We start from the raw sequence: 112,459 nt of genomic DNA, 5'->3' as shown, positions 1-112,459 counted from the left end.
ATGCGCCCTCGGCGGGCGAGGGTTACTGGAACCAACGCCACAAGAGCCGCCGCACCTTTGAGGGCCCGTGGACCCGCACCGGCGACAAATATGTCCGCGACGCCGATGGCCGCTACACCTTCTGCGGCCGCGCCGACGATATGTTCAAGGTCTCCGGCATCTGGGTCTCGCCCTTCGAGGTCGAGAGCGCGCTGATCACGCATCCCGCCGTGCTGGAAGCCGCCGTCGTGCCCGAAGCCGATCCGGAAGGCCTGTTGAAGCCGAAGGCCTTCGTCGTGCTGCGCCCGGGCGCGACGACGGCGGACTTGCAGGAGATGCTGAAAGAGCACGTCAAGCAGAAGATCGGCCCGTGGAAATATCCGCGCTGGATCGACGTGGTGGACTCCTTGCCGAAGACGGCGACGGGGAAGATCCAGCGGTTCAAATTGCGGGAAGGGGCGAGTTAATCGCTCGTCATTCCGGGGCGATGCGAAGCATCGAACCCGGAATCTCGAGCCTCCAAGACAATCTCGAGATTCCGGATCAGCTCGCGTTGCGAGCTGTCCGGAATGACGGAATGAGCGGGAACGACAGCATGACCAATCTCACCCCCACCGGCTTCCTCAGCATCGGCACGGCCAGCCTCGAATACAAATGGCTCGCGCCCTCATCCGCCGACGCTCCAATCATCGTGATGCTGCATGAAGGTCTCGGCTCCGTCGGCCTCTGGGGGGATTTCCCCGAGAAGCTACAGCAAGTCACCAGCGCCGGCATCTTCGTCTATTCACGCGCGGGCTACGGCCAGTCGAGCCCGGTGACCCTGCCACGGCCGCTCGACTACATGCAGCGCGAGGCGCTGGACGTGCTGCCGAAGCTGCTCGATGCGATCGGCTTCAAGCGCGGACTGTTGCTCGGCCATTCCGACGGCGCTTCGATCGCGACGATCTATGCCGGCGCGCATCAGGATCATCGCCTGAACGGCCTCGTGCTGATCGCGCCGCATTTCGTCGTCGAGGACATCTCGGTCAAGTCGATCGCCGCGATCAAGACCACCTTCGAGACCACCGACCTGAAGACAAAGCTCGCGCGCTGGCACAACGACGTCGACAATGCCTTCTATGGCTGGAACGGCGCCTGGCTCGATCCGACATTCCGCGATTGGGACATCTCGGACCATCTGGCCTACATCCGCGTTCCCATCCTGGTTGTGCAAGGCGCTGACGACCAATATGGGACGCTGCGTCAGGTCCAGATCGCGCAGCAGGAGTGTTACTGCCCGGTCGATGTGACGATCATTCCAGGCGCCGGGCATTCTCCTCACCGCGAAGCGCTGGTGCCAACGCTTGACGCCATCGAGCAGTTTGCAAAGGCCGCGTTGCGGGATGATCGAGGGCTCCAGGCTGCGTGACCGGGAGGGTGGTCCCATCTGCGGTCCTCCTGTCCCTCAGATGAAGCAAAGTGCATGTGAAGCCCAGATTTGGGCTGGACGCCTCTCATAAGATGCATTATTGTGCATCTAACGGTAACCAAGACGAGCTCAAGGGTGACCCATGGCCGGGGAAGATCGGCGCCTCGCAGGCGGCGCGACATTCATCGATTTCCAGACCGATCCGTCCCGCTACAAGCACTGGAAACTCGCGGTCGATGGCGACGTCGCGACGCTGACCATGGACGTCGACGAGAATGGCGGCCTGTTCGAGGGCTATCAGCTCAAGCTCAATTCCTATGATCTCGGCGTCGATATCGAGCTTGCCGATGCGATTCAGCGCCTGCGCTTCGAATATCCCGAGGTGAAGGTGGTGGTGATGCGCTCGGCCAAGAACCGCGTGTTCTGCGCCGGCGCCAACATCCGCATGCTCGCGGGCTCGACCCATGCCCACAAGGTGAACTTCTGCAAATTCACCAACGAGACCCGCAACGGCATGGAAGATTCTTCCGAGAATTCCGGCCAGCACTTCATCACCGTGGTGAACGGCTCCGCCGCCGGCGGCGGCTATGAGCTCGCGCTTGCGACCGACCACATCATCCTCGCCGATGACGGCGCCTCTGCCGTGGCGCTGCCGGAAGTGCCACTGCTCGCGGTGCTGCCTGGCACCGGCGGCCTCACCCGCGTCGTCGACAAGCGCAAGGTGCGCCGCGACCACGCCGACTTCTTCTGCACCATCGAGGAGGGCGTGAAGGGCAAGCGCGCCGTGCAGTGGCGCCTGGTCGACGAGATCGCGCCGAACTCGAAGCTGGAAGCCAAGATCGCCGAGCGCGCCAAGGAATTCGCCGGCAAGTCGAAGCGCGCCGGCAGCGGCAAGGGCATCGCGCTGAAGCAGCTCAAGCGCGTCATCGACGAGACCAGCATCCGCTACGGCTTCGTCAGCGTGGACATCGACCGCGCCGCGCGCATCGCCACCATCTCGATCAAGGCGCCGGAAGTTGCGCCGCCCGCGGACATCGACGGCATGATGGCGCAGGGCGCGGCGTTCTGGCCGCTGCAAGTGGCGCGCGAGCTCGACGATGCCATCCTGCATTTGCGCATCAACGAGCTCGAGATCGCCATGCTCGTGTTCAAGAGCCATGGCGATCGCGCCCGTGTGCTCGCGAGCGATGCCTTCCTTGAAGCCAACAAGGCGCACTGGCTGGTCAACGAGATCAGGCATTACTGGAAGCGGGTGCTGAAGCGCATCGACGTCACTTCGCGCACGCTGGTGACGCTGGTCGAGCCCGGCTCCTGCTTTGCCGGCACGCTCGCCGAGCTCGTCTTCGCCGCCGACCGCTCCTACATGCTGATCGGCACGCGCCAGGGCGACAACCGTCCGCCGCCATCGATCGAGCTGTCTGCGATGAATTTCGGCCCCTATCCGATGAGCCATGGTCTCACGCGGCTGGAGTCACGCTTTCAGGCCGATCCGTCCGATGTCGAACGCGCGGAAGCCACGCTCGGCACCGAGCTCGACGCCGAGCAGGCGGAAGAGCTCGGCCTCGTCACCTTCGCGCTCGACGACATCGACTGGGACGACGAGGTCCGCCTCTTCCTGGAGGAGCGCGCCAGCTTCTCGCCCGACAGCCTCACCGGTATGGAGGCGAACCTGCGCTTCGTCGGCCCCGAGACGATGGAATCAAAGATCTTCGCGCGCCTCACCGCCTGGCAGAACTGGATCTTCCAGCGTCCCAACGCGGTCGGCGAGGAAGGCGCGCTGCGCCGCTACGGCAGCGGGCAGAAGCCGAAGTTCGATATGACCCGGGTTTGATGACTTTCGTGTCCCGAGCGCGGCGCAGCGCGAAGCGGTGCGACGCAGAACCGGGATCCAGACGAACCAGACATAGTCCCGCCTCAGCAGTGCAGCACTTCGCGCCGCACTGCGTCCGGGACACGAGACCGATCAAGGAGCACGGCCATGAACATGAACATCATGAACGTCGACTACTCGACCAAGATCCCCAACAACGTCAATCTCGCTGAAGACCGCCAGGTGCTCAAAGCGCTGGAGGGCTGGCACCCCGGCTACATGGACTGGTGGAGCGACATGGGGCCGGAAGGCTTCCAGGAGTCGCTGGTGTACCTGCGCACGGCGTATTCGGTCGATCCCCGCGGCTGGGCCAAGTTCGACTATGTCCGCATGCCCGAATATCGCTGGGGCATCCTCCTTGCTCCCCAGGAGGAAAATCGGGTCGTGCCGTTCGGCGAGCACTATGGCGAGCCGGCCTGGCAGGAAGTCCCGGGCGAGCATCGCGCCATGCTGCGCCGCCTGATCGTGATCCAGGGCGACACCGAGCCCGCCTCCGTCGAGCAGCAGCGCCATCTCGGCAAGACCGCGCCCTCGCTCTACGACATGCGCAATTTGTTCCAGGTCAATGTCGAGGAAGGCCGCCATCTCTGGGCGATGGTCTATCTGCTGCAAAAGTATTTCGGCCGCGACGGCCGCGAGGAAGCCGACGATCTCTTGCGCCGTCGCTCCGGCGATGCCGATGCGCCGCGCATGCTCGGCGCCTTCAACGAGGCGACGCCGGACTGGCTGTCCTTCTTCATGTTCACCTATTTCACCGACCGCGACGGCAAGATGCAGTTGCACAGCCTCGCGCAATCCGGCTTCGATCCGCTGTCGCGCACCTGCCGCTTCATGCTCACGGAAGAAGCGCACCACATGTTCGTCGGCGAGACCGGCATCACCCGTGTCGTGCAGCGCACCTGCGATGCCATGCGCGAAGCGGGCATCACCGATCCCACCGACATTGCCAAGGTCCGCGCGCTCGGCGTGATCGACCTGCCGACCATCCAGAAGAAGCTGAACCTGCACTACACGCTGTCTCTTGATCTCTTCGGCTCGGAAGTCTCGACCAACGCGGCCAACGCCTTCAATGCCGGCATCAAGGGCCGCTATCACGAGACCCAGATCGACGATGACCACCAGCTCAAGAACGCCACCTATCCGGTGCTCAAGTTCATCAATGGCGAGATCAAGCTGGTCGACGAGCCGGCGCTGACCGCGCTCAACATGCGCCTGCGCGACGACTACAGCCAGGACTGCGTCAAGGGCATGCTGCGCTGGAACAAGGTGATCTCGACCGCGGGCTACGATTACAAGCTGACGCTGCCCAACGTCGCCTTCCATCGCCATATCGGCGAGTTCAAGGACATCCATGCCACGCCCGACGGCATTTTGATCGACGAGGCGACCTGGGCCAGGCGCAGGGACGAGTGGTTGCCGTCGACGGCCGATGGCGACTTCATCACCTCCTTGATGCAGCCCGTCACCGAGACCGGCAAGTTCGCCTCCTGGATCTCACCGCCGAAGGTCGGCATCGACAACAAGCCGGGCGATTTCGAATACGTGAAGATCGAGTCGTAAGGCCAGGCGCGGCCCGACCGTTGTCCTGAACAAGAAAAGACGCCTGGCAACGCAGTTGCCAGGCGTTTTTGCGTGGATAGGGGACCAGGCCAGAGTTGGCATGAAGGGGCGAGTTACCGCCCCTTGAAGTTCGCCACGCGCCGCTCTTCCGTGGCCTTGACACCCTCCTTGAAATCTTCCGTCGCGCGCAGCCGCGTCTGCTCGGCGAGTTCGTGGTTGGTCGCGGCCATCACGCGGTCGGCAAGTCCATTGCGCATCGTCGCGCGGGTGGAGAGCAGGCCGAGCGGGGAGCATTCGGCGATCTCGCCCGCGAGCTTCATCGCGGCCGCCTTGACCTGGTCCCGCGGCACCAGCTCGTTGGCGAGGCCCCATTTATAGGCTTCCTCACCGGTGACCCGGCGGCTGGTGTAGAACATCAGCTCGGCGTTGTTCTTGCCGATCAGCTCCGGCAGCGTCACCGTTAGGCCGAAGCCGGGATGGAAGCCGAGCTTGGTGAAGTTCGCGGAGAAGCGGGCTTCGGGGCAGGTGACGCGAAAGTCCGCCGACACCGCGAGGCCGAGGCCGCCGCCGATGGCCGCACCCTGCACGGCGGCGACGATCGGCTTCTTGGCGCGGAAGATGCGCACTGCCTGGATGTAGAGATGGCTGATCGGCCCGAGATTGTCGGCCGGATCGCCCTTGGCTTTCGGCTCGGCCTCGCGCGCTTCCTGCGCCTGTCGCGCAGGATCGCCAAAATTGGCGCCGGCGCAGAACGCCTTGCCTTGCGCGGAGAGCACGGAGGCGCGGATCTCGATGTCGCGGTCGAACTCGTCGAGCGCATCGGCGATCTGGTTGATCAGCGAGATGTCGAAGAAGTTGAGCGGAGGACGGCGGATCTCGATGGTGCCGACGTGCCCGACCTTCTCGACGCCGATATCAGTATACCTGCTCATTTTCATCTCCAGTATCTCAGTAGCGAAGAATCACCTCTCCCCATGGGAGCGCTGAACGAAATGCGGCGCCGGAGTTTCGATCCCATCTAGCGGAGTCCAAGGCCGCGGGCGATGATGCCGCGGAGCACCTCCGTGGTGCCGCCCTGGATGGTGAGTTTCGGCGCGGTCTTGATCGCGAAGTCGAGCTGCCGCTCCAGCGTCTCGCGATTGGTCGCGGTCTCCTCGACGAAGGCGGCGAGGTCGCGCACCCGGTGCGGAAGCTGCTGCTCCCACACCGTGCCGATGTCCTTGACGATGGAGGCCTCGACCACCGGCTCCTTGCCGGCCTCCAGCATGCCGGCCACCGAGACCGACATGCGCCGCATGGTGTGGAGCTGCGCAACGAGACGGCCGATGCCCTCGGCGCTGCGCGTGTCCGGATTGGGGCCGACCGCGCGGACCAGCTCGGTCAGCACGTAATAGGTTTCGAGAAAACGCTCCGGCCCCGAGCGCTCATAGGCGAGCTCGCTCGTGGCCTGCTTCCAGGCGCCGTCGACCTCGCCGAGGACATGGTCGTCGGGGATGAAGTGATCGGTGAAGACGACCTCGTTGAATTCGTATTGGCCGGTGATCTGGCCGATCGGGTTCACCTTGATGCCCGGCTGCTTCATCTTGACCAGGAACTGCGTCAGGCCGTGGCGGCGGTTTTCCTTGGTCGGCGGCGAGGTCCGGAAGATCGCGATCATGTAGTCGGCGATATGGGCCGACGAGGTCCAGATTTTTGTGCCGTTGATGAGATAGCCGCCGTCGGTCTTGGTCGCGCGCGTCTTCGCCGCGAACAGGTCCGAGCCGGAGTTCGGCTCGCTCATGCCAATGGCGAAGCAGATCTCGCCGCGACAGATGCGCGGCAGGATCTCCATCTTGATGTGCTCGGGCGCGTATTTCAGCAGCACCGGCCCGCTCTGGCGGTCGGCGACGAAGAAGCGCCGCGTCGGCGCGTTGGCGACGCGCATCTCCTCGGTTACCACGTAACGCTCGAGGAAAGAGCGCTCCTGGCCGCCATATTTCTTCGGCCAAGTCATCCCCAGCCAGCCTTTGGCGCCGACCCGGCGGGAGAATTCCGGCGCGTCGGTGTCTTCGCGATTGGGCTTGTGCGGATCGAAGGTGCCGGCGGCGATCTCTTCGGCAAGGAAGGCGCGCACTTCCTTGCGCAGTCGCTCGCACTTCTCGGGCAGGCGGATCGGATCGAAACGAAGGGCAGCGGTCATGTGTTCTCTCTCCGATCAGCGCGACGCCACGAGCGGCCACAATTCGTCGGCGCCCCTGACGGCAACCAGCTTGCCGAGCTCGACGGCCCAGTAGCTCTCCGAGCCGAAATCGTCGCGCCAGGCCAGCGCGCGCAGCGAATAGCGGTGCAGGATGTGCTCCATGGTGAAACCGATCGCGCCATGGACCTGATGCGCGATGCCGCCGCCTTTCTCTGCGGCTTCGGCGCAGCGTATCTTTGCCGAGGCGGCTTCGAGATAGACCTCGTCGTTAAAGGCCTTTGCATTCGCGATCGCGTCGGCCGCGGAGGTTGCCGCCGCGAGCGCCGCGGCGGATTCGCCGGCGAGGCGGGCGAGATTGTGCTGCACCGCCTGGAATTTCGAAATCTTCTTCTCAAAGGCGACGCGTTCGTTGGAATAGCGCACGGAGATGTCGAGCATCGATTCCAGCGCGCCTGCAATCTGCAGGCTGCGCGCGACGCCGCCCATCAGCATCAGATTGGTCTGGTCAACGCCATCAGGCGCGGGCTTTATGGTGACCGGCTGAACCTTATCGAGCGTCACGGTATCGCTGTGGTCGTAGCCGACATTGAGACCGGATTCGATCCGCGCCTTGCTCGCATCGATCAGCGCGATGGAAACGCCGTCCTTGCCATGCGCCAGCACCGCAAAATGCTTCGCCGCCTTGGCGAACGGCACGCCACGGCAGCGGCCGGAGAGTGCGCCGTCGGCATCGATCGCGATGCGATCCTTTGGGCTTGCCGGCAGCACCGTCATCTCGCCGCCGGGCGAAGTGATCTTGGCCTGCGCTAGCAGCCAGCCTGCCAGCATGGTTTCGGCCAGCGGAACCGCGACTGCGAAACGGCCGGCGGCGTTCAGCAAGGCAAAACCGTCGGCAAGGCTCGCGCCGGAGCCGCCGAGATCGTCGGGGACCCAGGACAGTGGCAGGCCGGCTTCGCTCAGCGCCTGCCACAGCGGCGCCTGCCACGAGTTCGTCTTGTCGTTGTTAATGGTTTGCGGATCGGCGAGATCGGCGAAGATCTTCTCCGCGGTCTCGACGACGATATTGTCACTCTCCGCCACAGCGTTCCCCGTGTTTTGCCATTGGCGCCTCCGGCTTGATGGGCCGGCGCACAGTGTCTTCTTGCGCCCGATGATCGGAAAAAGCCATGGCCCTGACAAGCGTTGATCGCAGGTCAACCTGCGGCGCGGGCATGGGCGACAAGTTAATTCCGCTTAGCGGAGTTTGCTCGATTTGCAGGCCGCGGCAAACTCGCTAAACAGGGCCAAGGCTTGCATCAGATACAGGGGAAGGAAATCCGGATGGCCAAGGACAGTTTGTGCGCAATCGTGACGGGGTCCGCATCCGGACTTGGCGCCGCGACCGCGGAAATTCTCGCACGCAGCGGTGCGCGGCTCGTCATCAACTATTCGTCGAGCCAGAAGGAAGCCGAGGCCACCGCGGATGTGTGCCGCAAGGCCGGTGCGGCGGAGGTGCTGGTCGCGCAGGGCGACGTCTCGAAGGACGAGGATTGCCGCAAGATCGCCGCGGCGGCCAGCGGCTGGGGTCGGCTCGACATCCTCGTCAACAATGCCGGCACCACCAAGCATGTCGCTCACGCCGATCTCGACGGCTTGTCGGCCGAAGATTTCCAGCGCCTCTACGGTGTCAATACCATCGGTCCGTTCCAGATGGTGCGCGCAGCGCGCAGCCTGCTCGAGGCCGGGTCGAAGGCGTCGGGACGGCCGTCGGCGGTGGTGAACGTGTCCTCTGTCGCCGGCATCAGCGGCGTCGGTTCGTCGATCGCCTATGCCGCGAGCAAGGGCGCGCTCAACACCATGACGCTGTCGTTGTCGCGCGCGCTGGCGCCGCTGATCCGCGTCAACACGGTCTGCCCCGGCTATATCGACACGCCCTGGTTTACCAAGGGCCGCGGCGAGGCTGGCGCCAAGCAGGTGCGCGACAGCGTGATCGCGAAGGTTCCGCTGAAGGTTGCCTCAAGCGCTGAAGACATCGCGCAGCTCGTCTGCTTCTTGGCGATGCCGGCCTCCAGCAACATGACCGGCGAGGTCGTACGCATGGATGCGGGGATGCATTTGATTACGTGATGGCTATCCCGCTCTCTCCACGTCAGGGCCGGGGTTGACCCGGCCATCCACGTGTCGCCGCGCCGACCGAAAGACGTGGATGCCCGGGTCGAGCCCCGGGCATGACGGCGAGGAGGCAGTTTGCCTCTCTCTCTCTCTACTATTGGCGCCTTAGCGTGCTACCCCTTGATCACGCCGCTCGCGACCAGCCGGTGCCAGATGAACAGCACCACCACCGCGCCGACGGTGGCCATGATGAAGCCGGCGCCCTGGTCGGGACTGTAGTGGCCGATGGCCTGGCCGACGAAGGTGGCGAGAAACGCACCGGCGATGCCGAGGATGGTGGTGAGGATGAAGCCGCTCGGGTTGTTCGGGCCTGGCGCCAGCCAGCGCGCGATGAGGCCGGCGACGAAGCCGACGATGATGATCCACAACAGGCCGCCGAAACTCATGACAGTGCTCCCCTTCCTGAATTCGCAGACCAGATTTGATTAGATTCTGCCCGATAGCTCGCTCTCCGTCGGCAGCCGCCCGTCCGGCGTCAGATGGTCGACCACCTGCGGCAGGTACTGGCTGAGCCCGGAGAGCAGCTCTTCCCGCGACAGGCCGCTCTGGGCAGACAGGCTCTCGATCTGGTCGGCGCCGAGCGCGCTCGCGAGATCGCCGGGCGCGATTGGCTTGTTCTCGCCCTTGCCGACCCAGGAATTCGCGGCCTCGCCGTGGCCGCTTTGCTGGAGCTGATTGAGGAGATCGCCGAGGCCGCCGCTGAGCACGGTGCCGGCGGCGCCGCCTGCGAGCAGGCCGCCGAGGCCGCCCTTGAGCAGGTCGCTGAGACCGCCGCTGCCGCCGGGAAGCGCGCTGCTGCCGGTATTCACCGGGGTTGGCGGCGGCAGCGGTGAGCGCTGCTGCGGGGCGGACGCGGCGCCGGGCTGGCCTGCGGTCATGTGCTTGAAAGCCTTCCAGGCGAGCAGGCCGAGCAGCGCCATGGTCATCGGCGACATGCCGCCGGAGGATGGTTGCTCGCCCGTGCGCGATCCGTGCGGGCCGTTCTGCATGCCGTTGAGGACGTCGAGTAGACCCATGGTGCTCTCCTTTGGCGTCTCGGTCGGCGAGCGCTCGCCGCTGACAGCCCCCGGGGCGAGAACATATGGGGCTCTCATGACGGTTACAAGGCGAATGCATCGCAACCAATGGGCAGCCGGCGTTGGCTCTGTTATCGAAGGCGGGTCGTCAAGGGAGCAAGCTCGAGTGGTTACGGATCGACCCATCGTGGTGGCTGGCGCGGGCGCCATAGGCTGTTTCGTCGGCGGCATGCTGGCCGCATCCGACCGCCGCGTCGCGCTGCTGGTGCGGCCGCGCGTGAAGTTCGAGATCGAGCGGTTCGGCATGCGGCTGACCGATTTCGACGGCTCCGAGAAAAAGCTTGGTGCGGGCCAGCTTGCGCTGTCGGAAGACCCGGCCATCTTCCATAGTGCCGGCATCGTATTGGTGACGGTGAAGAGCGCCGACACCGCCGATGTCGCCGGCCAGATCGCCCGGCATGCGCCGCAGGACGCGGTGGTCGTCTCGCTTCAGAACGGCATCGGCAATGTCGCGCTGCTGCGCGAGCGTCTCGGCGGCCGGCGCGTGCTCGCCGGCATGGTGCCGTTCAACGTGATCGCGATGGGCGAGGGGCGTTTCCACCGTTCGACCTCCGGCGACATTCATATCGGAAAGGACGAGGCGAACACCGCCGCGGCGCTGTCGGTGCCCGGTCTTGCGATGCGCGCCAGCAGTGACATCAGCGGCGTGCAATGGGGCAAGCTGATCATCAATCTGAACAACGCCCTCAGCGCATTGTCCGGCATGCCGCTCGCCGCGCAACTGGCCGACCGCAGCTGGCGGAGGCTGTTCGCCGACCAGATGGCCGAAGGCCTGGCCGCCCTGAAGGCCGCTGGCATCACGCCGGTGTCGGCAACGCCGATCCCGATGAGCTGGACGCCGACCTTGCTGAGACTGCCCGACCCGATCTTCAACGCGATTCTCGGACGTACGATGAAGATCGATCCCGAGGCGCGCTCCTCGATGTGGCAGGATCTGAAGCAGGGCCGCAAGACCGAGATCGACTATCTCCAGGGCGCGGTGATCGCGCTCGCGGAGCAGAACCATGTCGACGTGCCGCTGATGCGCCGCATTGTTGCGCTGATCAAGCAGGCGGAAGTCGCAGGTGACGGCCCGCCGCGGCTGACGCCGCAGCAGATCCGCGGGACGGCCTGAGGGAGGAGGTGCGCAATGAAGCGTTTTTCGATGGCCGGGCTTGCGCTCGCCGCGCTCTGCGGCGCGTCGACGCTTGCTGACGCGAGGCCACCGACGGTCGTGACCTCACCCGGCTATGACAGGCGGTTGCAGGAGAGCAGGTCGCAACTGGGTAGTTCACCGACCATAACGGTGCCTGCGACTGCGCCGATGGTCAAACACAAGCCGACCAAGAAGAAGCACACAAATTGACGCCACACGCTGCGCCGGGGTCCCGGATCGGCGCCCCGCTCCCGACCACGCTACGCGCTGTTGGGAGTTGCGCTTGTCCAGGACGACAGCGGAGTTTGTGGCTCCAGCTTACCCCTTCTTCGCCGGCTTGCTCGGCGTCGGATTGAACAGCTTCTTCAGCTCGTTCAAGCCTTCCGACAGGCGCGGCCATTCGCAGGAGAATGAGCCCTTGGTGCAGGGTGCGCCCTTTCGCTGGCCGACGGCCTGCTGCACCTTCGGCCGCTCGACCGGGACCGGCACGCGCTCGACGTCGGTGCGCAGCGCGACCTGCTGGAGTTGTTGAACCTGCTGGTCCTGCTGCTCGCGCTGCTGACGCGCGGTGGCCTGGGCCGCCTCATTGCTGCGGCGCTGCTTGGCAAGATAGGCGGTATAGGCTTCGTCGATCTTCTTCTGCTCTTCCGGCGTCGGATTGGGGCCGGCGATATCGAAGGTGCGGTCTTGGAGGAAGTCGTAATAGGAATAGCCGCCGCCCGGCTTGCGTCGGCCGGCGAATTTGGCGTTGCAGTCGGCGAGCTGGGCCGTCTTCTCGGTCTTGGTTGCGGCCTTCTCGGCGGCGTCGGCGCATTCTTCGAAATCAACCGGCGCGCGCTTCCACCATTGCGCTTGGGCATGCGACGACATCAGCAGAAAAAATCCTGCTGCGGCAACGAGAAGCGGCGCCGCACGACGCGATGCAACCACAATCGACATTCTACGAGAGCATTCCCTACACGACTCAACCCGAACTGAGCCGAGCCGGATTTTTGCCCCTTTATCGCCGGGTTGTCACCCATGGAACTCGGGAATTTCATGGCTGGAATGCTGACATTTTTTGCTTGACGTGGCCTCGAAGCTACAGCGCCCTGACGGCTCGCTGTTACAGTCCATGCCGCAAGGCGCCTTATGATGAGGCGACGCCAACAACAAGACGCCAAAAAGAAGTGGAAACGCCCGATGCTGCTGCCCCTGTCCGATGTGCCGCGCTGGTACGCCGAGCGCAAGCCGCAAGGGACGATCGCCGTCCGTCACGGGGAGGATACCCTAACATGGGACGAACTCGAGCGCGGCGCCAACCGGCGCGCGCGGGCGTTCGCCGCGAAAGGCGTCAAGCCCGGCGACTTCGTCGCGATCGGATTGCCCAACGGCAACGCGTTCTTCGAGACGTCCTTCGCGGTGTGGAAGTGCGGGGCGACGCCGACCTCGTTGTCATGGCGGCTGCCGCGCGGCGAAGCCGCCGCCGTGCTCGACATTCTGAAGCCGGCGCTGGTGGTTGGCGGTGAAGCCGACTGGAATGCACCGAACCGTTTGCCTGCGGATTTCGTGCCGGCAGGCTTTTCGGACGAGCCGCTCACCCCGCCGGTGGCGCGCTGCTGGAAAGCGATGACCTCAGGCGGCTCGACAGGCCGGCCGAAGGTGATCCTCGATCATCAACCGGCAGTCACCGACACGGCTGCAGCGCCGCCGCTCAACATTCCTATCGGCGTCTCGCTGCTCAATCCCGGTCCGCTCTACCACAATGCGCCGTTCATCGTGTCGCACTATGCGCTGTTCGTGGGCGGCAAGCTCACGGGCCTTACCAAGTTCGACGCCGAGGAGACGCTGCGTCAAATCGAACGCGAGCGCGTGCAATGGGTCAATTTCGTCCCGACCATGATGCACCGGATCTGGGCGCTGCCGGAGCATGTGCGCAATGCCTACGACCTGTCGAGCTTGCAGACCGTGTTTCACATGGCCGCACCCATGCCGCCCTGGCTGAAGGAGAACTGGATTTCCTGGCTCGGGCCCGAGCGGATATGGGAGCTTTATGGCGGCACCGAGCGGCAGGGCTCCTGCATCATATCAGGCACGGAATGGCTGACGCACAAGGGCTCGGTCGGCAAGATCGGCGAGATGGCAAAACTGCGTATCATCGGCGAGGACGGCAACGATGTCGCGCCGGGCGAGACCGGCGAGATCTACTTCCTCAACAATGACGGCAAGGACGCCACCTATCACTATCTCGGCGCCGAGCCGAAGCGCCGCGCTGACGGCTGGGAATCGCTCGGCGACATCGGCCGGCTGGATGCGGAAGGCTATCTTTATCTCGGCGACCGCCTCGCCGACATGGTGCTGCGTGGCGGCGCCAACATCTATCCGGCGGAGGTGGAGGCCGCGGTGTCTGAAGCGCCCGGCGTGCGCTCCTGCGTGGTGGTCGGCTTGCCAGATTCGGAATTGGGCCAGCGCGTGCACGCCATCATCGAGCCGGAGCCCAATGCCGACGGTCAGGCGATCGCCGACGGCATGGCGGACTTCTTGAAGGACCGGCTCAGCCGCTACAAGCACCCCGAGAGCTTCGAGATCGTCAGCGCGCCGCCGCGCGATGATTCAGGAAAGGTTCGCAGAACACTGTTGCGCGACGAGCGCGCGGCGTGGATGAAGGAAGGACGCGCCTTCCGGATCATGCCGGCGAAGGCGCGGGCGCACGCCGAGTAAAGGAAGGATGTCTGCACATGACCATCACCATTGCAGCGAACAGCGTTCCGAAGCCGTCCGCCGAGATCATCGCGGGCTTTCGCGGTGCGCCGACCTCGGTCATCTCGGACAATCTCGCCCGGCTGCCGGGCGCGGTGGGGCTGAAGCCTTATCATCGCGGTGGCAAGCTGGTGGGCACGGCCTTCACAGTGCGCACCCGCCCCGGCGACAATCTCGCCATCCACCGTGCGCTGGAGCTGGTCGGTCCCGGCGACGTCATCGTGGTCGACGGCGGTGGCGACGAGACGCGGGCGTTGATCGGCGAGATCATGAAGAACATCGCGCAGTGGCGCAAAGCCGAAGGCTACGTCATTGACGGCGCCATCCGCGATGTCGCGGCCTTCGCAGCCGACGACTTCCCCTGCTATGCCCGCGCGGTGATCCATCGCGGCCCCTACAAGAACGGCCCCGGTGAGATCAACGTGCCTGTCACGGTTGGCGGCAGCGTGATCTCGCCCGGCGACGTCGTTGTCGGCGACGAGGATGGCGTGGTGTCGTTTCCCGCCGCCGGCGCCGCCGCGCTGCTGGAAGCCGTGCGCGCCCAGGTCGCGCGCGAGGAGGAGACCATGAAGGCGATTCGCGAGGGCCGTTACCAGGGCGCTTACGGCAAGTCCTGATCTGGGGCGTAGGTCAAGGCAGTGGCTGAGCCGATCGCAAGTCGAATCGGTCATTGCGATTTTCGAATATGATTCTGCGACTTTTGTTTCGACCGAAGTTCTCTCATTCCTTTGATGCTGAGGTTATTTAAATGTTGAGGAATTGCGCGATCATCCTGCCGAGTTTCCTGCTTCTGTGGGTCTCTGGAAACAACGACGTCAGATCGTGGGGGATGCGCGAGGTCATCAACGACCCTTATCCGCGCTCGATCATCCCCTTCTGGATGTCGACGGCACCGTAGGTCGCGTCAATTGCGGTCTCGAATTCGGCCAGGATTCCGTCGCCGGTCGATTTGAAGAATCGAACTCCGTACTCCTCGAGCTTCGGATCGAGCAGCTCACGTCGATGAGATTTGTATAGAAAATAGGCCAATTCCGCGTCCAGGATCGTCAGCCGCGAATAGCCGACGACATCGACGGCGAGCACCGCGCCCCATCTGCGCTCGAGTGCCGGCAGATCCCCTCGCGTGCGGCGGCCTGGTGCCTCCGACATCGCAACGTGCGATTCTGTCAACGTTCTCAATTTCATGGTGCGCCTCCTGACGCGTGTTGCGACCAATCGTCCACATCGGATGCAGGCACCTTAAGCAGGCAGGCGTCATTGCAGCGTGACCTGTCACGAGAGACGGGGTGATCCGGGAAGCAGTCAGAATCGCCGTTCAGCGCGATTTTTCACGCTCGTCTGACCGACTCGCTTGTTTCGAGGGACCGAATTCGGGTTGTGGGCTGTGATGAGGACACGCGCACTTGCGCGGGTTGTTTGGCTTGCGTGCGTCTTAAGCTAGTATGCTGGTGCGAATGACCGAGAACTGGCCGGGATCGATCGATGAATCTCGCTGCCCTGGATTTGCGCTCACAATCTGACGCCAAGCTGCTGGACAGCATCGCTGGTCTCGCATCGGCCGAGCTCGTCGCGCTCACGGGGCGTCTGAGCCGCGCGTTCTCGATCGCATCGCCCTTTGCCCCGGGCTTTCACTGCATTGGCGGCGAGATCGTCATCGCGCCTGATCAGGCGGCGGCGGCTCGCGCTGGGGCGCGGCTAAGCGTCACAGGAAATGGCGAGACGCAAGCGACAGCGCTGGTGTCATGTCTCGGTGAGGCAGCCGAGTATCTTTCCCAGTTCGAGCGGCCGGGGGACATCGCGGCAGCGGTCGCCGCGAGCGATCGAACGCGACTCGTCTCCGATGGCTGGGTTGGCCAGGCCGTGTCAGGCGCGAACCGGCCCATCGACTGCGTCAATGCGGTTGACGCTGCAACCGGAGAAGCCGGCCTATTGCCGGCCGATCTCTGCCTGAGGCGGCCACAAGAGCGAAGGGCGATCGACCCGGTCGTCGCATTGTCGTCAGGTGCAGCCGCGGGACCGAGCTTCGACGCCGCCGCGCTGCGCGCGGTTCTGGAACTCTGTGAGCGTGACGCCGCCGCGATGTGGTGGCTGGGTGGCCACCGCCCGAAGGGCTTTGCGTTGGAGCATCCGGCTACCAAAGCCGCGGCTGAATTGATCGGGCGATTGCGCAACGGCGAGTCGGCGCGGCGGACCATGTTGCTCGATATCACGACCGATATCGGCGTTCCCGTCGTTGCGGCCGTATCTTTGGGGCGCGACGGCCGGGACATGGCATGTGGACTGTCGTCACGGCTGGCCGCGAGCGAGGCGGCAAGGGCTGCGGTGCTCGAGATGTGCCAGATGGAGCTGTCTGCACCGGTCGCAGCAGTCAAGCGGGCCGAGAGTGGCGATGCCGCACTCAATGAAGCGGATCGTCGCCATCTGCGTCGCGCAGCGTTCGCGGCAGAGGATTGCGCATTGCTTCAACCGCGGGCGATATCGCCGGACGTTGCGTGCCTGCCGACGGCGGCCGGCGGACTAAAGGGGCTGGTGAGCCATCTGCGGGATCGAGGTATTCGGCTCTTTCTTGTCGATCATACCCGGCACGATCTTGGCGTTGCCGTCGCAAGGGCCGTTTCGCCCGATCTGCAACCTTTTTCGGCAGCGGTTGCGACGAAGCGCTTTTCCCTTGCGCGCGAGTGTTCGGCTCTTGCCGGGCAGGAGATTCCACTATTTTAGAAGCCAAGATATCGCTGGACGCCGGTTGGTTGCGTTTCATAGGATTGGGTAAGCGTGGTTGACCATGACTCCGGCAATTGGTGGAGCATCAGAGGTGGCAACGGGGATTCAGGAAGCGCTGGCGAGCGGTCAATTGGCCCTGCGCCTTCTTGGCGATTTCGCCGCCAAAGTCGACGAGCGTGAGATTTCACTCGCGACGCGCAAGGCCAAGGCGTTGACAGCCTATCTCGCTCTTTCAGACAACACGCAGGATACACGCGAACGCTTGGTCGGCTTGTTGTGGAGTGAGAGCGACGAGGAACATGCGCGGGCTTCGTTGCGGCAGGTCGTCCATGACCTCAGGCTTGCCTTCGATAATGCTGGCTTTGAGGGATTCCGGGCTGACAAGCAAAACCTGTCGCTCTCCCGCGACCGGCGCCGTTGCGACGTCGACGAGGTGCTTGCGGCTGCAGCCCAAGGCACCGTGCATCCGCGACTGCTCGATACCCCGCGCATCACGGAAACTCTGCTGTCCGGTCTCGACAACCTCGATCCGGCCTTCCAGGTCTGGCTGCTGACCAAGCGCCAGCTGTTCCACGACAGATTGACGCTCGCGCTCGAGCGCTTGTTGCCCCGTGAGGGGGACTCTCGTGAAGCAACTGACGCGGCCTTGGCTCTGCTCAACCTCGATCCAACGCACGAAATCGCCTGCCAGCACCTCATTCGGACGCGCGCGGCGCGGGGCGACGTCGGCGGAGCCTTGAAGATCTATAAATCTCTCTGGGACCTTCTGGAGGCCGACTACGACATCGAGCCATCCAAGGAGACTCAAGAGCTGATCGTTCGCATCAAGCAGATGCCGGGACCGGGCGAGCAACAGCAGGCCCCGGTGATTGCCCGGAGCCTGCATGGCGTGTCGCAAACGCTCGCCCCCGCCCCGAAGCGGCTGCTCATATCCGTGTGCGCGTTTCAGGCGAGCGGCGTGCCTGAGGGCATGCGTCACCTCGTCGACGGATTTCGTCACGAGTTCGTCGCCTGCCTCGCGCGCTTTCGCGAATGGTCGGTGCGGACATTGCCGCCACTCTGGGAATCAGAGCCGAGAACCTGGTCGTCTCCGCCGGAATACATCGTCGAAGGCAGTACCTATGAGCTGAACGGCACGGTTCGGCTCGTCGTCACCCTGCGCGATGCGGCCAATTCAGTCTGCATCTGGAGCGAGCGCCATTCGATCACGCTGACGGAGTGGTTCGAAACGCAGGAGCGGATCGTCCGCCAGATCGCGATGGCGCTGAACATCCACGTCTCGGCCGAGCGGCTGCGTCGTCTTGCAGCCGGAGGCGAGATCACCCTGGAGATCCACGATCGATGGTTGCGCGGCCAAGCCCTGCTGCTGCAAATGGCCTCGAAGGACTGGCCGGCGGCCGCGGCCTTGATCGAGAGCCTGCTTGCCGATGCGCCGGATTTCTCTCCCGCCTTGAGCGGCCTCGTTCAGTACCGCAACATCGCGCATATCGCGCTTCCAGGACAATTTCGCGATCGTAGCAAGCATCCCGAGACGCTGCGAATAGCACAGCGTGCGATCCAGCTTGATCCGCTGGATTCGCGTGCGCAGCTGGCGCTCGCGTGGACCTACCAGCTGCTCGGCCGCATCGACGAATCGACGCTGCACGCAGCGCTTGCCGTCGATTTGAACGAAAACGATCCCTGGACCTTGATGGCGTCGGGCCAGATCTGTGCGTATTGCGGCGAATACGACCGCGCAGCGAAGCTCTCGGCCGCATCGCTCCGGATCACGCCGGTGCCCACGGCGCCGCAGATCGCCTATTCCGGCGCGATCAAGTTTCTGTGCTCCGACTATGCGGGATGTTGCGATGCCTCTCGCGAGGATCTCGGGATGTCGCCGGCCTTCATCATATGGGAATGCGCGGCCAAGGCGCATCTCGGCCGCCTCGACGAGGCCAGAGCGGATCTGGAGAAGGCGATGGAGCGGGTTGCGGCAGATTGGCACGGCCAGCAGAAACCAACGCGCGAGAACATCACGCGCTGGCTGTTGCACGTTTTTCCGATCGCGATCCGTGCAGACTGGGAACGCCTGGCCTCCGGTCTTGCCGCGGCCGGCGCTCCCGTCGAGGGTATCGAGTTCGGACCGTGGTGAGCGCAGTCCTCAGCCGCAGGTATTGATCGTGTATTCGCCGACCCGCTCGGCGTGAAGCTTTGCCTTCTGGCTCGGGCTGCTGGTTTGTTCAGGCAGCGGCGGCCTGCCCTCGATGCGGTCGTAGAATCCCGGCAATGGATAGGGCACGCCTGAACGCAGCAGCCGGATTTCGGACTCCGCGATCCTGTCGCGGTGTGGCAGCTTCACGTAGTGCGTATCTGGCTCAACGTCGATCATCTCGAACTTCAGGGCTTCGTTGCCCGTGACCTCGGCATTTTGCTCGCCGTCGTCGAAGAACAGCTGAACGCCGGCGGCCTGGGCCTGCGCAACGAATTCGCGGAAGCTCGTCGGCCTGGGAAACTCGCCCTTGGGATCGACGTCGGCCGGAAACGGATCCTTGTCAGTGATCACATGCCGGACGTAGTTCTTGCCCGTGGACCAGGTTTTGACCAGCTTGCCCCAATTCTCGTGATTGCCTGGAATGTTTCTGACGTTGATTCTCGGATAGGCCATCGCTTCTCTCCTTTCACGCTACGTGGTTGTCATGCTGGGGTGACGCGTTGTCTGTCGTTGAGAAACCGCCGAATGGTGGTCAGGCTGATACTTCGTTCGGGGCCCTCGATACCGCCAGGAATACGAAGATGTTGGCGCCGCCGCTCCCGCTCTTGCCGATCGCTGCCGCCGACAAGGACGCGGATTCGCTCTCTAGCCCGCCTGCGGGATTGTCTGGCAGCAGCCGATCTGACTGCGGATTTGGCTTCGCTTTGTTCTCGTCCGGATTGAACCTGATTAGATGCGCGAGCCTTTTCATCAGGCTCTCGGCTCGTGCCCATTGATCGTGATCCGACGGGTCAAATCGGACGCCGTCAAGCGTGAAGCGCTGTTCGTCGGCAGGCGTCGAGATGAAGTGGCAGAAGCCGCAGGGGTCTTCTCCCAAGTCCCTCGAGCGTGGCTGAAAATGAGCGGTCCTGCGAAATTGCGTAGAAGAAATGGTCCCATGTGATGCCATGGCGTCCTCGCATCTACCTCGCCGATCTTTAAGGATATCTCCCGTTATTTCACCGTGAAATGATCTTTCGTCATCGCGATGAGGCCCTTCACGATGCTCTCACACGCAAGGCCTACTCCGGCCAACGGGATGCAACCAGCACCAAGAGGCAACGGTGGGCTACCTAGAGCTAGATATTTCGGCACCGGGACATCGCCCCGACAGTTTACCCGCCAGCCCCTGCAATCTCTCTCAATGCCAGTCAATCAGCAGCCGGGGCAACGGAATGGCCGACTTCACAATCCGAATGAAGAACGAACTTCGTTTCTCAACCTGCGACGCTCCGCACGTTCCGACCAGTAAAACTCACGAGGAGATCATCCTTGTCGAGCTGCGCGGGGACCTTCTGATGATCACCGCGCTTGGCGCGGACGGTAGTCTCGGAAGCCGCGTCTATGCGCAGCGCACGATCGATCTGCCGGAGACCTCCCTCTTCATGATCCTCCCTAAATTGCCGTCCCACATTCGGGACCGCGCTTTTTTTCCAGCGCTCGGCACCATCGCAATATTGCAGCCGCCTCCAGGAAAACAGCGCCGGCTGCGCGCGGTCGGCACGGACAACAACAGCGGCCAATGTCACGGCTGGATTTTTGACGCAATCGAGGATGCGTCAAGCTCAAATTGACCGCACGGGGCACAGTCCGGCCGGCAGCTGGGCGGGTGCGGTGATCGGTTGCTGCCAGGAAGCGGCAGCTTCAGCGAGATGCCCCGGAGGGCCGGCGTCCGGTTCCCGGCCTCGCCGCCGCAAGCGTTCGCTTGATGTCCGGCTGCTCTTTCATTAGAGAATGGCGATGTGAAGCGGCGAATTCGGAGCAGGATCCGACGTTCGAAGAATTCGCCAACAACTTCAACGCGGTCCCGTAGCTCAGCCGGATAGAGCGGCGGTTTCCTAAACCGTAGGTCGGAAGTTCGAGTCTTCCCGGGATCGCCATTCTCGCTTGATCGCTGACGCGGTCGTCTGCCGGCGGGCGCGATCGGGTTGCTCTCACGTCCACGAACCGTGCAAAGCGCTTGCGGCTCCGGTGTCACGCCGACATGGCGGCGAAAGCGCGGCGCAAGGTAGCCGGCACCAATGTTTGCACATGCCAGCGGGAGATGGCGTTTCTAGACCAATCTCTCGTATCGCCATTTGGTATGGGACATCGTCCCCGTTTGCCAAAGGACTCCGGCGTAGAAATTGCTAGAAGTGGCAGGCTTCCCCTCTTTCGGCTGACGGATGGTCAGCCGCTTCACAGCTACATCCGGAGACCAGAATGCCTTTCGACCTGATCCTGCGCGGTGGGCGGGTGATTGACCCGTCCCAGAAGCTCGACGCCGTGACGGATGTCGCATTTTCGGGCGGCAAGGTCGCCGCGATCGGCACTGGGCTCAAGGCGGACCCGGGCACCCAGGTGCGCGACGTCTCGCAGTTCATCGTCACGCCGGGGCTGATCGATCTGCATACGCACGTCTATTGGGGCGGCACCTCGCTCGGCATCGATGCCGAGGATTTCTGCCGCCTCTCGGGCGTCACCACGGCGGTGGACACCGGCAGCGCCGGTCCCGGCAATTTCGCCGGCTTCCGCAAGCATGTCATCGAGCCGAGCCAGGTCCGCATCCTCGCCTATCTGCACGTCTCGCATGCCGGCATCTTCGGTTTCTCGCACCGGATCATGGTCGGCGAGAGCGAGGAGCTGCGGCTGATGAATCCGGTCGAGGCGGCCAAGGTGGCCGATGCCAACCGCGATCTCATCGTCGGCATCAAGGTCCGCGTCGGCCTGCATTCCTCTGGCACGTCAGGCGCGGTGCCGCTCGACATCGCGCTCGAGGTCGCCAACGAGGTCGGCATGCCGCTGATGGCGCATATCGACCATCCGCCGCCGAGCTATGAGGACGTGCTGGCTCGCCTGCGTCCCGGCGACGTTCTCACCCATGCGTTCCGCCCATTCCCCAACACGCCGGCGACGGCGCAGGGTACGGTAAAAAGAGCGGTGCTGGACGCGCGGGAGCGCGGCGTGCTGTTTGACATCGGCCACGGCAAGGGCTCGTTCGCGTTCAAGACCGCGCGCGCCATGCTCGCCAACAGCTTTTATCCGGACACGATCTCCTCAGACATCCATCAGCTCTGCATCGACGGCCCGGCCTTCGACCAGGTCACGACCATGTCGAAATTCCTGTGCATGGGCATGGAGCTGTCCGAAGTGGTCGCGGCCTCGACGGTGAATGCGGCGATGGCGCTGCGCCGGCCCGAGCTCGGCAGCCTCAAGCCCGGCAGCGTCGGCGACGCCACGCTTGTTACGGTCAAGCACGGCCAGTTCGACTACGAGGACGTCGTCGGCGAGCACCTGATCGGCGACCGCAAGATCGTCTCCGAAGGCGTCGTCATCGGCGGCCGCTGGTGGCATCCGAACTGAGCGGATCAGGTTTGCTCGTGGTAGGACCTCGTCGTCTATTGCGCTGCGGAGACTCTTCTGCGCTGCTCCGCCGTCTGGGCGTCAAGTTCCTTTCGGAAGAGCCTGAGCAATTGTCGTTGCAGACTACAACGACCTCGCGATCAGCAGCTTCATGATCTCGTTGGTGCCGCCATAGATCTTCTGGATGCGGGAATCGATGAAAATGCGCGAGATCGGGTATTCCTGCATGTAGCCGTAGCCGCCGAACAGCTGGAGGCATTCGTCCGCGGTCTGCACCTGCTTGTCCGAGCACCAGTATTTCGCCATCGACGCCGTGACGGTGTCGAGGTCCTTTGCGATCAGCCGCTCGATGCACCAATCGACAAAGACGCGCGCGATCATCGCCTCGGTCTTGCGCTCGGCGAGCCTGAAGGCGGTGTTCTGGAAGTCCATCAACGGCTTGCCGAACGCCTTCCGCTCCTTGGTGTATTCGGTGGTGAGTTTGACCGCCCGCTCCATCGAGGCGACGGCGCCGACCGCAAGCGCAAGGCGCTCCTGCGGCAATTGCTGCATCAGCTGGACAAAGCCCTGGCCTTCCTCCTTGCCGAGCAGGTTCTCCGGCGGCACGGTGACGTTATCGAAGAATAGCTCCGAGGTGTCGGAGGCGTGCAGGCCGATCTTGTCGAGGTTGCGCCCGCGCTTGTAGCGCGTCAGCGCCCGCGGTCTCGACCACGATCAGCGAGATGCCCTTGGCGCCGGGCTCGCCGGTGCGCGCGACCACGATGACGAGATCGGCGGCCTGGCCGTTCGTGATGAAGGTCTTCTGGCCGTTGATGACGTAGGAATTGCCCTGCTTCCTCGCGGTGGTCTTGACGCTTTGCAGGTCCGACCCGGTGCCGGGCTCGGTCATGGCGATGGCCCCGACCATCTCGCCCGAGGCCATTTTCGGCAGCCAGCGCTTCTTCTGCTCCTCCGAGCCGTAGTTGAGGATGTAATGCGCCACGATAGCGCTGTGCACGGAGACGCCGGTCGTCAGCTCCGGCACCGTGCTTTCGAGATCGTCGAGCACGGCGGCGTCATAGGCGAAGGTCGCGCCCAGCCCGCCATATTCCTCCGGCACGCTCGCCAGCAGCGCGCCCATCTCGCCGAGACCGCGCCAGGCGAAGCGATCGACCATCTTCTGCTCGCGCCATTTCTCGGCATGCGGGGCCAGGTCCTTGGCGAGATATTTCCGGAACTGGTCGCGGAAGACGTCGAGCTCTTCGGTCATCCAGGAGGAGCGGTAGGACATGATGGCCTCGATCGTTGACGGCGATGTGCACTCAGCCGTGCCACAAGGCCAGGCGCGGGCGCAAGCCCGCCGCCTTGCTACGCCTGCCGGAGCCGCCAATGATTGTGTCTTGAGGCTGCGCCCGCCGATGCGCTATCCCGCCTGCGCGGTTTTGCCGCCGTCGACGACGAACTGGCCGCCCGTCGTGTAGGGATGATCGTCCGAGGCGAGCACGAGGGCGAAGGCCGCGATCTCTTCCGCGGTCGCTACGCGCTGCATCCCCGGCACGTGGTTCTTGGCCCATTGCGCGAGGGCGACGTGCCAGGCTGCATCGGGCAGATTTTCCATGCCGGCGAGCCTGCGGATGAACGGCGTATCCGTGGTGCCGGGGATCAGCGTATTGATGCGGATGCCGTACTGGGCATATTCGAGGGCTGCGGCCTGGACCATCCCGACGAGCCCGCGTTTGGCCGCGGAATAGGCCGAGCGCTTTGCCGTCGTGGCGATGGCGTTAGATGACGACGTGACGACGATCGATCCACCCTTCTGTAGCATGTGCGGAATCTGGTACTTCATCGACAGGAACACGCCGCGCAGGTCGGTATTGATCACGTCGTCGAATTCGGCCGCACTGTACTGATGCAGCGGCTTTTCGATGGAAATTCCGGCATTGTTGAAAGCGACATCGAGGCGGCCATGAAGATCGATCGTCTTGTCGACCAATGCCTTGACCTCGGCCTCGTTGCGGACGTCGGCCCGAACGAACGCGGCGTCGCCGCCGCCAGCCTTGATCGCGTCCTCCACCTTCGTCCCGCGCTCGACATTGCGTCCGCAGAACACGACCTTGCCGCCTTCGGCGGCGAACATCAGCGCGGCGGCGCGGCCGATGCCGGAGGTGCCGCCGGTCACGATGATGACCTTGTCGGTGAAACGCTGGCGGCCGCTCGGCTTCTGCTGCGGCAGCGCCGCGCCTTGGCCGAGCGCGATGCCGCCGGCAAGGCCGCCGACCGCGCTCGCGAGCATTCCGAGAACGGCGCCGCCGACCAGATGGCGCCGTTTTACCGGCGAGCTCGCGGTGCTAGGCTGCATTTCGGTCATTTCGAACTCCCGACGGATCAATCTAAACAGTGTTAAGATGCATAGCTCTCAATCTGAACAGTGTCAAGTTCGCGCATGACGAAACCGATCGCGTCCGCGCCCGCCAAGCCGAACAGCAAGGCCCCGAAGCGGCCGGAAGCCGGCTACCATCATGGTGAGCTGCAGGAAGCGCTGATCGCCGCCAGCGAAGCCATTCTCGCCGAGCGCGGTGCCGAAGGATTCACCCTGCGCGAGGCCGCCCGCCGCGCCGGCGTGTCCCCGGCCGCGCCGTCGCATCATTTTGGCAATGCGCAGGGTCTTTTGACCGAGGTAGCGATCCGCGGTTATGACGCGCTTGCCAACGCGCTGCGGGATGCTGCATCCCGCAAGCAGGATGCGCGCGGCAAGCTCCACGCCCAAGGGCTCGCCTATGTCGAATTCGCGCTGAAACATCCCGGCCGCTTCCAGATGATGTTTGCCAACAAGCGCCTCGTCGCCGACGATCCGCGCCTCAGGCAGGCGAGCCGGGCGGCCGGCCGCGAGTTCGAGATCATCATCGCCGAGCTCGTCGGTGCGACGCCCAGGCAGGCGAAGACCGCGGCCGCGGCAGCCTGGTCGACCGTTCACGGTTTTGCCAAGCTTGCCCTCGAAGATAAATTCGGTTCAGTGAAGAGCGAGGCTGGGTACCGCGAGATCATGACGACGCTCAATCACGTGCTGAACTATCTCTGGCCACCGGGCAGCGCGGGCCCGAAGATCGAGGGGTAACGCGTCGTGCCGGCCAGAATGGCGGAGCTCAAGCTCGACATCGAGCGAATCGGCATGGTCTCGGCGATCCTGACGCAGCCGGACAAGGCGCGCGCCTGCTACGTTCTGGCGCATGGCGCGGGCGCGGACATGCGGCATGCCTTCATGGAGAAGGTCGCGGCAGGCTTGGCGGAGCGCGGCATCGCGACGTTCCGATTCAATTTCCCGTACATGGAGGAGAAGAAGGGCCGTCCCGACCAGCCGGCTGTCGCGCACGCGGCCATCCGCGCGGCGGTGGAGGAAGCGGCGCGGCTCTGTCCCGGCGTGACGCTCGTCGCAGGTGGAAAATCCTTCGGCGGGCGCATGACCTCGCAGGCGCAATCCAAGTCTCCGCTGCCTGGCGTCAAGGGGCTCGCCTTTCTCGGCTTTCCCCTGCATGCCGACAAGAAGCCGTCATCCGAGCGCGCCGAGCACCTTGCTCAAGTCGCGATCCCCATGCTGTTCCTGCAAGGCACGCGCGACGGGCTGGCCGATCTCCGACATCTCAAGCCGGTCATCGCAGCGCTCGGGGCGACGGCGACGCTGCATGAAATCGAAGGCGGCGATCATTCCTTCGCGGTGCTGAAGAAATCCGGCCGCACCAATGACGAGGCGCTCACAGAGGTGCTCGACGCGCTTGCGGCCTGGATCGAGGGGCTCGGCTGAGGCTCGAGCATGATCCGGAAAAGTGTGCAGCGGTTTCCGACCAGATCATGCTCCCAAAATGACGTGAAGCGCGCCGCGCTTCACGCGGAATAGAGCCCCTTGTCACGCGCCTTCTGGATCGCGAGCGCGGCGATCAGGTCGAGCGTCGGTGTCGACAGGCCGGCGGTGCGCGCGAAGGCGGCGGGGGCCTTCACCAGCACGTCGATCTCCATGGCGCGGCCGAGCTCGTAATCTTGGAGCAGCGACGGCTTGTGGTTGGGAGCGGGGCCGCTGCGCGTCACCCGCTTGACCTCGGGGATGAAGTGCTGGGCGATGTCGTTGGCCTCGTTCAGCATGCGCGGAATCACCTCGGCGAAGGCGGGATCGTCGCGCACGCCGCGCGCAGTCTGGCCGGTGAGCAGGCACAGCACCGAGAGCGACATGTTGGTCAGCAGCTTTGACCAGATCGCCTCGCGGATATCGGCCACCGGCGGCGATTCCAGCCGCGCGTCGTTGAAGACGCCACGGAGCTTCGTGATGCGCTCGCAGTTGCGGTCGTCGCATTCGCCGATCAGCAGGCGATTGCGGTCCGGCGTCAGGTTCTGCACCACGCCGGGCGCGGTCACCTCGTTGGAGGAGAAGATGACGCCGCCGATGATCCGCTCCTTCGGGATGCAGGCGCGCAGCCGCCCGCCCGGATCGAGGAAGGAAATGTCGGGCGGGGCGGGATGCCGCGGCGGCAGGCCGATGCCGTACCACCAGGGAATGCCGTTCTGGGCGAATACGATGGCGGTATCGTCCTGGAGTAGTGGCTTGATGCTGGAGACCAGCCCGGTCAGTGCGGTCGCCTTCAGCGTCGAGATCACGACGTCCTGCGGACCGAGTTGGGCCGGGTCGCCCGATGCGTTCACCTTGGCACTGACCTCGGAATCGCCGACACGCAGCTTCAGGCCGTTCGCCCGCACGGCTTCCAGATGCGCGCCCCGCATGACGCAGGAGACCTCATGACCGGCGCGCGCCAACCGTACCGCAATGTGGCTGCCGACGGCGCCCGCGCCGAAAATGCAGATGCGCATGTGATGTCTCGTCTCTGATCCCTAGATGCCGCCCGGCGGCAGCATGACACAAGCCGCCATGCGATGGGCGCGGCCTTCCCACGCTGGAAAGATATGGATCAGGATGCGTTGCCTCGGCCATAGTGCGCGCCCAACGAATGATCGGAGGATCGCCGATGACTGCCAACCCCGTCCTGTGGACCCTCGATGCGCGTGGGGTTGCGACCGTCACGCTGAACCGGCCGGAGGTCAACAACGCCTATGACGGTGCTCTGATCGCAGGCGTGCTCGCGGCCATGGACGATCTGGCCAAGAAACCGGCCTTGCGCATCGTCGTGCTCAAGGGCAACGGGAAACATTTCCAGGCTGGCGCCGACCTCAAATGGATCAACGGCGTGCGGCCACGATCGCCCGAGGCCAACGAGGCGGCCTCGCAGGCGACCTTCGAGGCCGTGCAGCGCCTCAACACCTTGGCCGTCCCGACGGTCGCGCTGGTGCAGGGCGGCTGCTTCGGCGGCGGCACCGGCGTGATCGCGGCCTGCGACGTCGTGATCGCCGCCGACAACGCCCTGTTCTCGATCACCGAAGTGCGCTGGGGCCTGACCGCCGCGATCATCATCCCGCAGCTCTGCGATGCCATCGGCGTCCGGCAGGTCCGCCGTTACGCGCTCACTGGCGAGCGCTTTGGCGCCGAGGATGCCCGCCGCGTCGGCCTCGTGCATGAGGTGGTGCCGCTCGCTGAACTCGAAGCGGCGGGCGCCAAGGTAGTCGAGCAATTGCTGGCGAACGGTCCGGAAGCGATGGCCGAGACAAAGCGGCTTGCGCTGGAAAGCTCGTTCGGCGGTATGGCGGTGGACGATGCCGCCTACAAACGGCTCGTGCAGCTGCATTCGCTCAAGCGCCAGAGCAACGAAGCGGCGGAAGGGCTGGCCTCGTTCGCCGAGAAGCGCGCTGCGAATTGGGGCGGCGGCAAAGACTGAACGTCAGCAGCCGCGGCAGATGTTGTTGATGCTGCGATAGACCGCGTCGTCATCCTGTCGCATCTGGCGCAGCGATTCAAACGTCTTGCTCTCGTCCATCGGCGCCACGGGTTTACGCTTGGCGGCCAGTTCTTCCTCCTGCCGCTTGTAGCAGGCCTCGCGATCCGGCTTGGCCTGGATGAAGCGGCAGTTTTGCTCCAACGCCGCGGCGGGAGCGCTGGAGATCGCGAGAACGACCAGGGCGGGCAGGGCTAGTTTCAAGAGCATCGAATCCATCGCCGACCTTCTCTCAGCTCCCTCGATCGAGAGCAACAGGCATCTTGTGACACTCGCCGCGGCTCACAGCGACGGCGCGAGCGATGTTTTCAGCAGCGTCAGCAGCGCCTGCACCGCGGCGGCGTTGCGGCGCCGCTCGGGGATGGCGGCCTTCACCCACAATTCCGGAATCGGAAAGTCGCGCAGCACCGGCTTCAGTGAGCCGTCGCGCAAGGCATCGGCGACGAGATAATGCGACATCAGCGCGATGCCGTTACCGGCGATGGCACTGCGCGCCAGCACATGTCCCTCGTTGGAGGAGAGCAGCGGGCTGACCTGGATGCTGATGCGGCCGCGCGGCCCGTCGAACACCCACTCCGGACCTGTCGGCATGAAGCTGAGGCAGCGATGCTCGACGAGATCGCGCGGATGCTTTGGCGTGCCGTGCTTTTTCAAATAGGCCGGCGAAGCGCAGAGCAGCCGCTTCAACGGCACCAGCGGCTCGTCGACCACGCCGCCGAAGGAATGCGGGAAGGCGCCGATGGCGATGTCGAATCCTTCAGTCACGGGATCGACCGGGCGGTCGATCAGCACGATCTCCAGCTTGAGCCGCGGGTTTTGGGTCTGGAAGGCGCTGAAGGCATCCGCAAGCCGCGCCACCGTCAGCGAGGTCGGCGCCTTGATGCGGAGGTGATCGACCAAGTCATGGCCCTTCTCACCCATGCGCGACAAGAGATCGGTGGCGTCAGTGACGACGCCGCGCGCGCGATGCACGTAGCGTTGTCCGGCCTCAGTCAGCCGCAACTGCCGAGTCGAGCGGTGGAACAGCGGGGTGCCGATCCGTGCCTCCAGCTGCGTGACGCGCTTGGCGACAACGGAGGTCGAGACGTTGAGCTTTCGCGCGGCGGCGGAGAAGCCGGCGGCATCGGCGGTGGCGAGGAAGGCCTGAAGGTTCACCAGGATGTCCATATTCGACCTTTCTCGATTTGCGAAAGCTGATCGCGTATTCTGGTGGATTGTAGCCTTCTGCGCGTTAATTCATAGTCGCCTGCAAGCAAGGAATTTTGGGAAGGAACGCACCATGCGGGCCATGATCGAAGAACCGGCACGGAAGGTGCCGCTCTACGGCGAATATGAAGTCGTCGTCCTCGGCGGCGGGCCGGCCGGCATTGTGGCGGCGGCCTCCGCGGCGCGGGCGGGGCGGAAGACACTGCTGATCGAGCGCTACGGTTTTCTGGGCGGCATGGGTACCGCCGCCGGCGTCACCAATTTTTGCGGCCTGCACGGCAATGTCTACGGCAAGGCGCATCGTCTGGTGCAGGGCATGGCGTCGGATCTGCTGGCGCGGATCGACCGCTTGGGCGGCCTCAATGCGCCGCACCTGATCCTCGGCAAAGTGTTTGCGCAGGCCTATGACACCGCGGCCTACAAGATCGCGGCCGATCAGCTGCTCGCCAGCCACAAGGTGCACATCCTCTTCCACGCCCTCGGCGCCGGCGTCGTGATGGGCCATAACAGCCGCATCGATGCGCTGCTGGTCGAGACCAAGGCCGGCCGGCAGGCGGTGCGCGCGGAGATCTTCATCGATTGCTCCGGAGACGGCGATCTCGCAATCTGGGCCGGCGCGCCCTACGAGATCGGCGACGAGCACGGCCATCCCCTCTATCCCTCGATGATGCTGCGGCTCAACGGCATCGACCCGGAGAAGGCGGGCGATGCCTGGCGGACCATCCCGCAATTGATGGAAAAGGCGGTTGCCGCCGGCACGCATACATTTCCGCGCAAGAGCGCGATCGTGCGGCCGCAAAAATCCGGCATCGAATGGCGGGTCAACTTTACGCAAGTCGCGCGTGAGGACGGCCATGCGATCAACGGTGTCGAGCCTGACGATCTCACCCGCGGCGAGATCGAGGGCCGCAAGCAGGCGCTCGCCGCCTTCGAATTCCTGCGCACCGTGCCGGGCTTTGAAAAATCCTACATCGTCGATTTGCCGCCGCAGCTCGGCATCCGCGAAACGCGCCGCATCAAGGGCGGCTATCAGCTCAGCGGCGAGGACGTGCTCGGCTGCGCCTCGTTCGAGGATTCCATCGGCGTCAATGGCTGGCCGATCGAGGCCCATGTTCCTGGCGATGTCGTCTTCACCTTCCCGCCGATCCCGGAATCGCGCGGCTACAACGAGCTGCCCTACCGGATGCTGGTGCCGGAAGGCGTCGACAATCTCCTGGTCGCCGGCCGCTGTGCCTCGATGACCCATGAGGGCCAGTCGGCTGCGCGGGTCTCCGGGGCATGTTTCGTGATGGGCGAGGCAGCCGGTTCCGCCGCCGCGCTGGCGCTCTCGGGAAACCGGATTCCGCGCGAAATCCCCATTGAAAAATTGCAGGAAACGTTGAAACAACAGGGCGCCTTCATCGGGCGGGACCAAATGGTGCCCGAGGGCCTGTGACGGTCTGCAAGACAAACGCGAGAGGAAACGGGATGATCGGAATTGCACGGCTCGCAGCTGCTGGCCTGTTGGCGATCATGGCCATGGGCGCGGCGCAGGCCGACGACGCGCTGAAGGCCAAGGTCGGCGTGCTCCGTCTGTCGTCCTCTGCGCCCGTCTTCATCGCGCAGGACAAGGGCTATTTCCGCGACGCCGGCCTCGATGTCGAGCTGAAGTTCTTCGATGCAGCGCAGCCGATCGCCGTCGCCACCACGTCGGGCGACGTCGATTTCGGCGTCACCGCCTTCACAGCCGGCCTCTACAATCTCGCCGGCAAGGGCGTGCTGAAGGTGATCGGCGGCATGAGCCGCGAGAAGGCCGGCTATCCCCTGATCGGCTACTTCGCCAGCAACAATGCCTATGCCGCCGGCCTGAAGACGCCGAAGGACCTCGCCGGCAAGCGCATTGCGGTCACGCAGGTCGGCTCGTCGTTTCACTATTCGCTCGGCCTGCTCGCCGACAAATACGGCTTCAAGCTCGCCGACGTGAAAATCGTGCCGCTGCAGTCATTGTCGAACGCGGCTGCCGCGCTCAAGGGCGAGACGGTCGACGCGGCGCTGCTGCCGGTCTCCACCGCGCGAAAACTGATGGACGAAGGCGGTGCAAAATTCCTGGGTTGGGTCGGCGACGAGACGCCCTGGCAGCTGGGTGCGGTGTTCGCTTCGCCGAAGACGCTGACCAACAAGGCGCTGGCGACGAAATTCCTCGGCGTGCTCGCAAAAGCCGACCGCGAATATCACGACGTCATTCTCGCTTCCATGAAGGACGGCGTCGCCCCGATCAATGACAAGACCAAGCCGCTGTTGGAGATCATCGCCAAGTACACCAACCTGCCGGTCGAGCAGGTGGTCGGCAACTGCGCCTATATCGATCCGGACGGCAAGCTGGACGTGAAGAACGTCGACAACCAGATCAAATGGCTGCAGGAGCAGGGATTCGCCGACAAGGGTTTTGATGCGAATGCGATCATCGCCAAGGATTATGTGAAGGCGGATTGATTCATGCCGCATGCACCCCACCATCGCCGTCATCCTTCGAGGCTCCCATCGCGATGCATTCGCATCGCGATGCTCGCACCTCAGGATGACGGGGAGAGAACAGGGCGTAATTCATGGACCTGATTGCCAACCACGTCACCCATCGCTTCGGCGATCTCGCCGTGCTCGACGATATCTCGTTTACCGTCGGCGCCGGCGAGGTGGTGGCGATCGTCGGTCCCTCCGGCTGCGGCAAGAGCACGCTGCTGTCGATCCTCGGCGGCCTGCTGCAGCCGACGTCGGGCGCGCCCGAGCTGCGCGGCGCGCCGCCGGCGGACAGTCTCAATCCGCTGACCTTCGTCTTCCAGGATTTTGCGCTGCTGCCTTGGGCCACGGTGGAGGAGAACGTCGAATTTCCGCTGCTGCACTCCCGGCTCTCGGTCACGCAACGGCGCGCGCTGGTGGACGACGCCTTGCGCCGCACGGGCCTGACCGATTTCCGCCAGACCTATCCAAAGCAGCTCTCCGGCGGCATGCGCCAGCGCGTCGGTATTTCGCGCGCGCTGGCGGTGAAGCCCGCCATCCTGCTGATGGACGAGCCGTTGTCGGCGCTGGATTCGCAGACGCGTGAGCTCTTGATGGAGGATTTCGTCCGCCTGCTCGCCGACGGCGGCATGGGCGCGGTCTATGTCACGCACAATCTGGAAGAGGCCGCGCGGCTTGCCGACCGCATTGTGGTGCTGTCGCGACGGCCGGGTCGCATTCGCGAGGTCGTCACGGTGCCGATGACGCGCGCGGCGCGCGGCGAAGCGGCAGCGCGGGAAAAGCTGCTGGCGCTTCAAAACCAGATCTGGTCGCTGATCCGCAGCGAAGCCATCGATGCCGAGCGCGAGGTGCAGCATGCTTGATCGGGCGCCGGCGGAAACTCTCGCAAAGGACGAAACGACCCGGCGCGTCCGCTTCCGCGGCGCAGGCTTCGTGCCCGCGTCGAGCCGCTTCGGCGGCTGGATCGCGCTGGCGCTCGTCATCGCGATCTGGCAGGCGGCCGGCAGCACCGGCCTGGTCAACCCACTGTTCCTGCCGGCGCCATCGGCGATCGTGCGGGCGATCTACGAGCTCGCGATCTCAGGCGCGCTCTGGCAGCATCTTTCGGCCTCGCTCCTGCGCATCGGCGTCGGCTGGCTGCTCGGGACCGCAGCCGGTGTCGCGGTCGGATTCGCTATCGGCCTGTCGAGGCTCGCGCGCAGCGTTGGCATCACCTTCATCTCGGCGCTGTTCCCGATTCCCAAGATCGCGCTGCTGCCGCTCTTGATCCTCTGGCTCGGCATCGGCGAAGAGCCGAAAATCGCGACCATTGCGTTAGGGGTGTTCTTCTCGACCGCGATCTCGGTCTATAGCGGCGTCGATGCGGTGCCGCGCAATCTCATCCGCATGGCGCAAAGCTTCAACGTGCCCTTCGCCACCATCGTCCGCAAGGTGATCTGGCCCGGCGCGCTGCCCGCGATTCTTGCCGGCTTCCGCATCACAGCCTCCGTTGCGCTCTTGCTCGTCGTCAGCGCCGAGATGATCGGCGCGCAATTCGGCATCGGCGCCTTCGTGCTCCAAGCCGGCAATCTGATGCAGACCGATCAACTGCTCGCGGGCGTGGTGATCCTGTCGGTGTTCGGCCTCGCGGTGGGGAAGGTGATCGGCTGGCTGGAGATGCGGCTGTTGCACTGGCGGTAGCCACGCTGTCGTCCCTGCGAAAGCACGTGTTCGCAGGGACGACACCGGATGTGAGGCGCGCGAACCCCACATCACGCGTTGCCGCGATCCTCCCGAAACAAATCCAGCTTCTGCTGCACCGGCCGGTCCGAGAAGCTGAACAGCACGGCATCCTCGTCCGCCTCGTGCGTCACCCAATGCCAGCTCGGCACCACGAACAAATCGCGCGGGCCCCAGTCGAACACGGCATCGCCGATCCGGCTGCGGCCGCGTCCCTCGATCGGACAGAACACCGTCGCGTCCGTCGATCGATAGCGCGCGGTGCTAAAACCCTTCGGCAGCAGCTGGACGAAGGTGCCGATGGTCGGCATCGCGAAATCGCCGGTCTCGGGGTTGCTGAACTTCAGCTTCAGCCCGTGGCAGGCGTCCCACTCCTGGCTCGCGCGAGCCTTCTCCAGCGCCTCGCGGGTGTAGGCGTAGGGATAGCTGAAGATCGGCGACGTCTTTGAGCTCCGCTTCACATCGACCGGCAGGAGGTTGTGGCCGTAGCGCGCAAAGCTGTCGCCGGCCGGTTTTGTGATCTTCTGCTGGTCCTCTTTCGAACCCTCCGCAAACGAGCAGTCGAAGAACTGCACCAGCGGAATGTCGAGGCCGTCCAGCCAGAACATCGGCTCATCAGTTTCATTGGAATGATCATGCCAGGTCATCGACGGCGTGATGATGAAGTCGCCGGGCTCCATCGCGGTGCGCTCGCCGTCTACGGCGGTGTGCGCGCCCTTGCCTTCGAGCACGAAGCGCAGCGCCGACTGGCTATGGCGGTGCGCGGGCGCGACGTCGCCGGGCACGACCATCTGCACGCCGGCATAAAGCGAGGTCGTGATCTTCGATTGTCCGCGCAGGCCCGGGTTCTCCAGCACCAGCACGCGCCGCTCGGCCTCCTTGGCCGTGATCAGCTTGCCGGCCTCGGTCATGTAGTCGCGGATGACGTCGAATTTCCAGAGGTGGGGCCGGCACGCGCTCCTCGGCTCGGGCGTGATCAGATCGCTCATCACGGTCCACAGCGCGGTGAGATTCTCGCCGTCGATCTTCTTGTAAAACGCCTCGCGTTCGGGCGTCTTGGTCACGGCTTCCATGGTGCGCTCCCGTTCGTTTTGTTGATTGACAGTATACTGACGATCTAGGTAGCGTCAACGCGGCGGACGGTCACCAGAGGCTGTCGTTCCGGGGCTCGCAAAGCGAGAACCCGGAACCTCGAGATTCCGGCTCGGCGCTGGCGCGTCGCCCCGGAATGACGGCGCAAATCAAAAGGGAGGGTCTCGATGAAGCTGCACGGCTATTTCCGCTCCAGCGCCGCCTATCGCGTGCGGATCGCGCTGAACCTCAAGGGCCTCGGCGCCGAGCACCTGCCGCATCACCTGCGCAAGGGGGAGCAATGCGCGCCCGCCTATCTCGCCATCAACCCGCAAGGCCTGGTGCCGGCACTGGAGAACGATGCGGGCGCAGTTCTGACCCAATCGGTCGCCATCATCGAATGGCTCGACGAGACCCATCCTAACCCGCCGCTGCTGCCGAAGGATCCGCTGCGCCGCGCCAAGGTGCGGGCGTTCGCGCTGGCAATCGCCTGCGACACCCATCCGGTGCAGAATTTGAAGGTGCTGGCGCGGCTGCGCGAGCTCGGCCTGGCCGAGGAGAAGGTCCAGGACTGGGCCGCCTGGGTCAACCGCGAGGGCCTGTCGGCCTGCGAGACGCTGATCAAGAACGAGCCCGGTCCGTTCTGCTTCGGCGATGCGCCGACGCTCGCCGACCTCTGCCTGGTGCCGCAGCTCGCCAATGCGCGCCGCTTCGGCGTCGATGTCTCAGCCTATCCGCGCCTGCTCAAGGCCGAGGCTGCGGCCAAGGCGCTGCCGGCCTTCGCCAATGCCGCACCGGAGAAGCAGGCCGATGCCGAGTAAGCCTGCGGCTCCCATCACGATCGACGCGGTCTATGCCGCGCCGGGCTACCTGTTCCGGCGCATGCAGCAGATCGCGGTTTCGATCTTCATGGAGGAGTGCAAGGCGTTCGATCTCACGCCGGTGCAATACGCGGCGCTGATCGCGATCCATACCCATCCCGGCATCGACGCGACGCGGCTGTCGGCAGTGATCGCGTTCGACCGCTCGACGCTCGGCAGCGTGATCGAGCGGCTCCAGGCCAAGGAGCTTGTCGAGCGCAAGCCGGCGCCCGAGGACAAGCGGATCAAGCTGCTCTATCTGACCAAGGCTGGCGCAGCGATCCTGCGCGAGATCATCCCCGCCGTCGAACGCGCCCAGGCCCGCATGCTGGAGCCGCTGAAGCCCGCCGACCGCAAGGCGCTGATGGGGCTGCTGACACAGCTCGTCGACCTCAACAACGAGGCCTCGCGCGTGCCGCTCCGGGCCGAGGATGCGCTGGAGCATCTGGGCAAGGCAGGGTGAGTAAAATGCTGCCTTCGCAACAATAACGGTGTCATTCCCCGCCACCGGGTCTCGCCTTCGGCGAGCCCGATGACAGGCTTCGGCGGGGAATCCAGTACGCCGCGCCTTCTCCGTACCCTCGCTCTCTGGGAATACTGGATCGCCCGCCCCAGTGCGCAAGTGCGCACAGGGCGGGCGATGACAGCGGATGTGTGGCGGCGCAAGCGCGCCCCTCACTTCCGTCGGTCTCACATCCTGAGCAACGCCTGGCGGTCGATCTTCCCCGTGCCCGTCTTCGGCAGCTCGTCGGTGAAGATCACCTCGCGCGGATATTTGTACGGCAGCAGCTTGCCTTTCACGTAATCCTGCAGCCGGCGCGTCGTCTCGCCCTGGTCCACCGCGCGGTTGTTCATCACCACCACCGCCTTCAGCGTCATGCGCCGGTCCGGCAGCTCGGCGGCGAACACGGCGCATTCGCGGATATCAGGGTGGTCGGCGAGGCAGAGCTCGACCTCGAGCGGATAGACCCACTGGCCGGAGATCTTGATCAGATCATCCGCTCTGCCGCGGAAGAAATGGAAGCCGTCGGCATCGCGCACGAAGCGGTCGCCGGTGTAGATCCACCCTGCATCGCGGATCGTCTCGGCGGATTTGTCCGGCCGGTTCCAGTACAGCGGCGTGTTGGAATCACCCCGTACCCACAGAATCCCTTCCTCGTTGTCGCCGACGTCACGGCCATCCTTGTCGCGCAGCGCGACCTCGTAGCCGGGCACGCGCAGGCCCGCGGCGCCGAGCTTCTTCCGCTCGGGACGGTTGGAGAGATAGATGTGCAGCACCTCGGTCGAGCCGAGGCCTTCGACGATCTCCAGCCCCGTGAGCGTCTTCCAGCCGTTGAAGACCTCGGCCGAGAGCACCTCGGCCGCAGAGAGCGACATGCGCAGCGACGAAAAATTCGTTTTGTCCGCGCCCTCCGCCTTGGTCAGCGACGTGTACAGCGTCGGCAGGCCGAAGAAGACCGTCGGTTTGTACTGCTCGATCGCTGCGAAGATCGCGGCGGGCTTCGGCTGGCCCGGCAGCAGCAGCGTCGCGGCACCGGCCGAGAACGGGAAGGTGACGGAGTTGCCGAAACCATAGGCGAAGAAGATCTTCGGCACCGAGAAGCAGATGTCGTCCGGCGTCAGCTTCAGCACGTTCCGCGCAAAGGCGACATCGCTATACGCCATGTCGTGCTGGAGATGCACGATGCCCTTGGGCCGGCCGGTCGAGCCGGAGGAGTACATCCAGAACGCCATCTCGTTGCGATGCGTCGGAGCTTCTGCCAGTTCAGCCGGGAATTGCGCGAGCCAGCTTGCCGCCGCGAGCGCCGCAGGCGCGGCATCCCCGCGCGCATCGCCATTGACAACGATCAGCGTGTGCAGCTTCGTATCCTTGCACGCCTCGGCATTGAAGCGCGCGCAGAACTCGGCGTCCGCCACGGCAACCGCCGCGGCGGAATCGGCGAGATAGAATTGCAAGAGGTCCGGCGGCGTCAGTGTGTTGATCAAGAGCGGCACGAAGCCGGCGCGCACCGCGCCGAAGAAGGCGGCCGGATAGGCCGGCGTGTCGTCGAGGAACAGCAGCACACGGTCGCCGCGCTTCAAGCCAAGCGAGACAAAGCCGTTGCCCCAGCGGCATGCCTCCGCGCACAGCTCGGCATAGGTCCGCGTGCCCGCCGGCCCGATCAGCGCGACCTTGTCGCCACGGCCTTTGCCGAGATTGTCGAACAGCACGCGGCCGGCGTTGTAAATGTCCGGAACGGCAAAGCCGATCTCGCGCGCCCCCGGGCTGTCGGCCGGCACCTGGTCAGGAATCACGTTGCTCATGCCGTAGCCTCGCCGCCGGCGTCTGCGCCGTTTCTGGTGGCCTCGTAACGCGCCATGAAGGCGGGCGACATATGGCGCAGGCGTGCATCGTCGATGCGGCCGGAGCGGGTGATGTAGCTGTAGGCAAAGTCCATCAGCTCGAGCTGCATGTGCTCGGCGAAATGCTCGTACCAGAAGGCGGAGGTGCGGGCGGCGTTGACGAGCTTCTGCACGATCGGTTTGCGCGCGGCCTGGTAGCGATGCAGCGCCGTCGACAGATGCGCATCCGATTCCAGCGCCTTGATCAGCGCGATGGCGTCCTCAATCGCGAGCCGCGTGCCCGAGCCGATCGAGAAATGCGCCGAATGCAGCGCGTCACCGATCAGCACCATGTTCTTGAACGACCAGTGCTCGTTCCAGACCCAGGGGAAGTTGCGCCACACCGACTTGTTTGAGACGAGGCAGTGGCCGCCGAGCGTGTCGGCAAACACCTCCTCGCAGACGCCCTTGGATTGCTCGACGTCCTTGTAGGCGAAGCCATAGGCCTGCCAGGTCGCGTGGTCGCACTCGACCAGGAAGGTGCTCATGTTCGGCGAGTAGCGGTAGTGATGCGCGTTGAAGACGCCGCGATCAGTCTTCACGAACGTCTGCGACAGCGTGTCGAAGCGCTTTGAGGTGCCGTACCAGACGAACTTGTTGGAGGAGTAGGACAGCGAGGTGCCGAAATCGCCTTCATAGGCGCGGCGCACCAGCGAGTTCAGCCCGTCGGCGGCGACGATCAGATCGTGGCCGTTGAGCTGGTCGATGGAATGGATCTGCGTGTCGAACCGCGACGTGACGCCGACATTGAGCGCGCGCTGCTGCAAGAATCTCAACAGCTCGAGCCGTCCGATCGAGGAGAAGCCGACGCCGTCGATGGCGACGCTGTCGCCATGCAGGCTCAGCGTGATGTTCTCCCAGCTTTCCATGTGCGGGGCGATCGCGTCGACCGTCTCGGGGTCGTCGGCGCGCAGGAACTCCAGGGCCTGGTCGGAGAACACGACGCCAAAGCCCCAGGTCGCGTCGGCCGGGTTCTGCTCGAACAGGTCGACCTGATCCTCGGGGTGACGCTTCTTCCAGAGATAGGCGAAGTAGAGCCCGCCGGGCCCCCCGCCAATCACGGCGATCCGCAACGTCTTCCTCCCTAATTGACAGTATACTTACTATCTTGGGGGTAGACTAATGTGCTCCGGCCTCCCACGCCAGCGGAATTATCGGTAAGGCGTGGCGCGTCGAAGCCCGCTCTCGGACACGCGTTTGCGCCTGTCCGAGACCGCTAGATGCGAACCATAGCCAAACCGGGCCGGATTGGCCACCCGGGCGGTCAGAGGCAGCGCTTCACGTCGACCCCGTCCACCAGCACCCGGGTGCAGCGAGCCACCGGAACCGGCTTGCGGACGCGACGGCAGCGTTGGGGCCGGCGCAGCCCGCGCGATAGACGCCGCGCAGTGGCGCGTGAAGTGTGCGTTGGCTAACGCGCCGCGAACGGTGCGAGCACGTCCTTGCACGCGGGCGACAGCGACGCGGCTTGGTTGGAGATACACTGGATGATGCGGCCGCCGCCGGGCGCGACGCCGGTACAGAGCGAGCGGATGTCGGCGCCGCAGGCGGAGCGGACGATGAACAGCTCTTCGCGCGGCCGCAGCGGGCGTAACGCGATCACGGCCGGCGCCGCAGCCGGTGCAGCACCGGCCGCTGGCGCTGCGGCTGCCACGCCGCCGCCACCAGCTGCGGCGGTTACGGCCTTCTCGCAGGCCGGCGAAACCTTGGCCTTGTTCTTCTCCAGGCATTCGAGCGCGGGGGCGCCGCCGGGCGGCACGCTGGCGCAGAACTTGGGATAATCCGCCCGGCACGCGCTCTTGACCGCAGCGACCTGTGTGCTGCTCGGTTGCTTTGCGGCCGCGGCCTTCGGAGCGGCTGCCGCTGCCGGCTTGGCCGCAGGCTCGGCGGCCGGCGCAGCTTCCGTTTTGGCTGGTTCGGATTTGGCTGGTTCGGATTTGGCCGGCTCAGACTTTGCGGGAGCAGCTTCGGTCTTGGGAGCCGCAGCGGGCTCGACCGCGCGGACCGCGGTTTGGCAACCCGCCGACAGATTGGACATGTTCTTTGCCAGACATTGATAGGCTTCCACGCCGCCCGGCGTCACGCTCGCGCAGTGCGCCATGAAGTCCGAGCGGCATGCGGAGCGGATGGCGCTCTTCTGCGCCTCGGTCGGGGCTTGCGCGAATGCGCCTGTTGCAGTTGCGAAGAGCGTCGCCGCGAGCAACGCGGTGCGCGTTGAAGCATGTTTCAACGTGTTGAACATTGGGGTGAATTCCTGCCCTGTCGGTAATGCCGACGCTTTATTAAAAGTGATGCAAACAATCGTCGCGCGTAATGTGTCGCAAGCGGCATCATTGGCCGCTTCGACCTCTACCGCAAGTCAATACTAGCTGTGCAATTGCGACCTTACTGCGTCGTCAGAGCTTGACCATGCGCTTGCCGCGGTTCTCGCCGGCCAGCAATCCGATCAGCGCCTTCGGCGTGTTCTCGAGGCCCTCGATGATGTCTTCCTGCACCTTCAGTCTGCCGGATTTCACCCAGGCCTGGAGGTCGGCGAGCGCGCGCTGGCTGTCCTTCATGTAGTCCATCACGATGAAGCCCTGCATCACCAGCCGTTTCACCACGATCAGGCCGGGCACGCCGCGCGGGCCGTGCGCTGAGGGCGCGCCGTCATATTGCGAGATCGCACCGCAGCAGGCGATGCGGCCGTAATTGTTCATCTGCGGCAGGCATGCTTCCAGAATGTCGCCGCCGACATTGTCGAAATAGACGTCGATCCCTTTCGGCGCCGCCGCGCGCAAGGCCTTGAACACCGCGCCATCCTTGTAGTCGACCGCCGCATCCAAGCCGAGCTCGGAGGTCAGCCAGTTGCACTTGTCGGCACCGCCGGCGATGCCGACCACACGGCACCCTTTGATCTTGGCGATCTGCCCGACGATCGAGCCGACCGAGCCTGCGGCCGCGGAGACCACGACGGTCTCGCCCTCGTTGGGCTTGCCAACCTCCAGCAAGCCGAAATAGGCGGTGAGGCCGGCGATGCCGAACACGCTGAGCAGATGCGTCATCGGCTCCAGCTTCGGCATCTTTGTCAGATGCTTTGCCGCCACCGCGGCATATTCCTGCCAGCCGGTGTCGCCGAACACGATGTCGCCTGCCGCGAGTCCCTCGGCCTTCGAGCTGACGACCTCGGCGATACCGCCGCCGGCCATCACGCTGTTGGCCTCCACGGCCGAACGATAGGTCGCGCCGTGCATCCAGGCGCGGTTGGCGGCGTCGAGCGAGATGTATCGCACGCGCAGCAAAGCCTCGCCGTCCTTCGGCTCCGGCATCGCACCATCGATCATGCGAAAATGTTCGGGGCCGAGCTTGCCGCTGGGCTTTTCCACCAGAAGGATCTGGCGATTGATGCTGCCGCTCATGGCGTTTCCCTCTTCATTTGTTTGACGATTATTGATGCAGCCGCCGCAAAGAAAACGTGCAAGCCACATTCGTTGTGCGCTGCATGAAGGCTAGATCGCGCGCCCTTTTCGCGCAATGGGAACATCTCGCCCCGAGCAGGTGCACGCAAAGCGTGTTGCGTCGCCGTGATATCTGCGACATCATGAAGCGGCCGATGTAGTGGGGGTCTTTCAATGTCGAACAGGTTTACGCAATACATTCTGGCCGCGATGGTGCTGGGCATCGTCATGGGGGCGGCGATCTTCAACTTCCTGCCCGATACGCGCGCCGAGTGGGCGTCCTCCATCAACCTGATCGCCATGATGTTCCTGCGCCTGATCAAGATGATCATCGCGCCGCTGGTGTTCGCGACCCTGGTCGGTGGCATCGCGCATATGGGCAGCGGCTCGCGGCTCGGACGCATCTTCGCCAAGACCATGGGCTGGTTCGTCACCGCCTCCTTCGTCTCGCTGCTGCTCGGCCTCGTCATGGTCAATCTGCTCCAGCCCGGCGCGAACTTCCCAGGCACGCTTCCCGCGGCGGGGCAATCGACCGGACTGCCGGTCTCGGCCTTCTCGATCGAGAAATTCCTGACTCATCTGATCCCGACCTCGATCGCGGACGCGATGGCGCAGAACGAGATCCTTCAAATCGTGATCTTCGCCGTGTTCTTCTCGGTGGCGATGGGCTCGATGCCGGAGCGCTCCAAGCCGATCCTGGCGATGATCGACGACGTCGCCCACATCATGCTCAAGGTGACGAGCTATGTGATGCTGTTCGCGCCGCTCGCGGTGTGGGCCGCCATCACCGCCACCGTCGCCAAGAACGGTCTCGGCGTGCTGTGGAAGCTCGTCGTATTCATGGGCGGCTTCTATCTCGCGCTCGCGATCCTGTGGGCCATCCTGGTGGTCGTCGGCTTCGTCGTGATCGGGCCGCGCTACAGCCATCTCCTGAGGCTGATCCGCGAGCCGCTGATGATCGCCTTCTCCACCGCGAGCTCGGAGGCGGCCTATCCGAAGACGCTGGAGGGCCTCACCAAGTTCGGCGCCTCGTCGCGGATCTCGAGCTTCGTGCTGCCGCTCGGCTACTCCTTCAACCTCGACGGCACGATGATGTACTGCACCTTCGCCAGCATCTTCATCGCGCAGACCTATCACATCGAGATGTCGCTCGCGACGCAGCTCGCGATGCTCGCGACCCTGATGATCACCTCCAAGGGCGTCGCCGGCGTGCCGCGCGCCTCGCTCGTGGTGATCGCCTCGACGCTGGCGCAGTTCGGCATCCCCGAGGCCGGCCTCTTGATGATCATGGGCATCGACACCTTCCTCGACATGGGCCGCAGCGCGACCAACGTGATCGGCAACTCGCTCGCCACCGCCGTGGTCGCGAAGTGGGAAGGCGAGCTCGGGCCCGAGCACGAGCTCGGACCGGGCGAGGTGGCGACGCCGGATATGGTGCCCGGCGAATTGCCCGCGATGGCCGGCCATTGACGGAGGTGCATCATGCGCCGCTCATTGGCGATATCGGGCGGCCTGTTGCTGGCAGCGTGTCTGCTGACAACCGGCGCCGCCGCGCAGACCGGCAGCGAAGGGCTTAGCCCGACGCTGTCGGCGATCAAGAACAGTCACACCGTGCGGCTCGGCTATCGCGAGAGCTCGCCGCCGTTCTCCTTCCTCGACCAGTCGGGCCGGCCGATCGGCTACAGTCTCGAATTGTGCGAGGCCATCGTCGAGGAGATCGGCATCGAGGTCGACGATCCCAATCTGAAGATCGACTACGTCAAGGTCACCTCGGACGACCGCATCGACGCGGTGCTCCAGAACAAGGTCGATCTGGAATGCGGCTCGACCACGGCCAACGCCGAGCGCGCCAGGCGCGTCGCGTTCTCGCCGTTGATCTTCGTCGCCGGCACCAAGCTGATGGTGCCGAAGGCGTCCGGTGTGCGGCAGCTGGCCGACCTCAAGGGCAAGACCATCGTGGTGACGAAGGGCACCACCAACGAGCAGGCGATCCAGGCGGCCGACAAGAAGTTTTCGCTCGGGCTGAACATCGTCACCGGCGCCGATCACGAGCAGTCCTATCAGATGCTCGTCGACGGCAAGGCCGATGCGTTCGCCACCGATGATATCCTGCTCTCCGGCCTGATCGCGCGCCACAAGGCGCAGGATAAGTTCCGCGTCACCGGCGATTACCTGTCCTACGATCCCTACGGCATCATGTTCCGTAAGGGCGAGCCGCAGCTCTCCGCCGTGGTCGAACGCGCCTTCCGCAAGCTCGGCTCCAACCGCGACCTCGTCCCGCTCTATAATAAATGGTTCACGGCAAGGCTACCCACCGGCGAGCGGCTGAACGTACCGATCTCGCTGCAGCTGGAAGAAGCCTTCAAGGCCATGGACGATTCCGCCAGCGCGAATAATTAGCTCGCTATCCCGTCATCCTGAGGTGCGAGCCTGGCGGTGCAGAGCACGCTGGGCGAGCCTCGAAGGATGAGCGGCCGGGATGCAGCGACAGCCCGGGCCGTGGCCCTTCGAGGGCCGCTGAAGAAGCAGCCGCCTCAGGATGACGGTGATGGTTTGGTGCTCGCGGAAGCATCCTTAAACACCCGGTCCAGCGCCGCGTCATAGGTCGCCTGCACCAGTTCCGGATGAAGCTTGCCCAGCGCCTCCATCATCACGCCGGAGTTGATCTCGAGCACCCGCCAGGCCCCATCGACGCGCACCACGTCGATCGAGGCGAAGGTGATGCCGATGGCGCTCGCGGCATCGATCGCGAGCTTCGCGCAGGCCGTTCGAATCTCGCCGTCCTCCAGCAGCACCGGCTTTGCGCCGGCATCGAGATTGTGTCGCCAATCCGCGCCGCGCTGCTTGCTGTAGACGATGCGGGGCGCATCACCAAGTAGCACGACACGGACCTCATCCTCGATCGCGACATAGGGCGAGATCACGAGCCCTGTGCTCATCGCAAAGACCTCGCTGGCGGCGTGGTCGAGTTCCGCCTCGGTCGTCACCTTGAACACCGATCGTCCCGACGTCCCCTCGTTCGGCTTCACCACCACGCCTTGCGGATGGTCGCCAAGCAGCTCAAGCATCTGCTCTCGCCAGGTGGCGCCGACGACATTCTTGCCCAGCTTCGGATTGAGGAAGAGGTGATGCGGAATGCAGGGAACGCCCGCAAGCGCAAGCGCATCGGCGGTAGCGGATTTGTCGTTGGCGAGACGATGGGCGACGGCGCTGTTGAGGCCGATATCGTAGCCGAAGGCGAAGCGGCGCTGATCGTCGAGGTGCATCGCGATCAGCCAGCCGCCGGCGCGGACATCGACCGCGATGCCGTGGTCCGCGCAATAGCGCCTGATCGCCTGGACGAAGATCCGCTCGCCGCTCGCCATCTGTCTCGACCGTATCGTGTCGCCAAAAGCCGCAAAAATCCGGGAATCGGCGCCATTCCGGGGTGAAAATCAGAGCTATTCTTAATGAAATTCTCGCGAGCGCGATGGAAATTAAGTGCTGCCATCGATCGCCCTCGGGAAAAGAAATTGCCCTTAAACGAGGCCCGGCAGCAAAACCGTTAATGATGCAGCCAATTCTGCGCCAAATGCCGGTTTGATCGGCATCAATTGCATTCGGAACGAGGTTGATTATTGGCCTCAATGGCGTAGATCACACACGCGAAATCCTCCGCCATGGCAATGGTGTCCGCCCCGTTTTCAGGGCCGGCAATGCTTTTGCCCTAAAACCGCAATTATTCGGAATATCGAAAATCATGAGCGCGTTTTACCGAGAGAAGGTTCTTTCCGTCCAGCACTGGACCGACACGCTGTTCAGCTTCCGCGCCACGCGCGACACCGGCTTCCGCTTCCAGAACGGCCAATTCGCCATGATCGGCCTCGAGGTCGACGGCCGCCCGCTGCTGCGGGCCTACAGCATGGCGAGCGCGAACCACGAGGAAGAGCTCGAGTTCTTCTCGATCAAGGTGCAGGACGGTCCGCTGACCTCGCGCCTCCAGAAGATCAAGGAAGGCGACACCATCCTGGTCGGCCGCAAGGCGACGGGCACGCTGATCACCGACAATCTCATTCCCGGCAAGCGGCTGCTGCTGCTCTCGACCGGCACCGGCCTTGCGCCGTTCGCAAGCCTGATCAAGGACCCCGACGTCTATGACCAGTACGAGAGCATCGTGCTGGTGCATGGCTGCCGCCAGGTCTCCGAGCTCGCCTATGGCGAGAAGCTCGTCGCGTCCCTGCGCGAGGACGAGCTGTTCGGCGAGCTGCTCGCCGACAAGCTGGTCTATTATCCGACCGTGACTCGCGAGCCCTTCCGCAACCGCGGCCGCATCACCGACCTCATCAACTCCGAGCAGCTCTTCAACGACATCGGGCAATCGCCGCTCGACATCGCGACCGATCGCATCATGATGTGCGGTAGCCCGGCGATGCTGGAAGAGCTGAAGGTGATGTTAGAAAGCCGCGACTTCATCGAGGGCTCGGGCAACAAGCCCGGCCATTTCGTGATCGAGAAGGCGTTCGTCGAGCGGTAGGCGCCGCTGAAAGGATGGCGCGATCCTGGCGCCCAACTCGTCGTCCCGGACAAGCGCAGCTCTTGGCAACGCGTAGCGTTGTCCAGCGCGGAGCGCCGATCCGGGATCGCCGCGCGAGTCCCGCGTCTGCGCTGACGCTTGCTCGGGACGACAGCTGAACTTGTGGGAACGCGTCTGCGCTCCAAAGGGAGCTGGTCCAGGCCATTAGCCCGGCCGTCCCGCTTCTCTGCTGCACTGCAAAACCCGCCCGCCGGGCTGGTTGATCTTGCTCGGCCGAATTCGCTAGCCTGAAACAATGGCCGCGTCATATCCGTATGACAGGCGCGGGCGTATCGTACCGCCCTCATGCTGACCAGAGGAGGGATCGTGGCCGACGCCAACAACAAGCAAGAATCGCCCAAACGTCTGCCACTGGCGGAAGAGGGAATGCTAGAGACCCTGCTGCTGCCGTTCTCGCCGCGCTTCATCGTGCTGACGACCTGCGCGGTGGTCACTGCGCTTCTGGTCGGCATCGGCATCGCCGACCGCAAGATCTTCGACATCCTGCAGATCCCGATCGCGATCTTCGGCGCCCTGACGCTGCTCGGCGTCCGCGATCTCATGCAGAAGAGCCACGCGGTGCTGCGCAACTATCCGATCTCGGCGCATATCCGCTTCCTGCTCGAAGAGATCCGCCCGGAGATGCGGCAGTATTTCTTCGAGAGCGAGAAGGACGGCATGCCGTTCTCGCGCGACACCCGCGCGGTGGTCTATCAGCGCGCCAAGATGCAGCTCGACAAGCGGCCGTTCGGCACCCAGGAAGACGTCTACCGCGAGGGCTACGAATGGATGCACCACTCGGTGGCGCCGAAGACGCATGCCGAGGAGAAATTCCGCGTCACCATCGGCGGTCCCGATTGCACCAAGCCTTACTCGGCCTCGGTGTTCAACATCTCGGCGATGAGCTTTGGCGCGCTCAGCCCGAATGCCGTGCGCGCCTTGAACGCGGGCGCCAGGAAGGGCAACTTCGCGCATGACACCGGCGAAGGCGGCGTCAGCCCCTATCACCGCGAGATGGGCGGCGACATCATCTGGGAGATCGGCTCTGGCTATTTCGGCTGCCGTCACCTCGACGGCACGTTCGATCCGGAAGCCTTCGCGCGCGTTGCATGCGAGGACCAGATCAAGATGGTCGAGCTCAAGATCAGCCAGGGCGCCAAGCCCGGCCATGGCGGCGTGCTGCCGGCGGCAAAGGTGTCGGAAGAGATTTCCAAGATCCGTGGCGTCGCCATGGGCGAGGACTGCATCTCGCCGGCCTCGCACCGCGCCTTCTCGACGCCCGTCGGCATGATGCAGTTCATCGCCGAGATGCGCCGCCTCTCCGGCGGCAAGCCGGCCGGCTTCAAGCTGTGCATCGGCCATTCCTGGGAATTCCTGGCGATCTGCAAGGCGATGCTTCAGACCGGCATCTATCCGGATTTCATCGTCGTCGACGGCAATGAAGGCGGTACCGGCGCCGCACCGCTGGAGTTCATGGACCATCTGGGCATGCCGATGCGCGAGGGCGTCAATTTCGTCCACAACGCGCTGGTCGGCATGAATGCGCGCGACCGCATCAAGATCGGCGCCTCCGGCAAGATCGCCACCGCCTTCGACATGGCGCGTGCGATGGCGATCGGCGCCGACTGGTGCAATTCGGCGCGCGGCTTCATGTTCTCGCTCGGCTGCATCCAGTCGCTGAGCTGCCACACCGACCGCTGCCCAACCGGGGTCGCGACCCAGGATCCGACCCGGGCGCGCGCTCTCTACGTGCCGCTCAAGATCGATCGCGTGCACAATTATCACCTCGCGACGCTACACTCGCTGACCGAGCTGATTGCCGCCGCGGGCCTCACCCATCCGCAGGAGCTGCGCCCGATCCACTTCACCCAGCGCACCTCGACCACCGACGTGAAATCCTTCGCCCAGCTCTATCCGGCGCTGCGCCCGGGCGAGCTGCTCGAAGGCACGGAAGATCCGCGCTTCCGCGACGCCTGGCGCATGGCGCAGGCGGAGACGTTCCAGCCGGCGCTGTGAGAAGCCGGCGGCGGCGCACTGGAAAATGGTTGCGAGCGGAGGATGGGCTTAACCTCCGGTTCAACTTTGGGTCTAGATTGTTCCCATGGACGAGCGACGCGACAAGGCCCGACATCGGGTGTTGAAAGCCGGAACGATCGAGTTCGGCGGCGGCGCGATCGATTGCACCGTTCGCAATTTCTCCGACACCGGCGCCGCGCTCGACGTCACCAGCCCGGTCGGCATCCCCGAACATTTCACCCTGTTCGTCACCGCCAATGGCACGCATCATCCCTGCACCGTGGTGTGGCGCAAGGAAAAGCGGATCGGCGTGAAGTTCGGGTGAAGCTCCGCGTTTGACGCGAGCTCCAGCCTCAAGCCCCGCGGACAGCGGAGGGTCAGCCTCACCCCGTCTCCACCTCACTCAACCGGCTCGCCAATATCTTGTCGATGCGCCGGCCGTCGAGATCGACCACCTCGATGTGCCAGCCGCCGAAGTCGAAGGCGTCGCCGACATTGGGCAGCACGCTGAACTGTTGCAGCACGAGGCCTGCCACCGTGTTGTAGCGGTGCGGCGGCAGCTCGATGCCGAGCAGCTCGCCGAACTCGTCCACCGGCTCATCCAGCCGGAGATCAGAAGCGAGTCGTCCTCGCGCCTGACATAGGCCGGCTCCGGCGGCCCCTCCTCCGAATGGAAGGCGCCGACGATCGATTCCAGGATATCGGCGGCGGTCACCATGCCTTCGAACGCGCCGTATTCGTCGTAGACGAGGCCGACATGAACCGGCGCGGCCTTCAGGATCGTCAGCACGTCGCGCGCGTCGGCCGAGGCCGGAATGCCGGGCGCCTCGCGCACCAGCGCGCGCAAATCCGGCGAGCGCTCGTTCATATGCGCGATCAGCAGATCCTTGGCCTGGAGCACGCCGATCGGCTTGTCGCGGTCGCCGTCCGAGACCGGAAAGCGCGAATGCGGGCTCTTGACGATGATCTCGCGAATTTCTTCCGGCGGGTCGTTCAGATCGATCTCGTCGACCTCGGTGCGCGGGGTCATGACGGCGCCGACCGGGCGGTCGCCGAGCCGCATCACGCCGGCGATCATCTCCTTCTCGCCCGGCTCGAGCACGCCGGCGCTTTCGGCCTCGCTGACGAGGTGGTGGATCTCGTCCTCCGAGACCTTCTCCTCGGCCTTGCCGCCGCGGCCGAGCAGCGTGAGGATCAGCTTGCCGGAGACGTCGAGCAGGAACACCAGCGGCAGCGAAATCTTCGCCAGCAGGTGCATCGCCGGCGCGACCCTGACCGCGATGCTTTCGGGGTCGCGCAGCGCCACCTGCTTCGGCACCAGCTCGCCGACGATCAGCGTGGCGTAGGTGATCAGCGTGACGACGATGCCGACGCCGATGATGTCGGCAATCCCGGCGGACAGGCCAAGCTCGAGCAGCCATTGCGTCAGCCGCTGCCCGAGCGTGGCGCCGGAGAACGCGCCCGAGAGCACGCCGACCAGCGTGATGCCGATCTGCACCGTCGAGAGGAATTTTCCGGGATCGGCCGCCAGCGTCAGCGCCCGCTCGGCGCCGCGCACGCCCTTGGCCGCGAGCAGCGACAGCCGGGCCGGGCGGGACGACACCACAGCCAGCTCCGACATGGACAAGAGGCCGTTGATGACGATCAGGACGACGACGATCACGAGTTCGACGGAGAGCATTGACGTTCCGGTTGTAAGCAAGTGTGGCCGGCCGGCGGCACAAGCATTGATATAGGTATTTTGCGATGAGATGCCGGCAATTCTGTCGCATCCACCCTGCAGGAACCTTTTGGCGGTGCGCGCCCGCGACGACACGACATCCGCGGAACTACGGGCATGCCGTTGCTTAACGGGCTCTTAGCCGCGGGCAGCTAGGTTGTCGACATTTGCAGGAATGTATTCGGGGACCCAAGGATGCGGATCGGGAAGCTTTTCGCACTGTCGATGCTGACGGTGACGGTTTTTGCAGTCATTCTCGGCGCCGAGGTGCTCGTACCCCAGACCCGCATCTTCACGAACCGCTCCGACGCGATCAAGACGGTCGAGGCCTTTGGTGCGACGCTGATGGTCAGCCAGCAGGTCGCCGGTCTTCGCGCCCCCTACATCTCCCCGATCTTCCAGGAAGGCGCCGCGACGCAGGCCCAAATCGACGGTGCCGCGAAGGCCGCCAAGGCCGCCGAGGCTTCGTTCGAAGGCGCAAGGCGGGCCGTCATGGTGCTGGATGACGGTGCATCGATGGCTGACAGTCTCGACCGCACCCTGCGCCGGCTGAAGGAGATCACCACGACGGCTGATCGCGCGATGAGCGTTCCTCTCGCTGCGCGCGACGGCGCCGTGATCAAGGGCTTCCTGCCCGGCGTCGCCGAGGTCATCGCCAATATCGAGCCGATCATGAACCGGCTGGAGGGGAAGGTCGTCAATACCGACTCCTCGCTTGCGGCGCTGTTGAGCCTGGCACGCACGGCTCAAGATCTGCGCGTCTCCGCCGGCAGCCGCGCCGCCACGTTGTCGCCGGCGCTGAGCGCGCGGCGGCCGCTCACGACAGCCGAGTTCTCGCTGATGGACCGCATGCAGGGCCGGGTGGAGACCGATCGCGAACACATCGAGGCCAGCGTCGACCAGCTCGGAAGCCCGCCCCGGATCGCCGCCGCATTGAAGGCGGCAACCGAGTCCTATTTCGGCAAGGCCGCGCTTGCGGTCGAGAAGGAGATGCCTGCCGCGCGAGCGGACGGCAAGTATGGCATCAGCGCCGACGAACTCGCGAGCGTCATCGTGCCGGCCATCCAGATGTTCTACGGCGTGCGCGACGCCGCGCTGGCGGAAGCGGCCGAGCGCGCCGCGGCCGCGCGCGATGGCGCGCTGGCGATGCTCGCGCTCGCCGCCGTCGCCGTGCTGGCGCTGCTCGGGACGCTCGCGGGCGTGACCATGATGCTGCGCAGCCGCGTGGTGACGCCGCTCGGCCGGCTCGCGGACGTGATCGGAACGCTCGCCGCCGGACGGCAGGAGGTCGAGATCCCCGCGACCGGCCGGAACGACGAGATTGGCCAGGTGGCCGGCTCGCTCCAGCATTTCAAGGATTCGCTGCTCGCCAAGAGGGCCGCCGACGAGGCTGCCGCGGTCGAGGCCGAGGCCAGGCTCAAGCGCAGCCAGCGCATGGACCAGCTCGCGCGCGAGTTCGAGGCCATGATCGGTGACGTCATCAATACCGTTTCGTCGGCATCGTCGGAGCTGGAGGTCTCGGCTGGAACGCTGACCAGCTCGGCCGATCAATCGGAAAAGGTCACCGCGACCGTTGCCGCCGCCTCGGAGCAGGCCTCCACCAACGTGCAGACGGTTGCCGCGGCGGCCGAGGAAATGGCCTCCTCGGTCGACGAGATCAGCCGTCAGGTCCAGGACTCCGCGCGCATCGCCGGCGAGGCGGTGCAGCAGGCGGAGCGCACCAACGGCCATGTCGGCGAGCTCGCCAGGGCCGCGGGCCGGATCGGCGACGTCGTCGAGCTCATCAGCCAGATCGCGGGCCAGACCAATCTTCTGGCGCTCAACGCCACCATCGAGGCGGCGCGCGCGGGCGAAGCCGGGCGCGGCTTCGCTGTCGTCGCCTCCGAGGTCAAGGCGCTGGCGGAGCAGACCGCCAAGGCCACCGGCGAGATCAGCCAGCAGATCACGGAAATCCAGACGGCGACGGAAGACTCCGTCGGCGCCATCAAGGCGATCGGCGACACCATCACCCGCATGTCTGAGATCGCGTCCGCGATCGCCTCGGCTGTCGAGGAGCAGGGCGCGGCCACGCGGGAGATTTCCCGCAATGTGCAGCAGGCCGCACGCGGCACCCAGCAGGTCTCCGCCAGCATCGTCGACGTGCAGCGCGGCGCGAGCCAGACCGGATCGGCCTCCTCCAACGTGCTCACGGCGGCCAGATCGCTGTCCGGCGAGAGCGGCCGTCTCAAGGTCGAGGTCGGAAAATTCCTGGACGCGATCCGCGCGGCGTAAGGATCGAACACACCTGGCCGCCGGGGCGCGCGACCGGATTTGAAGAGCGGCGTCTCTGTGGCGCATCCTTCGAGACGCCCGCCTGCAGCGGGCCCTCAGGATGAGGCGGAGTGCGTAGCAACAATTCCGACGGGCACCGATGCCGCTTAGCCTCATCCTGAGGAGCCCGTGAAGCGGGCGTCTCGAAGGACGAGGCGCGCGCCGCAGCTCAGAACTCGCCGTGCAGCCGTCCGGAGAATACCGACACCGGGCCGCGATCCGCGTTGTAGGCGGGATTGACGATGAGCTGGTAGTCGGCGGTGAGGGTGAGATTCTTGTTCAGGGCGTAGGCGTAATAGGTTTCGAGGATGCGCTCGTTGCGGTAGTTCAGCGCACCGTCGCCGACCAGCACGCCGAGGCCGCCCGCAGCGAGGAAGGCGCGATAGTCCTGCGACAGTCCGTTGATGGCGCCGCCGATGCCGATCACGTCGTCGGGCCGGCCCCATTTGGTGCCCTTGATCGACAGTCCGCCGGACAGGCTGCGGTTGATGTCGGTGAACGCAAGCGTCTCGGTCTTGCCGTCGTTCCAGCTCCAGCGGCCGAACAGTCCGAGATCCTCGGTGATCGCCTGCTCGAGGTTGACGACATAGCCGACCTTGAGCCGGCCGCGCCGGGTCTGCGCGATGTCGAGATTGAGCGCCGGGTTGTCGAGCGTCTCGCGGAAGCTGCCCATGTTGGCGCTGTCGACCCAGCCCATGGTCCTGAGCTTGCCGGGCTGGCCGAACAGGGAGAAGCGCGTTTCAAGCTCGAGCACGTACTGGCCACGCTCGCCGACCCTGGTGTCGAAGTGATTTGAATTGGACTCCGCGACCATCAGGAAATAGCCGCCGCGCAGTGCCCATTGCTTCTGGTTGAGCTCGGCGGTGACGCCGTAGGTGAGCCCGACCTTGTCGGCGGAATAGTCGAAGGCACCGGGCGCCCAGATCGACCAGTTGATGAAGTCCTTGCGGGTGTCCTTGGCATAGGCATTGCCGTCGAACACGTCGATCACCGCGAACTTGCCGGCTTGCACGGTGAGGCGGGACACGTCGACCTTCTGGCCGAGTTGCAATTGCCCGCTCGCAAGCTCCTCCTGCTCGCCGCCGAAGCCGAAGGTCTGGCGCACGAACAGGCGCGAGGTGTTGTAGTGCGGGTAGGCAAAGTTCGACTTCTGCGCCTCGCCATTGGGGAAGCCGGCAGCCCCGACCGTGTCGTTCAACCCAAAACCCTGGAGCAGCTCGGGATTGTAATAGACCTCGCCGCCGTCCCACAGCCTTGCGTTCAGGAACAGGCTGTTGCTCCAGGTCGCCTTGGCCTGCCGCGACGGCGAGAGCGAGTTCGGTCCGCTGTAGAGGGCGGGGAACGACGGATAGCCTTGCGGCAGATAGGTGCTCTGGCCGTGGATTTCCCAGCGATCCGATTCCGTGTCGATCAGCGAGCTGTTCGGGTTGTAGCCCGGCAGGCCCGGCCAATCGACCTTGCGGTTGAGGCCAAGCCTGACTGATTGGACGTCGAGCGAAGACGAGCTGTATTGAGCCCCCGTGGAGAAGGCGACGTTGGCGCCGTCGAAGCGGCTGTAGAGATATTCGAGCCGCGCGCTCCAATGCGGTGCGAAGCCGTATTCGACGCCGGCGCCCGCGATCCAGCCGGGCCGCGTGTTCAGGATTTTCGGCACAGCTTGGCCGGCGGCCGGCGCGTCGAAATAGCGTTCGCCCATCCACGCAAAGCCGCCGGTGGCGTAGACGAGCCACGGGCCGCTGGTGTAGCCGACGCGGCCGCGCAGGCTGGCGGTGTAGTCCCAGTGCTGCGTGACCGTGTTGGCCGGCGTTGCCAGGAACGACACGATCGAATTCGAGGTGATGTAGCTGGGAAACGAGAAATCGCCTTCCACGCCGACCAGCCAGCCGGAGTTGAAGCGGTAATTGTAGCCCGCCTGCACGCCGCCGATCATGCCGCTGAAGACGCTGCCGTCGCCGCGTGCAGTGCCGTCGTTCAGGGCAAAGTGCGACGAACCTCGGCTGTAGCCGGCATGCGCGCCGATATAGAAGCCGGTCCAATCATAAACCGCTCTCAGCGCCGGCGCCTTCAGCGGCAGATCGGCAGCAAAGCTCGCGGCGGGACAAGCCAGCACGCCCGAGGCCATCGCCGCGGCCGTGCGCAAATACCTGTAACGGTGACCTCTCAACGTCAAACGAACGCCCCCAAACGCGAATGCACCCACCCGCTGCGATATCCCTGCCGATTCGCGGCGATCCTGTCATCAGGTCCCGATTGTCCTCGCCGTTGCCCCGGATGATCCGGTTTCGACGCGTTTTCTTCCCAAGTCCCTGCAGGTGCTACGGAGCTTATTGCGAGTAATTCGCAATAGCAACTAGTGCGGATTGCCGCAGGTCGTGGTTCGCACCCTTGTGTGACGGGACTGCAACAAATTCCCAGGCTCCCCAAATGGATGACCCGCCCGGGGGGAACAGCCGGGCGGGTCGGGGGCACGACACGGGGTGGATGAGGCGCCCGTGTCGGACGCAGGATCCACGTGTGAGATCGGCCTCAGGTACCTCAATCAGTAGCAGGTGCGAACGCGGCCGACGTACTGGCCGAAGGCGTTGTATTGGGCGACCCAGCCGCAGCGGTGATAGCCGTAATAGTAGGGGTCGTTGCTGGCGGCGATCGCGGAGCCGACCACAGCGGCGGTGGCGATACCGGCGCCGACACCGAAGACCCAGCCGGGCGGCTTGGCCTGCGCCTGCGAAGTGGTGGACGCCATGGTGCCGGTGACGGCGAGGGCCGCGAGAGCTGTGGCGGCAATCTTGGTCTTGATCGACATGGGAAACTCCATCCGGGTTGAGGCGGTCCATTGTGGTCCGCGTGTCCAATTGGACGGAGACTTGTCGTGTCCGGTTCGAAAGCGCCGCAGGCTCAACTGGCGCGAAGCTCTTTCCCGAGCGAGTCCAAGAGGATGCGTGCTAGCCGAGCGGTCCCTTGGCGAGCCTGTTCACGTCGAATTTATCGACCTCGGCGAGCAGCTCGCAGAAGGCCGCCGCGCCCTGGTCGAGCAGCCGCTCGCCCTTCTCGGCAATGGCCAGCGTCGCGTTGCCGACTGCGCCGCTGGCGTTGAGATCCTGCGCCTGCCAGGCGAATGGTGCGGGGCGCTGCGTCGAGAGCCAGCGATATTGCTGCTCCATTGCGATGCTGCTTGCCGGAAAATCCGCGATCGCTTCCTTGCGGACTCGATCGGGATAGCGCGCCAGCATGATCGAGGTCTCGATGGCGCCGCCATGGATGCCGTGGCGCACTTCCTCGGCCGGGAACAATGTGTCTGCTCCTGAGAGCCGCGACCACGATGTCGTCACCACGAACAGTTTTTGATGCGCGCGAAGATCCTGCGCCACCAGCATCATGCCCGCGCTGTTGCCGCCATGGCTGGTGATGATGACGAGCTTCCTCACGCCGCGCCGCGCGACGTCCTCGCCGATTGCGGTCCATCGCTTCAGCGCGGTTTCGGTCGGCAATGTCTGTGTGCCCGGATAGTCGATATGCTCGGTGGAAATCCCGACCGGTTCAACGGGAAGAAAGCTGGCCGGAACGCTTGCAGGCAGAAGCTCGCGCACGCGCGCCAGATAAGCGTCGGCGATCAGCACGTCGGTCTCGAGCGGCAGATGCGGGCCGTGCTGCTCGGTCGCCGCCAGCGGCAGCACCGCGATCCAGCGCGCCGCCTCCGCCGGGGTCGCGTCGGCCCAGCGGATCCCGGTCCAGTCGCGGGACGGCATCATCAAGGTTTCTTTGCCCGTATTTGTCACGTAATTTGGGATTATGAGGGGACGCGGGCCAGGCCGGCTCGCGTCCCCGAACTTCATGCGGTTTTATCGCGTTGGTTTGGTGTCGGCTAGAAGCGATCGACGGAGTGCCATCATGACCCCCTCTCATCTGCGGCGAGCGTTAACGGCGGGCTTGGTGGCCGCCGTCGTCACTCTTGCGCCGGCGCGCGCCGAAACCCTCGACAAGGTCACCTTCGGCACCAACTGGGTCGCCGAAGCCGAGCATGGCGGCTTCTTCCAGGCGGTCGCCGACGGCACCTACAAGAAATACGGCCCCTCGACGTTACCATCGTCCCCGGCGGGCCCAACGAGAACAACCGGATGCTCTTGATCGCCGGCAAGATCGATTTCTTCATGGCCGCGAACACGCTGATGTCGTTCGACGCGGTCGCCAACAACGTTCCCGTCGTCACCATCGCCGCGGTGTTCCAGAAGGACCCGCAGGTGATGCTGACGCAGCCCGATGCCAAGGTCACCAAGATCGAGGACCTCAAGCCGCTGACGCTGTTCGTCTCCAAGGAAGGCATGACCAGCTATTTCCAGTGGCTGAAGTCTGAATACGGCTTCAGCGAGAAGAACGTTCGTCCCTACAATTTCAACCCGCAGCCCTTCATCGCCAATCCCAAGAGCGCGATGCAGGGCTACGTCACCTCCGAGCCGTTCGCGGTCGAGAAGGCCGCCGGCTTCAAGCCCAACGTGCTGCTGCTCGCCGATTACGGCTTCAACACCTATTCGACCCTCATCGAGACCCGCCGCGACATCGCCGAGAAGAAGCCGGACCTGGTGCAGCGCTTCGTCGATGCCTCCATGATCGGCTGGTACAACTACATCTACGGCGACAATTCCGCCGGCAATGCCATGATCAAGCAGCTCAACCCGGAGATGACCGACGAGCTCTTGAAATACTCTGTCGCCAAGATGAAGGAATACGGCATTGTCGATTCCGGCGACGCCTTGAAGAACGGCATCGGCGCGATGAGCGACGAGCGCTACACCTCCTTCTTCAACAAGATGGTGAAGGCGGGCGTGGTGAAGGCCGATCTCGACTTCCGCAAATCCTACACGCTGCGCTTCGTCAACAGGGGCGTGGGCGTCGAGCTGCGCCCGAGCAAGCCATAACGCAGGCGCGATGTCGTCAGCCAAAACTTCGCCCGTGGTCGAGACCGGCCTGACGCATCTCGCCGTCAGCCTGCGCGGCGTCACCAAGGCCTATGACAATGGCGTCATGGCGCTCGGCCCGCTCGATCTTGCCGTCCGAAAGGGCGAGTTCATCTCGCTGCTCGGCCCGTCCGGCTGCGGCAAGTCGACGGCGCTGCGCATCATCGCAGAGCTCAGCGCGCCCTCGTCAGGCACCGTGCGGGTGGCGCGGCACGAGGGCACACCGCAGCCGGGCCACGGCATCGGTTTTGTATTTCAGGAGCCAACGCTGATGCCCTGGACCAGCGTGCGCGAGAACGTGCGGCTGCCGCTGAAGCTTGCAGGTGTGCCAAAGGCCGAAGCGCGCTCGAGGGCCGATGACGCGCTGGCGAGCGTCGGACTTGCCGATTTTGCCGAGGCATTCCCACGCGAGCTGTCCGGCGGCATGAAGATGCGGGTCTCGCTGGCGCGTGCGCTCGTCACAGATCCCGACATCCTCCTGATGGACGAGCCGTTCGCCGCGCTCGACGAGATCACGCGCTTTCGTCTCAACAACGACCTGCTCGCGCTGTGGCGCAGCCTTCGCAAGACCGTCATCTTCGTCACCCATTCGGTGTTCGAATCCGTCTATCTGTCGCAGCGCGTCGTGGTGATGACGGCACGGCCCGGCCGCATCCAGGCCGACATCCGCATCGAGACGGTCGAGCCGCGCGGCGAGGAGTTTCGCACCTCTGCCGCCTATTCCGATTATTGCCGGAAAGTGTCGGCCGCGCTGGCGCCGTCCTATTCGGGGCAGTCGACGCTATGAATGCGCAAAGCTCCATCACCGCAGAGCCATCCGCCGCGCAGCGCGCGCTGCGTTTCGTGCTTCCCGTCATCGTGTTCGCCGCCGGCCTCGCGGTCTGGGAGCTGGTGGTCCGCATCAGGGAGATCCCGCCTTACGTGCTGCCGGCGCCCTCTGTCATCGTCCTGACGCTGATCAAGGACTGGGCGGTGCTGTCACAATCGCTCGCCACCACGCTTCTCACGACGCTCGAAGGTTTTGTCGCCGCGAGCATCGGCGGCATCGCGCTGGCGCTGCTGTTCAACCAGTCGAAATGGGTCGAATATTCGCTGTTCCCCTATGCCGTCGTGCTCCAGGTGACGCCTGTCATCGCGATTGCACCGCTGCTCCTGATCTATCTGGAGCAGCAGACCGCTGTCGTCGCCTGCGCCTTCATCGTCGCGTTTTTCCCGGTGCTGTCCAACACCACGCTCGGGCTCAATTCGGTCGACCGCAATCTCGCCGGCCTGTTCCAGCTCTATGGTGCATCAAAGCCGCAGACTCTGCGCTTCCTCAAGCTGCCGGCGGCGCTGCCCTATATCCTCGGGGGATTACGTATCGCCGGCGGCCTGTCGCTGATCGGCGCGGTCGTCGCCGAGATCGCAGCGGGCACGGCCGGGGCCGGCTCGGGCCTCGCCTACAGGATCGCCGAATCCGGCTATCGATTGAACATACCCCGGATGTTCGCGGCGCTGCTTTTGTTGTCGCTGGCCGGGATTGTCATCTATGGGGTGCTGGCGCTAGTTTCCCACCTCGTTTTACGGCGCTGGCACGAAAGCGAGCTTGGAAAGGAAAGCTGATGTCTACCGGTTCGATTTCGTCCGAAAAGATCGATCTTCTGATTTATGGACCGGTCCGGCCGATCCTCGAGAACGGCTTTTCCGATCATTTCGTCGTGCACAAGGCCGAGACGCGCGGTGACCTCGAGCGGCTGACGCCGGCCGTCCGGGAGAAGATCCGCGGCGTGGCGGTGACCTATCACACGGTCCGCGCCGACAAGGAGTCGCTGTCGCAGCTGCCCAAGATCGAGATGGTGGCGAGCTTCGGCGTCGGTTACGACCATATCGACGCCAAATACGCGGCCGAGCACAACATCATCGTCACCAACACGCCCGACGTGCTGACCGAGGAGGTCGCCGACGTCGCGATGGGCCTTCTGATCTCCACTCTGCGTGAATTCATCAAAGCCGACCGTTACGTCCGTTCCGGCCTCTGGCAGACCCAGAACTATCCGCTCAGCGTCGGCTCGCTGCGCGATCGCAAGGTCGGCATCGTCGGCATGGGCCGGATCGGCCAGGCCATCGCGCGCCGGCTCGATGCCTCGCTGGTGCCGGTGGTCTATCACTCCCGCAATCCGTCCAAGGACGTCACCTACAAGCACTATCCCGACCTGATCGAGATGGCGAAGGCGGTCGACACGCTGATGGTGATCGTGCCGGGCGGCGCCAGCACGAACAAGATGATCAATGCCGAGGTGCTCAAGGCGCTCGGCCCGCGCGGTGTGCTGATCAACGTGGCGCGCGGCTCCGTGGTCGACGAGCAGGCTCTGGTCCAGGCGCTGAAATCAGGCACCATCCTCGCCGCCGGCCTCGACGTGTTCGCGGCTGAGCCGAACGTGCCGGACGAGCTCAAGACCATGCAGAACGTCGTGCTGCTGCCGCATATCGGCTCGGCCTCCGTGGTCACGCGCAATGCGATGGACCAGCTCGTGGTCGACAACCTCAAGTCCTGGTTTGCGGGCAAGCCGCCGCTGACGCCGGTGGCCGAAACGCCGTTCAAGGGGCGCTGATGAGAGCTCTTCGAGTCGTTGCATTCACCATCGCAGCATGCGTTGCCGCGATCGGCTCTGTGCATGCGCAGGATGCGACGACCCTGAAGAAATCGATGCCCGGGCAGTGGGAGCTTTCGACCACCGAGCGCAGCAAGACCTGCGTCGTCACGCTGAAGGGCGATGCCACAGCTGGGGGCTACAAGCTCGAGCTCGAGCCCGCCTGCAAGGCCGCGCTGCCTTTCACCAAGGACATCGTCGCCTGGAGCATCAAGGGCCTCGACATCGTCCGCTTGCAGAATGCGACCGGCGAGGCCGTGATCGACTTCACCGAGGTCGAGGCCGGTATCTTCGAAGGTCCGCGTCAGGGCGAGGGCGTCTACATCCTGCAGGATCTCGCTGCCGCGCGCTCGATGGCCAAATCGATGGACCAGATGATCGGCGACTGGGCCATGGTGCGCGGCAACGGCCAGCCGATCTGCGGATTGACGCTGACCAACACCGAGGCCGGCCAGGACAATTTCCAGGTCTTCCTCAAGCCGAAATGCGACGCGGCGATCGCGCAGTTCAACCCGACGCAATGGCGGCTCGAGCGCGGCCAGATCATCCTGATGTCGAAATCAGGCGAGACCTGGCAGTTCGAGGCCGACGACAACGCGCAGTGGCGGCGCGTCCCCGATACCGCCGATCCCCTGATCATGCTGCGCCAGTAGGCGGCGCGGGAGCTCGCTGCAACCTCTCCCGCTCGCAAGCGGGCGAGGGAGTGCACCTCTTCTGGAGAAGCACCCGAGTTTCATCCATCTGTCTACGTCGTCGGCTTCGGCGGCGGCGCGGTGCCTTGCGCCCATTTCTCCAGCTTGCCGAGCACGCCCCACGCGGTGAGCGCCAGCGAGATCGGCATCGCGAACTGGCCGAGGCCCGGCACCGCGGACACGATGGTGCCGAGCAGTCCGGCAATGCCTCCCGCATTGGGGCTCGCCGTCACCGACGAGAGCAGCGCGGTCAGCACCGCGCCGCCGAGGCCGAGCGCGGTCTTCTTGCCGTTGAGCAGCTTGCCAATGGTCTCGCCGAGCGCGCCGTTGACCTGGCCGAGGACAGGCTTTCCGTCCTTGTTGAGCAGGGTGCTGAGCAGATCGACGGCCTGCTTCAACTGGTCGACGGCAGCAGGATTGGCCGGATTGGTCGTTCCGGAGATCGGCGCCGTCTTGTTGTTGATGAGGGCGAAGAGCCGCTCGAACAGCATGATCGGATCGCTGGCAGGCGGGGGCGTGGTCACCGGCGGCGTACTGATCGTCGGCGCGCCGCGCCGCAGGAGCTGCGCGAGATCCTCCAGCCGCTTCAGGATCTGCGACAGGTCGCCGGTCGGCGCGGGCGTAGCCGGCTGCTGCGCCGCGCGCGTGATGGCGGCAACCGTGATCGTGTCGAGCACGCCGGTTTCGGTGATGCCGTGCCGCTGCTGAAATTGCGCCACCGCCGCCTTGGTCTTCGGTCCGACGATGCCGTCCTCGTCCAGCATCGGATCGGCGCCGAGGTCGTTGAGGTATTTCTGCATCAACAGCGCCGTCGACGCCATCTGCTCCTCGGGTTCGAGATGGCTCAGCATCGTCGGGGTATCGTCGAAAGTGATCGACGCATCCAGCTCCATCATCGCCTTCAGGATCACCGCAGCGCCGAGCTGCGGATCGACCGTGCCCGGGTCGAACGAGCCGTCGCCGACGAACTTGCCGCCCCTTTGCTCGGGCGGGCCGTAGACATTGCAGCCCGACCAGAGATAGGGCGAGTTGACGCCGCGGCCGCGATAGCCGAAGCCGTTGTACTTCTCCAGGCGGAACATCGTCTTCGCGATGCCCCAGTCGCGGGCGCCAACGAATCCCTCCAGCCTGAGCGCATCGACGGCGCCTTCGGCGAACGAGGCGAACGGGCCGCGCCCCTTGGGGACGATGGTCGTCATCCGATTGAGCGCCTGGCCATTGCCGAGATAGGTGTTGAAGTTGAAGCTGGATTCACGCGAGTGCAGCACCGCGACGAACCACCAGGGCACGTCGGTCTTGTTCTGGATCTCGGTGTAGGTGTCCTTGTGGTTGATGGCCTTGCGTGCCGCCTCGGTGGCGGCGTCGGCCCGCCCGGGCCTGATCCTCATATTGGACCAGTTTCGTTCGTATTCGTCCTTGATGACCTCGAATGACACCTTCATGTCCTGCTCCCGTGAAAGCGCTGAAATTGCGAAACTGATGAAATTGGCCGGGGTCGGAGGTCAGACTGAATCAGGCGCCGTGATCAGCGCGTGACTCCAGCGTGATCCCCCGCAATGTGGCAGATTGTTCGCCCGGCGCATGTGAACTGCCTTACAGCCTGTACGGGAAACGGGCGGCAGGATCGGGGCGGGGACCGGCACGGGCCGGGCGGCTCGCCAAAGGGAACTGGCAGGGCGGTCAGCCGGTTGATGAGGTAGAAGGTCCGCCAAGGAGCCCTGCATGGCTAAGCGCGTCCTCGCGATCGGCATCGAACCCGGCAACGCGGATTACGGCGCGTTCCCGCAGCTCACGCCGGAGCTCGTGCGCGACTATATCGAGGCGCAGCTGTTGCGCCTGCGCGATCTTGGCTTCGAGGTCACGAGCTGCCTGATCGACCTCGATGCGACGGCGGAAGCCGCCGTCACCGCGGCGCTGCGCGACGAGCGCTTCGACTGCATCGTGATCGGCGCGGGCCTGCGCGAACCGAAGGATCGGCTGCTGATGTTCGAGAAGGTGCTCAATCTCGTCCATCGCCTGGCACCGGACGCGGCGATCTGCTTCAACACGACGCCCGCGGATACGGCCGAGGCCGTGCAGCGCTGGATCGAACCCGGCTGACCGGCTCGCGCCGGCGGCGCACAGCGGATCTTTCTCGTGAATTCCAACCGCGTTGGGCGAAAACCTCCCGCCTACTCTCCGTCCACGGAGAAGGCGAGCAGTACGTTGCCGGGCGCGGTACCATAATTTGTGTAGCCCGAATTGACGTAGAGGATGCCCCCGGCGATTACCGGTCCCGGTCCATCGAGCGATCCGCCATGCGCCGACACGCCGTTTACGGTCGCATAGTCCCGCATGGTGTCGACGTCCCAGATGATCTCGCCGCTCTTGGCGGCATAGGCCCGCAGGTGGCCGTCCAGTCCGCCGGAGAACACCACACCAGGAATCGCGGTTACCGCAGCCGACTGCGCAGGGCTGCATCCCGGCCGATCCCCGCAGCCCGGATGTGCCGCGTGCCAGACGATCTCGCCCGTCGCCTGGTTCATCGCGTACAGTCCGCCGCCCTGACTTGGATCGAGCTTCATGGGAATCCCAAAGACCGACTTCTGCGCCCCGGCGGTGGCGGGCGGCACGGCCTTCAGGCCGACATCCGACACCGCGACATAGACGTTAGCATCATCCGCAGCCGAGCCCCATTGCACGCCGCCAAGCGTGCTGCCGAGTCCCACCCGGCGCTGCCAGATGATGGCACCATCGCGGTCCGGATCGACTGCGTACACCATGCCGGATTTCTGGCCTGCAACGAGCGCACGACGTCCGTCAGGTAGATCGACCAGGATCGGAGAGGAGCCGAAATCGAAATCGGGACCCTTGGTGCCGGGGCAATTAGCGCGATACTGGCCGTCGCACGCGATGTTGTAGGCATCACCCTCGGTCATCTGCCGCGACCAGGTCAGCCGACCGGTGCCCAGATCGAAGGCCACAAACGCGTCGGAGGTCGTGGAGGCCGGGTCCAGATAACTGTCGCCCGTCGTCGCATAGATCCGATTTGTCTTGAGGTCGATGGTAGGCGACGACCAGATCGCGCCGCCAGAGGGTCCGAAGAGTTGGACACCGATCTCGTTGAGGCGGATTGGCTGGGCCGGCGGGCTGACATAGCCGCGCCACAGCACTTCGCCGGTCCTGGCGTCGAGCGCGGCAATCAGGCCGCGGAAGGTGCAGCAAGAATAGCGTGGATCGATCGCCAATACCTCTTCGACGGAGGAGACTGGCACGTAAAGCACATTATTGGCCAAGGTCGGCGCGCCCGTGATCACGGCCCCCGGATGCGCATCGACACGTCTCCTCCACAGCAGCTTCCCGCTTTCGGCATCGAGCGCATAAGCTTCACCGCGTTGATCGCCGAAATAGGCGGTCGTGCCCCGCTCATCCTCACCGATGGTGATCGCGGTGCGTACGCCGAAGCCGGCGTCGAACACCCAGCGCTGGCAGCCAAGTCTGGCATCCAGCGCATAGACCTTGCCCCCTGCACTGCCCACGAAGACCCGACCGCCCCAAACCGTCGGCTGCGCGTAGGCTCTGGTATCGCCGGGAAAGCCGAACGCCCATTTGAGCTTCAGGCGCGGAACATCGTCAGGCGAAAGCTGGGCCATGACAGTAGGTTGAAACCGGTGTTGAGCGATATCGACGCCCCACCCGTTCCAGCGCGGCAACGAAGCGTCCGCAAGCGCGGGGCCCCGCTCACCGCATGTGGAATCCGGTAGCTGCTGCTGCTGCACCGGTGGTGTCCCGACGAGATAGCGAACGATGTCCTGAATTTCGTGTTGGCTCAGGTCGCGTCCCTGCTGGCTCATCATGCCGAACATCAAGGCAAAGCTCACCCGCTCGGGCCTGAATTGTCGCAGCGCGTTGGCGTCAGGCGCGCGTGCCACGCCACCCTCGTGGCACGATGAGCAGCGCGTGCGGTAGAGCGCCTCGCCACGCGAGTTCAGCGCCTCCTCCGCATGATCCGGAGGCATGCCAGTGAGCAATATGCCCACTCCGAGCAGGAGACGTGCGAAGAGGGTGCATCCAGAGCGATGCTTGGCCGTACCCGTCATCCTCGCCTCCCTCGCATGACTGAAGCGTGCTTCGGCAACAGAAGATCAGCGCGCGTGGTCGTCAACCGTACCACGAATACACAACCAAAGCGAGCTTGAGGGCTCCAGGTTATCGCCCTCGCTCCGGCTATTGCGCCTATCAGCAGCGGCCGCTACGTGCGTCGCCCCGACGGCTATTACGCGCGGATCGATCCCCGTTATTGCTACTATTGCTATTAAGGCTCGAGCGCTCGCGTCTTAACTCTTCGCGCCCTCCGGCATGATCTGCAGCAGCGGCTCCGGCTGGATCGAGATCTGTCCTGCGAACGGCCGGTCGTGGGCAGCGATCAGCAGCACCGAGGTGGCGACGCCGGTTGCGAACAGGCCCATGGCGACCGCCGATCCCAAACGGTTGTCGCAATGGACGAGGCCGATCACCAGCAGCGCGCAGGCGGCCTGGAGATAGAGACACCACCATTTGACCGGATTGACCGCGGCGAGGCTGACGATGATCCGCTGCCGCCGCGCATCCAGCGCCTGCTCCAGCGCGGCGATCAGCTCGCGTTGCACGTTCGCCTGCCCCGTGCTTTGCGGCGTCATGGCGACGACGAGCTGCAGGGCTTCCGCGAGCGCCGGCGGCGTCACCTTCAGCGAGGCCTGCTGATGCGCCATCATCGGCCATTCCATCGCCACCGCCTTTCCGACATAGTCGCGGACGAGATCGTGCAGCTTGGTCTCCTGCTCCGCCGGCAGGCCGGCGGCCAGCAGCACCACGCTGCGCAGCGCGCTGGCCTCGCGGCTCACCGCGGCGCTGGCCCGGTCGCTGTCGCCCCAGACCTGCGCCGCGGTGAAGGCGACGAACAGGCCGAAGATGATGCCGAGCACCGGCAGCATTCCCGGCGAGATCGCCTTCAGCGATTTGGCGCGCTCCTCCGTCGCGGCCAGCGCGATACCGGCGAAGATCGCCGCGGACAGAGAATAGGTAAATCCAAAGATCACCAGCGCCATCACGGGCACCGGCAGATTGTGCAGCCAGTCGCTCATGCCGTTCTTGTCACCTGATTTGGCGCCCTAAAGCATGATCCGGAAAGTGCGAAGCGGTTTTCCGGAAAGATCATGCGTAAACAATCTAGAGCGCGATGACGATTCATCCAAATCTCATCGCGCTTTAGATCAACCGCATCCCGCGCAGGCTCGCATGCCCGCCTTTGCCCACGATGATGTGATCATGCACCGCGATCCCCAGCGGCTTTGCGATCTCGATGATCGCCTTGGTCATCTGGATGTCGGCCTGCGAGGGCGAAGGATCGCCGGAGGGATGGTTGTGCACCAGGATCAGCGCGGTCGCCGACAATTCCAGCGCGCGCTTGATCACCTCGCGCGGATAGACCGGGGTGTGGTCGACCGTTCCGGTCTGCTGCACCTCGTCGGCGATCAGCTGGTTGCGCTTGTCGAGGAAGAGCAGGCGAAATTGCTCCTTCTCGGCAAAGGCCATGCTGGTGCGGCAATAGTCGATCACCTCGTTCCAGGACGACAGCGCGTTGCGGCTGTTGACTTCGCCTTTGGCGACGCGATGCGCCGCCGCCGCGATCAGCTTGAGCTGGTTGATCGCGGATTCGCCGATGCCGTCGACCTCGCGCAGGCGCGCCACGGGCGCGTGCACGACTTCGGCGAACGAGCCGAAGGTCTTGATCAGCGTCTTCGCCAGCGGCTTGGTGTCGCGCCGCGGCAGCGCCGGGAACAGCGCCATCTCCAGGAGCTCATAGTCGCTGAGCGCATCGGCGCCGGCGCTGTAGAAGCGCTCGCGCAGCCGCTCGCGATGGCCGAGATAGTGCGGCGCGTCTTCCGGCTTGCTCTTGTCGTGGTCTGGCTTGGCGGGCATCGGCGGAGAGCATCGCCGCGGATCGCCGTTTTTGCAACCTTCAATTGCCCCGGTTGGTTCGGGCAAATGGCGGCACCGTGATGGCCATGACGCCGGCGAGGATCAGCGCCATTCCGGCCATGCTCGACCAGGTGAAGCGCTCGCCCAGCCAGGCGATGCCGAGCGCTACGGCGAAGCCTGCGCGCAAATAGCTTCCGCTGGTCGTGCCAAGCGGGCCGAGCGTGCGGATCAAGCGGAAATAGATCACCATCGCCAAAGCCGTGCAGATGACCGCGAGGATGATCACCGCCGCGATCGCGTCCGCGGGCGGCGGGGGTAGCGCCCATGGCCGTTCGAGCACGGCAGCTGCCGGCAGCATCAGGATCGCGGCGCAGCTCATGGCGCCGGCCGCCGTGACGATGGCGGGAAGCTTCGAGAAGCGCTGTCCCCAGATCGGCGCGAGCGCATAGCAGAAGCTGGCGCCCAGCACCGCCGCCTGCGCCAGCGGCGCGGCCGTGCCGAGCCCGGACAGCGCATCGAGGCCCATCGTGACCGCCACGCCGACGAGGCCGAGACCGACGCCCATGATTTTCCGGCCGCTGACGGCCTGCCGCCCGCGCCCGGTGATGACCGCGATCGCGAGCACGAACATCGGCGGGGTCGCATTGAGCACGCCGGCAAGGCCGCTCGGAATGGAGACCTCACCCCAGCTGATCAGCGTGAACGGCAATGCACTTTGCAGCAGCCCTTGCACGAGGAAGGCGGCCCAGATCGACTGCTTCTGGGGAAGGGCGTGTCCCTGTGCGATGGCGAGCAGAAGCAGGAGCATGGCCGCGATCGTCACGCGGACGGCGACCATCGTGACTGGCGGAATCGTAGGCACCGCCAGCTTGATCAGCGTGAAGGAGCTGCCCCAGATCAGCGAGAGCAGCAGCAACAGGCCGATTTCCCATGCGAGACGGGTTTGCGCCGACGCTGCCTGTGGTGCCGTTGTGCTCATGCGATGTGCTCCGAGGTGTGTCGGCATCATGGTCCGGAGCGGCCGGACAGGCTGGCTGAATTCGGACCTCATCGTCCGATCGAGTCCGATTCCGGCTACTCGGCGCTCCGCACGGGTATTATTCTTCGCTGATGGCGACAGGCCCAACGCATCGGCAGACGCTGCCACCGCATCTCGACTGGGAGACCTGCGATCGCGCGCGCCTGGCGCGGGCCCGGGCCTTCGACGGCCTGTTCTTCTCCGGCGTTCGCTCGACGCGCATCTATTGCCGGCCGGTCTGTCCGGTTCGCCCGGCCCGTTCCGAGAACGTCACCTTCTATGCAACCGCCGCGGCCGCCGAGCGGGCCGGCTTCCGCCCGTGCCTGCGCTGCCGGCCGGAAACGGCGCCGGGCTCGCCCGCCTGGATGGGCACGGCCACCACCGTCGCGCGCGGGATGCGCCTGATCAATGACGGCTTTCTGGATCGCGCATCGATGGCGGACCTCGCGGAAGCGCTCGGCGTCGGACCGCGCCATCTGCTGCGCCTGTTCATGCGCCATGCCGGCGCGAGCCCAAGCGAGATCGCAGCGACGCGGCGCGTGCAGGAAGCCAAGCGCCTGATCGACCAGACCGACATGACGCTGGCGGAGATTGCGTTCGCGGCGGGCTTCGGCAGTGTCCGCAGATTCAACGATGCCTTTGCCGCGACTTACAAGCGGCCGCCGTCGTCGTTCCGCCGGCGGCGATAGAAGACGAATGCTGCGCTCTCATTCCGGGGCGGTACGAAGTACCGAACCCGGGATCTCGAGATTTCGGGCTCGCTGCTGCACAGCGCCCCGGAATGACGAGGTACTATTGGCCGATCTGCTTCTCGCCGTGCCGCTCCGAGAGCGTGAAGATCTCGACGCCGGTGGCCGTGACGCCGACCGAATGCTCGAACTGCGCCGACAGCGAGCGGTCGCGGGTGACCGCGGTCCAGCCGTCGGACAGGATCTTCACATGCGGCTTCCCGAGATTGATCATCGGCTCGATGGTGAAGAACATGCCGGGCTTGAGCTGCACGCCCTCGCCGGGCCGGCCGATGTGAATGATGTTCGGCTCGTCGTGGAACATGCGCCCGAGGCCGTGGCCGCAGAAATCGCGCACCACGCTCATGCCCTGCGGCTCGACAAAACTCTGGATGGCGTGGCCGATGTCGCCGGTGGTGGCGCCGGGTTTTACGGCGGCGATGCCGCGCATCATCGCCTCATACGTCACCTCGATCAGCCGCTCCGCCTTGCGGGCGATCGGGCCGACCGCATACATCCGGCTGGAATCGCCGTACCAGCCGTCGACGATGAAGGTCACGTCGATGTTGACGATATCGCCTTCTTTCAGCGGACGGTCGCCGGGCATGCCGTGGCAGACCACGTGGTTCAGCGAGGTGCAGGTTGAGTAGCGATAGCCGCGATACATCAGCGTCGCCGGATAGGCGTCGTGACTGAAGGCGAAGTCGCGGACGAATTCGTCGATCTTCGAGGTCGGCACGCCGGGGGCGACGATGTCGGTGAGCTCGTCGAGGCACTTCGCCACCAGCGCTCCTGCCTTGCGCATGCCGGCAAAGGCGCTCGGCCCGTGCAGCTTGATCTGTCCGGTCTTGCGCAGGGAGGTATCGGTGGCTTCGACGTAGCTCATGCTTGTGCGGTCTTCCGGGCTGATGTCGGCGGAAAGGCTTGATTTCAGGCCCCAATTTAATGATTGCCTGCTGTCATGCAAGCTGAGCCTGGTCTTTGCGCCCGAAAGCGGGCCTAATTCGGGACTTCTACGGTGGTTTCGACCGGCAGCGCGCCGCCGCGAATGCGGATTTCGCGGACCGGATAGGGAACCCGGATGCCCTCGCGCTTGAAGGCGTCCCACAGCGCCAGCATCACGTCGCTCTTGACGTTGTCCATGCCGTCGGGGTCCGCGATCCAGAAGGTCAGCGAGAACTTCATCCCGGCCTCGGCGAATTCGGTCAAAATGCTGTTCGGCGGCTTGCCCTTCTGCGCGCGCGGATGGGCGGCGGCGGTCTCGACGGCGAGCTTGGTGACCAGCCTGGGGTCGGCGTCGTAATTGGTGCCGAAGGCGATCTTCACCGGCGTGTTCTTGTCGGTGTAGGTCCAGTTGACGACCTTCTGCGTCACCAGATCCTCGTTCGGCACCAGGAATTCGCGGCCATCGCCGGCGGCCACGGAAATATAGCGCGTCTTCATCGCGCTGATGCGCCCGGTGTTGTCGCCGATGGTGACGAGATCGCCCGGCTTCACCGACTTGTCGGCGAGCAGGATGATGCCCGAGATGAAATTGGCGACGATCTTCTGCAGGCCGATACCGATGCCGACGCCGACCGCGCCGGAGAACACCGCGAGCGCGGAGAGGTCGATGCCGACGGCGCCAAGCGCAATGACGATGGCGACGGCAAGGAGCCCGATGCGGATGATCTTGACCAGCAGCACCTGCACCGACGGCGTCAGGTCGGTGGTCGAGTTGATCCGGCTCTCGGCGAAATTGCTGGCGATGTTGGTGGCCCAGAGCGCGATCAGCAGCAGCGCGCCGGCCTTGATCACCAGGAGCGGCGTCAGCCTGAGGCCGCCGAGCACGATGGCGAAGGAATCGAGCAGATCGACCGTCGCATCGAGCTGGCCGATGATGGACAGTGCCGCGACGAACCAGGCGGTGATCGAGACCAGCTTGACGATGAAGGCGTTGCGCAGCACCGAGGTCACCAGCCGGATCGCAAGCCACGCCAGGCCCAGCTTGGCCGCGACCATCAGGAGATAGCTGCGGCTCGGCCAGGTCGCATGGTACATCACGAGGCGGGAGATGATCACCAGCAGAGTGAATACCGCCGTCGAGGCGCTCGACATCATCACCCGCGAAAAGTGCCGAAGCGGCAGCGGCCAGCCCATCGCCAGCGATGTCATGTCGACGCGATTGCGAATGCCGGCTTCCGCGGCATAGGCGATGCCCGTTGCCGCGAGAATGAGACCAAATTGCAGGTAGAACCAGGGCGAGGAAATCTCCGCCCCGACGCTGCGCGCGGTCGTCTGCACGAACTCCATCAAGTCTTTGAGGTCCATGTCCATCGGTCTCGTCGGGGGAGGCGGTCGGAAGGAGTTGATTCGAGGGTGCCGCACAATCCCACAAAGGGTGCGGCCCGGCCATCGATACACCGTGAAGTGAAGCGCGTTAAGGCCGCAAAACACGGGCAGATTGCCGCGAGGCGCGAAAATGGGTTGGCGCGGGGGAGCGCCGACGATAAGGATGCGTAAGCACATGTTTTTGAGATGGGAAATTCCGTCGAGGGCGGCGCGCTTCGCCTCTCCCCGCTTGCGGGGAGAGGCCGAAATTCGAGCGCAGCTTGAATTTCGGGTGAGGAGGACTCTCCACGAGTCCATCTGCCACCGTCCTTGCGGAGACTCTCCTTCACCCCGCCCTCTCAGGGTGAGCTATGCTTGTCCCGATCCCGCAAGCGGGGCGAGGGAGTGCCCGGCCGGTGGCCTCCTGACTGAATTCGCCGATCACCCGGAGTAACCCGCAGCACCGCATGGCCTCCCTCGACTCTTTCAGCCTCGCCATTTTGCTCGGCGCCGTCCTGGTGATGGCCGGTATCCTGTCGAGCCTGCTTGCGCTCCGCTTCGGCGCGCCCTTGCTGCTCGTCTTTCTTGCCATCGGCATGCTCGCCGGGGATTCCGGCCCCGGGCAGATCCAGTTCAACGACGTCGGCACCACCTATCTGGTCGGCTCGGTGGCGCTCGCTTTGATCCTGTTCGACGGCGGCCTGAAGACGCGCTTTGCCAGCATCCGCACCGTGCTCGCCCCGTCCCTGGTGCTTGCCACCGTCGGCGTGCTCTTGACCGCGCTGGTCACGGCGCCGTTCGCGAGATTCGCGCTCGATCTCAATTGGGCGGAATCGCTGCTGGTCGGCGCCGTGGTCGCCTCGACTGACGCGGCGGCCGTGTTCCTGCTGGTGCATACCCAGGGCCTGCGCCTGCGCCCGCGGGTCGGCGCGACGCTGGAGGCGGAATCCGGCACCAACGATCCGTTCGCGATCTTCCTTACCCTCATGCTGGTCGAGTACATCTCGCTCGGTTCGAGCTCGCCCGGCCATGTGGTGATGGAATTTGTGCAGGAGGCGGTGCTTGGCGCCGTGGTCGGCGTCATCGGCGGACGGCTCGTCGTCATCGCGCTGAACCAGGTGGCGTTGCCGCAGGGCCTGCATGCGCCGTTCGTCACCACCGGTGCGCTGGTGATCTTCGGCGGCTCGCAGATCATGCATGCCTCCGGCTTCCTCGCGGTCTATCTCGCCGGCATCATCATCGGCAACCGGCCGACCCGCGCGCATAATTCGGTGGTGACATTTCTCGATGCCGCAACCTGGCTGGCGCAGATCGTGATGTTCGTGCTGCTCGGCCTGCTGGTCTCGCCGAGCCGGCTCGGCGCCAGCGTGCTGCCGGCGATCGCCGTCGCGCTGGTCCTGATGCTGGTGGCGCGGCCGCTTGCGGTTTTCGCGTGCCTCGCGCCATTCCGTTTCAACTGGCGCGAAAAGATCTTCATCGCCTGGACCGGCCTGCGCGGCGCGGTTGCGATCTTCCTGGCCTCGATTCCGATGCTGGTCGGCCTGTCCAAGGCCTATCTCTATTTCGACGTCGCCTTCGTCGTCGTCATCATCTCGCTGCTGCTGCAGGGCTGGACCTTGGCGCCGGCTGCACGCAAGCTGCACGTCGCGCTGCCGCGCGCCGATCGCGGCCCGCGGCGCGTCGAGCTCGACCTGCCCGGCCAGCTCGAGCAGCAGCTCGTCGGCTATCCGGTGCGATCCAAGAGCCTTTATTTCCGCCGCGGCCTGGTCCCGTCCTGGTCCAAGCCGACGCTCGTGATCCGCAATGAGAACATCCTGACGCCGACGGAAGCCGATCCGATCGCGCCCGGCGACTACATCTATCTGCTGGCGCCGCCGGAAAAGGCCGAGGCGCTCGACCGCTTCTTCGTCGACATGCAGCCGAGCACGGCGCCGGACCCGCATCTGCTCGGCGACTTCATGGTGTCAGGCGAGCATACTCTGGCCGAGCTCGCCGAGATCTACGGCGTAAAGGTCAGCGAGGACGAGAGCAGGCTGACGCTCGCCGACTATTTCGACGTCCATCTCGACCGCGCGCCGAAGGAGGGCGCCGAGCTGCCGCTGGACGCGATCGTGCTGGTCGCGCGCAGCATTTCCGGGGGACGTGTCAATGTGGTCGGACTGCGCTTGCCCGAGGACGAAGAGCCGCCCGCGCCGCTGACGCGCCGCCAGGCGCTGCGCCGCAAGCTGGCGGATGTGTGGACCTCGGTGGCGGGGGTCTGACCTCTCCGTCATTTCGGGGCTCGCCCTTCGGGCGCCCCGGAATGACGAGAAACCGCCACCAAATCGCCGCAACCGCCGACGATTTCCGCGCCTTTGTGACCGCTGATTCCGGAACACCCTGCTGCGTTGCTCGTTCTTCGCCTGACGATCAACGTCTTTGACAGGAGCAGTTCCATGCGAAGTCTCATCCTTCCTGCCATCGTCGCGATCGGTCTCGGATCGGCGGCGCCGGCGATGGCCTATGACACCGGCGACCAGATCTCGATGCAAGTCGCGCTCGATGTCGCGACCGACATCGGCATCGCGACGGTCTCGCACACGAACTTCCTCGGCGATGAATGGCAGATCGAAGGCCGCGACCGCACCGGCCGCTGGATGGAGGTCGATGTCGATGCACGCACCGGCGAGGTGCGCAACGTCGACCGCGGCTGGTAGACATATACACCAGCTGTCATTGCCCGCGAAAGCGGGCAATCCAGTATTCCAGAGGCGGTGCGTGGACACGGAGAAGCCGCGGCGTACTGGATGCCCCGGTCGAGCCGGGGCATGGTTGAGGTAAGGACGGGGCGGCTCTCACCAGCACACGCACATCGCACTAACTCAGCACCTTCACGCCGCCGAACGACGTCACGCGGCCCTGCTTCAATATCACGATTTGCGTGGCGAGCTGGCGCAGCTCGGCGACGTCATGGCTGACATACACCATGGGGACATTGGCCTCGTCGCGCAGCCGCACCAGATAAGGCAAAATCTCGAGCTTGCGGCCCTCGTCGAGCGCGCCGAGCGGCTCGTCGAGCAGCAAGAGGCGCGGTTTCGACAGCAGCGCGCGGCCAAGCGCGACGCGCTGGCGCTCGCCACCGGAAAGCTTTCCGGGGCGGCGATCCAGCAGCTTGCCGATGTCGAGCAGGTCGATGATGCGCCTGTGCTGGGCCGGGTCAGGTGCGAGGCCGTTCATCCGCCGCCCGTAGTCGAGATTCTGCCCGACGCTCAGATGCGGAAACAGCCGCGCATCCTGGAACACGTACCCGATGCGGCGGCGGTAGGTCGGCACATGGATGCCGGCCGCGGTGTCGTCGACGGTGTCGCCGTCGATCACGATGGTGCCGCGATCGGGCCGCAGCAGGCCGGCGATCATGTTGACCAGCGAGCTCTTGCCGGCGCCCGATGCCCCGAACAGGCCGATGACGCGCCCCTCGCCGGTGAAGGTTGCGGACAGTGAGAACTCGCCGAGCCTCTTTTCGATGTCGACGCGCAACATGGTCAATTCCCGTGCAGGCGCTGCGTCGCGCGGCGGGCGAACCATTCGGCGGCGATCAGCGCGCCGATCGCCAGCACGATCGAGACGATCACGAGCCGGCCCGCCGCAGCATCGCCGTCGGGCGTCTGGATGAGCGAATAGATGGCCGACGAAATCGTCTGGGTCTCACCGGGAATGTTGGAGACGAAGGTGATGGTGGCGCCGAACTCGCCGATCGCCTTGGCAAAGCCCAGCACCATGCCGGCAAGCACGCCGGGCAGTGCCAGCGGCAGCGTCACGGTGAAGAACACTTTCCATGGCGCGGCGCCGAGCGTCTCGGCGGCCTGCTCCAGCTTTCGGTCGATCGCCTCGATCGACAGCCGCATCGGTCGCACCAGCAGCGGAAACGACATCACGCCGCAGGCGAGCGCGGCGCCGGTCCAGCGGAACGCGAACACGATGCCGAGATGATCGGCGAGGAAGCCGCCGATCAGGCCGCGGCGGCCGAAGGTGAGCAGCAGCAGATAGCCGGTGACGACGGGCGGCAGCACCAAGGGCAGATGCACGAGGGCGTCCACCACCGACTTGCCCCAAAAATCCCTGCGGGCGAGCAGCCATGCCAGCGCAATGCCGAACGGCGTTGCGACCAGCGTGGCGATGACGGCGACCCTGAGCGAGAGCAGGATCGCCGTCCATTCGGTGGGAGAGATGTCGAGCATCAAGTCGTGGGCATCAAGTCGTCGGGCTGACCAGGAACTTGAATCCGTATTTTTCCAGAATGGTCTTGGCCGCGGCCGAGCGCAGGAAGGCGAGATAATCATTCGTCTCCGGCTTCGCACTCGTGGTCGCGGCGACGGGATAGATGATCGCCGGATGCGAATCCGCCGGGAAGGTGCCGACGATCTTCACGCCGGGCTCGACCTTGGCGTCGGTGGAGTAGACGATGCCGAGCGAGGCCTCACCACGAGCGACCAGCGTCAGCGCAGCGCGCACGCTGTCGGCCATGGCGAATTTCGGCTCCGCGGCCTGCCAGGCGCCCAGCTTCTCCAGCGCCGCCTTGGCATATTTGCCTGCTGGCACCGACTTGACGTCGCCGGTCGCGATCCTGCCGTCGCCGGCGAGTTTTGCGAGGTCGAAGCCTTGCGCGATGGCGACGTTGTCGACCTTGGAATCCTTCGGCGCGATCAGCACGATGCTGTTGCCGAGCAGGTTGACCCTGGAAGCCTCGTTGATGGTCTTCTTGGAAGCCGCGTAGTCCATCCAGTCGGTGTCGGCCGAGACGAACACGTCGGCCGGCGCGCCCTGCTCGATCTGCTTGGCGAGCACCGAGCTTGCGGCATAGGAGACGCTGAACTTGACGCCTGTCTTGGCGGTGTAGGCGGCGTCGACCTCGTCGAGCGCGTTCTTCATCGAGGCCGCGGCGAACACGGTGATGGTCTTGTCCTCGGCGCTGGCCGGCGAGAGGCTCGCGCTCACGAGGATGACGAAGGCGGTGAATAGTCCGGCGATACGAATCATGGATGCGCTCCGTGCGAGCTCGCGCGTGCAGACGCACGCGCAGATCTGGCGTTGGTGGGTTCGGTCGCGACCGGCGGAAGCGCTGTTCCACGTGTCCCCGCAACGACTTACGGCCGGCGGGGATATCGCGATGCAAACATAGCAGGCCCCGGCCCCAGGTCAAAGACGACCAAGCGCATGATCCGGAAAAGTGCGAAGCGGTTTTCCGAAAAGATCATGCGCAAACAACAACCTAAAGCGCGATGACGATTCATCCAAATCTCGTCGCGCTTTGACGCATTGTCGCGATACGAACAATCAACTCGTTCGTCATTCCGGCCAAGCGCGCTCCAACCACCGCTGTCGCCCCTGAGCGGCGCGCGCTTGTCCGGGACGACGGCTGTCGGCTGATGGCAGTGGCTCGCCTTACGGCTTCGCATCCCCCGCATGGAGCACCGCCTTGCAGGCCGCGGGCATCTGCGCCAGCGTCATCGGCGGTTTCGGCTTCGGCGGTTCCGGCGGTGGCTTGGGATGCAGCACGGCGTCGCTGAACCAATAATCGAGGTCGGACGGCTTGCAGCCCTCGTCCTCGGATTGCGATGGTTGGCCCTCGCAGTCGCCGGCGCCCGCCGGGCAGCGGATGCGGATATGGAAGTGATAGTCGTGACCCCACCACGGCCTGATCTTCGACAGCCAGGAGCGGTCGCCCTTGGCCTCGCGGCACAGCGCCTTCTTGATCGCGGCATTGACGAAGATGCGCTGCACCGCCGGCTCCTGCGCCGCATCGCGCAGTAACAGCACATGGCCGGGTGTGAACACCTTCTGGTCGACGTCGAGCCGGTCTGGCCGCACCATCATCACCGCCGACATCTCCTCGCGTTCCTCGCGCGAGAGCCGGCGGTCCGGCATCGGCGTCAGCCAGATGTCGGCATCGAGGCCGATCTGGTGGCTGGCATGGCCCGACAGCGCCGGGCCACCGCGCGGCTGGCCGATGTCACCGACCAAAATGCCCGGCCAGCCCGCGTCCTTGTGCGCCTTGGCAGCCAGGCGCTTGATCAGCGCGATCATATCAGGATGGCCAAAATAGCGGTTACGCGACAGCCGCATCACCTGCCAATTGTCGCCGTTGAGCGGCATCTGCACGGCGCCGCCGATGCAGCCCTTGGTGTAGGAGCCGATGACATGCGCCGGCCCCGTCGATGGCAGCAGTTTTCGCGCGAACAGCTCCTTGGCGCCGAGATGCGGATCGTTCGGATTGGCCAGCGGCGGCAGCGGTTTTGGGCTCACGCTGCCCTTGTCCTGGGCCAGCGCGCCGCCGGCGGCCAGCAGCGTCATGACGAGCAGGAGGGGAGCGATGCGGCGGGGACTCATGCTGACATCCTTATAACCCAACGCCGCGTCAGGGTTAAGATTCGGCTTGCGCCGCCTCACGGCGCGCAACACCATGATCCATATTTCCAACGAGCCATTGCAGAATCCTGTGCCGGCCGGCCGATTTTTTAACGCCACGATAACCTTAGACTGCATTGACCAAAATTCGTGCGCGGCGTGCGGAATAGACCCGGCCCGCATGCAATCGCGCACGATCCCGGAAATGATTCACGCGGGCGCGCAATTTTGCGCCGGATCGCTTGCTGATTGCGACGCCCCGGCGGGCCTGGCGCGTCCGCAGCTGCGGACTGCGCCCTGCAAACAGGCAGAAAGGTGCGCGCGGGACCGGAACCCACCGTGGCCGCTCCGCCCAAGATTACTTTTTTTTCAGACACTTGCCCCAAGACTTTCGGGCGCTGGGCGCGACTGGGACATGTGAGTTGAGTTTGGGGTCTCGAAATCCGACAAAGCGAAAGCGCAAATCGCGCGCTGCCGGCGCGCCGCGCAAGCCGCGCTTCGCGCGCGCGCCGCATCCGCCAATTGCCCAAGATGAGCTGGTGCGGAGCCGCGCCGAGGCGGAGGCCGCGGTCGCGGATGCGCGCAAGGCCCACGAGCGGCTGCGCCAGGCCATCGATATCCTGCCCCAGGGCATCGTGTTTCTCGATGCCGAGGGCCGCTACGTGCTCTGGAACAGAAAATACGCCGAGATCTACAGCAAGACGGCGGACCTGTTCGCCGAAGGCGCGCGTCTCGAAGACACGCTGCGCGTCGGCGTCGCCCGCGGCGACTATCCCGAGGCCATCGGTCACGAGGACGAGTGGATTGCCGAGCGGCTGCAAAAGCTCTATCAGCCCGGCGCGCGCCATGAGCAGAAGCTGGCGGACGGCCGCGTCATCCTGATCGACGAGCGGCTGACCGACGACGGCGGCGTTGTCGGCCTGCGTGTCGACATCACCGAATTGAAGCAGCGCGAGGCCTCGTTCCGCCTGCTGTTCGACGGCAATCCCGTGCCCATGATCGTCTGCGCGCTGGACGACGAGCGCATCCTCGGCGTCAACGACGCCGCGATCGCGCATTACGGCTATAGCCGTGCCGAGTTCGAGAAGCTGACGATCCGCAGCCTTCAGGCCTTCGAGAGCGAGCCGCCCTGGACCACCGACCCGACCGGCGTCGAGCAGGCTGGCCGCACCTGGAAGCACGTCAAGGCCGACGGCGCGCTGATCGATCTTGCGATCTATTCGCGCGAACTGACCTATGCCGAGCGGCCCGCGGTGCTGCTCGCACTGATGGACATCACCGAGCGCAAGCGCGCCGAGGCGCGGCTCGCCTTCATGGCCCAGCATGACGGGCTCACCGGCCTGCCAAACCGCAACCTGCTGCGCCAGCAGGTGGACGAGATGCTGCTGCACACGCGGCGCAGCGCCGAGAAGGTTGCGGTGTTGATGCTGGGGCTCGACAATTTCAAGGCGGTCAACGACACGCTGGGACATGCGATCGGCGACAAGCTGCTGCGCGGCGTCGCCAAACGGCTGCGCTCGACCTTGCGCGACGAGGATGCGCTGGCGCGCCTCAACTCCGACGAGTTCGCGATCGTGCAGAGCGGGCTGGCGCGGCCCGAAGATGCGGTGGGTCTCGCAAAACGCCTGCTGGAGGCCATTTCCGATCCCTATCTGTTCGACGGCCATTCCGTGGTGATCGGCGCCTCGATCGGCATCGCGATGGCGCCGGGTGACGGCGAGGAGTCCGAGAAGCTGCTCAAGAGCGCTGACATGGCGCTGTCGCGCGCCAAGCAGGATGCGCGCGGCAGCTTCGCCTTCTTCGAGGCCGCGCTCGATGCCAAGGCGCAGAGCCGCCGCAAGATCGAGGTCGAGCTGCGCGATGCGATCCAGGCCGACGTGCTGCGTCCCTATTACCAGCCGCTGATCGACCTTCAGAGTGGGCGCATCACCGGTTTCGAGGCGCTGGTGCGCTGGCCGCATGCCGAGCGCGGCATGGTCTCGCCCGCCGAGTTCATCCCGGTCGCCGAGGATACCGGCCTCATCAATCCGCTCGGCGGATTGATGCTGCGCCGGGCGTGCCTCGATGCCGCGAGCTGGCCCGACGACGTCCGCGTCGCCGTCAATCTGTCGCCGCTCCAGTTCCGCAGCGGCCATCTGCTCTCGATGGTGACGGACGCGCTGAAGCACTCCGGCCTGCCGCCGCGCCGGCTCGAGCTCGAGATCACCGAGACGCTGCTGCTGGAGAAGAGCGCGCAGGTGCTGGCGACGCTGCACGCGCTGCGCGCGCTCGGGGTGCGCATCTCGATGGACGATTTCGGCACCGGCTATTCCAGCCTCAGCTATTTGCGCAGCTTTCCGTTCGACAAGATCAAGATCGACCAGTCCTTCGTGCGCGACCTCGGCGCCAACCGCGAAGCGCAGGCCATCATCCGCTCCATCGTCAGCCTCGGCAAGGGCCTTGGCGTCACCATCACCGCCGAGGGAGTCGAGACCGAAGCCGAGCTCAGCTGCCTCCGCGCCGAGGGCTGCGACGAAGGCCAGGGTTTTCTGTTCAGCAAGGCCCGCCCCAACGCGGAGATCATCAGCCTCCTGGCCGCACAGCGCGGCATCGACGCCGCCGACGAGGCCGCCGCGCTGGTGGCTTGAAGCATGCTGCCCTCGGCCAGCGCCGCGCCTGCTTTGAACCTTTCCGGCGTCCGGGCGCACCAATGGCGCGCAAGCCCCGACAAGCCGCGACGAAGGAATGCGCGATGAAGGCCTTGAAAGCATCGATCCGAGTCGCGGTCGCAGCGCTCGTCCTGAGCCCGTCGCTCAGTGCGCCGTCCCACGCCGAGTTCGCGCGAAGACAAGGCCGATTTGACCAGCCATGCGTAACTTGATTCCCGCCACCGCCGAAAATCGTCCGGTTCGCTCCATTCTCGCAGGCCTGATCGCACTCGCCGTCGCGGCGAATGCCGCGCCTGCCATCGCCAGCGAATGGCGTTACGGCTGCCGGGGCGTGCTGCCCAGCGGCGATGCACCGATCATCATCTTCAATCGCTCCTCGCTGATCATGCTGCCGAAGGGCTGGGTCGGCGGGCCGCTGCTTGCTGCGGTCAACGATGAGCTTTTGAGCTCGCGCTTCAGCGCAGCCGACAACAATTCGGGGCTTGCCACGACGATGGTGTTCAAGCGTGACGGTCATCCCGACGAGAAGCTGACCCTGACTGAGACGTCGTCGAAGACGATTTCCGATGTTAACCGTCCGGCCGGCAATCAACCGCGCTCCGAGCAGATCACCACCTACCGCAAGGTTTATCGGTGGGTGAGCGATGGCATCTATCAGGGTCCATACGACATCAAAATGGACTGCATCAATTACGAGCTCTCGGCGCCCCGTCGCTAGCTTTGCCGGGGAATGACAGCTTTCCAACTTTTTTGCGCATTGACGGCCGGGCCATGTCGGCATGGACCGGTCTCGATCGTCTTTATGTCGACACGTCCCGGACGTGCTGGAGATGGACCCGGCGCAGGTGACGTGATTTTGTCGATTCGAGCCGTCAAGGTCGCAACCGGAGCAATGCCCATGAGGATCACCGTCGAAACCAGCGTCGCCGCCCCCATCGATCAGGTCTGGCGTGCCTATACGACGCCTGCCGACATCGTGAAGTGGAACGCCGCGTCCGACGACTGGCACACCACCAGAGCGACGGTCGACCTGCGGGAGGGCGGCGCCTTCTCCTCGCGCATGGAGGCCAAGGACGGCAGCATGGGCTTCGACTTCGCCGGCACCTACACGACGATCGTCGAGCACAAGCTGATCGAATATGCCTTCGGCGATCGCAAGGCCGAAGTCGAGTTCGTGCCCGGCCCGAAGGGCGTCACTGTCCGCGTCGTCTTCGATGCCGAAGCGACCCACTCGGTCGAGCAGCAGAAAGGCGGCTGGCAGGCGATCCTGGACAATTTTACACGCTACGTCGAGGCGAAGCAGAAGGCGTCGTAGGGGCGGGCGCGACGGCGCACCTTCTCATCAATCGGGTTGACCGAACCATCGCACCGTGGCGCGAGCCGCTTCCTCGAGATCGGGCGGCTCCCCGCCGGCCCATGCCACGATTCCGTCCGGGCGCACGAGCAAGGCGCTCAACCCGAGTCGATCCTCAGGCTCGCTGGCAACATGATCGATCCGGCCGCTCCAGCGGCGCGCAAGCGCTTGCAGCGATGGTCGGACGTCGAAGTCCAGCAGCAGCCCTCGTCCTGTCCTGAGCAGCTCGCCCAGCCGTCTGCCACCGGCCAGTACGAAATCGGGCGCGCTGCGGCCCACCAGCGGATGGGCATCGCCGAGATCGTAGCGCAGCAAGACGCCCCAGACGCGCTCGGCGAAATAGGTCGCGCCGTCGCGCGTGCCGATGAGATCACGGATGATCGCCTCTAGCGCGCGCGAGCTCCTGCTCGGACGCATGAGAGCGACCTGGGCGCGCGACCAGTCGAGGATCTGTGCTCCGACCGGCTGGCGCTCAGCCGCATAGGTGTCGAGCAGGCCGGCCGAAGCATTGCCGCGAATGGTCGCGGCGAGCTTCCAGCCGAGGTTCATGGCGTCGCCAAGGCCGAGGTTCAGGCCCTGGCCGCCCAGCGGCGAATGGACGTGGGCAGCATCGCCCGCCAGCAGGACGCGGCGCTTGCGATAGCAGGTCGCCTGATAGGCGCGGTCGGTCCAGGTGGTGGCGAGCCGAAGGGCAATCACGTTTACATCGAGGCCCGAGATCTTGCGCAGCACCGCCTCGAAATGGTCGCGGTCCGGTTCGCTGCGGTGAGCGGCGCCACCGTCGAAGTCGACCATGGCGATCGTGCCGGGCGCCGCATATGTGTACATGCCCGACGCCGTGTAATGGCGGCCCGGCGTGAGCGCGGCCGGGTCGGCCAGCTCGACCAGCGCGGAATAGCCGGTGAATTCCGGATCAGTGCCGGAGAAACCGATACCGGCGGCCTTTCGCACCATGCTGCGTGCGCCGTCGCAGCCGACCAGCCAGCGGCCCTCGGCCATGCCGACAGCCGTTGCAACGGTGACGCCATCGTCCGATTGCGTGAGAGACTCGACGCCGCAGCCGCGCCGGATCTCGACGCCCAGCATCCCCGCGCGCGTGGCGAGAACGGCCTCGATGCTCGCCATGTCGGCTGCGACGCTGCCGATGGGACTGGGCAGGCGATACGGCCATTGCGCGCTGTCGATCTGGTCGTGGAAGAACTGGATGCCGGCGAAATGGCCGCCCGGGCGGCGCTGCTGCTGCATCCAGTGCGCGGCCGCCGGCGTGCCGCGGCCGGCGGCGCGGCGTGTGAGATCGTCCAGCAGGTCGCGGCGATCCAGGCTCTCGATGGTCGGCACTGAAAGCCCGCGCAGCCCGAACGGCAGGTCCTTGAGCGGCGAATGCGGATCCTGCGCCTTCTCCAGCACCAGCACCGAGCAGCCCGCAAGCCTGAGCTCACAGGCCAGGAACAGGCCGACCGGACCTGCTCCGGCAATGATGACGTCATAGGGGATGGTGTCGGGATTTTGCATGAAAAGCTCCGTTGTCGATCTTCGACTGTCGATGTTCGACCGGAGCGTTTCCCGAACCCGAGACCTCACGGACGAACGAGGGATCACCTGACCGGCGACCGTTGTTCGTCGTGGGGATCTCGGGCGCGAGGCCAAAGACCAGAGCTTTCGTTACCGAAAGGACTTGGGCTTACCAGACCAAGTCTGCCTTTTCCGACATGGCCATTTAGCGTCGGAGCGCGGCTGCGTCAACCGCCGGCGGGCCGCGCTTCGCAGAGCCCGTCCATCTTCCGTGCTATTTCGCCGGCGTGTCGTAGAGCGGCTTGCCCTTGTCGACGACGTGGACGGTCAGCAGCCTGAGCGTCTTGTCACCAACGACCTTGTAGGCGCCGTGCGGTACGTCCCGGACGTTCAAGCCGACCGAACCCGTTGGAATCGGCACCTGCTTTCCGTCCGGCAGTTCGATCGTGCCTCCTTCGAGGAAGTAATAGGATTCGTCGTCATGGTGGATGTGCCGGGTCGACGTCTCTCCGGGCTTTATTTCGCTGATGCTCGTGATGATTTCCATGTTGGTGCCGGTCAGATCGCCCCGCTTCAGCTCCTTGCGGAAGGGGGAGTCCTGAGCGCTTGCGGTCGTCACCAACAATGAAGCTAAGGCGGTTGCTACTAAGATCTTCATGGAATGCGTCCTCCCTGAAATAGTCCGTCTCGCCTTTACGCTGCCCAGCTTCGCGGAATTCCCGGTAAACGGCAAGGTTGTCGGCGGGAGGTGCTACATCCGCCATCGCGATTGGTCGGAGACGATAGGGATGCGAACCATTGGCCTGATCGGGGGCTTGCTCCCTCTCCCGCAAGCAAGCGGGAGAGGGAGCCCAGTGCCGATGCCGCCGCATCGTGCAAGCCACATGCGATAGCCCTGCCCGTCAGGGCGATGATTTTGCCAGGGCTCAATCATCAACGAGCTGCCTCCCCATCAGGGCGATGGTCTGCTGAGCGGCAATAGTATGATTTATGCGAGCTCTCGCGAAGATGTCGGTGAGCTGTCCGCAATGATCCGTGCTTGATCTCGACAGATGGCTCTGTTTGGATGATCTTGTTTGGTAACGCGTATTTCGGGTCATCATGGCAGATGAAGCAAGTGGCGGCCGTCGCCCATTGGGTGTTCCTTCGCACGAAAGCATCGCGACCGTCCCCCGGACTGGTATTGATGGAAACCGGCTGCTGGCGGCGTTGCCGCCGGCGGACCTCGCCTTACTGACGCCGTACTTCCAGAAGGTCTCGTTCGCACCCGATACTGTCCTGGTGCGATCGGGCGATGAGCTCGACCCGGTTTATTTTCCCCATAGCGGCGCAATCGCCTTCATGCTCGATATGCCCGACGGGCAGTCGGTCGCGACCACCTTGATGGGACGCGAAGGCGCGTTGGCCTCGTTCTCGGTGCTCGGCCCGTCGCTTTCGTCCGTGACCGCGGTTGCTCGCGTGGCCGGCACAGCATCGCTGATTTCCGCCGCCAAATTCCGGGCTGCCTACGCGCAGAGCGCGGCGATCAGGAATGTCGTGCAGGTTCACGCCCGCGCGGTGTTATTGCAGCTCCAGCACGTTGCCGCATGTAACGCGCTGCACCGGGTTGACGGGCGCATGGCGCGGTGGCTCCTGCAGCTTCATGATCGCCTTGCCGATGACCTCCTTCCCGTGACGCAGGAGGCGCTTGCGCAATTGCTCGGAGTGCGTCGCCCGACAGTGACCCTGACGATGAACAGGTTGCGCGCGGCCGGCGCCGTCCCGTCCGACCGGCGCGGGTTTATGAAAATTGATCGGGCGCGGCTCGAGCGCGTCGCATGCGATTGTTATGCGCTCATGCAGCACACCATCGACCGGATGTATTGTCAGGAATTATCGGCGGCCCAGCCTGCCCAGCCGCCGTTCCGGCAAAGTGCCATCGCCGCCTCCCATGGAGCGGGTGGTGAAGCAGAACCGTTTCGCGGGCGTGACAATCGAGAGCAGAGCCTGCAATCGCGGTGATCGTCCGTCGGGTCGTGGCGAGGCGCTGTCTGATCAACGCGGCACGCACGGTGCGCTACAGCCCGAAGCCCCGGCTGATGTCCCGTATAAGACTGAGCGCGGCCTCGGTATTGCGACCATAGAAGAGCGCTCGGTCGAGCTGAGAAAAGATGCCCATTCCGAACAGCGCTATAGCAATGCCTCTAAGCATGGTTGTGGACCGGGTTTGAACGATGCTGTGAAGTTCAAAACGGCCCCAGCCGCAGGATGGGGGTAACAGCCGGGGCCGGCATTCCCATTCCAATGTGCCGCAATCGGCGGTGGGCGGCACTCTTCAAGTTAGGCACACAGAGCCTAACAAACTATGTTGTTCGCATTCACCCTGCGACGGCCGCGGCTGGTTGTGTGATGCTAGGCTCTCGATGAAGCGGTGACCCAGCCGGACGATGTTCGAAACCATCGAGCGCCGCATCATCGGCCAAATGCTCCCAATACTCAGCTTCGGCGAGCAGCTTCCAACTTCGATCAGGATGACGCATGGCTGTCTGACGGCATAATAGTGCCATCGCGCGCAGGCGACCCGCAGTGTCCATCTACTCCTCCCGTTATATTTTTGTTGATTACACCCTATTTTCTTTTTTTGCGTCGGAGTCATTACGATTATGACGCAAAACTAATTTTCACTTTCCAAGCGCGATTCGACTTTCGCTACATCTTCGAATTGCATTCCGAGCACGACCCGGCGCAATCCAGTGCCAAGTCGCTTTGCCGACCCTACGACCGATCGCAAGATGCGCCTTTCGGCAATTGCGTTGGAACAAGGAAAACCTTGGGAAGTTCGCGTGTTCAGGGGGAGCAAGCCGTGGAGGATGAACATGCGAACAGCAATTCTCGCGTTGATCGTCGTTGCCGGAAGCGCAATGACCTTCCAGGCAACGGCCCAGGAGCAAAAGGCCGCCCCCAGTGAACAAACCAAGCAGGAGATGCGGCGCGATGTAGACCAAGGGCCCAAGGCTGGCGAGCCAAACGAGCAGATGCAGCGTGATGCGGACAAAGGGATCAAGACCCGCAACTCCGGAGAGTCCGGATACGTAGCCGATCAAGACAAGCCAGGTGCTGCGGCGCATGCTCCGGGTCGACCGGGAGGTGAGCAGACCACGGGTTCGGCTGGCCAGACCAGCGCTCCGAAATAGAATTCTTGGCTCGTAGCTCGATGGGTCGAGCGGCTTGTCCGCCGTAGCTCGAAAAGCGAAGGCGGAAGCGAAACCCATCGAGCTTCATGCTCCCGATTGGATCGAGGTGACAAGGATGACCAGGTATTGCGTACCCGCGCCGGGGCCATGGGTTTCGCAAGAGTTCAACCCATCCGAGCTCTCAGATGACGGCTGCGGCCAGCAGGGAAGCGCCACCAAGTGCGACCAGCACGAGGCCGGGCCAGTTCGATTTGATGCCGAAGCCGCCGCCCGGCGCTGTAGGTTCCAGCGTGTCAAGTCCGGAGCGAAGTCGCTTGGTACCGCTCAGCCGGCCTCGCCAGATCGGCTGAAATGCCATCTGGAGCACGCCGACCAAAACAAGGAGCGCACCAAGCCATATGAGGGTCATGCTTGTCTCCTGCTCAGTCCACAGCGAGAGCTTGCTCCACGCGGAAGCCGCCGCCCCTTCGAGCAGCATTCGTCCGGCTCGCGCACGACCGGCCGTTCATCATCCCGGTGCCCGTCACCGTCGGAAACGTCACCCAACCTGGATGGTTCCTCAGGCGCAACTTGATGGGACGGGCGGAGTTCGGATGGGTCGAGCGGCTTGTCCGCCGTAGCTCGAAAGAGCGAAGGCGGAAGCGACACCGTCAAGCTTCCTGACAATCGAATCGAGCTACCGACAATGACGAATACCGCGCCGGCCAGTCAGGCGATGGGCTTCGCAACAGCTCCACCCCATCGAGCTTGGTCAGACCGGTCTCAAGCTGCTTTGGTCAACACCTCGGTCAACCATTCAGGCTCGACGATCATGACCGAGTGGCCGGACGTCGTGTTTTCGAGGACGGTCCAGGAACTGTCCGCCTTGCACTCCGCTGCCGCTTTGTCCATGGCGGCGAGCTGGAATCTCGGTAAGCGGATATAGGTTTTCTTGGCGACCTTTTCGCGTGCTCCCGAAAGCTTGACTGGCTGCAGGAATGTGCCGATGGGGTGTGGAGTGACCTTCGACAACACCCAGGCAACATCCTTCGGATCGTTGAATGCATTCGGAGGCAGCGCTTTGGGAGCCGGACGGCTGATCGCGCCCTCTTCGATCGGGAAGGAGACCAGGTCTCGAAACGACTGGCCGTCCGCGGGTTTGATCGCATCGACCCAGACGATGGACGACACCCGGCTTCCGATGCGTTCGAGCGCGCCCGATGCCGGACAGCCGCCATAGGAATGTGCAACGAGGCAGATGTCCGTCAGGTCCTCCCATTCGACGAGATTGGCGATGTCGGCGATGTGCGTGTCGAGGGTGATGTCCTTGTTCAGAAGGTGTGAGCGCTCCGCCAATCCGGTCAGCGTCAGCGGATAGACGCGATGCCCCTGCTTTTGCAGGCGTTCCGTGACGCGATGCCAGGACCAGGCGCCGTAATATGCGCCGGGGACGAGCACATAGGTTCTTTGGGTCGATTGCGCGCGGGCCGGAGTGACGAATGCGCTTGAGGCCAATGCAGAGGCCGAGCCTGCTGCAGCGCCAAGCAGCCTGCGCCGCGTGATGCTTGAACGGACCATGAAATAACTCCGTCGGGTTGAATGATTGATGCTTGAAACATGCACGTCCCTGAGCGCGCAGGGGCATTCCGGAGAAAATGACGACCAACGCCACCGGCAGTCGAGATGCTACGTTGCGATGAGCGCGCGCATCACACACCCTGCGATGCTGCCACCATACGCCTGTTTTGCCCGACGGAGCAAATGGATTTCGTAAAATCGAAAAAGCGCAATCCCGCCAAGGGGCGGCTACTGTGCATGGGGTTGTTTTCGCAACTTGTTTGCCGGCCGGGGACCGGCTGTTGCCCGGCCCGGAGACGGGGTCCGTCCCACCTCCCGGCTCAGCTATCCACCTTCAGCGCGGCGATGAAGGCTTCCTGCGGGATGTCGACCTTGCCGAATTGCCGCATCTTCTTCTTGCCTTCCTTCTGCTTCTCCAGAAGCTTGCGCTTGCGCGTGATATCGCCGCCGTAGCACTTTGCGGTGACGTCCTTGCGCAGCGCGCGGACCGTCTCGCGCGCGATCACCTTGCCGCCGATCGCCGCCTGGATCGGGATCTGGAACATGTGCGGCGGGATCAGCTCCTTCATCTTCTCGACCATGGCTCGGCCGCGCCCTTCGGCGCGGGTGCGGTGGACCAGCATCGAGAGCGCATCGACCGGCTCTGCGTTGACCAGGATCTGCATCTTGACGAGGTCGGCCGGCTTGTAGTCGGTGAGATGATAGTCGAACGAGGCGTAGCCCTTGGAGACCGACTTTAGGCGGTCGTAGAAGTCGAACACGACCTCGTTGAGCGGCAGGTCGTATTTCACCATGGCGCGCGAGCCGACGTAAGTGAGCTCCTTCTGCGAGCCGCGGCGGTCCTGGCACAGCTTCAGCACGCTGCCGAGATATTCGTCGGGCGTGAGGATCGTAGCCTCGATCCAGGGCTCGTCGATCTCGGCGATCTTGACCACGTCGGGCATGTCGACGGGATTGTGGATCTCGAGCTCGGTGCCGTCGGTGAGCTTCATCTTGTAGATGACGCTCGGCGCGGTCGCGATCAAGTTGAGATCGAACTCGCGCGACAGCCGCTCCTGGATGATCTCGAGGTGGAGCAGACCGAGGAAGCCGCAGCGGAAGCCGAAGCCGAGCGCGGCGGAGGTCTCCATCTCGAAGGAGAAGCTGGCGTCGTTGAGGCGCAGCTTGCCCATCGCGGCGCGCAGCGTCTCGAAGTCGTCGGCATCGACCGGGAACAGGCCGCAGAACACCACGGGGATCGCCGGCTTGAAGCCCGGCAGCATGTCCGCGACAGGCTTCCTGTCGTCGGTGATGGTGTCGCCGACGCGGGTGTCGGCGACTTCCTTGATCGCGGCGGTGATGAAGCCGATCTCGCCGGGGCCGAGCTCCTCGACCTGCTGCATCTTCGGCGTGAAGAAGCCGACGCGCTCGACGTCATAGGCCGCGCCCGTGCCCATCATGCGCACGCGGCTACCCTTCTTCATGACGCCGTCGACGACGCGGATCAGCACGACCACGCCGAGATAGACGTCGTACCAGCTGTCGACCAGCAGCGCCTTCAAGGTCGCGTCGCGATCGCCCTTCGGTGGCGGCAGGCGGGTGACGATGGCTTCCAGCACATCAGGCACGCCGAGGCCGGTCTTGGCCGAGATCATCACTGCGTCCGAGGCATCGATGCCGATGACGTCCTCGATCTGCTGCTTGATCTTCTCGGGCTCGGCCGCGGGAAGATCGACCTTGTTCAGGACCGGGACGATCTCGTGATTGTTGTCGAGCGCCTGGTAGACGTTGGCGAGCGTCTGCGCTTCGACGCCCTGGCTGGCGTCGACCACGAGCAGGGAACCCTCGCAGGCCGCCAGCGACCGCGAGACCTCGTAGGCGAAGTCGACATGGCCGGGCGTGTCCATCAGGTTGAAGATGTAATCCTTGCCGTCCTTGGCGCGATACGACAGGCGCACCGTCTGCGCCTTGATGGTGATGCCGCGCTCGCGCTCGATGTCCATGGAATCGAGCACCTGCTCCTTGCCCGCCATCTCGCGGTCGGAGAGCCCGCCGGTCATCTGGATCAGGCGGTCGGCCAGCGTCGATTTTCCATGGTCGATATGGGCGACGATGGAGAAATTGCGGATGTTGGAAATGGGGGCGGTCGTCATGGGCGCGGGATACCACTCACATCCCCGTGCGGCAACCATATTGCTGTATTTTCAGGGTCTTTGTTCACGCCAAGCTGATTCCAAGCGAGGCCAAAACGCGCTAGCAAGCGGGCCATGTCGACCACCTCACTTCCCACGGCCAGAGCGCGGGCGAAGACCCGCTTGAGTTACAACCGCTTCCGGTCCTGGCTGGTCGCCTGTGCGATCCGCCCCGAGGCGCGGCTGTGGCTGGTGATGCAGCTCGCCATCCTGCATGCGGTGCTCTGGACCTTCATCCTGATCAATCTCAAGGCAGCGCAGGACGTTCACATGGACGTCGCAGAAGCCTACGGTTGGGGTCAGCAATTCCTCTGGGGTTACGGCAAGCACCCACCGCTGTCGGGCTGGATCGCGGGGCTCTGGTTCAAGGTGTTCCCGGCGGCGGACTGGGCGACCTACGCGCTGGCGATGGCGACCGTCGGCGTCGGCATGGTGATCTGCTGGCTGGTCGCCTTGCGCGTGGTGGATGCGCGGCGCGCGTTCCTGGTCGTGGTGATGGTCGCGCTCTACCCGATCTTCAATTTCAAGGGTTTCAAGTACAACGCGGACTTGCTCCAGCTCGTCACGCTGCCGCTGCTGGCGCTCGCCTATCTCGACGCCTTCGAGAAAAGAACGTGGCAATCCGGCATCTGGCTCGGCCTCGCCGGCGCGCTGGCGCTGATGACGAAATACTGGGTGTTGACCATGATCGGCGCCATCGGCCTTGCCGCGCTGATTCATCCCGAGCGGCTGCGCTTGCTGTCCTCGCCGGCGCCGTGGGTGGCGATCGCGACCATGGTGGTGGCGATGATCCCGCACATCGTCTGGCTGGCAGAGGCGCATTTCGTGCCGCTGACCTATGCCGGCGACACCTACAGCCTCGATGATGCTGGCCTCGTGCATCAGCTCGTGGCCGGCTATGCCCTGCACAATGTCGCGCTGCTCGCGCTGCCGGTGGCGCTCGGCGCGCTGGCGATGGCCCTGGTGCCGCCTTGGCTCAAGCTGCTCGTGCGTGCGCCCTCGCGCATCGTCACGCGGGCCTGGGCGCGCGGTGAAAATCCAGGCGTGAATCTTTCGCAGGCGCTGAATGTCTGGATCGTCCAGATCATCGTCGCGGTCGGCCCGCCGCTCGGCGCGCTCGCCTTCAGGATCTACATGAAGACGGACTGGGGCATCTCGCTGTTCTTCCTGGTGCCGCTGGCGCTGGTCGCGATCCCGGTGCTGCGGGTGCAGAGCGCGGTGCTGTTCAACATCGCCGCGATCTGGCTCGTGCTGAGTGTCGCGACGCTCGTAGCCTCGCCCTGGATCGCCGCGCGCGAGATGGCGGCCAATGCCGGCAACGCACAGATCTATGGCGCGCGCTCGGAGCTCGCGCGCGAATTGACGCAGGCCTGGCACACCCGCTTCGGCTCGCGCTGGGCCGTCGTTGCCGGCACGATGGAACAGATCCAGCCGCTGGTGTTCTACAGCCCGGATCATCCGGCGGCGTTGATGCCGCTAGAGGCCTGGGACTCCGGGCTGACCTCGCGCGAGAACGCCAAAAAGGACGGCTTCATCGGCGTGTTCGACCCGACCGACGGCCGCCTGCCGGCCTTCGAGAAATGGGTGTCCGAAGTCGCGCCGAACGCCGAGCGCATCGTGATGACCACGCGCCGGTTCACCCACGGCAAGGCCGGCCCGTCGATGAGCTGGAATATCTACATCGCCCCGCCCGGAAAGTGACCGAAGGTCATTCCGGGGCGATGCGCAGCACCAGACCCGGAATCTCGAGATTCCGGGTCTAGTGCTGTGGCACCATCCCGGAATACGGTGCGGCTTAAACCCCTTCTTCGTTGAACTTGCTCTCGACGAGCTCTGTGATCGCGGCAAGCGCAGCTTCCGCCTCAGAACCCGTCGCCGCGACCGTGATCGTCGTGCCGGGTCCCGCCGCCAGCATCATCAGGCCCATGATCGAGGTGCCGCCGACGGTCTCGCCGCCGCGCGTCACCCACACTTGCGCGTCGAAGCGCTCGACCGCCTGGACGAACTTCGCCGAAGCCCGCGCATGCAGGCCGCGCTTGTTGATGATCAGAAGCTCCTTGGAGATCGCGCCCGCGGGCACGCCCGTCCCCGCTTGTGGCGCCTCTTCGCTCATTTGCCGGCGAGCACGCGGCTGGCGATGGTGACGTATTTGCGGCCCGCTTCCTGGGCCATCGCGATTGCGTCGGGCAGCGAACGCTCCTCGCGCACCTTGGCAAGCTTCACCAGCATGGGAAGGTTGATGCCTGCGAGCACTTCGACCTTGGGCCGGCTCATGCAGGAAATCGCAAGGTTGGACGGCGTGCCCCCGAACATGTCGGTGAGGATCGCAACGCCGTCGCCGGAATCGACGCGGTTAACCGCTTCGATGATGTCGCTTCGGCAGAGATCGGAATCATCTTCGGCGCCGATCGTGATCGCTTCGATTTGCTTTTGTGGGCCCATGACATGCTCAAGCGCTGCCTTGAATTCGTCGGCAAGGCGCCCGTGGGTCACAAGTACTAGACCAATCATCGGAAAACTCCTCGCGGGCGCTTTTGGTGCACCGCACGAACGCGCCACTTTGACCATCCAGAGCCCCCGCGCAAGAGGGGATGTTGCGTATCTCCCTGAATCTAGACGGATGGATGAGGGGAGCTGCGCCGGTCTACTCGGCCGCGATAGTGGGGTTCATATGGTTACCATTTCCCTTCAAACAATCGCCTGACGGCTTAGCAGAAGGTTAACTCTTGGTAGTGGTCAAGGCCGCAACAACCAATGGAAGGGACGAATAGTCGCGGCCGACGGGGATTCGCGGTATTTCGACACCAAAAATGCTGGTTTTCAGGGATTCGGCGGGCGGCAGTCGTTCGGCGTCCTGGGCGTCCAGATCAACCACGAGGCCGACGGTCGCACGCTTCACGAAATCGCAGCGCCGGATTCCGAGACCCCGGATCTCGATCAGGCCGGCCAGTGTCGGCGCGGGACTGACTTCAATTTCCTGGCCGACTGTCGCCAGATGGACACGGTCGTCGCCCACCAGAACGGCCCGTTCGACCAAGCCTGATCGCCCCGCCATGATCAAATCGAAGGCAAGGCGCGACTTGCCGGAGCCCGACGGACCGCGGATCAGCACCGCCAGAGTCCCCACCTTGACTGCGGAGGCGTGAATGCTGGGCCCGCCGTCGCTCATAGCGCCGGCAGCCTCACCACGAAGCGCGCGCCGGCAACGGTCGGCGCGCCATCCTCGTCCACCGGGCCGGCTCGGTTCTCGGCCCAGATGCGTCCGCCATGGGCGTCGACGATCTGCTTGGAGATCGACAGGCCGAGGCCGGAGTTCTGGCCAAAGCCCTGATGCGGCCGGTCGGTATAGAAGCGCTCGAAGATGCGCTCGAGCGCATCGTCGCGGATGCCGGGGCCGTCGTCGTCGACCACGATCTCGATCTCCCCGCGCACGCGGCGGCAGGTGAGGCGCACCTTGCTGCCGGGCTCCGAGAACGACTGCGCGTTGGAGAGCAGGTTGGAGACCACCTGTCCAAGCCGCGAATCGTGGCCGCTCACGGCAAAGATGTCGGTCGGGCCGCGGCCCTCGAACCGTGTCTCGACCGCGACGTCGTGGCCGAGCTTGGTCTCGTTGGCGACGGAGACGAGCGTCGTCAGCAGGCGGCGCAGATCGACCGGAATCGCATCCTGACGCTGGAGCTCGGCATCGAGACGGCTGGCGTCGGAGATGTCCGAGATCAGGCGGTCGAGCCGCTTGACGTCGTGCTCGATCACCTCGAGCAGGCGCGCGCGGCTGTTCTCGTTGCGCGCCAGCGGCAGCGTCTCGACCGCGGAGCGCAGCGAGGTCAGCGGGTTCTTCAATTCGTGGGCGACGTCGGCGGCGAACATCTCGATCGCTTCCATGCGGCTGTAAAGCGCGCTGGTCATGTCGCGCAGTGCGCCGGAGAGGTGGCCGATCTCGTCGCGGCGGCGGGTGAAGTCGGGAATCTCGATGCGGGCCTTGATGCGCCGGCGGACGCGCTCGGCGCTGTCGGCGAGCCGGCGCACGGGCCCGGCGATCGTGCTCGCCAGCAGCAGCGACAGCATGATCATGACGGCGGCGGCGACGCCGCCGACCTTCAGGATGGCGAGGCGCTCGGCGGTCACCATCTGGTCGATTTCGTCGCCCTGGGTCGAGAGCATCAGCGCGCCGTGGATGGCACGCGAGCGCAGCACGGGCACGGCTACCGAGACGATCACCTCGCCGCGCGAATTGACCCGCACCATCGAGCGCTTCTGTCCCTGGAGCGCGTCGCTCACCTCCGCATAGCCGTTGCCGTTCTCGCGCCCGAGCTCGCGATACAGCGGCAGGTCGCCGCGGTTCAGCCAGGTGCGGATCGCGACCATGCCGCGCTCGACGAGGCCGGGCTTCTGCGAGGGCGGCGGCAGCGGGAAGCTCAGCACGTTGTCGAGGTCACGGCTGTCGAGCAGCAACGTCCCATAGGGATCGAAGATCCGCGCGCGGGTCTTGGTCGGCGAGATCAGCGTGCGCAACACCGGCGCCACGCGCTCCGGGTTGATCGGGAAATCGAGCGAATCGTCCGTACCGCCATAGCTGTCGCCGGTCTTGAGGTCGAGCAGGCGGTCGGGATCGATGGTGATGGCGTTGGTCTGCACGGTGGCCGAGGCCGCAATCGCACCGGCGATGATCTCGCCCTGCACCAGCAGGCTCTGCGCGCGCGCGTCGATCAGGCCGGCGCGGAATTGCGACAGATAGAGGATGCTCGCCACCAGCGCGACGAGGCCGGCGAGGTTGAGCGAGACGATGCGGCGGGTCAGGCTCGAAAAGGACAGCGCGAAGAAGAACTGCCCGGCGCGCTTCAGCCAGTTCAGCGGCCGCCAGCCCTGCGCGGCCGGCTTGTCGTCGGCAACGTGCTCCGGAATGCCGTTGGATCCGATATCCCCGGCGTTCTGGTTCTCGTCAGGCTGCGTTCGGTCAAGCAATGCTTACGCCCGCGTTAGGACATCTCGTGCGGAAGGGTCCTCGCATCCTAGAGCATGATCCGGAAAAGTGTGCAGCGGTTTTCCGAAAGGATCATGCTCAAGCAATCACCCAAAGAGCCATCCCGGCCGTGATGGAATCAGAACCGGCGATGCTCTCAATCTTTCGCGAAGGCGCGCTGAGCCTCAGGCTTCCTTGAAGCGGTAGCCGACGCCGTACAGCGTCTCGATCATCTCGAACTCGTTGTCGACCACCTTGAACTTCTTGCGCAGCCGCTTGATGTGGCTGTCGATGGTGCGGTCGTCGACATAGACCTGGTCGTCGTAGGCCGCGTCCATCAGCGCGTTGCGGCTCTTCACCACGCCGGGCCGGGTCGCGAGCGCCTGCAGGATCAGGAATTCGGTAACGGTCAGCGTCACCGGCTCGTTCTTCCAGGTGCAGGTGTGACGTTCGGGGTCCATCCGCAAAAGGCCGCGGTCGAGTGCCTTGGCGTCGTTCTCCTTCGGCGCAACGGTCGGGTCCTTCGGCGCCGAGCGGCGCAGCACCGCCTTGACGCGCTCGACCAGCAGGCGCTGCGAGAATGGTTTGCGGATGAAATCGTCGGCGCCCATCTTGAGGCCGAACAACTCGTCGATCTCCTCGTCCTTGGACGTCAGGAAGATCACCGGCAGGTCGGACTTCTGGCGCAGGCGGCGCAGCGTCTCCATTCCGTCCATGCGCGGCATCTTGATGTCGAGGATGGCAAGATCGGGTTGCGTGGTGCGGAAACCATCGAGCGCGGAGGCACCGTCGGTGTAGGTCATGATGCGGTAGCCTTCGGCTTCCAGCGCGATCGAGACGGATGTGAGAATGTTGCGGTCGTCGTCGACCAAAGCGATTGTGGGCATGAGCCTCTGCTTTCTGCTTTCCGTTTGGGTCGTGGCTTGAAACGGCGAGCAATCCAGTGATGCGCCGCATACATGGGTGCCGAAGTGGCATACGAACCTTGTCACCGAGCAATGCAAGCTGGGCTGAAGTGTGACCAAGTTCCACGAAACACGGCAGATTCGCCGCGTCTCGACCCATAACCAGACCCCCGTTTAGCCGAAAAAAGACCCCCCTTGCAACCACCTGAGCCGAGAAAGCCGATGCAACCGACCCCCGATTTCGCTCCCGAAAAGCTTGCCAAGTCGCTGCTGCGGCGGTCGCGGCAGGGTGCCCTTGCCACGTTGATGGCGGGCTCGGGCGATCCCTATTGTTCCCTGGTCAATCTGGCGAGCCATCCTGACGGCTCGCCGATCCTGCTGATTTCGGGTCTGGCCGTGCACACAAGGAATATCCTGGCCGACAACCGGGTCTCGCTGATGCTGGACGAGCGTGCCGCCGGCGATCCCCTGGAGGGCGCCCGGATCATGTTGTCGGGCCGGGCCGAAGCGGCCGGGGCGGACAACGAGCTCCTCCAGCGGAGGTATCTCAATGCCCATCCGTCGGCAGAAGCTTTTGTTTCGTTTAAGGATTTCTCCTTCTTCCGGATCCGCCCGACCGGAACCCATTTGGTCGCCGGCTTCGGCCGGATCATCGATCTTAAGCCCGAACAGTTCCTCACCGACCTCACGGGCGCCGAGGATCTGCTTGCGGCCGAGGAGGGGGCCGTGGAGCACATGAACGCCGATCATCGCGACGCCATGGGCCTCTACGCAACAAGGCTCCTCGGCGCCCCCGCCGGCGACTGGCGCTGCACCGGCTGCGACCCCGAGGGTCTCGACATGCAGGATGGCCAGACCGCGCTACGGCTGGATTTTCCGGAGCGGGTGACCGACGGCACGGCCCTGCGCAAGATGCTGGTCCGCCTCGCTGGCGAAGCGCGCTCCAAGGCGTGATGAGATTTGGATGAATCATCACCACGCTTCAGGTTGTTGTTTGAGCATGATCTTTCGGAAAACCGCTGCGCAATTTTCCGGATCCTGCTCTGAGGTGGACTGAAGCGCAGCCACTTGAACCCTGCCCTCGGTCGCTGCGCCCCAAGACCGTAATGGTTCGAAGTCGGCCGCGAGAGGGTTCATGACACGCCATCGTTTGACGCTGGGTGCGGGTTTGGCGCTCGCGACCATGATATCGTTTACCACCCCAAGTCTTGCTCAGAAAGGTCTTGCTCAGAAAGCTCTTGCCGCGGAAAGCACGCGGATCAATGCGCTGATCAGTGCCGGCAACTATTCGGAGGCGCTGCCGCTCGCGCAAGGCATGGCGGCGCGCCTGGAGAGTGACAACGGCCGCGAACTTGCCGCCGCGCTCAACAATCTCGGCCAGGTCTATGCCGGCCAGGGCCGCGATGATCTCCCCGAGCCGCTCTACAAACGTGCCCTCGCGCTGATGGAACAATCGCTCGGCCTCGAAACGCCACTGGTTTCGGCGGAGTTGACCAATCTCGCCGCGCTCTATCAGCGGCAGGGCCGCTTCGCTGAAGCCGAGCCGCTGTTCAAGCGTGCGCTGGCCGTCAGCGAAAAGGGTCTGTCGCGCGAGCATCCCGATGTCGGCCGGGCGCTCAACAATCTCGCCACGCTCTATGTGAAACAGGAGCGGCATGCCGAGGCCGAACCGCTGTTCCAACGCGCCCTCGCGATCTATCAGAAGGTCGGCGGGCCCGAGCATCCCGCGGTCGCCACGGTCCTGAACAACATCGGCCAAGTCGATCGCGATCTCAACCGCGATGCCGAGGCCGAAGCGCCGATCAAGCGCTCGCTCGCAATCCGCGAGAAGGTGCTCGGACCGGATCATCTCGACGTCGCCCGCTCGCTGAACAATCTCGCGGGGCTTTATCAGCACGAGCGACGCTATTCCGAGTCCGAGCCGCTTTATCGCCGCGCGCTCGCGATCCGCGAGCGTGCGCTCGGGCCTGACAATCCCGATGTCGCGACCTCGACCAGCACTCTCGCCGCGTTCCTTCAGGCGTCGGGACGAACGGCCGATGCGCTGCCGCTCGCTGAAAGGACGCTCGCGGCCAACCGCGCGCAGCTGCGCGTGGTGTTGCCGATCCTGTTCGCTGCGCGCGAGCAATCCCTGCTGGCGGACGACAGGGCGCTGAATCAGGCGCTGGCCGCGATCCGGCGCGGCACGCAATCCTCCGCCGCTTCCGCCGTGAACAAGCTTGCAGTTCGGTTCGCCGCCGGCAGCGACCGGCTCGCCGAGCTGGTGCGCAGGGAGCAGGACCTCGCGGCCGAGACCGAGGCGCTCGACAAGGCGATCGTCAGCGCGGTGTCGAAGCAATCCGCCCAGCGCGACCTGGCCGCCGAGCAGCGCAGCCACGCGCGGATCGCCGCGATCGCGAAGGAACGTGCGGGCTTGCAGAAGACGCTCGCAATCGAGTTTCCCGACTACGCCTCGCTCTCCAGTCCGCTGCCGCTAGCGTTGAAGGACATCCAGCCCTTGCTGTCCGCCGAGGAGGCGTTGGTGCTCTATTCCGTCGTCGACAAGCAGAGCTATGTCATCGCGATCACGCGCGAGGCCGTCGACTGGAAGGAGATTCCGCTCGGCGCGGACGCACTGACGCAGAAGGTGAGCGCATTCCGTAGGGGTCTCGATGTCGGCAAGGCGCGCGATGGCTCCGGCAAATCGGGGCTGTTCGATCTCGCGCTCGCCAACGAGCTCTATGTCGCGCTGCTCGGCCCGGTCGAGGCGCTGACGAAAGACAAGCGCAACCTGCTGGTGGTGCCCTCGGCGGGGCTCACCGCGTTGCCGTTTCACTTGCTGGTCACGGAGAAGCCGCAGGCTGCGATCCCGGACACGCTCGAAGGCTATCGCAGCGGCGCCTGGTTGTTGCGGCGTCAGGCGGTGTCGGTGCTGCCGTCGGTGATCAGCCTGAAATCGTTGCGCGCGTCTGCGCGCCGGGATCAGGGCGTCAAGCCGATGACCGGCTTTGGCGATCCCGTGTTCAACCCTGCGCTGGAAGGCCCGGCGGATCGGCGCGCCGCAAGCGGCAAGCTCGCGGCGCGCAGCATTACGACCATCGCCTATACCGACTTCTGGCGCGGCGCCGGCGTCGACCGCGCGCTGCTTGCAAAGGCGTTGCCGCAGCTGCCAGACACCGCCGACGAGCTGAACGCGGTGGCGAAGGATGTCGGCGCCACCGAGGCCGACATTCATCTCGGCCGGGACGCCAGCGAGACGACGCTGAAGCGTGCAGCGCTTGCTCAATACAGCATCATCTACTTCGCCACTCACGGCCTCGTTGCCGGCGACGTCAAGGGACTGGGCGAGCCCTCGCTCGCGCTCTCCATTCCCGATCAGCCCACCGAGCTCGACGATGGCTTGTTGACCGCGAGCGAAGTCGCCCAGCTCAAGCACAATGCCGATTGGGTGGTGCTGTCGGCGTGCAACACGATCGCCGGCGAGAAGCCCGGTGCCGAGGCGCTGTCGGGGCTGGCGCGCGCGTTCTTCTACGCTGGCGCCCGCGCGCTGCTGGTCTCGCATTGGGCGGTGGATTCGGAAGCTGCCACGCGACTAACCACGTCGACTTTCGAGCTGCTCAAAAACGAACCAAAGATCGGGCGCGCCGAAGCCTTGCGCCGCGCGATGTTAACCTATGTTGATGACACGTCGTCACCGCGCAACGCCTATCCCACCAGGTGGGGACCGTTCGCACTCATCGGCGAAGGAGAGGTACGATAGGCCGGGTGCGAGGTTGTGCATCGCAACAACCTTGAACAACGCAGAAATACGCATTTGGTTGCGCGACCATTTGCGATTCCGCGACCATTTGCGATTCTATGACGCGCCTGCTCAGAGCTGACATGCCCGGCATTTGGCGCGGTCCTTGAATAGACCAAATCCTGCGGGATCAGCTTGGCAACGCCAGCGTTCATCAGTATTAGGTCACCCAGCCGAGGCCGGATGGTCTATTATTAGCGGTGACCGCGATGGTGACAAGCTTGGCCGCTGAGTATCGCGGGTTCGAGGAGGATGTTTTCGTGCAAGAGACGGGCGTGCGCAACGGTGCCTTCGGCGCCGACAAATTCGGCTTAAGGAATCTCAAGCAGGTTCACTGGAACCTCGGTGCGCCGCAACTCTATCAATACTCGCTCTCCGCGGGCGAGGCGGTGCTCTCCGCCGACGGCGCGCTCTGTGCCGACACTGGCGAGTTCACCGGCCGCAGTCCGAAGGACAAGTTCACGGTGCGTGACGCCACCACCGACAAGAAGATGTGGTGGGCCGGCAACCAGTCGATCACCGCAGAGCAGTTCGAGGCGCTCTACCAGGACTTCCTCAAGCACGCCGAAGGCAAGACGCTGTTCGCGCAGGACCTCTACGGCGGCGCCGATCCGGCCTACCGGATCAAGACGCGCGTCTTCACCGAGCTCGCCTGGCACTCGCTGTTCATCCGCACGCTCTTGATCCGCCCCGAGGCGGTCGAGCTGTCGAGCTTCACGCCCGAGCTCACCATCATCGACATGCCGAGCTTCCGCGCCGATCCCAAACGGCACGGCTGCAAGTCGGAGAACGTCGTCGCGATCGATTTCGCCCGCAAGATCGTCCTGATCGGCGGGTCTTATTATGCCGGCGAGATGAAGAAGTCGGTCTTCACCACGCTGAACTACTATCTGCCCGAGCGCGGCGTGATGCCGATGCACTGCTCGGCCAATGTCGGCGCCAATGGCGACACCGCGATCTTCTTCGGGCTGTCAGGCACCGGCAAGACCACGCTGTCGGCCGATCCGAACCGCACGCTGATCGGTGACGACGAGCACGGCTGGGGCCCGAACGGCGTCTTCAACTTCGAAGGCGGCTGCTACGCCAAGTGCATCAAGCTCTCGCGGGAAGCCGAACCCGAGATCTTCGCGGCCTCGACCCGCTTCGGCGCGGTGCTCGAGAACTGCGTGCTCGACGAAAACACCCGCGTCGTCGATTTCGACGACGGCTCCAAGACCGAGAACACGCGCTCGGCCTATCCGCTCGACTTCATCCCGAACGCCTCGCGCACCGGCCGCGCACCACAGCCGAAGAACGTGGTGATGCTCGCCGCCGATGCCTTCGGCGTGATGCCGCCGATCGCCAAGCTGTCGCCGGCGCAGGCGATGTATCACTTCCTGTCCGGCTACACCGCCAAGGTCGCCGGCACCGAGCGCGGTCTCGGCAACGAGCCGCAGCCGGAATTCTCGACCTGCTTCGGCTCGCCCTTCCTGCCGCTCGATCCATCCGTCTACGGCAACATGCTGCGCGACCTCATCGCCCGGCACAATGTCGATTGCTGGCTGGTCAACACGGGATGGACCGGCGGCAAGTACGGCACCGGCTCGCGCATGCCGATCAAGGTGACGCGGGCGCTGCTCACCGCCGCGCTCGACGGCTCGCTTCGCAACGTCGAATTCCGTACCGACAAATATTTCGGCTTCGCGGTCCCGACCGCGCTGCCGGGCGTGCCAGCTGAGATCCTCAACCCGGTCAACACCTGGAAGGACAAGGACGAGTTCGACAAGACCGCCCGCGCGCTGGTCGGCATGTTCCAGAAGAACTTTGCCAAGTTCGAATCGCAGGTGGATGCCGAAGTGCGCGCCGCCGCTCCGGACGTGAAGCTCGCGGCGGAGTAATCGCTCCGTCTTCAATGCAAAAGGGCGGCCGCAGGGCCGCCCTTTTTGTTCGTGAACGCTCTTTCCGCTCGTCATTGCGAGCCAACGGGCCGCGCGAAGCGCGGCCCGTTGACCGGCTCCGCGAAGCAATCCAGAATCCCGCCGCGGAGGCAATCTGGATTGCTTCGTCGCAAGGGCTCCTCTGTGGATACACCTACGCCTTGAAATACGCGATCTGCGTCGTGGTCGCGAGCAGCCTGCCGTTCGGCGACCACAGCTCGGCGTTCTGGTCGGCGTAGCTCTTGTGCATGATCTTGGAATCGGCCGTCGCAAGCACGCGCGTGATGTTCTCCGCGGCGAGCTCCGCGCTGTCGGTGTGGAAATAGGTCGTCAGCGACACCGTGCCGAACGGCACCAGCTCACGCCGGGCGTGGAAGATGCGGCCGAAGAAGGCGTCCGACATCGACATCAGCGAGGGCATGTCGAGCCTGCGCGGCTCACGGTCGCTGATCCAGAGCTTCGAGAAGGTGCTGGCGAGCTCGGCCTGCGGCGGCCCGATGCGCATCTCGCCCTCGACGAAGCGGAATTCATACTGGTTGGCCCAGGACGCCGAGATCTTCGGAAATGGTAGCGTCTGCTCGAACGGCTTTGCGTCCGGGATCTTGGCCACCCGGTGCTCCCAGGATGGCCGGCGCTCGGCGAACACGGCGGTCGCGAGCGTTGCGACCTCGCCGCCGCCCTGCGACAGTTCGACGCTCCAGTGCTGGCTGGAGCGATTGGCCTTCACCAGCCTTATGTCGAGATCGAACGGGCCCTTGGCGATCGGCGCGCAGTAATTGACGGTGAGGGCCAGCGGATCGCCAGCGCGCTCTGGATGCTCGATCAGCGCGCGCAAGATGGTCGCGGCCGTGGCGCCGCCGAACGGGCCGACAAAGGCCCAGTAGTCGTCGCTGGTGTGCCCCTGCCAACGCGAGTCACCCGCGGTGATGCGGGTGGCGTCGTCGAAGGGGTGCGGAAGCTTGGCGTGCATTTTTGTTTTCGTCCGTCACTGCGGGACGATGCGAAGCATCGAGCCCGGAATCTCGAGATTCCGGGTTCGGCTCTGCGAGCCGCCCCGGAATGACGGTCGTCATATCACAGCCATCGTCTGTCTGTGCAATGACCTGTCGCGTAACGCCGATTTCACGCCGCGGAAAAATCAGGCCGTGGCGCCGCGCTGGTCCTTGGCCTCCTGGAACGGCGGCGTGATCGGACTGACCGGCACGTTCCAGATCTCCTGGGCGTATTCGCGGATGGTGCGGTCGGAGGAGAACCACGCCATGCGGGCGACGTTGAGGATGGAGGCGCGCGTCCAGGCCGGCGAGACCAGCCAGCGCGCATCGACGCTGCGCTGCGCCTCGTAATAGGAATCGAAATCGGCGCTGACCATGTAATGGTCGAGGTAGCGCAGCGCGTGCGCGATGGATTCGAAGCGGCCGGGATCGCCGGGCGAGAACTCGCCGGCGCCGATCGCGTTGATGGCACGCTGCAGCTTCGGCGATCCGCGGATCACGTCGGAGGCATCCAGCCCCTGCTTGCGGCGGATCATCACGTCGCCGGCCTCCATGCCGAAGATCGCGATGTTCTCAGGCCCGACCTGGTCGCGGATCTCGATATTGGCGCCGTCGAGCGTGCCGATGGTGATGGCGCCGTTCAGCGCCAGCTTCATGTTGCCGGTGCCGGAGGCTTCCATGCCGGCGGTCGAGATCTGCTCGGAGAGGTCGGCCGCGGGAATGATGACTTCCGCGAGGCTGACATTGTAGTCGGGCAGGAACACGACCTTGAGCTTGCCGCCGATCGCGGGATCGTTGTTGACGACGTCCGCGACGTCGTTGATCAGCTTGATGATCAGTTTTGCATAGCGATAGCTCGCCGCGGCCTTGCCGGCAAAAATCTTCACCCGCGGCACCCAATTGCCGTTGGGATCGTCCTTGATCGCCTGGTACAGCGCGACCGTCTCGACGACGTTGAGCAGCTGGCGCTTGTATTCGTGAATGCGCTTGATCTGCACGTCGAACAGCGCGTTCGGATCGACCTTGATGCCGAGCCGCTCGCCGATCAGGCGCGCCAGCGCCATCTTGTTGTGCAGCTTGACGCTGCGGAATTTCTTCTGGAACTCGACGTCGCTGGCGCGCGCCTCGATCAGCGAGAGCTGGGTCGGATCGTCGAGCACGGCCTCGCCACAGGTCTCGCGCAACAGCTCGGTGAGCTTGGGGTTCGCCAGCATCAGCCAGCGGCGGAAGGTGATGCCGTTGGTCTTGTTGGTGATGCGGCCGGGATAGAGATGGTTGAGATCGTGGAACACGGTCTCGCGCATCAGGTCCGAATGCATTGCCGAGACGCCGTTGATGCGGTGCGAGCCGACGAAGGCGAGCTGGCCCATGCGCACGCGGCGGCCGCTCTTCTCGTCGATCAGCGAGACCGAGGCGCGGAAGTCGATGTCGCCGGGCGCGCGCGCTTCGGCGAGCGCGAGGTGCTGCACGTTGATGCGGTAGATGATCTCCAGATGCCGCGGCAAGAGGCGCTCGAACAGCTCGACCGGCCAGGTCTCCAGCGCCTCGGGCAGCAGCGTGTGGTTGGTGTAGGAGAGGGTGGCGACCGTAATCTTCCAGGCCTCGTCCCAGCGGAAATTGTGCAGGTCGACGAGGATGCGCATCAGCTCGGTGACGGCGAGGCTCGGATGGGTGTCGTTGAGCTGCACCGCGACCTTGGACGACAGGCTGCGCAGCTGGCCGTCGGACGCAAGATGCCGCTTCACCAGATCCTGCAGCGAGGCCGAGACGAAGAAATATTCCTGGCGCAGCCGCAGCTCGCGGCCGGCCGGGCTTTCGTCATTGGGATAGAGGAATTTGCAGATCGCCTCCGCGCGCGCCTGCTCGGCGCTGGCGCTGACGTAGTCGCCCTTGTTGAAGGCATCGAGCTTGAGCGGATCGGGCGAGCGCGCCGACCACAGCCGCAGCGCGTTGACGTGCTGGCCGCGCCAGCCCACGATCGGCGTGTCGTAGGCGATCGCCTGCACGGTCTCGCCCGGATGCCAGATCGCGCGGTCGCGACCCTTGTCGTCGACATGCTCGACGCCGCCGCCGAAATTGACGTCGTAGATCACCTCGGGCCGCTGCAATTCCCAGGGATTGCCGAAGCTCAGCCATTCGTCGGGATATTCCTGCTGCCAGCCTTGATTGATGATCTGGCGGAACAGGCCGTAATCGTAGCGGATGCCGTAGCCGATCGCAGGGATCGACAGCGTCGCCATGCTCTCCATGAAGCAGGCGGCGAGCCGTCCGAGGCCACCATTGCCGAGCGCCGCGTCCGGCTCGCATTTGCGCAAGTCCGGCAGCGACACGCCAAGATCGCCGAGCGCGACCTCGAAGATCTTGAGCAGCCCCATGTTGTTGAGCGCGTCGGTGAAAAGACGGCCGATCAGGAATTCGAGCGAGAGATAATAGACGCGCTTGCTGCCGGCATCGTAGCTGCGCTTCTCGGCGGTGAGCCAGCGATGCACGATGCGATCGCGCAGCGCCAGCGCTGCAGCCTGGTACCAGTCGTGCTTCGTCGCCATGCCGGCGTCCTTGCCGATGGCAAGGCGCAGCTTCGCCAGGATCGCGCCCTTGATCTCGGCCAGCGCGAGTTCGTCGATGGGCTGCCCGGGCGCGGGAAAACTGGGCTGGTACGATTGATCTTGCAAGGCCGTCACTTCCTGGTCGAAAAACTGCTACTCACCCTACGCGTCTTGCCGCTGCGCCGGAACCGTCGCCGGCGCGCCGATGCACTGCGCTGACGTAAAATTATGCAAGGAATGGGCCGGTTTGGGAACCCGGGCATGCACGGAGAAACTTGGATTCCGTGCTAGATTGCTCTCGGATTCAGCCATCAGTGTGGAGGGAGACGCCATGGTGCGACTGCTGATCGAGATCGCCGCTGCGGCCCTGCTCGTTGTCTGCATCTCCGCCTCGAGCGCGGCGTTCGCCGCCGGCAGGTCCAGCCGCAGCGCCGATGGCCTGACCTGCGGCTTCACGGTCCCGCCAAATGCCTCGCCCGCAGCCCGCTGCGCCGCCATCAAGCGTCAATGCGGCGGCAAGTTCTACGCCAATGCGTGCGGCGACAGGCTGTTGTCGGCGGCCAATTGAGGTTGAGCTCGCGCGCTCAGGCGGCCTTCGCCTGCACGTTATCGCAGAACTCGGCGAGACGATCCGCAAGGCGCAGAGTTGCCGGGCTCGCATCCGGCGCGGCCATCAGCGCGACCTCGGTCTTGTTGATCGGCGCAAAGCCGTCCTTGGCGGTGAGCACGCGGTGATCGGACTGGATCGACATCTCGGACAGGATGCTCAGCCCCATGCCGGCGGCAACGGCGGCCTGGATGCCGGCGAGGCTCGATGACGAATAGGCCATGTGCCAGGCGCGGCCGGCGCTTTCGAGTGCATGGATCGCGCCGGCGCGATAGAGGCAGCCGGTTGGGAAGCCGATCAGCGGCACCGACGAGACGTTGACGTCGATCGGATGGCTCTTGCTGGTGACCCAATGCACCCGCTCGGGCCACGCCGCGATCGCGCCCTTCTCGCCGGCGCCGCGCTTGAACAGCGCGAGGTCGAGCTCGCCGCGTTCGAGATCGCGGGACAGGTTCTTGCTCTGGTCCGCGCGCACATCTAACCGCAGGCCCGGATGCGAGCGCGAGAACGCGCCGAGCAGTTTTGTCAGTCGATACGCCGCGAAATCCTCAGGGATCCCCAGCCGGATCGCGCCTTCGCCGCCGGGCTCGCGCAGCATGTCGCGCGCTTCTTCGGCAAGCGAGAGCAGCCGCCGTGCATAGGACAACAGCCGCTCGCCCGCTTCGGTCGGACGCACGTCCTTGCCGTCCCGGTGCAACAGCACCTGGCCGACATCCTCCTCCAGCCGCTTGATCTGCTGGCTGACGGTCGACTGCGTGCGGTGAACGCGCTCGCCGGCGCGGGTGAAGCCGCCGGCCTCGACCACCGAGACGAAGCTGCGCAGGAGCTCGAGATCGAGCATGGCCGCCTCCATTCGAAAATCCACTGATCTGCAGTTAATCATTTAATTTCCAAATGGCAAGCGGGGTCCCTATTTCGAGGGCCGAGGAGAAATGTCGTGTCGCTTGCCCCTTCGATGTCCGTCCCCCGCAGCCGCTTCAACGTGCTGCCGCTTTATATCGGCCTGTTCTGCCTGCTCTGGAGCTACGCCTTCGTCGCCGGCAAGATCGGCGTGACCCATTGCCCGCCGCTGATCCTGCTCGCAGCGCGCTTCTCGCTCGCCGGCATTTTGATCCTCGGCGCCACAATGGTTCGCGGCGACTGGTCCTTGTCATGGCGGGATGCCGCCGTCTTCGCCGTGCTCGGCATTGCCAACAATGCGCTCTATCTCGGGCTTGGCTACACCGGCCTGCAATCGGTCTCCGCCGGCCTCGGCGGCCTGATCGTCTCGGCCAATCCGGTCTTCACCGCCGCGCTCGCCGCGCTGCTGCTCGGCGAGGGCATGACCTGGCGCAAGGCGAGCGGACTTTCGCTCGGCATCGTCGGCGTGACCTTGATCGTCTGGCATCGCCTGTCGATCGGCACCGATAGTCTGCACGGCATCATCTTCACGCTGGCTTCCCTGGCCTCGATCGTCGCCGGCACCGTCCTGTTCAAGCTGCTGGCGCCGAAGGGCTCGTTGTGGATCGGCAACGGCGTGCAGAACCTTGCCGCCGGCATCGTGCTGACGCCGGTCGCGCTCACCTTCGCCGACGTCCACGCGATCGATGTCACGCCGAGCCTGATCGGCGCCTTCGCGTTCCTCGTGCTCGGCGGCTCGATCCTTGCCTATTGGCTCTGGTTTCATCTCCTGAAAGTGTGTGGCGCGACCGCCGCCAGCGCCTATCATTTCCTGATGCCGCCGCTCGGCATGCTGTTCGCCTACATCGTGCTCGGCGAGCACATCGAGATGCGCGACCTGCTCGGGATCGTTCCGGTGGCGCTCGGCATTTACCTGGTCACGCGGCCGGCAAAGGCCGCTGCGTAAGAGGAGCTTTCGTATGCCCATCTGCATCACCCTGATCGGCGGCCCCACCGCGCTGATCGAGATCGACGGCTTTCGCCTGCTCACCGATCCGACCTTCGATGCGCCCGGCGCTTACCAGCTGCCGCATGTGAAGCTGGAGAAGACCATCGGTCCCGCATTGAAAGCGGATGCGATCGGCCCGATCGATGCCGTCTTGCTCAGCCACGATCAGCATTCCGACAATCTCGACAATTCCGGCCGCGACTATCTGCTGAAAGCGCCGCGCGCGCTGACGACCGAAGCTGGCGCAAAACGCCTCGGCGGCCATGTCGAGGGCCTTGCGCCCTGGGCGACCGCGCATCTGAAGGACGACGACGGCAACACGCTGACGATCACCGCGACGCCGGCGCGTCACGGACCGGCCGGCATCGAGCCGCTGTCGGGCGACGTCATCGGCTTCGTGGTGCAGTCGAGCCGCAAGGACACGCATTCCATCTATGTCAGCGGCGACACAACCTGGTTCGACGGCGTCGCCGAGGTCGCACGCCGCTTCAAATGCGGCGTGGTGATGCCGTTCGCAGGCGCCGCGCAGACGCGCGGGCCGTTCCATCTCACCATGGACACCAACGACACCATCGAGACCGCGCGCGCCTTTCCGGATGCGATGATCGTGCCTGTTCACATCGAGGGCTGGGCGCATTTCCGCCAGAACGGCGAGGATCTGCGCAAGACCTTCGACGTGCTCGGCTTCGGCACGCGGCTGCGCCTGCTGGAGCCGGGCGTGCCGACGGTGATCGAGGCGCCGTGAAGTAAGCCATCGTGTGCGCTTCCTCCTCCTCGTCATGGCCGGGCTCGACCCGGCCATCCACGTCTTTGTCGCCGTATCTGAGAACATGGATGCGGACAAGCCCGGCCATGACGGCAAGTGAGTGGCTCGCCCCCCCCCCACTCAATCCTTCCGGAAAACAATCGACGCCATCCACCCCGTCATCAGCGCCATCGCGGCCGTGACGAGGCCGTAGATCAGCCCGTGCTGCCGGGCGCTGGTCGCGACGAACTGCTCGAAGCCGATCTTGACGATCTCGAACGCGGTCTCGGTCTTGGTGATCAGCGCGCCGTTGGCGAACAGCTTGATCTCCACCTCGTAGGTGCCGATCGGCACCTCCGCCGGCAGCGGAATGCCGGTGCGGAACAGCGTCGGCGTCAGGAAGGTCACCGCGCTTGCATCCTCGCGGTAGAGGCCTCGCTCGGTCCGCAGGCGGATGAAGGCCGAGCGGAATGCATCATCCGGCACCACGTCGGCATAGTCGCCGCCGACGCGCTGCGTCAGTAGCACGTTGTTGAGCCCGATCTGCTGGCGTCGCGCGATCTCGGGCGAGGTGATGAGGTTGAAGGGCCGGTTGGCGAACAGCGCCAGATAGCTCGGCACCTCCAGGAATTGCCGGTAGTCGGTGTTGATCCAGATGCCGAATCTGCGTTCCTTGCGCCGCGTCACCATGTCCGCGCGCGGACCCATCACGGTGACGACGAGATCATAGGCGGTGCGGTCGGCCGGCGTGGTGGCGTCCCGCTCGACCGATCCGAACAGCACCAGCTCCTCGCCCGAATAGTTCGGCGTCACGGTGACGCGGTGATTGGAGACCGACACAATCAGCCGCTCGGCGCGCGCGGCCGAGCCGAGCAGCAGGACGAGAAGGAGTGCGAGAAGCGCGCGCGTCATCCGGTCACCCCGAGCTCGCGGATGGTGAAGAGATCCTCCGGCCGGATCACCAGCTCGATCGCAAAGCGCACGCCGACCGAGAGGATGAGCAAGCCGAGCAGCAGCCGTAGCTGCTCGCCGCGGATCTTCTGGCCGGCACGGGCGCCGAACTGCGCGCCGGTGACGCCGCCGACCATCAGGATCAGCGCCAGCACCGCGTCGACGAGGTGATTGGTCACCGCATGCAGCATGGTCGCGAACAGCATCGTGACCAGGGTTAGGACCATCGACGTCCCGATCACCGTCGAGGTCGGCACCCTCAAGAGATAGATCATGATCGGCACCAGGATGAAGCCGCCGCCGATGCCCATGATGGCGCCGATGAAGCCGATCACGATGCCGACGATCACCACGGGGATCACCGAGAGATAGATCTTCGAGCGCTTGAACCGCATCTTCAGCGGCAGGCCGTGGACCCAGTTATGCGTGCGCCGCGGCGGCACCGCACCGTGCCGGATACGCATCAAGGCGCGCAGACCTTCGGAGAACATCAGACTTCCGACCGTGGTGAGCAGCACGACGTAAGAGAGCGCGATCATCAGGTCGAGCTGACCGAGCGCGCGGAGTTGCGTGAAGGCCCACACCCCCAGCGCCGTGCCGGTGACGCCGCCGCACAACAACACGCTCGCAAGCGCCGGATCGATTGCGCGCCGCCGCCAGTAAGAGAGCGCGCCGGAGAAGGACGAGGCCGCGATGTGGCTCGCGACCGAAGCGACGGCCACCGCGGGCGTGATGCCGATGAAGATCAGAAGCGGCGTCATCAGAAAACCGCCGCCGATCCCGAACATGCCGGAGACGAAGCCGACCGCGGCGCCCATCGCCAGCACCAGGAAGATATTGACCGGCAGGTCGGCGATGGGGAGATAGAGCTGCATCGAAGGACCACGCTCCGGCGAGACGGATCGATCATCGCGGGTTGCTCCGGACGGTCGAACGATTTGCCGAGCCCCTCAATAGCGGAATTCGAAGCGAGGAGGGACCAGGATTTTTGTGCGTGGTGAATGGTCGCGATAAGCTTGTCTGAACCGCTGCGAGCCAAAGGACTCGGTTCACCTCGCCCCGTCGGGAGAGGTGGGCACCGCGCGACGCGCCCCGACCTTCCTCATCACTTCAATGCGCCGCCGAGGCCGAACGCTTCGTCGCAACCTGCTTCGGCGCGGGCTTGGCGCTGGCCTGTGGCGCGCTGTCCCAGCCGCCGTTCGGGGTGGGAACGTTGACCGCATCGTCAGGCTGCGGTTCGGCGCTGAAAGTCTGGATCGCGAGCTTGGCGGCGGCGAGGGATTGCGGGTCGAGGCGCTTGGCCACGTCGTCGCGCTTGCCGGCGGCATCTGCATCGCCCTGCGCCGCCGCGAGGCTGAACCATTTGTAGGACTCGGCGAGGTTCTGCTCGACGCCGATGCCCCGGGCATAGAGGATGCCGAGGTTGAACTGGCTGTCGGCGACGCCGCGATCGGCCGCCTTCCGGAACCATTGCGCCGCGCTCTTGTAATTGGCGCCGCGTCCGCCGCCGTCGGCATCGAGCACCGCGAGATTGTGCATCGCCTTGGCGTTGCCGCGCTCGGCGGCCTGCGTGTAGTAGCGGCGGGCGATGTCGGCATCCTTCTTCACGCCGAGGCCCTTTTCGTAAAGCGTGCCGAGGCGGAAGGTCGCGGGCACCACGCCGGCCTGCGCCGCGCGGTCGTACCATTTGGCGGCTTCGTCGTAATTCGTGGCGACGCCTTTGCCTTCGGCAAAGCGCAGGCCGATCTCGTAGGCCGCGGTCGCATCGCCCTTCATCGCGGCGCTGCGCAGGCCCGGCCCGCCGATGCCGTCAGGCAGCTTCTCGCTCGGCGGCACCTGGATCGTTCCGAGCCTGGCGCGGCTCGTGCCCGACAGCGCACCGGTCACATCGCTCGACGCCGCGGGCGGAGGCGGCACCGCGGGCCCCGGTGGGATTTCGACCGAAGCCGTGCTGCCGGAATTGTCCGCCGGGGCCGGCGCGGCATTGTTCTGCGACTGGCGGCCGATCGGCGTCGGCGAAGTCATCGACGGCGTGATCTGCTCGGGCGTCGTGGGCTTTGTCTCGACCGGCGGCAGTGCCGGCTGCGGCGCGGGTGCGGGGGACGACGTCTCCATCTCCTGCTGCGCCGGCGCCGGGCTGCCGCCCTCGAGCAGGTTCATCGCCATCTTGAAGGTGCCGAGCACGATCACGACCACGCTCGCGCCGACCAGCAGCGAGCGGATCTTTGAGGTGATGGTCGAGCCGCCTTCCTGGCCCTTGTCCTTGGCGCGGGCCGCAGCCTTGGCGGCGCGTCCGGGCTTCTCGGGCGGTTGCGCCGCTGCGGCCTGGGCCGCGCGGCGCGCGGCGGCAATGAAGCTCGACGACGATACCGGCTCTTTCGGCGCGGCGGGGATTTCGCTGATCGCGCTTTCGGAGGCGGCAATGCGCTCCGAAGGCGTCGCGGCTCGGCCACCCGGCCGGGTGCCCGGCTCGAGCGGATGATCCGGCGGCAATTCCGGTGCGATCGCGGCGCGTGCCGGCGCCGTGTGCGGCTCCAGGATCTCGCTGATGGCGCGCGGCGGAACGGGCGGTGCCGTCGGCACCGCAGGCGGCGCGGCAGGGGCCGCGGCGTGGAATTCGCGCGGGGCGGCGATGAAGGTGGAGTGCGGCGGGTGCTGCGCGGCGGCCGGATTCGGCAGTTCGGGCTTCGGATCGTATTTCGGCGGCTGCTGCGCTTGCGGCCGCGGCTCGCGGGCCATCGGCGCGGGCTCCATCGGCGCGGCCATCGGCATTGCCATGGACACCGGCTGCGGCGCAGGCGGCGCCGTGCGTACCGCACGCAGATCGCCCTCGATCATGGAGAGGCGATCGACGATGTGGCCGAGCGCGCCATGGACAGCTTCGAGCGAGTCCTGGGTGCTGCGGTTGGTCTCGGCCTGGCTGAAGCGGATGTCGGAGAGCTCGCGCTTGACGAGATCGACCACGCCGGAATCGACCGGCGGTGCCGAATTGCGACTCTCCGCCAGCGCTGCATAGGTCGCCTGCTGCCGCTCGAGGTGGCGCAGGATGTCGTGCAGCCCGTCCTCGACGCGACTCAAATTGCCGTTGCGCGGATCGGCGGCGGCCTCGATCCGCTCCAGGAGATACGTGACCCGCTGCTCGAGATGCGCGAACGTCGAAGCGGAATCGTTGCCGACCTGCATGCGGTCGAAGCGATCCGACAATGCGCGGATCGCGGCTTCCAGATGCTCGGTGCTCTCGGACGGCTGCGGCCGCTCGCGCGTTTCCAGCGCGGCGGTGAGGGCGGCGATGCGCTCCTCGAGCACTGCGAAGCTGTCGCTGTGGCCGGAGGCGCGGGTGATCTGGTCGACCTTGGACGACAGCAGCTGCACGTCCTCGGAGAGCCGCGCCAGCGCCTCGTTGGAGGCGACGTTGGAGACGATGGCGCGCAGCGCCGAGATCGCGTCCTCGAGCTGGCGCACCGTCGAGGGATCGTCATTGGCGCGCAGGATCAGATCGAGCTTGGCGCCGAGATTGCGGATCGCCTCGTCATAGCCGGTGAGCTGCTCGGCCGGCGTCAGCGTGCGCAGCACCTGCTTGATGTCGGACAGCGCGCGCTCGATGCCTGACAGCACCTGGCCGTCGCTGCCGTTGGAGCGGGTCTCGTCGATGCGACGGTGCAGCGAGCGGATCTCGTTCTCGATCGATTCGATCGCGCGGCGCGGCATCGCCTCGGTGATGGCCTGACGGATCTCGGCGAGCTCGCCGCGGAAGGCGGAGATGGCCTGCTCGGTATTGTCAGGGCGCTGCAGCGATTCGATCTGGCTCGTGATCTTGAGCAGATGGCGCTCGAGCGACGAGAAATCCGGCCCTGGCTGCTGCGGCGGCGGGGCATAGGCAGGCGCCGGCGGCGTCATGGCCGGCGCGTAAGGTGCTGCGGGTGCAATCGAGGGCGCGGCGCGCGGCGGCATCTGCCTCGGCGTAAAACCGTCGAGCTCGCTTTGGCGCGCGGTGATTTCGGCGACCGCGACGTCGAGCGAGGCGGGGCTCAGGGGTGGCGAGCTGCGATAGACCTGGGCTGCCGCACGCTCGACCGCATCGGCCTGGCGCTGGC

The 112,459-nt window shown here is 64.9% G+C and carries 97 protein-coding genes, 1 tRNA gene and 3 pseudogenes (2 of these 101 cut by a window edge); 50 read left to right on the top strand and 51 right to left on the bottom strand.

Features of this window, described 5'->3' with window-relative positions:
- The 4 genes from ACVWY3_RS28305 to boxB all read left to right on the top strand — a co-directional run.
- Positions 1–446: the end of a benzoate-CoA ligase family protein gene (locus ACVWY3_RS28305; RefSeq protein WP_456841400.1), read on the top strand. 1,096 nt of this gene lie to the left of the window's left edge; only the last 446 of its 1,542 coding nucleotides appear in the window; the start codon falls outside the window, past its left edge; the stop codon is at positions 444–446.
- Between the two features lie 128 nt (positions 447–574).
- Entirely contained in the window at positions 575–1,387 is an 813-nt protein-coding gene (locus ACVWY3_RS28300) for an alpha/beta fold hydrolase (protein WP_456841399.1), read from the top strand.
- Positions 1,388–1,529: 142 nt separating this feature from the next.
- Complete coding sequence (gene boxC, locus ACVWY3_RS28295; protein ID WP_456841398.1) at positions 1,530–3,218, top strand: 2,3-epoxybenzoyl-CoA dihydrolase; 1,689 nt, start codon at positions 1,530–1,532, stop codon at positions 3,216–3,218.
- A 147-nt stretch (positions 3,219–3,365) separates the two neighbouring features.
- The gene (gene boxB / locus ACVWY3_RS28290; protein WP_456841397.1) at positions 3,366–4,817 is read left to right on the top strand and encodes a benzoyl-CoA 2,3-epoxidase subunit BoxB; all 1,452 of its coding nucleotides are present in this window, start codon (positions 3,366–3,368) and stop codon (positions 4,815–4,817) included.
- Between the two features lie 113 nt (positions 4,818–4,930).
- On the opposite strand, the gene ACVWY3_RS28285 is transcribed toward boxB, so the two are convergent.
- From ACVWY3_RS28285 to ACVWY3_RS28275, 3 genes are all read right to left on the bottom strand, one after another.
- Positions 4,931–5,749: an enoyl-CoA hydratase/isomerase family protein gene (locus ACVWY3_RS28285; protein ID WP_456841396.1), complete on the bottom strand. Its 819-nt coding sequence runs from the start codon at positions 5,747–5,749 to the stop codon at positions 4,931–4,933.
- Positions 5,750–5,835: 86 nt separating this feature from the next.
- Complete coding sequence (locus ACVWY3_RS28280) at positions 5,836–6,996, bottom strand: acyl-CoA dehydrogenase family protein (RefSeq protein WP_456841395.1); 1,161 nt, start codon at positions 6,994–6,996, stop codon at positions 5,836–5,838.
- A 15-nt stretch (positions 6,997–7,011) separates the two neighbouring features.
- Positions 7,012–8,076, bottom strand: coding sequence for an acyl-CoA dehydrogenase family protein (locus ACVWY3_RS28275; RefSeq protein ID WP_456841394.1), 1,065 nt, complete (start codon positions 8,074–8,076; stop codon positions 7,012–7,014).
- Positions 8,077–8,316: 240 nt separating this feature from the next.
- On the opposite strand from ACVWY3_RS28275, the gene ACVWY3_RS28270 reads away from it, so the two are divergent.
- A complete protein-coding gene (locus ACVWY3_RS28270; protein ID WP_456841393.1) occupies positions 8,317–9,102 on the top strand; it encodes an SDR family NAD(P)-dependent oxidoreductase in 786 nt (261 codons plus the stop codon).
- 158 nt (positions 9,103–9,260) lie between these two features.
- Here the strand turns inward: ACVWY3_RS28270 and ACVWY3_RS28265 are convergent, their stop codons facing one another.
- Both ACVWY3_RS28265 and ACVWY3_RS28260 read right to left on the bottom strand, forming a co-directional pair.
- Positions 9,261–9,533, bottom strand: a complete 273-nt coding sequence (locus tag ACVWY3_RS28265; RefSeq protein WP_220011679.1) for a GlsB/YeaQ/YmgE family stress response membrane protein — start codon at positions 9,531–9,533, stop codon at positions 9,261–9,263.
- 39 nt (positions 9,534–9,572) lie between these two features.
- Positions 9,573–10,163, bottom strand: a complete 591-nt coding sequence (locus tag ACVWY3_RS28260; protein WP_456841392.1) for a YidB family protein — start codon at positions 10,161–10,163, stop codon at positions 9,573–9,575.
- 166 nt (positions 10,164–10,329) lie between these two features.
- Between ACVWY3_RS28260 and ACVWY3_RS28255 the strand changes: the two genes are divergently transcribed.
- Positions 10,330–11,337 (top strand): 2-dehydropantoate 2-reductase, encoded by a 1,008-nt coding sequence (locus tag ACVWY3_RS28255; RefSeq protein ID WP_456841391.1) that lies wholly within the window; start codon positions 10,330–10,332, stop codon positions 11,335–11,337.
- A gap of 15 nt (positions 11,338–11,352) precedes the next feature.
- Positions 11,353–11,568: a hypothetical protein gene (locus tag ACVWY3_RS28250; RefSeq protein ID WP_456841390.1), complete on the top strand. Its 216-nt coding sequence runs from the start codon at positions 11,353–11,355 to the stop codon at positions 11,566–11,568.
- A 108-nt stretch (positions 11,569–11,676) separates the two neighbouring features.
- On the opposite strand, the gene ACVWY3_RS28245 is transcribed toward ACVWY3_RS28250, so the two are convergent.
- Positions 11,677–12,297 carry a hypothetical protein gene (locus tag ACVWY3_RS28245; protein ID WP_456841389.1) on the bottom strand — a complete coding sequence of 207 codons (621 nt, stop codon included), beginning with the start codon at positions 12,295–12,297 and terminating at the stop codon, positions 11,677–11,679.
- A 243-nt stretch (positions 12,298–12,540) separates the two neighbouring features.
- On the opposite strand from ACVWY3_RS28245, the gene ACVWY3_RS28240 reads away from it, so the two are divergent.
- Both ACVWY3_RS28240 and ACVWY3_RS28235 read left to right on the top strand, forming a co-directional pair.
- Positions 12,541–14,058 (top strand): AMP-binding protein, encoded by a 1,518-nt coding sequence (locus tag ACVWY3_RS28240; RefSeq protein ID WP_456841388.1) that lies wholly within the window; start codon positions 12,541–12,543, stop codon positions 14,056–14,058.
- Between the two features lie 17 nt (positions 14,059–14,075).
- The gene (locus tag ACVWY3_RS28235; RefSeq protein WP_456841387.1) at positions 14,076–14,714 is read left to right on the top strand and encodes an RraA family protein; all 639 of its coding nucleotides are present in this window, start codon (positions 14,076–14,078) and stop codon (positions 14,712–14,714) included.
- A gap of 235 nt (positions 14,715–14,949) precedes the next feature.
- On the opposite strand, the gene ACVWY3_RS28230 is transcribed toward ACVWY3_RS28235, so the two are convergent.
- Entirely contained in the window at positions 14,950–15,282 is a 333-nt protein-coding gene (locus ACVWY3_RS28230; RefSeq protein WP_456841386.1) for a hypothetical protein, read from the bottom strand.
- Positions 15,283–15,579: 297 nt separating this feature from the next.
- Here ACVWY3_RS28230 and ACVWY3_RS28225 point away from each other — a divergent pair, with 297 nt between their 5' ends.
- Both ACVWY3_RS28225 and ACVWY3_RS28220 read left to right on the top strand, forming a co-directional pair.
- Complete coding sequence (locus tag ACVWY3_RS28225; protein ID WP_456841385.1) at positions 15,580–16,815, top strand: YcaO-like family protein; 1,236 nt, start codon at positions 15,580–15,582, stop codon at positions 16,813–16,815.
- Positions 16,816–16,909: 94 nt separating this feature from the next.
- On the top strand, positions 16,910–18,949 hold the full coding sequence (locus ACVWY3_RS28220; protein WP_456841384.1) for a BTAD domain-containing putative transcriptional regulator: 2,040 nt from the start codon (positions 16,910–16,912) through the stop codon (positions 18,947–18,949).
- A gap of 9 nt (positions 18,950–18,958) precedes the next feature.
- On the opposite strand, the gene ACVWY3_RS28215 is transcribed toward ACVWY3_RS28220, so the two are convergent.
- Together ACVWY3_RS28215 and ACVWY3_RS28210 are read right to left on the bottom strand one after the other, a co-directional pair.
- The gene (locus ACVWY3_RS28215; protein WP_456841383.1) at positions 18,959–19,462 is read right to left on the bottom strand and encodes a hypothetical protein; all 504 of its coding nucleotides are present in this window, start codon (positions 19,460–19,462) and stop codon (positions 18,959–18,961) included.
- A 79-nt stretch (positions 19,463–19,541) separates the two neighbouring features.
- Positions 19,542–19,958, bottom strand: a complete 417-nt coding sequence (locus tag ACVWY3_RS28210) for a hypothetical protein (protein WP_456841382.1) — start codon at positions 19,956–19,958, stop codon at positions 19,542–19,544.
- Positions 19,959–20,223: 265 nt separating this feature from the next.
- Between ACVWY3_RS28210 and ACVWY3_RS28205 the strand changes: the two genes are divergently transcribed.
- The 3 genes from ACVWY3_RS28205 to ACVWY3_RS28195 all read left to right on the top strand — a co-directional run bounded on the left by ACVWY3_RS28205 (position 20,224) and on the right by ACVWY3_RS28195 (position 22,390).
- A complete protein-coding gene (locus tag ACVWY3_RS28205) occupies positions 20,224–20,622 on the top strand; it encodes a hypothetical protein (RefSeq protein ID WP_456841381.1) in 399 nt (132 codons plus the stop codon).
- Positions 20,623–20,851: 229 nt separating this feature from the next.
- Positions 20,852–20,928, top strand: a tRNA-Arg gene (locus ACVWY3_RS28200).
- Positions 20,929–21,250: 322 nt separating this feature from the next.
- Positions 21,251–22,390, top strand: a complete 1,140-nt coding sequence (locus ACVWY3_RS28195) for an amidohydrolase/deacetylase family metallohydrolase (RefSeq protein WP_456841380.1) — start codon at positions 21,251–21,253, stop codon at positions 22,388–22,390.
- A gap of 123 nt (positions 22,391–22,513) precedes the next feature.
- On the opposite strand, the pseudogene ACVWY3_RS28190 reads toward ACVWY3_RS28195, so the two are convergent.
- Positions 22,514–23,660 (bottom strand): annotated as a pseudogene (locus tag ACVWY3_RS28190) (acyl-CoA dehydrogenase family protein).
- Positions 23,661–23,792: 132 nt separating this feature from the next.
- On the bottom strand, positions 23,793–24,737 hold the full coding sequence (locus ACVWY3_RS28185; protein ID WP_456841379.1) for an SDR family NAD(P)-dependent oxidoreductase: 945 nt from the start codon (positions 24,735–24,737) through the stop codon (positions 23,793–23,795).
- A gap of 75 nt (positions 24,738–24,812) precedes the next feature.
- Between ACVWY3_RS28185 and ACVWY3_RS28180 the strand changes: the two genes are divergently transcribed.
- Both ACVWY3_RS28180 and ACVWY3_RS28175 read left to right on the top strand, forming a co-directional pair.
- Positions 24,813–25,484 carry a TetR/AcrR family transcriptional regulator gene (locus tag ACVWY3_RS28180; protein WP_456841378.1) on the top strand — a complete coding sequence of 224 codons (672 nt, stop codon included), beginning with the start codon at positions 24,813–24,815 and terminating at the stop codon, positions 25,482–25,484.
- An 18-nt stretch (positions 25,485–25,502) separates the two neighbouring features.
- Positions 25,503–26,168, top strand: a complete 666-nt coding sequence (locus tag ACVWY3_RS28175) for an alpha/beta hydrolase family protein (RefSeq protein WP_456843478.1) — start codon at positions 25,503–25,505, stop codon at positions 26,166–26,168.
- An 80-nt stretch (positions 26,169–26,248) separates the two neighbouring features.
- On the opposite strand, the gene ACVWY3_RS28170 is transcribed toward ACVWY3_RS28175, so the two are convergent.
- Positions 26,249–27,223, bottom strand: a complete 975-nt coding sequence (locus ACVWY3_RS28170) for a ketopantoate reductase family protein (protein WP_456841377.1) — start codon at positions 27,221–27,223, stop codon at positions 26,249–26,251.
- 155 nt (positions 27,224–27,378) lie between these two features.
- On the opposite strand from ACVWY3_RS28170, the gene ACVWY3_RS28165 reads away from it, so the two are divergent.
- The gene (locus tag ACVWY3_RS28165; protein ID WP_456841376.1) at positions 27,379–28,182 is read left to right on the top strand and encodes an enoyl-CoA hydratase-related protein; all 804 of its coding nucleotides are present in this window, start codon (positions 27,379–27,381) and stop codon (positions 28,180–28,182) included.
- Between the two features lie 3 nt (positions 28,183–28,185).
- On the opposite strand, the gene ACVWY3_RS28160 is transcribed toward ACVWY3_RS28165, so the two are convergent.
- Positions 28,186–28,458 (bottom strand): hypothetical protein, encoded by a 273-nt coding sequence (locus tag ACVWY3_RS28160; protein WP_456841375.1) that lies wholly within the window; start codon positions 28,456–28,458, stop codon positions 28,186–28,188.
- Positions 28,459–28,521: 63 nt separating this feature from the next.
- Positions 28,522–29,406 (bottom strand): LysR family transcriptional regulator, encoded by an 885-nt coding sequence (locus tag ACVWY3_RS28155; protein ID WP_456841374.1) that lies wholly within the window; start codon positions 29,404–29,406, stop codon positions 28,522–28,524.
- 112 nt (positions 29,407–29,518) lie between these two features.
- Between ACVWY3_RS28155 and ACVWY3_RS28150 the strand changes: the two genes are divergently transcribed.
- The 4 genes from ACVWY3_RS28150 (at position 29,519) to ACVWY3_RS28135 (ending at position 33,621) form a co-directional block, all read left to right on the top strand.
- Complete coding sequence (locus ACVWY3_RS28150; RefSeq protein WP_456841373.1) at positions 29,519–30,880, top strand: FAD-dependent oxidoreductase; 1,362 nt, start codon at positions 29,519–29,521, stop codon at positions 30,878–30,880.
- A 32-nt stretch (positions 30,881–30,912) separates the two neighbouring features.
- Complete coding sequence (locus ACVWY3_RS28145; protein ID WP_456841372.1) at positions 30,913–31,917, top strand: ABC transporter substrate-binding protein; 1,005 nt, start codon at positions 30,913–30,915, stop codon at positions 31,915–31,917.
- Between the two features lie 113 nt (positions 31,918–32,030).
- The gene (locus ACVWY3_RS28140; protein ID WP_456841371.1) at positions 32,031–32,804 is read left to right on the top strand and encodes an ABC transporter ATP-binding protein; all 774 of its coding nucleotides are present in this window, start codon (positions 32,031–32,033) and stop codon (positions 32,802–32,804) included.
- Positions 32,797–33,621 (top strand): ABC transporter permease, encoded by an 825-nt coding sequence (locus ACVWY3_RS28135; protein ID WP_456841370.1) that lies wholly within the window; start codon positions 32,797–32,799, stop codon positions 33,619–33,621. Before ACVWY3_RS28140 ends, ACVWY3_RS28135 begins: the two co-directional genes overlap by 8 nt.
- A gap of 71 nt (positions 33,622–33,692) precedes the next feature.
- On the opposite strand, the gene gtdA is transcribed toward ACVWY3_RS28135, so the two are convergent.
- Positions 33,693–34,733 carry a gentisate 1,2-dioxygenase gene (gene gtdA, locus ACVWY3_RS28130; RefSeq protein ID WP_456841369.1) on the bottom strand — a complete coding sequence of 347 codons (1,041 nt, stop codon included), beginning with the start codon at positions 34,731–34,733 and terminating at the stop codon, positions 33,693–33,695.
- A 186-nt stretch (positions 34,734–34,919) separates the two neighbouring features.
- Here gtdA and maiA point away from each other — a divergent pair, with 186 nt between their 5' ends.
- Together maiA and ACVWY3_RS28120 are read left to right on the top strand one after the other, a co-directional pair.
- Complete coding sequence (gene maiA / locus ACVWY3_RS28125; RefSeq protein WP_456841368.1) at positions 34,920–35,552, top strand: maleylacetoacetate isomerase; 633 nt, start codon at positions 34,920–34,922, stop codon at positions 35,550–35,552.
- Positions 35,542–36,054: a MarR family winged helix-turn-helix transcriptional regulator gene (locus tag ACVWY3_RS28120; RefSeq protein WP_456841367.1), complete on the top strand. Its 513-nt coding sequence runs from the start codon at positions 35,542–35,544 to the stop codon at positions 36,052–36,054. Before maiA ends, ACVWY3_RS28120 begins: the two co-directional genes overlap by 11 nt.
- 227 nt (positions 36,055–36,281) lie before the next feature.
- Here the strand turns inward: ACVWY3_RS28120 and ACVWY3_RS28115 are convergent, their stop codons facing one another.
- The 4 genes from ACVWY3_RS28115 to ACVWY3_RS28100 form a co-directional block, all read right to left on the bottom strand.
- The gene (locus ACVWY3_RS28115) at positions 36,282–37,895 is read right to left on the bottom strand and encodes a benzoate-CoA ligase family protein (protein WP_456841366.1); all 1,614 of its coding nucleotides are present in this window, start codon (positions 37,893–37,895) and stop codon (positions 36,282–36,284) included.
- A complete protein-coding gene (locus ACVWY3_RS28110) occupies positions 37,892–39,046 on the bottom strand; it encodes an FAD-dependent monooxygenase (protein ID WP_456841365.1) in 1,155 nt (384 codons plus the stop codon). The genes ACVWY3_RS28115 and ACVWY3_RS28110 overlap by 4 nt, the downstream gene beginning before the upstream one ends.
- Before the next feature lie 338 nt (positions 39,047–39,384).
- Positions 39,385–40,215, bottom strand: a complete 831-nt coding sequence (locus ACVWY3_RS28105) for a cysteine rich repeat-containing protein (RefSeq protein WP_456841364.1) — start codon at positions 40,213–40,215, stop codon at positions 39,385–39,387.
- Positions 40,216–40,369: 154 nt separating this feature from the next.
- Positions 40,370–41,371, bottom strand: a complete 1,002-nt coding sequence (locus ACVWY3_RS28100; protein ID WP_456841363.1) for an NADP-dependent oxidoreductase — start codon at positions 41,369–41,371, stop codon at positions 40,370–40,372.
- A 213-nt stretch (positions 41,372–41,584) separates the two neighbouring features.
- Between ACVWY3_RS28100 and ACVWY3_RS28095 the strand changes: the two genes are divergently transcribed.
- Complete coding sequence (locus ACVWY3_RS28095; RefSeq protein ID WP_456841362.1) at positions 41,585–42,880, top strand: dicarboxylate/amino acid:cation symporter; 1,296 nt, start codon at positions 41,585–41,587, stop codon at positions 42,878–42,880.
- 12 nt (positions 42,881–42,892) lie between these two features.
- On the top strand, positions 42,893–43,810 hold the full coding sequence (locus ACVWY3_RS28090; protein WP_456841361.1) for an amino acid ABC transporter substrate-binding protein: 918 nt from the start codon (positions 42,893–42,895) through the stop codon (positions 43,808–43,810).
- Between the two features lie 134 nt (positions 43,811–43,944).
- On the opposite strand, the gene ACVWY3_RS28085 is transcribed toward ACVWY3_RS28090, so the two are convergent.
- Positions 43,945–44,775 (bottom strand): ATP-grasp domain-containing protein, encoded by an 831-nt coding sequence (locus ACVWY3_RS28085; protein WP_456841360.1) that lies wholly within the window; start codon positions 44,773–44,775, stop codon positions 43,945–43,947.
- A gap of 374 nt (positions 44,776–45,149) precedes the next feature.
- On the opposite strand from ACVWY3_RS28085, the gene ACVWY3_RS28080 reads away from it, so the two are divergent.
- The 3 genes from ACVWY3_RS28080 to ACVWY3_RS28070 all read left to right on the top strand — a co-directional run bounded on the left by ACVWY3_RS28080 (position 45,150) and on the right by ACVWY3_RS28070 (position 48,303).
- Positions 45,150–45,923 carry a ferredoxin--NADP reductase gene (locus ACVWY3_RS28080; protein ID WP_456841359.1) on the top strand — a complete coding sequence of 258 codons (774 nt, stop codon included), beginning with the start codon at positions 45,150–45,152 and terminating at the stop codon, positions 45,921–45,923.
- Positions 45,924–46,349: 426 nt separating this feature from the next.
- Complete coding sequence (locus ACVWY3_RS28075) at positions 46,350–47,978, top strand: FMN-binding glutamate synthase family protein (RefSeq protein ID WP_456841358.1); 1,629 nt, start codon at positions 46,350–46,352, stop codon at positions 47,976–47,978.
- 85 nt (positions 47,979–48,063) lie between these two features.
- The gene (locus tag ACVWY3_RS28070) at positions 48,064–48,303 is read left to right on the top strand and encodes a PilZ domain-containing protein (RefSeq protein ID WP_456841357.1); all 240 of its coding nucleotides are present in this window, start codon (positions 48,064–48,066) and stop codon (positions 48,301–48,303) included.
- A gap of 58 nt (positions 48,304–48,361) precedes the next feature.
- On the opposite strand, the pseudogene ACVWY3_RS28065 reads toward ACVWY3_RS28070, so the two are convergent.
- Positions 48,362–49,659 (bottom strand): annotated as a pseudogene (locus ACVWY3_RS28065) (hemolysin family protein).
- A gap of 234 nt (positions 49,660–49,893) precedes the next feature.
- Between ACVWY3_RS28065 and ACVWY3_RS28060 the strand changes: the two are divergent.
- Positions 49,894–51,969, top strand: a complete 2,076-nt coding sequence (locus ACVWY3_RS28060) for a methyl-accepting chemotaxis protein (protein ID WP_456841356.1) — start codon at positions 49,894–49,896, stop codon at positions 51,967–51,969.
- A 208-nt stretch (positions 51,970–52,177) separates the two neighbouring features.
- Here ACVWY3_RS28060 and ACVWY3_RS28055 read toward each other — a convergent pair whose 3' ends face one another.
- From ACVWY3_RS28055 to ACVWY3_RS28045, 3 genes are all read right to left on the bottom strand, one after another.
- The gene (locus ACVWY3_RS28055; protein ID WP_456843477.1) at positions 52,178–54,130 is read right to left on the bottom strand and encodes a carbohydrate porin; all 1,953 of its coding nucleotides are present in this window, start codon (positions 54,128–54,130) and stop codon (positions 52,178–52,180) included.
- A gap of 417 nt (positions 54,131–54,547) precedes the next feature.
- A complete protein-coding gene (locus tag ACVWY3_RS28050; RefSeq protein ID WP_456841355.1) occupies positions 54,548–54,811 on the bottom strand; it encodes a hypothetical protein in 264 nt (87 codons plus the stop codon).
- Between the two features lie 139 nt (positions 54,812–54,950).
- Entirely contained in the window at positions 54,951–55,757 is an 807-nt protein-coding gene (locus ACVWY3_RS28045) for a creatininase family protein (protein ID WP_456841354.1), read from the bottom strand.
- A 139-nt stretch (positions 55,758–55,896) separates the two neighbouring features.
- Between ACVWY3_RS28045 and ACVWY3_RS28040 the strand changes: the two are divergent.
- The 5 genes and pseudogenes from ACVWY3_RS28040 to ACVWY3_RS28020 all read left to right on the top strand — a co-directional run bounded on the left by ACVWY3_RS28040 (position 55,897) and on the right by ACVWY3_RS28020 (position 60,243).
- Positions 55,897–56,921 (top strand): annotated as a pseudogene (locus ACVWY3_RS28040) (ABC transporter substrate-binding protein).
- A gap of 10 nt (positions 56,922–56,931) precedes the next feature.
- A complete protein-coding gene (locus tag ACVWY3_RS28035) occupies positions 56,932–57,747 on the top strand; it encodes an ABC transporter ATP-binding protein (protein ID WP_456841353.1) in 816 nt (271 codons plus the stop codon).
- Entirely contained in the window at positions 57,744–58,562 is an 819-nt protein-coding gene (locus ACVWY3_RS28030; protein ID WP_456841352.1) for an ABC transporter permease, read from the top strand. The genes ACVWY3_RS28035 and ACVWY3_RS28030 overlap by 4 nt, the downstream gene beginning before the upstream one ends.
- The gene (locus ACVWY3_RS28025) at positions 58,562–59,551 is read left to right on the top strand and encodes a 2-hydroxyacid dehydrogenase (RefSeq protein WP_456841351.1); all 990 of its coding nucleotides are present in this window, start codon (positions 58,562–58,564) and stop codon (positions 59,549–59,551) included. The genes ACVWY3_RS28030 and ACVWY3_RS28025 overlap by 1 nt, the downstream gene beginning before the upstream one ends.
- Positions 59,551–60,243: an AprI/Inh family metalloprotease inhibitor gene (locus tag ACVWY3_RS28020; RefSeq protein ID WP_456841350.1), complete on the top strand. Its 693-nt coding sequence runs from the start codon at positions 59,551–59,553 to the stop codon at positions 60,241–60,243. The genes ACVWY3_RS28025 and ACVWY3_RS28020 overlap by 1 nt, the downstream gene beginning before the upstream one ends.
- Before the next feature lie 92 nt (positions 60,244–60,335).
- On the opposite strand, the gene ACVWY3_RS28015 is transcribed toward ACVWY3_RS28020, so the two are convergent.
- A complete protein-coding gene (locus tag ACVWY3_RS28015) occupies positions 60,336–61,724 on the bottom strand; it encodes a peptidoglycan-binding protein (protein WP_456841349.1) in 1,389 nt (462 codons plus the stop codon).
- Between the two features lie 280 nt (positions 61,725–62,004).
- Here ACVWY3_RS28015 and ACVWY3_RS28010 point away from each other — a divergent pair, with 280 nt between their 5' ends.
- Entirely contained in the window at positions 62,005–62,382 is a 378-nt protein-coding gene (locus ACVWY3_RS28010; RefSeq protein WP_456841348.1) for a hypothetical protein, read from the top strand.
- Positions 62,383–62,453: 71 nt separating this feature from the next.
- Here the strand turns inward: ACVWY3_RS28010 and ACVWY3_RS28005 are convergent, their stop codons facing one another.
- From ACVWY3_RS28005 to ACVWY3_RS27990, 4 genes are all read right to left on the bottom strand, one after another.
- Complete coding sequence (locus ACVWY3_RS28005) at positions 62,454–64,280, bottom strand: outer membrane protein assembly factor BamB family protein (protein ID WP_456841347.1); 1,827 nt, start codon at positions 64,278–64,280, stop codon at positions 62,454–62,456.
- Positions 64,281–64,598: 318 nt separating this feature from the next.
- The gene (locus ACVWY3_RS28000; protein ID WP_456841346.1) at positions 64,599–65,384 is read right to left on the bottom strand and encodes a bestrophin-like domain; all 786 of its coding nucleotides are present in this window, start codon (positions 65,382–65,384) and stop codon (positions 64,599–64,601) included.
- Positions 65,385–65,508: 124 nt separating this feature from the next.
- Positions 65,509–66,222: a RadC family protein gene (radC, locus tag ACVWY3_RS27995; protein WP_456841345.1), complete on the bottom strand. Its 714-nt coding sequence runs from the start codon at positions 66,220–66,222 to the stop codon at positions 65,509–65,511.
- A 40-nt stretch (positions 66,223–66,262) separates the two neighbouring features.
- The gene (locus tag ACVWY3_RS27990; protein WP_456841344.1) at positions 66,263–67,201 is read right to left on the bottom strand and encodes a DMT family transporter; all 939 of its coding nucleotides are present in this window, start codon (positions 67,199–67,201) and stop codon (positions 66,263–66,265) included.
- A gap of 131 nt (positions 67,202–67,332) precedes the next feature.
- On the opposite strand from ACVWY3_RS27990, the gene ACVWY3_RS27985 reads away from it, so the two are divergent.
- The gene (locus ACVWY3_RS27985) at positions 67,333–67,929 is read left to right on the top strand and encodes a bifunctional transcriptional activator/DNA repair enzyme AdaA (RefSeq protein ID WP_456841343.1); all 597 of its coding nucleotides are present in this window, start codon (positions 67,333–67,335) and stop codon (positions 67,927–67,929) included.
- 103 nt (positions 67,930–68,032) lie between these two features.
- Here ACVWY3_RS27985 and map read toward each other — a convergent pair whose 3' ends face one another.
- Together map and ACVWY3_RS27975 are read right to left on the bottom strand one after the other, a co-directional pair.
- Positions 68,033–68,854: a type I methionyl aminopeptidase gene (gene map, locus ACVWY3_RS27980; RefSeq protein WP_456841342.1), complete on the bottom strand. Its 822-nt coding sequence runs from the start codon at positions 68,852–68,854 to the stop codon at positions 68,033–68,035.
- 113 nt (positions 68,855–68,967) lie between these two features.
- Complete coding sequence (locus tag ACVWY3_RS27975; RefSeq protein WP_456841341.1) at positions 68,968–70,284, bottom strand: mechanosensitive ion channel family protein; 1,317 nt, start codon at positions 70,282–70,284, stop codon at positions 68,968–68,970.
- A 461-nt stretch (positions 70,285–70,745) separates the two neighbouring features.
- Here ACVWY3_RS27975 and ACVWY3_RS27970 point away from each other — a divergent pair, with 461 nt between their 5' ends.
- Both ACVWY3_RS27970 and ACVWY3_RS27965 read left to right on the top strand, forming a co-directional pair.
- A complete protein-coding gene (locus ACVWY3_RS27970; protein WP_456841340.1) occupies positions 70,746–72,539 on the top strand; it encodes a potassium/proton antiporter in 1,794 nt (597 codons plus the stop codon).
- Positions 72,540–72,713: 174 nt separating this feature from the next.
- A complete protein-coding gene (locus ACVWY3_RS27965; RefSeq protein WP_456841339.1) occupies positions 72,714–72,974 on the top strand; it encodes a PepSY domain-containing protein in 261 nt (86 codons plus the stop codon).
- Between the two features lie 160 nt (positions 72,975–73,134).
- On the opposite strand, the gene modC is transcribed toward ACVWY3_RS27965, so the two are convergent.
- From modC to mepA, 4 genes are all read right to left on the bottom strand, one after another.
- Entirely contained in the window at positions 73,135–73,797 is a 663-nt protein-coding gene (modC, locus tag ACVWY3_RS27960; protein ID WP_456841338.1) for a molybdenum ABC transporter ATP-binding protein, read from the bottom strand.
- 2 nt (positions 73,798–73,799) lie between these two features.
- Positions 73,800–74,495, bottom strand: coding sequence for a molybdate ABC transporter permease subunit (gene modB, locus ACVWY3_RS27955; protein WP_456841337.1), 696 nt, complete (start codon positions 74,493–74,495; stop codon positions 73,800–73,802).
- Positions 74,496–74,508: 13 nt separating this feature from the next.
- The gene (gene modA, locus ACVWY3_RS27950; RefSeq protein WP_456841336.1) at positions 74,509–75,294 is read right to left on the bottom strand and encodes a molybdate ABC transporter substrate-binding protein; all 786 of its coding nucleotides are present in this window, start codon (positions 75,292–75,294) and stop codon (positions 74,509–74,511) included.
- 405 nt (positions 75,295–75,699) lie between these two features.
- Positions 75,700–76,644, bottom strand: a complete 945-nt coding sequence (gene mepA / locus ACVWY3_RS27945) for a penicillin-insensitive murein endopeptidase (protein ID WP_456841335.1) — start codon at positions 76,642–76,644, stop codon at positions 75,700–75,702.
- A 446-nt stretch (positions 76,645–77,090) separates the two neighbouring features.
- On the opposite strand from mepA, the gene ACVWY3_RS27940 reads away from it, so the two are divergent.
- The 3 genes from ACVWY3_RS27940 (at position 77,091) to ACVWY3_RS27930 (ending at position 80,625) form a co-directional block, all read left to right on the top strand.
- Positions 77,091–79,289, top strand: coding sequence for a putative bifunctional diguanylate cyclase/phosphodiesterase (locus ACVWY3_RS27940; RefSeq protein ID WP_456841334.1), 2,199 nt, complete (start codon positions 77,091–77,093; stop codon positions 79,287–79,289).
- 220 nt (positions 79,290–79,509) lie between these two features.
- Complete coding sequence (locus ACVWY3_RS27935) at positions 79,510–80,028, top strand: hypothetical protein (RefSeq protein ID WP_456841333.1); 519 nt, start codon at positions 79,510–79,512, stop codon at positions 80,026–80,028.
- A gap of 180 nt (positions 80,029–80,208) precedes the next feature.
- Positions 80,209–80,625: an SRPBCC family protein gene (locus ACVWY3_RS27930; RefSeq protein ID WP_456841332.1), complete on the top strand. Its 417-nt coding sequence runs from the start codon at positions 80,209–80,211 to the stop codon at positions 80,623–80,625.
- A gap of 27 nt (positions 80,626–80,652) precedes the next feature.
- On the opposite strand, the gene ACVWY3_RS27925 is transcribed toward ACVWY3_RS27930, so the two are convergent.
- Positions 80,653–82,176 (bottom strand): FAD-dependent monooxygenase, encoded by a 1,524-nt coding sequence (locus ACVWY3_RS27925; protein WP_456841331.1) that lies wholly within the window; start codon positions 82,174–82,176, stop codon positions 80,653–80,655.
- 274 nt (positions 82,177–82,450) lie between these two features.
- Entirely contained in the window at positions 82,451–82,834 is a 384-nt protein-coding gene (locus ACVWY3_RS27920) for a cupin domain-containing protein (protein WP_456841330.1), read from the bottom strand.
- 443 nt (positions 82,835–83,277) lie between these two features.
- Here ACVWY3_RS27920 and ACVWY3_RS27915 point away from each other — a divergent pair, with 443 nt between their 5' ends.
- Together ACVWY3_RS27915 and ACVWY3_RS27910 are read left to right on the top strand one after the other, a co-directional pair.
- Positions 83,278–84,177 (top strand): Crp/Fnr family transcriptional regulator, encoded by a 900-nt coding sequence (locus ACVWY3_RS27915; protein ID WP_456841329.1) that lies wholly within the window; start codon positions 83,278–83,280, stop codon positions 84,175–84,177.
- Positions 84,178–85,031: 854 nt separating this feature from the next.
- Positions 85,032–85,349 carry a hypothetical protein gene (locus ACVWY3_RS27910; protein WP_456841328.1) on the top strand — a complete coding sequence of 106 codons (318 nt, stop codon included), beginning with the start codon at positions 85,032–85,034 and terminating at the stop codon, positions 85,347–85,349.
- A gap of 181 nt (positions 85,350–85,530) precedes the next feature.
- Here ACVWY3_RS27910 and ACVWY3_RS27905 read toward each other — a convergent pair whose 3' ends face one another.
- From ACVWY3_RS27905 to lepA, 3 genes are all read right to left on the bottom strand, one after another.
- Positions 85,531–85,758, bottom strand: a complete 228-nt coding sequence (locus ACVWY3_RS27905) for a hypothetical protein (RefSeq protein WP_456841327.1) — start codon at positions 85,756–85,758, stop codon at positions 85,531–85,533.
- Between the two features lie 353 nt (positions 85,759–86,111).
- Complete coding sequence (locus ACVWY3_RS27900) at positions 86,112–86,906, bottom strand: alpha/beta fold hydrolase (RefSeq protein ID WP_456841326.1); 795 nt, start codon at positions 86,904–86,906, stop codon at positions 86,112–86,114.
- A 320-nt stretch (positions 86,907–87,226) separates the two neighbouring features.
- The gene (lepA, locus tag ACVWY3_RS27895) at positions 87,227–89,038 is read right to left on the bottom strand and encodes a translation elongation factor 4 (protein WP_456841325.1); all 1,812 of its coding nucleotides are present in this window, start codon (positions 89,036–89,038) and stop codon (positions 87,227–87,229) included.
- Positions 89,039–89,152: 114 nt separating this feature from the next.
- Between lepA and ACVWY3_RS27890 the strand changes: the two genes are divergently transcribed.
- The gene (locus ACVWY3_RS27890) at positions 89,153–90,778 is read left to right on the top strand and encodes a glycosyltransferase family 39 protein (RefSeq protein WP_456841324.1); all 1,626 of its coding nucleotides are present in this window, start codon (positions 89,153–89,155) and stop codon (positions 90,776–90,778) included.
- Between the two features lie 94 nt (positions 90,779–90,872).
- On the opposite strand, the gene ACVWY3_RS27885 is transcribed toward ACVWY3_RS27890, so the two are convergent.
- The 5 genes from ACVWY3_RS27885 to ACVWY3_RS27865 all read right to left on the bottom strand — a co-directional run bounded on the left by ACVWY3_RS27885 (position 90,873) and on the right by ACVWY3_RS27865 (position 94,924).
- Positions 90,873–91,190, bottom strand: a complete 318-nt coding sequence (locus ACVWY3_RS27885) for an HPr family phosphocarrier protein (protein WP_456841323.1) — start codon at positions 91,188–91,190, stop codon at positions 90,873–90,875.
- The gene (locus ACVWY3_RS27880; RefSeq protein ID WP_024339151.1) at positions 91,187–91,588 is read right to left on the bottom strand and encodes a PTS sugar transporter subunit IIA; all 402 of its coding nucleotides are present in this window, start codon (positions 91,586–91,588) and stop codon (positions 91,187–91,189) included. Before ACVWY3_RS27880 ends, ACVWY3_RS27885 begins: the two co-directional genes overlap by 4 nt.
- Positions 91,589–91,796: 208 nt before the next feature.
- The gene (locus ACVWY3_RS27875; RefSeq protein WP_456841322.1) at positions 91,797–92,246 is read right to left on the bottom strand and encodes an HPr kinase/phosphorylase; all 450 of its coding nucleotides are present in this window, start codon (positions 92,244–92,246) and stop codon (positions 91,797–91,799) included.
- Complete coding sequence (locus ACVWY3_RS27870) at positions 92,243–94,039, bottom strand: stimulus-sensing domain-containing protein (protein ID WP_456841321.1); 1,797 nt, start codon at positions 94,037–94,039, stop codon at positions 92,243–92,245. Before ACVWY3_RS27870 ends, ACVWY3_RS27875 begins: the two co-directional genes overlap by 4 nt.
- Before the next feature lie 183 nt (positions 94,040–94,222).
- Positions 94,223–94,924, bottom strand: a complete 702-nt coding sequence (locus tag ACVWY3_RS27865) for a response regulator transcription factor (protein ID WP_008542552.1) — start codon at positions 94,922–94,924, stop codon at positions 94,223–94,225.
- A 240-nt stretch (positions 94,925–95,164) separates the two neighbouring features.
- Between ACVWY3_RS27865 and ACVWY3_RS27860 the strand changes: the two genes are divergently transcribed.
- The 3 genes from ACVWY3_RS27860 to ACVWY3_RS27850 all read left to right on the top strand — a co-directional run bounded on the left by ACVWY3_RS27860 (position 95,165) and on the right by ACVWY3_RS27850 (position 100,597).
- Positions 95,165–95,896 (top strand): HugZ family pyridoxamine 5'-phosphate oxidase, encoded by a 732-nt coding sequence (locus ACVWY3_RS27860; RefSeq protein WP_456841320.1) that lies wholly within the window; start codon positions 95,165–95,167, stop codon positions 95,894–95,896.
- A gap of 181 nt (positions 95,897–96,077) precedes the next feature.
- Entirely contained in the window at positions 96,078–98,681 is a 2,604-nt protein-coding gene (locus ACVWY3_RS27855; protein ID WP_456841319.1) for a CHAT domain-containing tetratricopeptide repeat protein, read from the top strand.
- Positions 98,682–98,980: 299 nt separating this feature from the next.
- Complete coding sequence (locus ACVWY3_RS27850) at positions 98,981–100,597, top strand: phosphoenolpyruvate carboxykinase (RefSeq protein WP_456841318.1); 1,617 nt, start codon at positions 98,981–98,983, stop codon at positions 100,595–100,597.
- Positions 100,598–100,790: 193 nt separating this feature from the next.
- On the opposite strand, the gene ACVWY3_RS27845 is transcribed toward ACVWY3_RS27850, so the two are convergent.
- Positions 100,791–101,606, bottom strand: coding sequence for an acyl-CoA thioesterase (locus ACVWY3_RS27845; protein WP_456841317.1), 816 nt, complete (start codon positions 101,604–101,606; stop codon positions 100,791–100,793).
- Between the two features lie 168 nt (positions 101,607–101,774).
- Positions 101,775–104,300 carry a glycogen/starch/alpha-glucan phosphorylase gene (locus tag ACVWY3_RS27840; protein ID WP_456841316.1) on the bottom strand — a complete coding sequence of 842 codons (2,526 nt, stop codon included), beginning with the start codon at positions 104,298–104,300 and terminating at the stop codon, positions 101,775–101,777.
- 205 nt (positions 104,301–104,505) lie between these two features.
- Here ACVWY3_RS27840 and ACVWY3_RS27835 point away from each other — a divergent pair, with 205 nt between their 5' ends.
- Positions 104,506–104,742, top strand: coding sequence for a hypothetical protein (locus tag ACVWY3_RS27835; RefSeq protein ID WP_456841315.1), 237 nt, complete (start codon positions 104,506–104,508; stop codon positions 104,740–104,742).
- 16 nt (positions 104,743–104,758) lie between these two features.
- Here ACVWY3_RS27835 and ACVWY3_RS27830 read toward each other — a convergent pair whose 3' ends face one another.
- Positions 104,759–105,622 carry a LysR family transcriptional regulator gene (locus ACVWY3_RS27830; RefSeq protein WP_456841314.1) on the bottom strand — a complete coding sequence of 288 codons (864 nt, stop codon included), beginning with the start codon at positions 105,620–105,622 and terminating at the stop codon, positions 104,759–104,761.
- 96 nt (positions 105,623–105,718) lie between these two features.
- Between ACVWY3_RS27830 and ACVWY3_RS27825 the strand changes: the two genes are divergently transcribed.
- Together ACVWY3_RS27825 and ACVWY3_RS27820 are read left to right on the top strand one after the other, a co-directional pair.
- Positions 105,719–106,627, top strand: a complete 909-nt coding sequence (locus tag ACVWY3_RS27825; RefSeq protein ID WP_456841313.1) for a DMT family transporter — start codon at positions 105,719–105,721, stop codon at positions 106,625–106,627.
- A 13-nt stretch (positions 106,628–106,640) separates the two neighbouring features.
- On the top strand, positions 106,641–107,414 hold the full coding sequence (locus ACVWY3_RS27820) for an MBL fold metallo-hydrolase (RefSeq protein ID WP_456841312.1): 774 nt from the start codon (positions 106,641–106,643) through the stop codon (positions 107,412–107,414).
- Positions 107,415–107,555: 141 nt separating this feature from the next.
- Here ACVWY3_RS27820 and ACVWY3_RS27815 read toward each other — a convergent pair whose 3' ends face one another.
- From ACVWY3_RS27815 to ACVWY3_RS27805, 3 genes are all read right to left on the bottom strand, one after another.
- Positions 107,556–108,326, bottom strand: a complete 771-nt coding sequence (locus ACVWY3_RS27815) for a TIGR02186 family protein (RefSeq protein WP_456841311.1) — start codon at positions 108,324–108,326, stop codon at positions 107,556–107,558.
- Positions 108,323–109,240, bottom strand: coding sequence for a sulfite exporter TauE/SafE family protein (locus ACVWY3_RS27810; RefSeq protein WP_456841310.1), 918 nt, complete (start codon positions 109,238–109,240; stop codon positions 108,323–108,325). Before ACVWY3_RS27810 ends, ACVWY3_RS27815 begins: the two co-directional genes overlap by 4 nt.
- A gap of 235 nt (positions 109,241–109,475) precedes the next feature.
- Positions 109,476–112,459, bottom strand: partial view of a hypothetical protein gene (locus ACVWY3_RS27805; protein WP_456841309.1) — the 3' portion only. It continues 472 nt past the right edge of the window; the window shows 2,984 of its 3,456 coding nt (coding positions 473–3,456); its start codon lies off the right edge, out of view — the gene reads right to left on this strand; the stop codon is at positions 109,476–109,478.

The organism is Bradyrhizobium sp. USDA 4486 (genome assembly GCF_054057995.1).
The sequence above is the reverse complement of the archived record's forward strand: the minus strand, read 5'-3'. Positions and strand labels throughout refer to the sequence as shown.

Bases quoted from the DNA above. Each gene is read 5' to 3' on its own strand.
- ACVWY3_RS27900 (WP_456841326.1), bottom strand. From the start codon at position 86,906: ATGGTCCGTTCAAGCATCACGCGGCGCAGGCTGCTTGGCGCTGCAGCA.
- ACVWY3_RS28270 (WP_456841393.1), top strand. From the start codon at position 8,317: ATGGCCAAGGACAGTTTGTGCGCAATCGTGACGGGGTCCGCATCCGGA.
- ACVWY3_RS27880 (WP_024339151.1), bottom strand. From the start codon at position 91,588: ATGATTGGTCTAGTACTTGTGACCCACGGGCGCCTTGCCGACGAATTC.
- ACVWY3_RS27905 (WP_456841327.1), bottom strand. From the start codon at position 85,758: ATGACCCTCATATGGCTTGGTGCGCTCCTTGTTTTGGTCGGCGTGCTC.
- ACVWY3_RS27815 (WP_456841311.1), bottom strand. From the start codon at position 108,326: ATGACGCGCGCGCTTCTCGCACTCCTTCTCGTCCTGCTGCTCGGCTCG.
- ACVWY3_RS27810 (WP_456841310.1), bottom strand. From the start codon at position 109,240: ATGCAGCTCTATCTCCCCATCGCCGACCTGCCGGTCAATATCTTCCTG.
- ACVWY3_RS28210 (WP_456841382.1), bottom strand. From the start codon at position 19,958: ATGGCATCACATGGGACCATTTCTTCTACGCAATTTCGCAGGACCGCT.
- ACVWY3_RS28100 (WP_456841363.1), bottom strand. From the start codon at position 41,371: ATGAGCGGCAGCATCAATCGCCAGATCCTTCTGGTGGAAAAGCCCAGC.
- mepA (WP_456841335.1), bottom strand. From the start codon at position 76,644: ATGAGTCCCCGCCGCATCGCTCCCCTCCTGCTCGTCATGACGCTGCTG.
- ACVWY3_RS28285 (WP_456841396.1), bottom strand. From the start codon at position 5,749: ATGAGCAGGTATACTGATATCGGCGTCGAGAAGGTCGGGCACGTCGGC.
- ACVWY3_RS27910 (WP_456841328.1), top strand. From the start codon at position 85,032: ATGCGAACAGCAATTCTCGCGTTGATCGTCGTTGCCGGAAGCGCAATG.
- ACVWY3_RS28300 (WP_456841399.1), top strand. From the start codon at position 575: ATGACCAATCTCACCCCCACCGGCTTCCTCAGCATCGGCACGGCCAGC.
- ACVWY3_RS28240 (WP_456841388.1), top strand. From the start codon at position 12,541: ATGCTGCTGCCCCTGTCCGATGTGCCGCGCTGGTACGCCGAGCGCAAG.
- ACVWY3_RS28030 (WP_456841352.1), top strand. From the start codon at position 57,744: ATGAATGCGCAAAGCTCCATCACCGCAGAGCCATCCGCCGCGCAGCGC.
- ACVWY3_RS28070 (WP_456841357.1), top strand. From the start codon at position 48,064: ATGGACGAGCGACGCGACAAGGCCCGACATCGGGTGTTGAAAGCCGGA.
- ACVWY3_RS27975 (WP_456841341.1), bottom strand. From the start codon at position 70,284: ATGGACATGGACCTCAAAGACTTGATGGAGTTCGTGCAGACGACCGCG.
- ACVWY3_RS28105 (WP_456841364.1), bottom strand. From the start codon at position 40,215: ATGTTCAACACGTTGAAACATGCTTCAACGCGCACCGCGTTGCTCGCG.
- ACVWY3_RS27830 (WP_456841314.1), bottom strand. From the start codon at position 105,622: ATGCTCGATCTCGAGCTCCTGCGCAGCTTCGTCTCGGTGGTCGAGGCC.
- ACVWY3_RS28260 (WP_456841392.1), bottom strand. From the start codon at position 10,163: ATGGGTCTACTCGACGTCCTCAACGGCATGCAGAACGGCCCGCACGGA.
- ACVWY3_RS27865 (WP_008542552.1), bottom strand. From the start codon at position 94,924: ATGCCCACAATCGCTTTGGTCGACGACGACCGCAACATTCTCACATCC.
- ACVWY3_RS28045 (WP_456841354.1), bottom strand. From the start codon at position 55,757: ATGATGCCGTCCCGCGACTGGACCGGGATCCGCTGGGCCGACGCGACC.
- ACVWY3_RS28280 (WP_456841395.1), bottom strand. From the start codon at position 6,996: ATGACCGCTGCCCTTCGTTTCGATCCGATCCGCCTGCCCGAGAAGTGC.
- ACVWY3_RS28090 (WP_456841361.1), top strand. From the start codon at position 42,893: ATGCGCCGCTCATTGGCGATATCGGGCGGCCTGTTGCTGGCAGCGTGT.
- lepA (WP_456841325.1), bottom strand. From the start codon at position 89,038: ATGACGACCGCCCCCATTTCCAACATCCGCAATTTCTCCATCGTCGCC.
- ACVWY3_RS28015 (WP_456841349.1), bottom strand. From the start codon at position 61,724: ATGAAGGTGTCATTCGAGGTCATCAAGGACGAATACGAACGAAACTGG.
- ACVWY3_RS28135 (WP_456841370.1), top strand. From the start codon at position 32,797: ATGCTTGATCGGGCGCCGGCGGAAACTCTCGCAAAGGACGAAACGACC.
- ACVWY3_RS28075 (WP_456841358.1), top strand. From the start codon at position 46,350: ATGCTAGAGACCCTGCTGCTGCCGTTCTCGCCGCGCTTCATCGTGCTG.
- ACVWY3_RS28155 (WP_456841374.1), bottom strand. From the start codon at position 29,406: ATGGACATCCTGGTGAACCTTCAGGCCTTCCTCGCCACCGCCGATGCC.
- ACVWY3_RS28095 (WP_456841362.1), top strand. From the start codon at position 41,585: ATGTCGAACAGGTTTACGCAATACATTCTGGCCGCGATGGTGCTGGGC.
- ACVWY3_RS28185 (WP_456841379.1), bottom strand. From the start codon at position 24,737: ATGACCGAAATGCAGCCTAGCACCGCGAGCTCGCCGGTAAAACGGCGC.
- ACVWY3_RS28180 (WP_456841378.1), top strand. From the start codon at position 24,813: ATGACGAAACCGATCGCGTCCGCGCCCGCCAAGCCGAACAGCAAGGCC.
- ACVWY3_RS27985 (WP_456841343.1), top strand. From the start codon at position 67,333: ATGGCGACAGGCCCAACGCATCGGCAGACGCTGCCACCGCATCTCGAC.
- ACVWY3_RS27965 (WP_456841339.1), top strand. From the start codon at position 72,714: ATGCGAAGTCTCATCCTTCCTGCCATCGTCGCGATCGGTCTCGGATCG.
- ACVWY3_RS28140 (WP_456841371.1), top strand. From the start codon at position 32,031: ATGGACCTGATTGCCAACCACGTCACCCATCGCTTCGGCGATCTCGCC.
- modC (WP_456841338.1), bottom strand. From the start codon at position 73,797: ATGTTGCGCGTCGACATCGAAAAGAGGCTCGGCGAGTTCTCACTGTCC.
- ACVWY3_RS27845 (WP_456841317.1), bottom strand. From the start codon at position 101,606: ATGCACGCCAAGCTTCCGCACCCCTTCGACGACGCCACCCGCATCACC.
- ACVWY3_RS28160 (WP_456841375.1), bottom strand. From the start codon at position 28,458: ATGGATTCGATGCTCTTGAAACTAGCCCTGCCCGCCCTGGTCGTTCTC.
- gtdA (WP_456841369.1), bottom strand. From the start codon at position 34,733: ATGGAAGCCGTGACCAAGACGCCCGAACGCGAGGCGTTTTACAAGAAG.
- ACVWY3_RS28035 (WP_456841353.1), top strand. From the start codon at position 56,932: ATGTCGTCAGCCAAAACTTCGCCCGTGGTCGAGACCGGCCTGACGCAT.
- radC (WP_456841345.1), bottom strand. From the start codon at position 66,222: ATGCCCGCCAAGCCAGACCACGACAAGAGCAAGCCGGAAGACGCGCCG.
- ACVWY3_RS28120 (WP_456841367.1), top strand. From the start codon at position 35,542: ATGCCGAGTAAGCCTGCGGCTCCCATCACGATCGACGCGGTCTATGCC.
- ACVWY3_RS28025 (WP_456841351.1), top strand. From the start codon at position 58,562: ATGTCTACCGGTTCGATTTCGTCCGAAAAGATCGATCTTCTGATTTAT.
- ACVWY3_RS27970 (WP_456841340.1), top strand. From the start codon at position 70,746: ATGGCCTCCCTCGACTCTTTCAGCCTCGCCATTTTGCTCGGCGCCGTC.
- ACVWY3_RS28055 (WP_456843477.1), bottom strand. From the start codon at position 54,130: ATGGCCTCGGGCGTGCTGGCTTGTCCCGCCGCGAGCTTTGCTGCCGAT.
- ACVWY3_RS28080 (WP_456841359.1), top strand. From the start codon at position 45,150: ATGAGCGCGTTTTACCGAGAGAAGGTTCTTTCCGTCCAGCACTGGACC.
- ACVWY3_RS27935 (WP_456841333.1), top strand. From the start codon at position 79,510: ATGCGTAACTTGATTCCCGCCACCGCCGAAAATCGTCCGGTTCGCTCC.
- ACVWY3_RS27920 (WP_456841330.1), bottom strand. From the start codon at position 82,834: ATGAAGATCTTAGTAGCAACCGCCTTAGCTTCATTGTTGGTGACGACC.
- ACVWY3_RS27990 (WP_456841344.1), bottom strand. From the start codon at position 67,201: ATGAGCACAACGGCACCACAGGCAGCGTCGGCGCAAACCCGTCTCGCA.
- maiA (WP_456841368.1), top strand. From the start codon at position 34,920: ATGAAGCTGCACGGCTATTTCCGCTCCAGCGCCGCCTATCGCGTGCGG.
- ACVWY3_RS28020 (WP_456841350.1), top strand. From the start codon at position 59,551: ATGAGAGCTCTTCGAGTCGTTGCATTCACCATCGCAGCATGCGTTGCC.
- ACVWY3_RS27925 (WP_456841331.1), bottom strand. From the start codon at position 82,176: ATGCAAAATCCCGACACCATCCCCTATGACGTCATCATTGCCGGAGCA.
- ACVWY3_RS28085 (WP_456841360.1), bottom strand. From the start codon at position 44,775: ATGGCGAGCGGCGAGCGGATCTTCGTCCAGGCGATCAGGCGCTATTGC.
- modA (WP_456841336.1), bottom strand. From the start codon at position 75,294: ATGATTCGTATCGCCGGACTATTCACCGCCTTCGTCATCCTCGTGAGC.
- ACVWY3_RS28225 (WP_456841385.1), top strand. From the start codon at position 15,580: ATGAATCTCGCTGCCCTGGATTTGCGCTCACAATCTGACGCCAAGCTG.
- ACVWY3_RS28150 (WP_456841373.1), top strand. From the start codon at position 29,519: ATGCGGGCCATGATCGAAGAACCGGCACGGAAGGTGCCGCTCTACGGC.
- boxB (WP_456841397.1), top strand. From the start codon at position 3,366: ATGAACATGAACATCATGAACGTCGACTACTCGACCAAGATCCCCAAC.
- ACVWY3_RS28000 (WP_456841346.1), bottom strand. From the start codon at position 65,384: ATGAGCGACTGGCTGCACAATCTGCCGGTGCCCGTGATGGCGCTGGTG.
- ACVWY3_RS28165 (WP_456841376.1), top strand. From the start codon at position 27,379: ATGACTGCCAACCCCGTCCTGTGGACCCTCGATGCGCGTGGGGTTGCG.
- ACVWY3_RS27835 (WP_456841315.1), top strand. From the start codon at position 104,506: ATGGTGCGACTGCTGATCGAGATCGCCGCTGCGGCCCTGCTCGTTGTC.
- ACVWY3_RS28245 (WP_456841389.1), bottom strand. From the start codon at position 12,297: ATGTCGATTGTGGTTGCATCGCGTCGTGCGGCGCCGCTTCTCGTTGCC.
- ACVWY3_RS28250 (WP_456841390.1), top strand. From the start codon at position 11,353: ATGAAGCGTTTTTCGATGGCCGGGCTTGCGCTCGCCGCGCTCTGCGGC.
- ACVWY3_RS28215 (WP_456841383.1), bottom strand. From the start codon at position 19,462: ATGGCCTATCCGAGAATCAACGTCAGAAACATTCCAGGCAATCACGAG.
- ACVWY3_RS28235 (WP_456841387.1), top strand. From the start codon at position 14,076: ATGACCATCACCATTGCAGCGAACAGCGTTCCGAAGCCGTCCGCCGAG.
- ACVWY3_RS27885 (WP_456841323.1), bottom strand. From the start codon at position 91,190: ATGAGCGAAGAGGCGCCACAAGCGGGGACGGGCGTGCCCGCGGGCGCG.
- ACVWY3_RS27860 (WP_456841320.1), top strand. From the start codon at position 95,165: ATGCAACCGACCCCCGATTTCGCTCCCGAAAAGCTTGCCAAGTCGCTG.
- modB (WP_456841337.1), bottom strand. From the start codon at position 74,495: ATGCTCGACATCTCTCCCACCGAATGGACGGCGATCCTGCTCTCGCTC.
- ACVWY3_RS27875 (WP_456841322.1), bottom strand. From the start codon at position 92,246: ATGAGCGACGGCGGGCCCAGCATTCACGCCTCCGCAGTCAAGGTGGGG.
- ACVWY3_RS28175 (WP_456843478.1), top strand. From the start codon at position 25,503: ATGGCGGAGCTCAAGCTCGACATCGAGCGAATCGGCATGGTCTCGGCG.
- ACVWY3_RS28145 (WP_456841372.1), top strand. From the start codon at position 30,913: ATGATCGGAATTGCACGGCTCGCAGCTGCTGGCCTGTTGGCGATCATG.
- ACVWY3_RS28195 (WP_456841380.1), top strand. From the start codon at position 21,251: ATGCCTTTCGACCTGATCCTGCGCGGTGGGCGGGTGATTGACCCGTCC.
- ACVWY3_RS28010 (WP_456841348.1), top strand. From the start codon at position 62,005: ATGGCTAAGCGCGTCCTCGCGATCGGCATCGAACCCGGCAACGCGGAT.
- boxC (WP_456841398.1), top strand. From the start codon at position 1,530: ATGGCCGGGGAAGATCGGCGCCTCGCAGGCGGCGCGACATTCATCGAT.
- ACVWY3_RS28230 (WP_456841386.1), bottom strand. From the start codon at position 15,282: ATGAAATTGAGAACGTTGACAGAATCGCACGTTGCGATGTCGGAGGCA.
- ACVWY3_RS28050 (WP_456841355.1), bottom strand. From the start codon at position 54,811: ATGTCGATCAAGACCAAGATTGCCGCCACAGCTCTCGCGGCCCTCGCC.
- ACVWY3_RS27820 (WP_456841312.1), top strand. From the start codon at position 106,641: ATGCCCATCTGCATCACCCTGATCGGCGGCCCCACCGCGCTGATCGAG.
- ACVWY3_RS27855 (WP_456841319.1), top strand. From the start codon at position 96,078: ATGACACGCCATCGTTTGACGCTGGGTGCGGGTTTGGCGCTCGCGACC.
- ACVWY3_RS28205 (WP_456841381.1), top strand. From the start codon at position 20,224: ATGGCCGACTTCACAATCCGAATGAAGAACGAACTTCGTTTCTCAACC.
- ACVWY3_RS28265 (WP_220011679.1), bottom strand. From the start codon at position 9,533: ATGAGTTTCGGCGGCCTGTTGTGGATCATCATCGTCGGCTTCGTCGCC.
- ACVWY3_RS27915 (WP_456841329.1), top strand. From the start codon at position 83,278: ATGGCAGATGAAGCAAGTGGCGGCCGTCGCCCATTGGGTGTTCCTTCG.
- ACVWY3_RS28005 (WP_456841347.1), bottom strand. From the start codon at position 64,280: ATGCCTCCGGATCATGCGGAGGAGGCGCTGAACTCGCGTGGCGAGGCG.
- ACVWY3_RS28170 (WP_456841377.1), bottom strand. From the start codon at position 27,223: ATGCGCATCTGCATTTTCGGCGCGGGCGCCGTCGGCAGCCACATTGCG.
- ACVWY3_RS28060 (WP_456841356.1), top strand. From the start codon at position 49,894: ATGCGGATCGGGAAGCTTTTCGCACTGTCGATGCTGACGGTGACGGTT.
- ACVWY3_RS28115 (WP_456841366.1), bottom strand. From the start codon at position 37,895: ATGAGCAACGTGATTCCTGACCAGGTGCCGGCCGACAGCCCGGGGGCG.
- map (WP_456841342.1), bottom strand. From the start codon at position 68,854: ATGAGCTACGTCGAAGCCACCGATACCTCCCTGCGCAAGACCGGACAG.
- ACVWY3_RS27930 (WP_456841332.1), top strand. From the start codon at position 80,209: ATGAGGATCACCGTCGAAACCAGCGTCGCCGCCCCCATCGATCAGGTC.
- ACVWY3_RS27890 (WP_456841324.1), top strand. From the start codon at position 89,153: ATGTCGACCACCTCACTTCCCACGGCCAGAGCGCGGGCGAAGACCCGC.